The sequence below is a fragment of the Paenibacillus foliorum genome, assembly GCF_013141765.1.
Lineage (GTDB): Bacteria > Bacillota > Bacilli > Paenibacillales > NBRC-103111 > Paenibacillus_S > Paenibacillus_S foliorum.
The window spans coordinates 1-90,780 of record NZ_WHOD01000100.1; the positions used below are offsets into that span (position 1 = coordinate 1).

80 protein-coding genes and 2 pseudogenes are annotated in these 90,780 nt (G+C 44.5%); 62 read left to right on the forward strand and 20 right to left on the reverse strand.

Features of this window, described 5'->3' with window-relative positions:
- The first annotated feature begins 192 nt into the window (after nucleotides 1-192).
- From GC093_RS25800 to GC093_RS25825, 6 genes are all read left to right on the forward strand, one after another.
- Nucleotides 193-2,544 carry a hypothetical protein gene (locus GC093_RS25800; RefSeq protein ID WP_216624814.1) on the forward strand — a complete coding sequence of 784 codons (2,352 nt, stop codon included), beginning with the start codon at nucleotides 193-195 and terminating at the stop codon, nucleotides 2,542-2,544.
- 54 nt (nucleotides 2,545-2,598) lie between these two features.
- Nucleotides 2,599-3,903, forward strand: a complete 1,305-nt coding sequence (locus tag GC093_RS25805; RefSeq protein ID WP_312886610.1) for a vWA domain-containing protein — start codon at nucleotides 2,599-2,601, stop codon at nucleotides 3,901-3,903.
- 25 nt (nucleotides 3,904-3,928) lie between these two features.
- Nucleotides 3,929-4,564: a hypothetical protein gene (locus tag GC093_RS25810; RefSeq protein ID WP_171654800.1), complete on the forward strand. Its 636-nt coding sequence runs from the start codon at nucleotides 3,929-3,931 to the stop codon at nucleotides 4,562-4,564.
- A gap of 15 nt (nucleotides 4,565-4,579) precedes the next feature.
- Nucleotides 4,580-5,845 carry a TRAFAC clade GTPase domain-containing protein gene (locus tag GC093_RS25815; RefSeq protein ID WP_171654801.1) on the forward strand — a complete coding sequence of 422 codons (1,266 nt, stop codon included), beginning with the start codon at nucleotides 4,580-4,582 and terminating at the stop codon, nucleotides 5,843-5,845.
- Nucleotides 5,845-8,739: a GAP1-N2 domain-containing protein gene (locus tag GC093_RS25820; RefSeq protein ID WP_171654802.1), complete on the forward strand. Its 2,895-nt coding sequence runs from the start codon at nucleotides 5,845-5,847 to the stop codon at nucleotides 8,737-8,739. Before GC093_RS25815 ends, GC093_RS25820 begins: the two co-directional genes overlap by 1 nt.
- Nucleotides 8,740-8,966: 227 nt before the next feature.
- Complete coding sequence (locus GC093_RS25825; protein ID WP_171654803.1) at nucleotides 8,967-9,260, forward strand: hypothetical protein; 294 nt, start codon at nucleotides 8,967-8,969, stop codon at nucleotides 9,258-9,260.
- Between the two features lie 27 nt (nucleotides 9,261-9,287).
- Here the strand turns inward: GC093_RS25825 and GC093_RS25830 are convergent, their stop codons facing one another.
- Nucleotides 9,288-9,470, reverse strand: coding sequence for a P1 family peptidase (locus tag GC093_RS25830; protein ID WP_171654804.1), 183 nt, complete (start codon nucleotides 9,468-9,470; stop codon nucleotides 9,288-9,290).
- 622 nt (nucleotides 9,471-10,092) lie between these two features.
- Between GC093_RS25830 and GC093_RS25835 the strand changes: the two genes are divergently transcribed.
- From GC093_RS25835 to alr, 3 genes are all read left to right on the forward strand, one after another.
- Nucleotides 10,093-11,328, forward strand: coding sequence for a PucR family transcriptional regulator (locus tag GC093_RS25835; protein ID WP_171654805.1), 1,236 nt, complete (start codon nucleotides 10,093-10,095; stop codon nucleotides 11,326-11,328).
- Between the two features lie 116 nt (nucleotides 11,329-11,444).
- Entirely contained in the window at nucleotides 11,445-12,578 is a 1,134-nt protein-coding gene (gene ald / locus GC093_RS25840; protein WP_171654806.1) for an alanine dehydrogenase, read from the forward strand.
- Between the two features lie 5 nt (nucleotides 12,579-12,583).
- On the forward strand, nucleotides 12,584-13,792 hold the full coding sequence (gene alr / locus GC093_RS25845; protein WP_171654807.1) for an alanine racemase: 1,209 nt from the start codon (nucleotides 12,584-12,586) through the stop codon (nucleotides 13,790-13,792).
- A gap of 20 nt (nucleotides 13,793-13,812) precedes the next feature.
- Here alr and GC093_RS25850 read toward each other — a convergent pair whose 3' ends face one another.
- Complete coding sequence (locus tag GC093_RS25850; protein WP_171654808.1) at nucleotides 13,813-14,577, reverse strand: sulfite exporter TauE/SafE family protein; 765 nt, start codon at nucleotides 14,575-14,577, stop codon at nucleotides 13,813-13,815.
- Between the two features lie 225 nt (nucleotides 14,578-14,802).
- Here GC093_RS25850 and GC093_RS25855 point away from each other — a divergent pair, with 225 nt between their 5' ends.
- From GC093_RS25855 to GC093_RS25865, 3 genes are all read left to right on the forward strand, one after another.
- A complete protein-coding gene (locus GC093_RS25855) occupies nucleotides 14,803-15,189 on the forward strand; it encodes a VOC family protein (protein ID WP_171654809.1) in 387 nt (128 codons plus the stop codon).
- A gap of 113 nt (nucleotides 15,190-15,302) precedes the next feature.
- Nucleotides 15,303-16,007, forward strand: a complete 705-nt coding sequence (locus GC093_RS25860) for an oxidoreductase (RefSeq protein ID WP_246315314.1) — start codon at nucleotides 15,303-15,305, stop codon at nucleotides 16,005-16,007.
- Nucleotides 16,008-16,085: 78 nt separating this feature from the next.
- Nucleotides 16,086-17,042, forward strand: coding sequence for a D-2-hydroxyacid dehydrogenase (locus GC093_RS25865; protein WP_171654810.1), 957 nt, complete (start codon nucleotides 16,086-16,088; stop codon nucleotides 17,040-17,042).
- 77 nt (nucleotides 17,043-17,119) lie between these two features.
- Here the strand turns inward: GC093_RS25865 and GC093_RS25870 are convergent, their stop codons facing one another.
- A complete protein-coding gene (locus tag GC093_RS25870) occupies nucleotides 17,120-18,010 on the reverse strand; it encodes a LysR substrate-binding domain-containing protein (protein ID WP_171654811.1) in 891 nt (296 codons plus the stop codon).
- Between the two features lie 168 nt (nucleotides 18,011-18,178).
- On the opposite strand from GC093_RS25870, the gene GC093_RS25875 reads away from it, so the two are divergent.
- The 4 genes from GC093_RS25875 (at nucleotide 18,179) to GC093_RS25890 (ending at nucleotide 23,836) form a co-directional block, all read left to right on the forward strand.
- Complete coding sequence (locus GC093_RS25875; RefSeq protein ID WP_171654812.1) at nucleotides 18,179-19,138, forward strand: ABC transporter ATP-binding protein; 960 nt, start codon at nucleotides 18,179-18,181, stop codon at nucleotides 19,136-19,138.
- Between the two features lie 23 nt (nucleotides 19,139-19,161).
- Entirely contained in the window at nucleotides 19,162-20,262 is a 1,101-nt protein-coding gene (locus GC093_RS25880; RefSeq protein WP_246315316.1) for an ABC transporter substrate-binding protein, read from the forward strand.
- 8 nt (nucleotides 20,263-20,270) lie between these two features.
- Nucleotides 20,271-21,938: an ABC transporter permease gene (locus GC093_RS25885; RefSeq protein ID WP_171654813.1), complete on the forward strand. Its 1,668-nt coding sequence runs from the start codon at nucleotides 20,271-20,273 to the stop codon at nucleotides 21,936-21,938.
- Nucleotides 21,939-22,099: 161 nt separating this feature from the next.
- On the forward strand, nucleotides 22,100-23,836 hold the full coding sequence (locus tag GC093_RS25890) for an MBL fold metallo-hydrolase (protein ID WP_171654814.1): 1,737 nt from the start codon (nucleotides 22,100-22,102) through the stop codon (nucleotides 23,834-23,836).
- Nucleotides 23,837-24,221: 385 nt separating this feature from the next.
- Here GC093_RS25890 and GC093_RS25895 read toward each other — a convergent pair whose 3' ends face one another.
- Together GC093_RS25895 and GC093_RS25900 are read right to left on the reverse strand one after the other, a co-directional pair.
- Nucleotides 24,222-24,539 (reverse strand): dehydrogenase, encoded by a 318-nt coding sequence (locus GC093_RS25895; RefSeq protein ID WP_171654815.1) that lies wholly within the window; start codon nucleotides 24,537-24,539, stop codon nucleotides 24,222-24,224.
- Between the two features lie 207 nt (nucleotides 24,540-24,746).
- Entirely contained in the window at nucleotides 24,747-25,301 is a 555-nt protein-coding gene (locus tag GC093_RS25900; protein ID WP_312886611.1) for a cupredoxin domain-containing protein, read from the reverse strand.
- A 156-nt stretch (nucleotides 25,302-25,457) separates the two neighbouring features.
- Between GC093_RS25900 and uptA the strand changes: the two genes are divergently transcribed.
- The 3 genes from uptA (at nucleotide 25,458) to GC093_RS25915 (ending at nucleotide 27,583) form a co-directional block, all read left to right on the forward strand.
- Nucleotides 25,458-26,063: an undecaprenyl phosphate transporter UptA gene (gene uptA, locus GC093_RS25905; RefSeq protein ID WP_171654816.1), complete on the forward strand. Its 606-nt coding sequence runs from the start codon at nucleotides 25,458-25,460 to the stop codon at nucleotides 26,061-26,063.
- 304 nt (nucleotides 26,064-26,367) lie between these two features.
- A complete protein-coding gene (locus GC093_RS25910; protein ID WP_171654817.1) occupies nucleotides 26,368-26,934 on the forward strand; it encodes a thioredoxin family protein in 567 nt (188 codons plus the stop codon).
- A gap of 13 nt (nucleotides 26,935-26,947) precedes the next feature.
- Nucleotides 26,948-27,583, forward strand: coding sequence for an MBL fold metallo-hydrolase (locus GC093_RS25915; RefSeq protein ID WP_171654818.1), 636 nt, complete (start codon nucleotides 26,948-26,950; stop codon nucleotides 27,581-27,583).
- A 129-nt stretch (nucleotides 27,584-27,712) separates the two neighbouring features.
- On the opposite strand, the gene GC093_RS25920 is transcribed toward GC093_RS25915, so the two are convergent.
- Both GC093_RS25920 and GC093_RS25925 read right to left on the reverse strand, forming a co-directional pair.
- Nucleotides 27,713-28,714, reverse strand: a complete 1,002-nt coding sequence (locus GC093_RS25920) for an aldose 1-epimerase (RefSeq protein WP_171654819.1) — start codon at nucleotides 28,712-28,714, stop codon at nucleotides 27,713-27,715.
- A gap of 78 nt (nucleotides 28,715-28,792) precedes the next feature.
- Nucleotides 28,793-31,606 (reverse strand): glycoside hydrolase family 2 protein, encoded by a 2,814-nt coding sequence (locus GC093_RS25925; RefSeq protein WP_171654820.1) that lies wholly within the window; start codon nucleotides 31,604-31,606, stop codon nucleotides 28,793-28,795.
- Between the two features lie 135 nt (nucleotides 31,607-31,741).
- Between GC093_RS25925 and GC093_RS25930 the strand changes: the two genes are divergently transcribed.
- The 23 genes from GC093_RS25930 (at nucleotide 31,742) to GC093_RS26040 (ending at nucleotide 55,677) form a co-directional block, all read left to right on the forward strand.
- Entirely contained in the window at nucleotides 31,742-32,668 is a 927-nt protein-coding gene (locus GC093_RS25930) for an ArsR/SmtB family transcription factor (protein WP_171654821.1), read from the forward strand.
- A 294-nt stretch (nucleotides 32,669-32,962) separates the two neighbouring features.
- Nucleotides 32,963-33,268, forward strand: coding sequence for a hypothetical protein (locus tag GC093_RS25935; RefSeq protein ID WP_171654822.1), 306 nt, complete (start codon nucleotides 32,963-32,965; stop codon nucleotides 33,266-33,268).
- A 487-nt stretch (nucleotides 33,269-33,755) separates the two neighbouring features.
- Nucleotides 33,756-34,943: a Gfo/Idh/MocA family protein gene (locus GC093_RS25940; protein ID WP_171654823.1), complete on the forward strand. Its 1,188-nt coding sequence runs from the start codon at nucleotides 33,756-33,758 to the stop codon at nucleotides 34,941-34,943.
- Nucleotides 34,944-35,029: 86 nt separating this feature from the next.
- Nucleotides 35,030-35,941: an ABC transporter permease gene (locus tag GC093_RS25945; RefSeq protein ID WP_312886612.1), complete on the forward strand. Its 912-nt coding sequence runs from the start codon at nucleotides 35,030-35,032 to the stop codon at nucleotides 35,939-35,941.
- Nucleotides 35,942-35,953: 12 nt separating this feature from the next.
- Nucleotides 35,954-36,832 (forward strand): carbohydrate ABC transporter permease, encoded by an 879-nt coding sequence (locus GC093_RS25950; protein WP_171654824.1) that lies wholly within the window; start codon nucleotides 35,954-35,956, stop codon nucleotides 36,830-36,832.
- Nucleotides 36,833-36,863: 31 nt separating this feature from the next.
- A complete protein-coding gene (locus tag GC093_RS25955) occupies nucleotides 36,864-38,441 on the forward strand; it encodes an extracellular solute-binding protein (RefSeq protein WP_171654825.1) in 1,578 nt (525 codons plus the stop codon).
- A 47-nt stretch (nucleotides 38,442-38,488) separates the two neighbouring features.
- Nucleotides 38,489-39,280 (forward strand): VOC family protein, encoded by a 792-nt coding sequence (locus GC093_RS25960; protein WP_171654826.1) that lies wholly within the window; start codon nucleotides 38,489-38,491, stop codon nucleotides 39,278-39,280.
- Between the two features lie 101 nt (nucleotides 39,281-39,381).
- The gene (locus tag GC093_RS25965; RefSeq protein WP_171654827.1) at nucleotides 39,382-40,383 is read left to right on the forward strand and encodes a C-terminal binding protein; all 1,002 of its coding nucleotides are present in this window, start codon (nucleotides 39,382-39,384) and stop codon (nucleotides 40,381-40,383) included.
- A 44-nt stretch (nucleotides 40,384-40,427) separates the two neighbouring features.
- Nucleotides 40,428-41,474 carry a LacI family DNA-binding transcriptional regulator gene (locus GC093_RS25970; RefSeq protein ID WP_171654828.1) on the forward strand — a complete coding sequence of 349 codons (1,047 nt, stop codon included), beginning with the start codon at nucleotides 40,428-40,430 and terminating at the stop codon, nucleotides 41,472-41,474.
- Complete coding sequence (locus GC093_RS25975; protein ID WP_246315318.1) at nucleotides 41,471-41,821, forward strand: sugar phosphate isomerase/epimerase family protein; 351 nt, start codon at nucleotides 41,471-41,473, stop codon at nucleotides 41,819-41,821. The genes GC093_RS25970 and GC093_RS25975 overlap by 4 nt, the downstream gene beginning before the upstream one ends.
- Before the next feature lie 283 nt (nucleotides 41,822-42,104).
- A complete protein-coding gene (locus tag GC093_RS25980) occupies nucleotides 42,105-42,935 on the forward strand; it encodes a sugar phosphate isomerase/epimerase family protein (RefSeq protein WP_171654829.1) in 831 nt (276 codons plus the stop codon).
- Entirely contained in the window at nucleotides 42,932-44,002 is a 1,071-nt protein-coding gene (locus GC093_RS25985; RefSeq protein ID WP_171654830.1) for a Gfo/Idh/MocA family protein, read from the forward strand. The genes GC093_RS25980 and GC093_RS25985 overlap by 4 nt, the downstream gene beginning before the upstream one ends.
- 256 nt (nucleotides 44,003-44,258) lie before the next feature.
- The gene (locus tag GC093_RS25990; RefSeq protein WP_171654831.1) at nucleotides 44,259-45,371 is read left to right on the forward strand and encodes a LacI family DNA-binding transcriptional regulator; all 1,113 of its coding nucleotides are present in this window, start codon (nucleotides 44,259-44,261) and stop codon (nucleotides 45,369-45,371) included.
- Entirely contained in the window at nucleotides 45,331-46,464 is a 1,134-nt protein-coding gene (gene dgoD / locus GC093_RS25995; RefSeq protein WP_171654832.1) for a galactonate dehydratase, read from the forward strand. The genes GC093_RS25990 and dgoD (GC093_RS25995) overlap by 41 nt, the downstream gene beginning before the upstream one ends.
- Nucleotides 46,465-46,525: 61 nt before the next feature.
- Complete coding sequence (locus GC093_RS26000) at nucleotides 46,526-47,896, forward strand: ABC transporter substrate-binding protein (RefSeq protein WP_171654833.1); 1,371 nt, start codon at nucleotides 46,526-46,528, stop codon at nucleotides 47,894-47,896.
- A 66-nt stretch (nucleotides 47,897-47,962) separates the two neighbouring features.
- A complete protein-coding gene (locus GC093_RS26005) occupies nucleotides 47,963-48,841 on the forward strand; it encodes a carbohydrate ABC transporter permease (RefSeq protein ID WP_216624815.1) in 879 nt (292 codons plus the stop codon).
- Complete coding sequence (locus GC093_RS26010; protein WP_171654835.1) at nucleotides 48,831-49,670, forward strand: carbohydrate ABC transporter permease; 840 nt, start codon at nucleotides 48,831-48,833, stop codon at nucleotides 49,668-49,670. The genes GC093_RS26005 and GC093_RS26010 overlap by 11 nt, the downstream gene beginning before the upstream one ends.
- A 30-nt stretch (nucleotides 49,671-49,700) precedes the next feature.
- On the forward strand, nucleotides 49,701-50,837 hold the full coding sequence (gene dgoD / locus GC093_RS26015; protein WP_171654836.1) for a galactonate dehydratase: 1,137 nt from the start codon (nucleotides 49,701-49,703) through the stop codon (nucleotides 50,835-50,837).
- An 18-nt stretch (nucleotides 50,838-50,855) separates the two neighbouring features.
- Entirely contained in the window at nucleotides 50,856-51,299 is a 444-nt protein-coding gene (locus GC093_RS26020) for a DUF7010 family protein (RefSeq protein ID WP_171654837.1), read from the forward strand.
- Between the two features lie 79 nt (nucleotides 51,300-51,378).
- The gene (locus GC093_RS26025; protein WP_171654838.1) at nucleotides 51,379-52,227 is read left to right on the forward strand and encodes a sugar phosphate isomerase/epimerase family protein; all 849 of its coding nucleotides are present in this window, start codon (nucleotides 51,379-51,381) and stop codon (nucleotides 52,225-52,227) included.
- A gap of 296 nt (nucleotides 52,228-52,523) precedes the next feature.
- Nucleotides 52,524-53,414 carry a carbohydrate ABC transporter permease gene (locus tag GC093_RS26030; protein WP_376768682.1) on the forward strand — a complete coding sequence of 297 codons (891 nt, stop codon included), beginning with the start codon at nucleotides 52,524-52,526 and terminating at the stop codon, nucleotides 53,412-53,414.
- Nucleotides 53,411-54,235, forward strand: a complete 825-nt coding sequence (locus tag GC093_RS26035) for a carbohydrate ABC transporter permease (protein ID WP_171654840.1) — start codon at nucleotides 53,411-53,413, stop codon at nucleotides 54,233-54,235. The genes GC093_RS26030 and GC093_RS26035 overlap by 4 nt, the downstream gene beginning before the upstream one ends.
- Nucleotides 54,236-54,309: 74 nt before the next feature.
- Complete coding sequence (locus GC093_RS26040; protein ID WP_171654841.1) at nucleotides 54,310-55,677, forward strand: ABC transporter substrate-binding protein; 1,368 nt, start codon at nucleotides 54,310-54,312, stop codon at nucleotides 55,675-55,677.
- Nucleotides 55,678-55,807: 130 nt separating this feature from the next.
- Here GC093_RS26040 and GC093_RS26045 read toward each other — a convergent pair whose 3' ends face one another.
- The 6 genes from GC093_RS26045 to GC093_RS26065 all read right to left on the reverse strand — a co-directional run bounded on the left by GC093_RS26045 (nucleotide 55,808) and on the right by GC093_RS26065 (nucleotide 59,913).
- Nucleotides 55,808-56,122, reverse strand: a complete 315-nt coding sequence (locus GC093_RS26045) for a hypothetical protein (protein ID WP_171654842.1) — start codon at nucleotides 56,120-56,122, stop codon at nucleotides 55,808-55,810.
- 225 nt (nucleotides 56,123-56,347) lie between these two features.
- Complete coding sequence (locus tag GC093_RS36145; protein WP_246315320.1) at nucleotides 56,348-56,557, reverse strand: hypothetical protein; 210 nt, start codon at nucleotides 56,555-56,557, stop codon at nucleotides 56,348-56,350.
- A gap of 13 nt (nucleotides 56,558-56,570) precedes the next feature.
- Nucleotides 56,571-57,275 (reverse strand): MFS transporter, encoded by a 705-nt coding sequence (locus GC093_RS26050; protein ID WP_246315322.1) that lies wholly within the window; start codon nucleotides 57,273-57,275, stop codon nucleotides 56,571-56,573.
- A gap of 275 nt (nucleotides 57,276-57,550) precedes the next feature.
- A complete protein-coding gene (locus GC093_RS26055) occupies nucleotides 57,551-57,925 on the reverse strand; it encodes a winged helix-turn-helix transcriptional regulator (RefSeq protein WP_171654843.1) in 375 nt (124 codons plus the stop codon).
- A gap of 569 nt (nucleotides 57,926-58,494) precedes the next feature.
- Entirely contained in the window at nucleotides 58,495-59,397 is a 903-nt protein-coding gene (locus GC093_RS26060; protein ID WP_171654844.1) for an NAD(P)/FAD-dependent oxidoreductase, read from the reverse strand.
- A gap of 117 nt (nucleotides 59,398-59,514) precedes the next feature.
- Nucleotides 59,515-59,913 carry an Rrf2 family transcriptional regulator gene (locus GC093_RS26065; RefSeq protein ID WP_171654845.1) on the reverse strand — a complete coding sequence of 133 codons (399 nt, stop codon included), beginning with the start codon at nucleotides 59,911-59,913 and terminating at the stop codon, nucleotides 59,515-59,517.
- Between the two features lie 196 nt (nucleotides 59,914-60,109).
- Here GC093_RS26065 and GC093_RS26070 point away from each other — a divergent pair, with 196 nt between their 5' ends.
- Nucleotides 60,110-60,910 carry a class I SAM-dependent methyltransferase gene (locus GC093_RS26070; protein ID WP_171654846.1) on the forward strand — a complete coding sequence of 267 codons (801 nt, stop codon included), beginning with the start codon at nucleotides 60,110-60,112 and terminating at the stop codon, nucleotides 60,908-60,910.
- A 127-nt stretch (nucleotides 60,911-61,037) separates the two neighbouring features.
- Complete coding sequence (locus GC093_RS26075; protein ID WP_171654847.1) at nucleotides 61,038-61,610, forward strand: histidine phosphatase family protein; 573 nt, start codon at nucleotides 61,038-61,040, stop codon at nucleotides 61,608-61,610.
- Nucleotides 61,611-61,720: 110 nt separating this feature from the next.
- Here GC093_RS26075 and GC093_RS26080 read toward each other — a convergent pair whose 3' ends face one another.
- Nucleotides 61,721-62,038 carry a MazG nucleotide pyrophosphohydrolase domain-containing protein gene (locus tag GC093_RS26080; protein ID WP_171654848.1) on the reverse strand — a complete coding sequence of 106 codons (318 nt, stop codon included), beginning with the start codon at nucleotides 62,036-62,038 and terminating at the stop codon, nucleotides 61,721-61,723.
- Nucleotides 62,039-62,132: 94 nt separating this feature from the next.
- Between GC093_RS26080 and GC093_RS26085 the strand changes: the two genes are divergently transcribed.
- From GC093_RS26085 to GC093_RS26095, 3 genes are all read left to right on the forward strand, one after another.
- The gene (locus GC093_RS26085) at nucleotides 62,133-62,711 is read left to right on the forward strand and encodes an LOG family protein (protein ID WP_171654849.1); all 579 of its coding nucleotides are present in this window, start codon (nucleotides 62,133-62,135) and stop codon (nucleotides 62,709-62,711) included.
- A gap of 98 nt (nucleotides 62,712-62,809) precedes the next feature.
- A complete protein-coding gene (locus tag GC093_RS26090; protein ID WP_171654850.1) occupies nucleotides 62,810-63,325 on the forward strand; it encodes a GrpB family protein in 516 nt (171 codons plus the stop codon).
- A gap of 162 nt (nucleotides 63,326-63,487) precedes the next feature.
- The gene (locus GC093_RS26095; protein ID WP_171654851.1) at nucleotides 63,488-63,865 is read left to right on the forward strand and encodes a VOC family protein; all 378 of its coding nucleotides are present in this window, start codon (nucleotides 63,488-63,490) and stop codon (nucleotides 63,863-63,865) included.
- 66 nt (nucleotides 63,866-63,931) lie between these two features.
- On the opposite strand, the gene GC093_RS26100 is transcribed toward GC093_RS26095, so the two are convergent.
- Together GC093_RS26100 and GC093_RS26105 are read right to left on the reverse strand one after the other, a co-directional pair.
- Nucleotides 63,932-64,447: an SRPBCC domain-containing protein gene (locus GC093_RS26100; RefSeq protein WP_171654852.1), complete on the reverse strand. Its 516-nt coding sequence runs from the start codon at nucleotides 64,445-64,447 to the stop codon at nucleotides 63,932-63,934.
- A 30-nt stretch (nucleotides 64,448-64,477) separates the two neighbouring features.
- The gene (locus GC093_RS26105; RefSeq protein WP_171654853.1) at nucleotides 64,478-64,822 is read right to left on the reverse strand and encodes an ArsR/SmtB family transcription factor; all 345 of its coding nucleotides are present in this window, start codon (nucleotides 64,820-64,822) and stop codon (nucleotides 64,478-64,480) included.
- 290 nt (nucleotides 64,823-65,112) lie between these two features.
- Here GC093_RS26105 and GC093_RS26110 point away from each other — a divergent pair, with 290 nt between their 5' ends.
- Nucleotides 65,113-65,595: a GNAT family N-acetyltransferase gene (locus tag GC093_RS26110; protein WP_171654854.1), complete on the forward strand. Its 483-nt coding sequence runs from the start codon at nucleotides 65,113-65,115 to the stop codon at nucleotides 65,593-65,595.
- A 2-nt stretch (nucleotides 65,596-65,597) separates the two neighbouring features.
- Here the strand turns inward: GC093_RS26110 and GC093_RS26115 are convergent, their stop codons facing one another.
- Nucleotides 65,598-65,795: a hypothetical protein gene (locus GC093_RS26115; protein ID WP_171654855.1), complete on the reverse strand. Its 198-nt coding sequence runs from the start codon at nucleotides 65,793-65,795 to the stop codon at nucleotides 65,598-65,600.
- Between the two features lie 84 nt (nucleotides 65,796-65,879).
- Between GC093_RS26115 and GC093_RS36690 the strand changes: the two genes are divergently transcribed.
- The 5 genes and pseudogenes from GC093_RS36690 to GC093_RS26135 form a co-directional block, all read left to right on the forward strand.
- Nucleotides 65,880-66,320 carry a GNAT family N-acetyltransferase gene (locus GC093_RS36690; RefSeq protein ID WP_312886613.1) on the forward strand — a complete coding sequence of 147 codons (441 nt, stop codon included), beginning with the start codon at nucleotides 65,880-65,882 and terminating at the stop codon, nucleotides 66,318-66,320.
- A gap of 524 nt (nucleotides 66,321-66,844) precedes the next feature.
- Nucleotides 66,845-66,976, forward strand: a complete 132-nt coding sequence (locus GC093_RS36485) for a hypothetical protein (protein WP_281365308.1) — start codon at nucleotides 66,845-66,847, stop codon at nucleotides 66,974-66,976.
- 35 nt (nucleotides 66,977-67,011) lie between these two features.
- Nucleotides 67,012-67,884: an arylamine N-acetyltransferase family protein gene (locus GC093_RS26125; RefSeq protein WP_171654857.1), complete on the forward strand. Its 873-nt coding sequence runs from the start codon at nucleotides 67,012-67,014 to the stop codon at nucleotides 67,882-67,884.
- Nucleotides 67,850-67,990 carry a type II toxin-antitoxin system prevent-host-death family antitoxin gene (locus tag GC093_RS37000; protein WP_171654858.1) on the forward strand — a complete coding sequence of 47 codons (141 nt, stop codon included), beginning with the start codon at nucleotides 67,850-67,852 and terminating at the stop codon, nucleotides 67,988-67,990. The genes GC093_RS26125 and GC093_RS37000 overlap by 35 nt, the downstream gene beginning before the upstream one ends.
- A pseudogene (locus GC093_RS26135) lies at nucleotides 67,978-68,221 on the forward strand (hypothetical protein); the annotation flags it as partial. The gene GC093_RS37000 and the pseudogene GC093_RS26135, both read left to right, overlap by 13 nt.
- A 475-nt stretch (nucleotides 68,222-68,696) precedes the next feature.
- On the opposite strand, the gene GC093_RS26140 reads toward GC093_RS26135, so the two are convergent.
- Together GC093_RS26140 and GC093_RS26145 are read right to left on the reverse strand one after the other, a co-directional pair.
- Entirely contained in the window at nucleotides 68,697-69,818 is a 1,122-nt protein-coding gene (locus tag GC093_RS26140; RefSeq protein WP_171654859.1) for a glycoside hydrolase family 88 protein, read from the reverse strand.
- 149 nt (nucleotides 69,819-69,967) lie between these two features.
- Nucleotides 69,968-72,220, reverse strand: a complete 2,253-nt coding sequence (locus GC093_RS26145; RefSeq protein ID WP_171654860.1) for a helix-turn-helix transcriptional regulator — start codon at nucleotides 72,218-72,220, stop codon at nucleotides 69,968-69,970.
- A 347-nt stretch (nucleotides 72,221-72,567) separates the two neighbouring features.
- Here GC093_RS26145 and GC093_RS26150 point away from each other — a divergent pair, with 347 nt between their 5' ends.
- The 8 genes from GC093_RS26150 to murB all read left to right on the forward strand — a co-directional run bounded on the left by GC093_RS26150 (nucleotide 72,568) and on the right by murB (nucleotide 87,442).
- Nucleotides 72,568-73,554 (forward strand): ABC transporter permease, encoded by a 987-nt coding sequence (locus tag GC093_RS26150; RefSeq protein ID WP_246315325.1) that lies wholly within the window; start codon nucleotides 72,568-72,570, stop codon nucleotides 73,552-73,554.
- Nucleotides 73,555-73,563: 9 nt separating this feature from the next.
- Nucleotides 73,564-74,436 (forward strand): carbohydrate ABC transporter permease, encoded by an 873-nt coding sequence (locus tag GC093_RS36150; protein WP_216624817.1) that lies wholly within the window; start codon nucleotides 73,564-73,566, stop codon nucleotides 74,434-74,436.
- A 30-nt stretch (nucleotides 74,437-74,466) separates the two neighbouring features.
- Nucleotides 74,467-76,041 (forward strand): extracellular solute-binding protein, encoded by a 1,575-nt coding sequence (locus tag GC093_RS26160; RefSeq protein ID WP_171654861.1) that lies wholly within the window; start codon nucleotides 74,467-74,469, stop codon nucleotides 76,039-76,041.
- Between the two features lie 58 nt (nucleotides 76,042-76,099).
- Nucleotides 76,100-78,064, forward strand: coding sequence for an alginate lyase family protein (locus tag GC093_RS26165; protein ID WP_171654862.1), 1,965 nt, complete (start codon nucleotides 76,100-76,102; stop codon nucleotides 78,062-78,064).
- Between the two features lie 45 nt (nucleotides 78,065-78,109).
- Nucleotides 78,110-81,976, forward strand: a complete 3,867-nt coding sequence (locus tag GC093_RS26170) for a discoidin domain-containing protein (protein ID WP_216624819.1) — start codon at nucleotides 78,110-78,112, stop codon at nucleotides 81,974-81,976.
- A gap of 271 nt (nucleotides 81,977-82,247) precedes the next feature.
- Nucleotides 82,248-85,355, forward strand: coding sequence for an immunoglobulin-like domain-containing protein (locus GC093_RS26175; protein ID WP_171654864.1), 3,108 nt, complete (start codon nucleotides 82,248-82,250; stop codon nucleotides 85,353-85,355).
- A gap of 364 nt (nucleotides 85,356-85,719) precedes the next feature.
- Nucleotides 85,720-86,379, forward strand: coding sequence for an HAD family hydrolase (locus tag GC093_RS26180; RefSeq protein WP_171654865.1), 660 nt, complete (start codon nucleotides 85,720-85,722; stop codon nucleotides 86,377-86,379).
- 160 nt (nucleotides 86,380-86,539) lie between these two features.
- Entirely contained in the window at nucleotides 86,540-87,442 is a 903-nt protein-coding gene (murB, locus tag GC093_RS26185) for a UDP-N-acetylmuramate dehydrogenase (RefSeq protein ID WP_171654866.1), read from the forward strand.
- A 116-nt stretch (nucleotides 87,443-87,558) separates the two neighbouring features.
- Here murB and GC093_RS36155 read toward each other — a convergent pair.
- A pseudogene (locus tag GC093_RS36155) lies at nucleotides 87,559-88,051 on the reverse strand (IS110 family transposase); the annotation flags it as partial.
- A gap of 765 nt (nucleotides 88,052-88,816) precedes the next feature.
- On the opposite strand from GC093_RS36155, the gene GC093_RS26200 reads away from it, so the two are divergent.
- Nucleotides 88,817-90,780, forward strand: a 1,964-nt coding sequence (locus GC093_RS26200; protein WP_171654868.1) for an S-layer homology domain-containing protein, incomplete at its 3' end; no start/stop codon positions are given.

The window sequence follows — 90,780 nt, forward strand, 5'->3', positions numbered from 1 at the left end:
GTCCCGCAGGGACGGTAGCGCTGAAAGCACATTAGATACAAGGTAGCACGAGCAGAACTCCCCCACCAGGCCCTTCGAGGGTGTCCAGAGGGCAGAGCCCTTGGAGCCCTCCCTGTAGGGAGGGTTTGGGAGGGGAAAACATTAAAAAGCCCTTGAGGGCAGGAGTGTAATTAAGAAAGGCAGGGAAAAAGGATGAATATTAAAGGGGAATTGGATTCCTTTTCCAAACGATATGCCGTTCAGATTGATAGCATGGGCAGCGACGGGGATGAGATGCGCAGTATCAATCATCCTATCGTTTTTGTGTTTCTTGGTGATCACTCGGCTGAAGCTCTAGAGGCTGTGCATGGCTTAAACAGGACAAAGTGGAATAATTCCGCCGGGGTGGTTTATCTCCAGCTTGGAACCAAGCAGACCACGGCGCTAGATAACGTGTACAGCTGGAGCTTGCCGGCAGCTACGGAAAGCAAGCAAACCTTGCGCCCTTCGATCCGCGAGCAGTTCTATGCGGATGAAGCCAAGCTGCTTGAGCTGAATGTGACGCTACGTCGGATGAACAGCCGCATATCGGAATTCGGGCGGATGTATACGCATCTGCAGCGATTGAATATTGCCATCGTGACACGGCTCGATGATCCTTTTAATGTGCTGCTGCCGGAAATTGCTGTGCTGATGGAAACGATTTTTGGAGAGCAATTCCGCTCCGTTGTATTGGACATGTATGGTTTGTTAGAGGAGAAGGCGGTAGGGGATACGTTTGCTTTTCAATCCTCTCTCGGTGTCAGCTTCCTTCGTGAATTGGATTTGTACCAAAGTAGGGATTACACATTTGAGGGGATGCTGCAGTTGACGGGTGAGGGTGTTTTACTTCCTGCCGCGCACGCCCCATCCCCGTTATTTGATATGGTTTACTTGTTAAGCAACAAGGATGAACGCGGCATTTTTGCTGAGAATGGGATGCAGGGCAATTACGAAGCTATTTGCAATCTCAATCTGCTTAAAAACCGGAAGTCGAACAACGAGCTCGATCCGCAGCACGCAGTATACAATAACCAGCATTTTAAGCAGAATGCGACTCCTTCTGATGGGGATGGTCGCAGCTATGCATCGGCAGGTTTTTCTAAAATAACACGACCCAATCAACCGGTTGCTTTGACTGTACTTTATCATGTATACCGCCGACTCATGGAGCGGATGCAGGAGAATGCAAGAATGGATCGTGGAAGCATTCAGGAGCTGTTAGAACTGGAGCCACATTGCTGGGAACATGATATTCAGTCGCTGCTGCCTGATCCACAGAAGGCTGTGGAAGGTATGTTCAGTCTTTTACATAGCAAAATCTCCCTCAATGAATTAATGACATTAACCCTGCGTCAAGCGGAGTCTGCTTTATATGGGGGTAATGCGCAGTCTTTTTTTGAAACGAATGTGATCCGGGGGTTGGAAAAACAATTTGTGGAGCGCAACTTTGCCGGACGGTTGAAGGCACGATTGGAGAGCAAGGTTATCCGAAATTCTCTATACGGATATTACAGCGCCTACTTGTGGACTTCATATAAAGAAAGCGGCAGTCTGATCAGCGGAATTCGTGAAAAAGCGAAGGAAACGGCAAAGCTATTGGAGCAAGGCAGAGCCGAACTGGATCAATTGTATGCGGAGCGGGTGGAGCAGCAGTCTTTTGCGAAAACGTCTTTATGGGACCGGCTTATGAACAAAACCTCAGTCAAAGGTATGACCCGACCATTTCTAGAGCTTGTGTACGGGATGAAGCTGGAGCTGCTGCTGCTGGAAATGAAGCTGCGGCTTTTGAATGCGTACCTTCAAGAGCTGGAGGAGCTGCATGACAGGGCACAGTCCTTTATAGAGCGGTTCCGCCAATTGGAGAAAATTTTGCATGAAGCAAGCAGAGGCAGCATTTCCGTAACCAGCGATTACTTGGGCCGTAATATTAATGAATATTATGGTCACGCTGTTCAGGAGATTTTGACAGAGCTGGAAAGCCGCCGTGATCTACAGTTTTATTTTGACGACCGGCAGATGGGGAACATTTCGTTGATGCTTGCTGAGGGAGAAGAGCAAGTGCTCCAGCGGTTGATGGAGATAACTCGTAAGGAAGTATTCAACCATCCCCTATTCAATCAAACGTTCGAGGATGAGCTGTTAGAACGGGCAAACGTGACGGCTGGCTATGACAATCGCGAGGTTCTGTCCAAGGAGGATTTGTTCCGTGACTTGTACAGCACCCTGGAGAATGAAGCAGCGATCCGAGCGGATGTATATAACTCTACGCACAAGCACCGTTATGTTGAAAAATATTTCTTTGGTGATTTTGATAGTGAATTTATACGCTATGCATTCGCTGTCGATCAGGGTAGCAGAACGTATAAGTTAGGCTGTGTGCAGGAGATGAAGCGGAGCGGAATCGAGAAGCTCAATGTGATGGGCGGCTTCCGGGTCGAGGATCTGATGTATTATCGGAACGGCAAACGATATTATGATACGTATGTACAGAATGGTTACATGTTTCACAGCATGGATATATAGAATAGGAAAATAAAGGCAGACAGAGAGACGGTTGAAAACAAGGGGGCATGACCGGTGAAGCAGCGCAAATGGAATGGACTTCTAACGGTGTGGAGTGTTATTGGCGGAATTATTGGCTTTATCATAGGAGAAATCATGCTGGCTGAGTGGGAAGGGGCGATGCATGAAACGCTGCTGATGGGCTTATACTTCGGCCAATTTGCTCTTATTGTAGGTCTGTGCTGCTTGTTAGCCGAAGTTATTTCACCTCAATTGAATGGGAGAAGCTGGAGGCTGCGCTATGCCCGCGATGGTTGGAAGCTTCTTGTTCCTGCTACTCTTCTGCTATTATTCGCAGCGGGCGTGTTGTTCCAATTTATATATGGACTACAGCTAGGGAACCGGGATAAGCCTCAGGACTATGTGCTCCTCATCGATATGTCGGAGAGTATGAAAAGCACTGATCCTGAGAAGCAGAGCATTCAAGCCGCTCAATCCTTGATCCGCAAATTGGATGACCGCAAGCGGGTCGCGATCTACACATTTAATGAGCAGCCCAGTCAGATATATCCGTTAACGCAGCTGAAAGATGCGGGGACACGTGAGCAAATTGCCGCTAAGCTAAGTGGGATAGGAGCTCCCGTAGGCCGTACCGATATTGGCAGGGCGTTGACCGAGGCGATGGAGCATATGGAGAAGGAACGCATTCCTAATCGCAAAGCAGCTGTTATTCTCATTTCCGACGGTTTTAGTGAGGTGGATAAAGCGAAGGTATTGGCTCCTTACCGGCTGCAGCAAACTCAGGTTCATACGGTGGGGATTGATTCCACAGAGAAAGAGGGCATCCAGCTTTTACAAAGCATCGCAGTGGAAACTGGAGGCACGTTTCATGATGTGAAGCGGGTCGAGGGAATTACGAGTGCTTTTGATCAAATATACCAAAATGGCCAGCGATGGCACTTAATGAACGAACGTATGGATACGGCAGCGTCCGATGGATATCACGGTCTGCTGCGTGTAATGCTGATTCTGTTTATCGGTACTTTGCTGGGGCTATCGCTGGGTGTTGTATTCGACAACCGCTATTTAGCCAAAAGCTTCGCAATCGGCGGAGCCGTGGCGGGGTTAATCGCCGGTATCCTGCTCGAAACCGGGCTGCAGGGCTCAGCAGCGCCTTTGCTCGTGCGCGGCTTCGCTGACATAGTGCTGGCGCTCGTACTGTCGCTCTCCACACTGCTCGTTGCAGTGGGCGATCCGAACGCAGGATCAGGAGCGGGATTGCGCCGCGGCGGAGGCGGAGGTATGCGCAGCCAACTGGAGCAAGGGGAGAGCCGAGGTAGAAGCAAGGATGGCGGAGCGGTACGCAAGCAGTTCCGATGAGTAATGAAACGGAGGTGAATGTTCTTTGCAATGGGAGGAGCTCGAGGAGCAATATCGGATTAAGCAAACAGCCTGCTACATACAGAATGGTGAATGTACCGTAACCTGGGCATGGCCGCGGGGTGTGGAATCCGTATACGTGTACAGCTTTCCTGATGGAGCAGAGCAGGCACCGGACTCGCTGGAGCTTAAGCGGCTAAAGCTATTTACCCGGGAGGAATACAAAGCGAGATCAGGCTATCGGGAGCGCATTGAATATCTGGGTGTGCAGGGTTACCGCATATTTCCATGCCTCATGCAAGGCGGCAAGCTGAGTCCCCTTAAGCAAACGGATGCTGATAATTATGCACGTGTGAGTGGTGGGAAGGCGAAAATCCGCTACAGTATCAAATACAGCCAGTCTTGGTTCAGTAAATATAGATCGGTGCGCATTCAGCTATTTTGCGAGATTCCGGTATCCAAAGAAGTGCTTTGCTATGTTAAGAAGGAAGGCTCGCCACCTGCTAATAAGGACGATGGTATTGCCTATCCATTTATGAGTGATTTTGCTTCGGGTCGTCATGTCCTGCCGGAAGTGGAAGTGGCTAAAAACGATTATATTCGGATTTTTTTTACCGAGGGGAAAGCGTTTGGAGAGCTATATGATTTAATACCCGAATAGGTAGGAGGGATACCCATGTTGGATTTTCTTAAGAAGATGTTTGATAAAAAGCCGCCTGTAAAGGAGAAGCCTCCCTATTACAGCATTGTATGTCCGTATTGCTTCAGTAAATTCGAGCCTGACGAAGTAGTGTTCAGGGCCAGCCATGTTAGGGATAACGATGATGATTTCATGCTGCAGGAGGACCGTAAGCTTAGTGATTGGCGCCGGAAGTTTAACTTGTCGCAGGTTGATATGGAAGCGGTCATTGATCCGCACACCATACCTGACGAGAACAAAACGTACATGCAAAACGTGCTCGTGGCCGTAACCGACCTTTATGGGGAAACGACGAAGCGGAGGCTTTGCCCTAACTGCCATAACGAGCTGCCGATTTCATCGGGCAAGGTGCCTAGCAATATCATCTCTATAGTTGGAGCGTCACAGGTGGGAAAATCCGTCTATATGACATCGCTTATCCATACGCTTCAGAATACGACGGCCTCCAATTTTAACGCGGCCTGCATGCCGCTTAGCGCTGAAATTAGCAGGAAATTCAGGCAAAATTACCACGAGCCGATTTTTGAGAGAGGCAGTATGCTGCAGTCTACGAATCCGAATGAGCAGCAGGAGCCGTTTATTTTTCAGTTTGTGTTTAAGGATGAGCGGGAAGCTCCATTGACGCTGGTCTTTTTCGATGTTGCCGGTGAGGGCATGGTGGAACGGGAATATTTGGACATTTACGCATCGCATATCAAAAATTCGTCAGGCATACTATTCCTGGTCGATCCTCTCCAAATTCGCAGTATTCGCGATAAGGCACGCATTCAAATTGGTGAGGAAGAAGGCGAATTCGCTAATCGCTATGACGAGCCTCGCGAGGTTGTGATCAGCTTGTTCGAAAACTTCATCGCCCATCAGCAGAACAGCAAAACAGACATTCCAACAGCTATCGTGCTAACCAAAAGCGATATGCTGAAGTATTTAATGGAAGAGGATAGCGAATATATCCGTCCTAACAGCAATGTGTTCCGCAATGTGGTGCATAAGGGCTTTTTGAATCATACAGAGTTTGAAAACATCAATGGAGAAATAGGTCGTTTCATCGAAAAGGTAGACAGGCCGTTTAAGGATGCCATTGATGTTTATTTCAAAAACACGGCGTTTTTCGCCGTTTCTGCGCTGGGCGCGAATCCGGTCAATAAGCAAATTGAGGGTGTCATTAACCCGATCCGGGTCGATGAGCCGTTCATTTGGCTGCTGCACCAGCTTGATTATGTTGCTAGGAGAGATGCGACGTGATGGAGCAAAGGAAACCTGTCCAACAGCAATATTTCACACGTGACCGAGAGGGCGTTTTCCGTACAAGCGAAGGCTTCGATACGGTTGCCAAATCGGAAGGGTTGGACAATACGTTTATAAAAAACACGCTGCACCCCTATTGTGTTTATAAGGCTCCAAAGGAGCTGCTGGGACGCGCGGAGGAAGATAGCTCGCTCTATCCCGAGTCGATGGTAGTGTTCCATGCTGATAACGGTGATATGGTGATCGGCCGCAGTGTCTATATCGGTACTGATTTTACAGGTCAGCGCAGTGCCTCGTTCACGCATCAGTTCATTGTACCTCATGAGCGTAAGGACGAATTTCTTCATGACCCGCAGCGCCTGTTCCGAATTCGCAGCTTCGAAAGCGCCTATGATATCCGCAATGGCAAGACATTGCCGGAGCTGGATGGCATCAGCTATGGAACCGCACCGGCAGACACCGCCGAACAAGACCGGTTATTGACGAAGCTGGGTATCGATCAAATGCGTTTTCAGCAGTTGATCTATGCGGTTATGTCATCGGTTACGAGTAAGAAAAAAGTATATATCGCCCTCGATGCGGATATTACGGAAACGGCTGAGTTAGCCAAAAAGCTGCTCGAAACCGTCTACCGCTGCCTTCCTTATGCGATCCGCCGCCAGCTTGGCTTCATGACCTTCAACAGCGAGCCGGAAGGGAAGCAGCATCTGCATGTGATTTTTGTAGAAAAGGGAAGTATTCGACTTCCGGATCGCAACATAGAGAAGGAATACATATTTGATTTCCCGGGCAGCCGTTTCGTAAATACGGAAATTCCGGGGCAAGAGCACTCTTATCTTTCTTTTATTTGGAATAACCGGAACGAGTCAGAGCAACTGGATCAACTGTTTGGATTTTGCGAAGAAGCGCTGCAGGGGCTGGACAAGGCTACAGCTCTGAATGTGCAGACTTATGTTCAGCTTCAAGCCTTGTATGCTATTGAGCAGGGTAATGAGGGCATCTATGAGTCAAACCGCGCCGAAATGATGTCAAACATCGTAGCTTATGTGAATGCGGAGACGGTTCGGCAAAAGCGACGTTTGAACGAGCTGTTCATTCGTCTATTAGGGAAAGATGCAAGGGATAGCGACAGTCTGCCAACGGCTGATTACATAAAATATTTACTGCACTATTACGGGTTTGCCGATGAAGGAGTCAAGACTTTACTGACGCGCTGCTTCGTTGTTTTCATCAGTAGGGTAGCTAACAAGACCGAGGATGGCATCGAAAATGCCGCTCCTATTTTTGACCAGCTGCTGGGACAGTCGTCCATGTTCGATCTAGTCATGAAGGAGCTGTATAATCAGCAATCGGGAACAGCCGAGAGCTATATTGCTTACCGAATGGCCAAGGCTGGTACGGTCAAAGCGCTGCTGGAGGAAATCCGGTTCTGGATACAGCAGAGCGAGAGTATGGTTCAGCAGCGTTTCTTTGCTAATGAAGTACTGAAAAAGGTGAAGCGGCTGCTGCAAACCGACAGTCTTCGTAAACGGATTGAAGCCGCGAGTACCTTGTACAGCTATTTTGAGGAGCTGCCTGAGCGACAAGAAAAGCGTCAATACGAAGATTTCTGCGGCCAGCTGAAGCTGGAAATCAAGCTGCAGCTGCTCGACGGACTGAAGATAGCTGATCTGGAGTACGAGGACATGATGCAGCTCAGCTTCATGCTGGAGACAGTCGATCAGGAGCTGAACAGCCATTTGGATAAAAGCCAAAAGCTGTTCCTGCAGCTGCTTGCTACCATATACCGCGTACTGACGTTGACTAAGAAGGAAGATTCTGAGCTTAGCAAGGCATTCGATATATTCGGGCCTCTGGACTTGGAAAGAGTGCAGCAATCGCTGAAGAAGCTGCTAAGCACACGTATCGCGTCTGAGCATTTCAGTAAAATCGTTTATGCGTTTTACCAGCCGGGTTCGGGTAACGGTTCCGGTTATGTGGCAGAGTTTGATTATTACGGATTGCTCCAATATATCGCCGAGGCAACCAGAGGTACGGAAACCATTTATGATTTTCTCGTGTGGTCTGCCAATGATCAGCGGTTTCTAAATCTGAAGCAAGAAATAGATGCTAATTATAAGGCAGCGGTGAGCAAATTCTTCGATATACATGCTCCTAGAGCTTTTCGGGACAAGGAGATTCGACTGAAGCTGCTTGCAACGCCTAACGAATCCTTTGTTGCCCTGTATAATGCGATCAAGCTTCGGCAGTCGGGTAAGCTGGTTCGTTTTGCTGTTAAAAATAGACGAAGGCTAACGCGGCTGGGACTAGTTATAGTGCCACTCGTCGTTCTGCTAATTATTTTCCGCAATCCTATAGGAATAGGGCTAGCCGCAATAGGTCCGGCACCGGTTATCTTGATCGATGAGATTCCGGCAATCTCCAAAGAGGCAACAATCACGGTAATGATAAGTGCAAAGGATGAAGATCCCAGCGTGTCACTCTATGTAAATGGGCAATTAGCGGGGAATGGAAAAGTTAGCAAAACCATGGAACTGCTTGATGGGGACAATGCGTTTGAATTCAAAGCGGTGAACCGCGGCGGCAAGGAATCTGAAGTTGTGAAGAAACGAGTCGCTTTTAGCTCTCCGACCCCGATTGTAACCGTGGAGGCTTTGCCTGAGAGTACGCGAAACAATAGCGTTACGGTTAAGATAACGGCCCTTGACAGGAATGATCCTAGTCCGACGCTATATATTAATGGACAAGCTGTTGGACAAAGCAGCGCCAGCAAGACGATCAACCTTACGCCAGGGGAAAATTTGATAGAAATCAAGGCTGGCAACAAGCAAGGCAAAATGAGCGAGCCTATTGTGAAAAAAATCAAATTAGAGTCTACAGCAGCTCGTTGAGAAATCAATATACTCCAATAAAGAGCCCGTGATCCTATATGACTAGGAAAACGGGCTCTTTTCATTGTAAGGCTGGACTGCTCGTCATGCGACTCTGTAACAGAGTCCTCGTTATCTGAAGCAGCTGCCCAAATATACAGGATTTTAACAAAACGGGTTCATACATTTAACAATTGGTTTATATAATGAATATTACATTCTTTATATCAGACTGAAGGGGTGGAACCATGAACCTAGTTACTCACACAAATTATAAAAATCAGGATGGAAACATATATTGCTGTCTCCGCAATAAAGTCGTAGAGCTTAATCAACAACAGGAGGAGCAATTCTGTCAAGGCTGTAAAATGTTCGGCGGTAAGGTAGGGGGAGGACAGGGGGTGAATTGCTTATGGGAGGACTTGCGTAATGTGAGCAATCCTCATATTGTACATGATCCTATCCGTGAGTTTAATAAAAATCAAACACGCTATATTACATCTGATTTTTTGATCACGTTATCCTCTACAGCCTATTTATAAGAGGCAACTCTCTAAAACATTGGGAAATTAACGGTCCGTCTTCACGAATGATTTTAATTGCAAAAAGTCGGTTTTCGGCGTATGCGCAATTCGGTTACTGTTGCTGAAGGTGATGGCGATATCTCTCCGCTTCCGTGATGGGCAATCGAACCGGTGCGCCAAGCCAACGCCTGCTCTTTTGGCAATCCTTTTGAGCTGGCGTGGTTCCATCGGCAGATCGGTCTATGATAATCATTATAGAACCGTCATCATTGTTGTCTCGTTCTTGTGATAGCTCCAACAGCGCCTTCTTCGACAGGCTGGGCAACAAATGCCCGCTGTGCCCCTAACATTTCTCCATCATCAGCGTTATCTTGAACATCGATTTGAGCTTTCTGGGTGGCTTCCTATAGCATGCCCAGGCCTCACATGAAGGGCCCCTCATATCATTCAATAATTTGTCGTTGCATTCTCCAGTAACTACTTTTAATCAACCTTCCGAATCCAATCCCCAATTCCCCAATTGCCCCATCCTGCGTCATCATATATTGTAGAGTTCCTTCGTTCACTTTACCGTCCCGTACCTGGATAGCTTCTAAACAGCCTATTTTTCATGAGCTGCTTGTTTGGCTAATATATGGGGCAGCAGGTCAAATAATTTTATGTAACAATTTCCCAGACCTATCGTAAGATAAGCTATATTTTCTGGTTAATCCAATTGTATAATTACATTTGAGTTTTAATACAAAGAGGAAGAAACTTTTCTTCTCTATCCGAGTATCCATTTTGCCAATTTAGTGAAATAATGGGGAATTTTATTGATTTATATTATTTTTTGAGGAGCCATACTAGTATGCCTGATGAAAAAAATCCCTTCGATAGAAGCTTTGATAGTTTGGAGGCGCTGGTCGATACCATTAGTGATGTGTTGCAATGCCCTATAACCATCGAGGATTCCAATCACCGTCTAATTGCCTATAGCTCCCATGACCCCCATACCGATCAGGTGCGAGTTGCAACGATTGTAGGACGTCGTGTTCCCGAGAAAGTGATCAGCACTTTATGGAGAGATGGCGTTATTCAAAAAATAATGGAGAGTGACGAGCCTGTTCGTGTTTCTCCAATAAATGATATTGGACTTGGCCACCGTCTTGCTGTAGCGATTCGGAAAAACAACGACATTCTCGGTTACATATGGCTATTGGATGAGCAGAAGCAGCTTGACGACGATGCCATACAGCAGGTGAAAAAAGCCGCCCAAGCCGCAAAAACGAAGCTGCTGCAGCTTCAATTGAAAAAAAGAAAAGAAGAAAAGGGCTATCAGGACTTTTTCTGGCAGCTCCTAACCGGACATTTACAAACAGACACAGTGATCAAGGAAAAGGCGGACAAGCTTGGTATGAACCTTCCTTCGTCCTTTCATGTCATCGTCTTGCAATTTGAATCTGAAATCAGTGAGGGTATGCAGCAGCAGATCGAATACATCCTAACAACAACGCAGCGACTTCGGATTGTATGCCATACGATCGACCATAATCAGTTGATTCTGCTTTCCACAACACAGGTGAAGCAGCTAAAAAACGAAGATTATTCTATCGCTTTACAGCATATCATCGAGCAAATGAGACAACGCTTCGGTTTTTCTCCAGTCTATGGAGGTATCGGATCTTTATATGAGAATTATGCTAGGGTTGAAAGAAGCTATCAAGAAGCGCTAGCGGTACTGCAAATCAAACAATGCTTTCCCGAAGAAACACGCAGTATCCATTATTATCCTGAAATGGGTTACTATCGTTTTTTACAGATGATTCTGGACGAGGCTCGCATCAATCCTATTGAGAATCAATGCCTCAAAAAGCTGAAGCAATATGACCGTGAGCATAACAGCGAGCTGCTGCATACCCTGGAGGTTTATTTGTCTCATGACAGCAATCTGAAAGCTGTGTCGGAGATCCTTCATATCCATGCCAATACATTAAGCTACCGCTTGAAACGAATTTCGGAAATCGGCAGCATCGATTTAACTAATATGGATCAAAAGGTGACCGTCTACCTGGACTTAAAGACCGAGAAGCTTAGCGGTTTGTAAAGGTTTTGTGAAATTACACAAACAATAGGATCTTTTTTCTCGTATCCAGACAATGAATAAATGCATATTCACCCTTATACTTGGCGTTAGAGCCCCAATATAAGGAGTGATTTCCCATGATAATCGGAGTGCCAAAAGAAATAAAAAATAATGAAAACCGCGTGGCCATAACCCCAGCAGGCGTTGCTGCTTTTGTTAAATCAGGCCATAATGTCTTCATCGAAAGCAATGCCGGAATGGGCAGCGGTTTTACGAATGCGGATTACATGGCTGCGGGCGCCGTTGTCCTGGATCAAGCGGCTGAAGTTTGGTCCACCGCAGAGATGGTGATGAAAGTAAAGGAGCCTCTAGCTTCCGAATATGCTTTCTTCCGTCAAGGTCTAATCTTGTTTACCTATTTGCATTTGGCGGCAGAACCAGAATTGGCCCGTGCACTTATGGAAAACTGTGTAACAGCCATAGCCTACGAAACCGTGGAAGCCAATCGTACCTTGCCGCTTTTGATACCCATGAGCGAAGTAGCCGGTCGTATGTCTGCGCAAATCGGTGCGCAATTTCTCGAGAAATCCCACGGTGGAAAAGGAATACTACTGGGAGGAGTACCGGGAGTGAAGCACGGGAAAGTAACGATTATAGGTGGGGGAGTTGTTGGAACGAATGCCGCCAAGATTGCGTTGGGGCTTGGTGCTGAGGTTACCGTTATTGACATGAGTGCGGAGCGACTTCGTTTATTGGACGAAATGTTCAATGCGCAAATCAATACGCTAATTTCTAATCCATTTAATATTGCCGAAGCGGTTGCTGAAGCTGATCTTGTGATCGGAGCCGTGCTGATTCCAGGTGCCAAAGCTCCAAAGCTGGTAACCGAGGAGATGATTAAAACGATGCAGCCGGGTGCCGTTGTAGTCGATGTTGCGATTGATCAGGGTGGTATTATAGAAACGGTGGATCGAATTACAACTCACGATAGCCCTACTTATGAAAAATACGGTGTCGTTCATTACGCTGTTGCGAATATGCCTGGTGCGGTTCCAAGAACATCAACCTTTGCCTTAACGAACGCTACCGTTCCTTTTGCGCTGCAAATCGCGAATAAAGGCGTAAAACAAGCGGTTAAGGATAATAAATCGCTATATCTAGGGGTTAATGTTGCTGGCGGTTCCATCACCTACGAAGCCGTGGCAAGAGAGCTTGACTATACTTATGTTCCAGTTGAGCTTGCATTGGAGAAAGAATTTTTGAGGGCTTAATCAAAATGCACACAATAAGTCATCGAGATACATGGGCGGAAATTTCTCTGGATGCTATTATACATAACGCAATAACGTTCAAATCGAGCCTCAGCGAAAATTGCCGGTTTATGGCCGTCGTCAAAGCAGACGGCTATGGACACGGTGCCATCGAGGTGGCGACAGCAGCGATCCATGCTGGGGCTGATTATTTGGGGATCGCTTTTTTGGACGAGGCCCTGCAGTTACGAAATGCTGGAATCGACAAACCCATTCTCGTTCTCGGATATACCCCGCCGCACTCTGTGGAAGCTGCGATCAAGCAAGACATTACGATAACCGTCTTCTCTGATGAGGTTTTAGAGGAGATCATAGCATGTACCGAACGTCTCGACCATCGCGCCCGAATTCATCTGAAGGTTGATACGGGTATGTCACGTGTGGGCGTGTCTACGATAGAAGAGGCATTCACGCTGGCCTTTAAGACAGTGTCCTCGCGTCTTGTCAGCTTGGAGGGGATGTTTACTCATTTCGCCGATGCCGACAATGAAGACGATTCTTTTACACAGCAGCAGTTTCAATTGTTTAAGTCCTTTATCGAAGAATTGGAGAAAAGACATATTCACATTCCGATCAAGCACTGCTGCAATAGTGCAGCAGCCATGACTACACCAGCGATGCATTTGAATATGGTGCGAATCGGCATTAGCTTGTATGGTTTACTGCCTTTCAAGCAAATACGTAGTAACAACCATCCAATCTGCCAAGCTATGAGCTTTAAAACCAAAATATCGGCATTAAAAACCGTAGCTGCCAATTGTCCTGTCAGCTACGGATGTACGTTTAAGCCGATTAAGGATAGCAGGATTGCCACGATTCCCGTTGGCTATGCGGACGGGCTCTCACGACTTCTTTCGAACAAGGGGTATGTTCTTGTACATGGGCAACGGGTACCGATCATCGGCAAAATATGCATGGATCAAACGATGCTCGACGTGACCTCGCTTCCTCATATCCAAGTGGGCGATGAAGTTACTCTATTCGGGTGGTCTGAAGAGAGCTTGCTTTCGGTTGATGAAATTGCTGATTATATGAACACGATTAACTATGAGGTTGTTTGCTCGGTTGGCAAAAGGGTTCCACGTGTTTATGTACGTAATGGGCAGATTATAAGCGCTCAAAATCATCTCATCATGCCTTGCCGTGAAACCCAGGTAGGTACACCAGTAAGCTAAGTTAGGAAGTCTTTGGATCCTTATTGCAGCAGATCCCATAGCTGCTTACCAATTAGAATGGTGGTCACGGTCACAAATAACGGTTTAATGTAGCGAGACCCATGGCGGATAGCGAGCTTAGAGCCGACGAAGGCCCCTGCGATCATAGCGATGCCCATAGGCAGCCCATAACCAATGTGCACGGACTTTAATAGTAAGAAGGAGCATAAGCTCGCCAAGTTGCTGGCTAAATTCAATACCTTGGCATTCGCGGAGGCACCGACAAAGTCGAAGCCTAGCAGCAGGAACATAAACAGCAGAAACGAGCCAGTTCCCGGGCCGAAGAAACCGTCGTAAAATCCGATAATGAATGCTAAAGCCGCTACAGCTACCTTAAGATTAACCGTCATAGGACGCGGGGCAGCGTTTGCTCCCCAGTTCTTTTTTATTAATGTATAGACCAGCATCAACACAAGCATAATGACGACTAAAGGCTTCAAAAAGTCCGATGGCACCAAATGCACCGTATACGCTCCAAGAACAGCACCTATGAAGGATAGCGGAAATAATGCCAGCACCAGCTTGCCGTTAAGCTTGCCCGACGTAAAAAAGGACAGGCTGCTTGTTATAGTTGAGAAAGTACTGCCTAACTTATTAGTTCCCAGCACCATGGCGGGAGGTAATCCGGTCATCATAAGGGCGGGAACGGAAATTAAACCGCCACCACCAACGACAGAATCAATAAAAGCAGCTATGAATCCAGCTGCGAGTAAAAACCAAAGCATGTCCATTGACGGAAGTTCCATGATGTCTCTCCTTTTGACTTTAAAGACGGTAGTATTAAGAATCAAACCTAGTATATAAAATGCGGGTCGTTTCTACAACACCTATTCTAGAGGGGATAGAACGACTTGGAGAAGCTATCTGCTGCAGGACAATCAGCTAACTATCGATCATTATGCATTCCATCCTTTCATAAGAAGTGATAGAATGGAAAGGATTACATTTATGCTGGGAGAGGTGTGTGTACTATGATTCGCAAGCTGGAGCATATTGGGGTAAAGGTAAAGGATATGGATGCTTCCGTCCGTTTCTATACGGAGGTTCTGGGTATGAAGCTAAGAAAGCGCGCAAAGCTGCAGGATGGTGTTGAGCTTGGCTTCTTGTCTTTTCCAGATTCGGATAACATCGAAATTGAACTGATCGGCCGTGGTCACGACGGGTTGCCTAACGAGTCAATCGTGCATCATATTGCTTTCACGGTAACGGATATCCAAGCGGAGATTGATCGTTTGAAAAGCTTTGGCGTGGAGCTTATGGACGAGACGCCGCGTACGATCCTGGATGGCGATCTGATCGCGTTCTTCTTCGGACCGGATGGCGAACGGTTAGAGTTTTTCCAACCAGCAGGCCAATAAGGCTAAGCAGGAAGAAGACTCATTGACAATAGCAACCCCATTAAAGCAATAGAGAATCTCCAAAACCACCTAGTAACTAGTGGCAAAAGGAGGTTCTTTTTTTAAAAAACGATATGCACGTTTGCATATTATCGATAGATACGGAGGCAGCTATTATGGGACATACGGCAGTCATTGCCGGGGCAACAGGGCTAATAGGCGGGGAATTAATTCGTTGCCTTTTGGAGGATCCATTCTATGACAGAGTTGTTGCACTAGTTAGAAAAGAGACAAGCTGGACCCATGAGAAATTGGTTCAGGTTGTTACGGATTATGATGAGCTCGAAGCTGTAGTTAAGGATTATTTGCCCGGATCTTATGTGTTTTGCTGCTTGGGTACAACGATTAAGAAGGCTGGCTCTAAGGAACAATTTCGTAAGGTTGATTATGAATATCCGATGCTGCTGGGTAAGCTGGCCTTTCAATATGGAGCAGTGGACTATCTCATCGTAACGGCAATGGGGGCCAATGCAGGTTCTGCTATTTTTTACAATCAAGTAAAAGGTGAGATTGAGGAGGGGCTGGGCAAATTACGATTGCCGTCGCTGCAAATTTTTCGACCTTCACTGCTGCTGGGAGACAGGCAAGAGGTTCGTTTGGGGGAGCGGTTCGGTGCGGCTGTTTCAAGGGTAATAACTCCTATAATGATTGGTGGATTACGAAAGTATAAACCAATCAAGGCCGAAACCGTGGCTAAAGCTATGTTGAAATCATCGAAAAATAGCAATAAAGGAACTCGGATCTATGAGTCCAATCAGATAGAGGAGCTTGTGAAGTAAGCTTCACTATAGCGAAACTCAAAAGTTAATGCTTACGAAGTAAGTTTCGATAAAGTGAAACTCTCAGGAGGTAATCAAATGGCAAGGAAAATAGTGTCCGTACATACATTCAGCTCTGCTCATGAAGAACAAATCCGTCAGGTTGCTCCTGATTGGGAGTTTATTAATGGAAAAGGAAGCGAGCAATGGTTGGCCCATTTGGCCGATGCCGAAATTTTGGTCGGATGGAGCAGCGCTGTCGTCCCGCATTGCTTGCAGCCGGGAACCCGACTGCGCTGGGCACAGAACTGGGGAGCGGGAGTCGACAAAATACCACTGGAGGCGTTGGCAGAATCGGGAGTCATGCTGACCAATGCGAGTGGTGTTCACCCTAATCCTATCTCAGAGACGGTATTGGCAATGATGCTAAGTCTAACCCGCCAAATTCATCGGGCTATTGGCAATCAACTCCAGAACAAATGGGCTTCGCTAGGCGAGCTTGGAGAAATGCATGGAAAAACAGTCGGCATCATCGGCGTTGGCGCTATCGGTACTGAGGTTGCCAAGCTTTGCAAGGCATTCGGCATGAAGGTGCTGGGGGTAAAAAGGACGTTGTCCGAATCCGAAAATGTGGACCGGATGGTTACGATGAACGGGCTCGACGAGGTGCTGCGCGAGAGCGATTATGTGGTTGTAACGCTGCCGCTCACGAAAGACACCAAGCATTCCATTGGCAGCCGCCAATTCGAGTTAATGAAACCAACTGCCTATTATATCAATATTGGCAGAGGAGGAACCACGGATGAGCATGCGCTAGTCGAAGCTCTGCGCAGCGGCGGAATTGCCGGCGCTGGCTTGGATGTGTTCGAAGTGGAGCCGCTGCCCGAAACCAGTCCTCTGTGGGAAATGAGCAATGTCATTATGACTCCTCACAACTCCGGCTCGACTGTTTACTATAATGAGAGAGCTTTGGACATCTTTTTGCATAATTTACGTGACTATGTGGAAGGTAAAGAGCCGCAGCTGAATCGAGTGGACTTAAGGAATCAGTATTGAAGCATACGAGCGCATAGGGAAGTTATTAAAGCTAATGGAAAAAGCCGGGCGTCTATAGAGACTCCGGCTTTTCGTCGTTAAACTGGAATTGATTTTTGCAGATGATTGACAAAGCTGTCCATTAAAGTGGAGGGACTGCGATCCAGATTGTAGGTGTAATAAACATAGCGTTTGTATTGATTATGAGGAATCTGTCGGCATTCCAGCTCTCCTCGCTCAACCTCCTTGTTTACCGCTAAACGAGAGATAAAAGAAATTCCCTCCCCCAGCATGACTACTTGTTTAATCGCCTCCAAGGAATCCAACTCCAATTGGCCGTTCAGCTCGATACGGTTGCTTTGCTCCCATTTCATAGTCATTTGCCGAGTGCTCGACTCTGGACTGTGCAGAATAAACGGAATATTCAACAGCTGTTCAGGATTAAGCTGTGGGATGCTTGCCAATCTATGCTGAGGAGAGAAGATAAGAACCATTTCGTCCTCACAAAAGGTTTCTGCAAATAGAGGAGGAAATTGAAACGGCTCACAAGACAGGATACCCAGATCGATTTCGTGATTCAGCAGCAAGTCTTTGATTACCGGAGCAGGTTTTACAACTACGGTCAGGTTAATTCTTGGATGCAGCTTGGTGAAGCTGCTTATAATCCGAGGCAGGATATAAGTTCCGGGTACATAGCTTGCCCCAATCTTCAGTGTTCCTCTGCCAAGCTGGTCGAATTCTTTCACGACCCGTTGGGCTTCATGCGCTAGCGAATTGATTTTGATGGAGTAGTGATATAAGGCCCGTCCAGCTTCGGTTAAGTATATTTTGCCCGTGCGAGTTTCAAACAGTTTAACGCCAAGATCCTGCTCCAGACTTTTCATATGGAAGGTGACTGTAGGCTGTTTTAAGCCTAAAGCATCGGCTACGGCTGTGATTTTTTTATGCTGCTCCAGCAATTCAACAATTCGCAGCTTCATTAGGTTCATCCTGCACGTCCTTTGTCAATTAAGTTGGTATGCCCCCAGTATAGATAAAATCTATGCAATTGAATAGATAGCATTGATTTATTTAACACAACCTTTACGTGGCGATAATACTTCTCTGCATTTCAATTTGTAAACTAAAGTTAGTTATACAGATGGGAAGGTAATAGCATGGATGTTGTGATTCGAGGCGTACAAAAAACGTTTGATAAGCTGCAAGCTTTGCAGCCGACCGATTTGCGGATTAAACAAGGGCAGTTCACCACACTTTTGGGCCCGTCGGGCTGTGGTAAGACCACTTTACTGCGGATGATCGCCGGATTGGAAACACCGGACAGCGGTGAAATGTTTGTTGGCGACGAGTGTATTTTTTCCAGTATCCGAAGGATTGACAAGCCTGCCAGCCGCAGAAATTTTGGAATGGTGTTCCAGGATTTCGCACTTTGGCCCCATATGACGGTATTTGAGAATATCGCCTTTGGGCTACGTGCTTCGGGACGAACCAAGCAGCTTAAAGAACAGGTGCAGGAGGCTATTAAAACGGTTCGTTTGCAAGGGTTGGAGGAGCGGTATCCACATCAATTGTCGGGTGGACAGCAGCAGCGTGTTGCATTTGCCCGAGCCGTAATTACGAGGCCGCAGCTTGTTCTGTTCGACGAACCGCTCAGCGCGCTAGATGCGATGCTGCGGGATGAAATGAGGCTGGAGCTAATCAATCTGGTGAGGGAAATAGGGCTAACTGCTCTGTATGTCACACACGATCAGATTGAAGCCATGTCTATGTCCGATGAAATTGTTGTTTTGCAAAGCGGGCAGATTCTACAAAGCGGCAAGCCGGAGCACATTTACAACAAGCCACAGCATCCTTTTGTAGCCAGATTTATCGGTAAATCCAATTGGCTGGAGAAGGACAAGCGGATGTTTCGCCCAGAGCATATTCATTGGCATACGGATGGCCAGAGGGATGCTTTCAGCGGAACCATTCACAGCGTTAGCTACCTGGGTGACCGTTATGAAATGCAGCTTGATATGGGAGATATGGGAATGTGGACAGCTTACCACCAGATTCGAATGACAGCGGGGGAGCAGGTAAAGGTCTACTTATCCCAGGAACACATACATCAGCTTTAATAAAAAAGAGGAGGATTTTTCACATGAAAATGAGCAAAGGGTTAAAAAACGGAGCGTTACTGATGTTAACGGCAATGGTAGGTTTTGGAATAACAGGCTGCGGTACAACCGAAAAGCCAGCCAATTCGAATGGGGCTGCGGCTCCTAAAGCCGTACCATCCACACAGACTGCAAAGGAAACAAAGGTCGAAGAGAAGAAAGAAGAGAAGAAGCTTAGCGGCAAGCTGGTCGTATACAGTGCAGGACCTAAAGAGCTTGCTGAAGCTATTCAAAAAGGGTATGAAACAAAAACCGGAGTGAAGATTGAAATGTTCCAAGGAACAACCGGAAAAATCCTATCACGGATGGAAGCCGAGAAAGCAAATCCTGCCGTTGACGTAGTCGTGCTTGCTTCGCTGCCTTCTACCCAAGGCTTGAAGAAAAGCGGTTTGACATTGGAATACAAAGATGCCAAGAACGCGGATAAATTGATTCCGGAATGGTCAGACAAGGAAGGGCACTTCTTTGGCTACAGTGCTTCTGCATTGGGAATAGGCTATAACACCAAGCTGGTTAAAACCCCTCCTAAGGAATGGGATGATCTGACTAAAGAGGAGTGGAAGGGTAAGGTTAATATTCCTGATCCTGCATTGTCCGGGTCTGCGCTTGATTTTGTTACCGGCTATTTGAGCACCAAGGGTGATCTAGGCTGGCAGCTGCTGGAGCAGTACAAAAAGAATGGCGTAGCGATGGCAGGTGCTAACCAAGAGGCTCTTGATCCCGTTATTACCGGATCCAAAAGCGTTATAGCGGCGGGAGTCGATTATCTGACTTACCAAGCCAAAGCTAAGGGAGAGCCGGTTGACATGCTCTATCCTGCTAGCGGAACTGTAATTAGCCCACGTCCTGCAGCTATTATCAAGACTAGCAAAAATGTGGATAATGCCAAAGCTTATATCGACTATCTGTTATCGGATGAAGCGCAAAAGATGGTAGCGGAAACTTACCTGCTGCCAGGCCGCAAAGACGTCAAAGCCAAGGATCGTCCGGGTGTGGATCAAATTCCTCAAATGAAAATTGACTGGGTATGGATGGATACGAACGGCGATGCAGTAACCAAAAAATTCACGCAGCTCTTTAAGTAGTGGGATCCATGCACAATATAAACCGTATTTCCTATCAAAAACTCGGGATAGCCCTTGCCTTGTTGATTCTGGCGATGCTGGTGGTCGTCCCTCTTTTTTTCATTTTTATGACGAGTGTATATTCCGGTCAAGAATTAGATATGATGGCACCGCTGCGGGTTATTATGGAGAACGAGCTTAGTCAGGTGTTCTGGAACTCCATCTGGCTAGGAATTTGCGTTGTGGTGGGAACAACACTTCTAGCATTGCCGTTGGCATGGATTTTCGCTAGAACGGATTGGGCTAGGCATACCTGGCTGGATGTCGTGTTTATGATCCCTTTTATGACGCCGCCTTACATTGGGTCAATGGGTTGGATTTTGTTCATGCAAAAGAATGGGTACATAGAGCAGCTAATCCCTTCGTCCAGTATTGTAACGCCGGTTTTCTTCAGTATGTTCGGTATGGTTGCGATTATGAGCCTTCATCTGTTTCCTTTTTTATATTTGATTTTACGCAATGCGTTAGTACAAATAGGTGGTAGCAAAGAGGAAGCGGCAAGTGTACATGGAGGAAGCTTTCTGTATAGCTTCCGTCGGGTTGTTATGCCGCTGCTGCTGTCCAGCTATGCGATGGGAGCGCTGCTCGTCTTCGTCAAAACGATTGCCGAGTTCGGTACGCCAGCGACCTTCGGCCGCAAAATCGGCTATTATGTCCTGACCTCGGAGATTCACAAATACATCTCAAGCTGGCCGATAGATTTCGGTAAAGCAACTTCGATGGCCTCTATCTTATTGACGGCCTGTCTGATGATCTGGTATGTACAAACCTTGGTGAGCCAGCGGTACACTTATTCGCTAATTAGCGGTAAAGGCTCGCGCGGTAGGCTGTACCGTTTGCAAGTATGGCAGCGTTTGTTGGTATGGGTATTTGTGGCAGGCTTGCTGCTATTCTCGGTAGGAGTTCCTTATTTCTCAATCATTGCCGCATCATTATTGAAGCTCCGCGGTGTTGGCCTTGCTTGGAATAACTTGACTCTACAGTATTATGTGGATTTATTAACGTGGGGCTCCAAGAGCATGCAGGCGTTAATGAACAGCTTGAGCCTTTCTTTAGTGGCGGCAACGATCTCGGTATTGCTAGGAACTTATTTTGCCTTGATGATCAGCCGTTCGAAGACTTGGCCCCAGCGTATAACCGACCTATTCAGCTTACTGCCGAATACGGTTCCGGGGATCGTTATCGTGGTGGGGTTAATCCTTTTGTGGAATTCGCCTTGGATGCCCATTCCGCTCTACAACACTTACGGGATGGTTGTTTTGACTTATGTCGTATTTTTCTTGCCCTACACCGTACAGTATGTAAAATCGAATTTTGCCCAGCTGGATGAGTCGTTATTTCAGGCGGGTAGAGTATTCGGAGGCAGTGCAACCTACATTTTTCGAAAAATTTTGCTGCCGTTGATCATTCCGGGAATGCTGGCAGGCTGGATGATGACGTTTACGATTTCGGTACGTGAGCTGGTTGCTTCCTTGATGATATTACCTCCTTCGATGGAGACCTCGGCAACCTATATCTTCTCACAATTTGAGCAGGGCAAAGTATCGCTTGGCATGGCGATGGCGGTTATATCGGTTGGCTTGACGACGCTGATGCTGCTTGGGATTAATAAGCTAAGCGCGAAAAGCAAGCTGTAGGAGTTGTCCGACGATTGATCCTCGTGAATATGTATTCAATTTGGTTTTTGGAGTAGCCTCTCTTTCCGGCAATAACCATATTGATGATATACAACGGGTTTGCTTTCGGCGGACAGAGACTCCTAGCATAGACAACAGGAATAAAGGTGGAGTGTGACATAATGCAGGCAACTGTGTGGGGCGGAGCTGGTGAGCATGGCCGCTCCTGCTATCTGATTGAACACCAGGGAACCCGCGTATTATTGGATTGCGGAGTAAAGAAAGAAGGGGAGGGGGGATATCCGCTAATCGATCCGTTGCTTGTCGGCAAGCTAGATGCGGTATTCCTCTCCCATGCGCATGAAGATCATTCGATGGCGATCCCCATGCTGTACCAAATGGGCTATCAAGGACAGGTATGGACGACACGCGCGACCTCTCGGCAGCTTCCCGCGTATTTTGCCGCATGGAAGCAGTATGTGGCTTCACAGCAAGCGAAGCTGCCTTATGGGGAAGAGCATATCGAAGCGGTAGATTACGCTTATATCGATGAAGCTGCATCAGCCGGTGAATGGCTGGCGATTACTCCGGCTCTCCGTATTTGCTGGGGGAGGAGCGGCCACTTGGCAGGATCGATTTGGCTGCTGCTGGATATCGAGGGCAGCGTTGTTTTCTTCTCCGGTGACTTCACGACGGAGTCAGGACTGCTGGCGGTCGATTGGCCGAAGCTGCCTCCGACGGATCGGCAGCAGCTAAGTAAGCCGGACGGTGAAGCTTGCCAGTCGACTGCGGATATGCCGGATGGAATTCAGCTGTCCATCGTAGATGCTGCTTATGGAATGGATGCGGAAGCCCAGACTGAGAAGCTGGATAAGCTTCAGCTTCTCATACAGGACGCTCTTTCGCGGGAGGAAATGGTGCTGCTGCCTGTTCCGGTTTATGGTCGGGGGCAGGAGCTGCTGTTATGGGCCAGGGAAGCATTCCCGAACACACAGCTTATTGTGGAGAAGGAAGTCGCACAAGCCTTCGAGCAGCTGCTGCAGGAGCCAGATTGGCTGCATAAGGAGGCTGGGGGGCGTATTGCGCGATTCTTGAAGGATACAAGGGTTGTAGTTGTGGAAACCAAGGAGCAGAGGGAGCGCGCTACCGCTGCTGCTTCAAGTTCTCTGGTGTTCACGAATGATGGCATGATGCAATCGGCGAAAAGCCAGTGGTATTACGAGCTTCTTAGGCAGCGGGGAAGGGGCTGTGTCATTCTGACCGGCCACTTGGCCAAGGGCAGCTTCGCACAGCAACTGCTGCATGCATCACAAGCAAACCTGCTGGAGGCTGGCGAAAGTGCGAGTGCGAACGTAAACGCAAGCGTAAACGAAAGCATGAGCGCAAATGAGAGCATGAGCGTGAACGAAAGCACGAGCACGAACGAAAGCATGAGCGAGAGCGAAAGTACGAGCACGAACGAAGGCGCAGGCTCAAATGAGAGCACAAGCACAAACGCATACGGAAGCACGAGCACAAATGAAAGCACGAGTACAAATGAAAGCACAAGCCTAGGCGCATACGAAAGCACGAGTACAAATGAAAGCACAAGCGCAAACGAAAGCACGAGTACAAATGAAAGCACAAGTACAAATGAAAGCACAGGCGCAAACGAAAGCATGAGCACAAACGAAAGCACAAGCACGAACACATATCAAATCGCAGGAACGGGCGCCCACGCCGTCCAAATTCATTTTCTTCGGTTTAAGGTGCACCAGGGCTTAGCCGATGTGAGGGCAATGCTGAACGTGGTACGTAGCAGCCAAACCCTATTAGTGCATGCTAGTAAACAGGCAACGGATGCCGTATGCACACAGCTCGAGAAAGACGGCTACAGCCGTTTATATTCTTTGACTGCCGGGGACACCATTCAGGTATAGCGAAATTGGAACGGAACTGAAAGTTCCGTTATTCAATCTGAAACCTCGAATTTAAGGCGATAACGGAAGTAGAAATGTCGTTATTTGAGGCGAAAGGGAGCATTATGCAGAAAAACCGAGAGATAACGGAACTCGCTGTTCCGTTATCTCTCGGTTTGTTATGCTTTCTTTGGTGATAGAGGAAAAATTACTTCCGCTAGTGTTCGTCACTTTCGTGGATGCAGCATGGCTATTTACAAGGACACCAGGTTTCCTCTCGGATCTAGCTTATAACATCGGTGCCAACGTATGGAATCGTACTTGCACATCGCACATCGCACATCGCACACAGCACATCGAGCATCACACATAAAGGACCGGTACGATGGTCCCTTGATTGTTTGTCTCACCCGCCGAACGAGTCGCGGAACGCTTTAGCCAGCAGAGGCGGGTCAACGGACCACAATTCTGCGATCTCCGGACACACGTTTTCATCCCACCAGTCTGCAAGCAGCTTGCGGTTGCTGCCATTCTCTACAATCCACAGCAGATTAAGCGCTACCTTCTTGAAATAGAGCTCATCGGCTTTTTCGACCAGCTCGGGGGCGATCCACTTGTTGATTTTTTTGCGAGTACGGTAGAGCTCACGGCTGCAGGAACGCCTAATTTTACGTGCTGTAGGTAATTCTTGCTTATGCTTCATATTGTTGTTCATAGGATTCATGATATATGTCGACTCCTTCCATACACTATGGTATGCGGGAGAGGCGCCCGATGAAACTGTCTCCGCCTGCAAAAGAATAACCCCAACGCAGTGGTAACGCGGGGGTTTGGTGGGTTTTGTAAGCAACTAAAAGCGGGCTGTTCATTTTAAATCCACTGCTCGTATGCTACTCATATGCTTAAAACTTTAAGCCATTAGCTTAAAGTTTTAAGCATCGACAACAATGTAACCGACCATAGGTCCGTTATGTGCAATATCCGGGTGGGTCAGGCAAATGATGCGATACGTACCAGGCTTGTCAGCCTTGAAGGAAACTACCGTTTCTTTACCTTTTTTCACCTCGCCTTTAATGCTTAGACCATCGATGATAAAAGGGTGGTTCGTACCGTTTACGCCGAAGATACTTAAGTTGATTAGCTCACCTTGTTTGACGTGAATGGTGCCTGGGTCCCAGCGATAAGCCTCAATTGGTTTACCGTCTGCTCCTGTTGTTTTGAATTCACCTGTAACAATATTTATGGTTCGGCCTTGTCCCTGTTCACTTACGGAAAGGCTAGCTTGCTTCACAGTCCCATTCATATTGCCGCTCACTGCTTTGTTAGCCTCGTTCACTTTGCTTGAGGGCCTTGAAGTCTCGCTGTAATCGCTTCCGCCTCCACTGTGACCCCAATACCATGCGACTCCTATCGCGCCCACTGCCATGAATGTAATAATAGCCCAGTTGCGAATTTGCTTTTTACTGATTATCACTACCTTGGTCACCCGCCATCCCCACCTTTACTAGTTTGTACTAATGTATGCTCTGGCTTGTCTCTTGATGCTTGTGCGCTGGTTGGAATGAATGAATATATGATAGAATAAGATTGGTTAGAAAGCAGGGTCTTTGTCCCCGAAAAGAGAGGAAGATAGTAGCTAAATATGTTACATGATTTGGTTCGCAGCGCACTTTTATTTATTGAGGGCTTAGGTGTTTGGGGAATTTTGCTTGGTCTCATGCTCGAAGTGATTCCAAGTGAGCTGGTGCTGTCCTTTGGCGGCTATCTGGTCTCGCAGGGCAGTATTACTTTTGTTGGAGCCATTATTTTTGGAACCATGGGCTGCGTCCTGCAGCAAATTATTTTGTATTGGATTGGACGGTATGGCGGTAGACCCTTTATTGAGAAATACGGAAAATACTTAGGAGTGAAAAAGAAGTTCCTGGATATCGCCGAAGGCTGGTTTAACAAAAATGGTCCTATTATGGTGTTGACGGCGCGTTTCGTCCCTGTAGTCAGACAAGCTATTTCCATTCCTGCGGGTATGGCGAAGATGCCGATGCTTCAGTTTCTATTCTATACAACGATTGGAACGATTCCCTGGGCTATTTTATTCGTGTATTTGGGACGAACGCTTGGATCGAACTGGGAGCAAATCGATGATTTGGCAGCTCCTTTAATGAAATACTTTATTATTGGTGCCATTGTCCTCATTGTGCTTTATGTGGCATTTAAGCTGCTCCGACGTAATAAGAATGGTAGTAAGTGAGGACAGTGAGTACTTAGAGTAAAAGTTCACCAAAGTCAGCTTCTTAGCACCGAGAAGGCTGCGAGAACCTGAAAGAATGAGGAAAAGCAGCGTTCAGGCAAATCTCTAAATGAGCACCGGACTTCGAGGGTGAATGCAAGATTTGTTGACGAGTAAGCTCTTAGGTATCTTGTGATCAACAGGGGGCTTTTTGTATCGACCTCTAAAGGGCAGACAACTGCAGTTACTACGCTGCTGCATTGCTTCAGGCCCTTTTTTTCTATACAATACTAGATATACCCAATTATAAGGAGGCCATTATTCAATGAGTACAAACTTGTCCGCTAAGCTTCGCACTGGCTTAAAGCCACAGCAGTTTATTGACGGTATGACGAAGAACCAGGAAAAATTCGTGGAGTGGTATGACGCTTTTTCATGGGAAAACGAGGATGACAAGGAGTTTTTCGATTCCTTGAACAACCGTGATGATTTGCGCTGCTTGATTCTGATGGCTGACTGGTGCGGAGATGTGGTACGTAATGTGCCCGCTGTATTTCGTGCGCTAGAGAATTCTGGCATTCCGGTTGAAGTATTGATCAAGGAAGAGCATCCGGATGTTATGGCTCAATTTCTAACTGGCGGCGGAGAAGCGATTCCAATTGTTATTTTTACTGATTTCAGCGGCCATGTTCTGGGACATTGGGGACCTCGTCCTGAGAAGGTTCAGGCGGTTATGAATCAGTTTAAGAAGGAAAACCCGGACCGTCAGGCTCCGGATTATAACGAGAAGATTCAGGTTGCGCGCCAAGAGATGGGACGCCAATACGGAGAAGGTACTGGCTACCAAACCGTCATCGTGAAAGAGCTTCGCGACCTGTTATCTTCTTTCTAAAGGCGGCTGAAGCATGAGCTTGGAAGGAATTAAGATAGAATCATTCTCATTAGGACCCTTGCAGACCAATGCCTATTTGTTGTCGAGACCCGATGAGAACAAAGGGATCATCATCGATCCTGGTATGAATCCGAAGTCGCTGCTGAAACGAATTGACGGCATGGAGATTGAGGCCATTCTGCTGACGCATGCTCATTTCGACCACATCGGCGGTGTTGGTGAAATCCGCAAGCTGAAGAGCTGCCCGGTCTACCTGCATGATGCGGAAGCGGATTGGTTGACCAATCCGAACCGCAATGGCTCAACCAAGTGGCCGGAGCTGGGCGGTCCTATCGTTACTGATCCAGCCGAATATGCTTTGGATCAAGGACAAGTGCTCAAGATGCTGGGCCTTGAGATCAAGGTGTTCCATACGCCGGGTCATTCGCCTGGAAGCGTCAGCTTCTTGGTAGGTCCGCATCTGTTCGGCGGCGATGTGCTGTTCCGACTCTCTGTTGGGCGTACCGATCTGCCAGGCGGCAGGAACGAAGAACTGATGGATTCGATTCATGGCACGCTGTTCAAGCTGCCTGATGAGACCATTGTCTACCCCGGTCACGGGGGAAAGACGACCATTGGCTATGAACGTGAGAATAACCCTTACGTTTAGAGGTGCTCCACGCTTATTATTGAATAAGTTGCCAAAGACTCCAACGTTATTGCCACATCCGGCAGTAACGTTGGAGTCTTTGTGTTTCAAGCATTTGAGGCTAGCGAACGCGCGGCAGAGCCGCGGCAACTATTTCTTGATACAATACAGCCGACTCGTTGCCTCCCAAATTTCTCCTGATTCGAGGCCTATTAAGCCGATATCTTCTGCAGGGAGCTGCACGCTTGGCGCATTAACGAGATTAACCTGCGGTTCTGGGCAAAAGAACCCTTCCGTCGCATTATTGTTCCAAATCATCCACTGCTTGTAGGCAGTACCAACGTCATACACCAGCGTTACTTGGTTGCGGGTGTCGGTCAATTCCATTCGGTTGCGTCCGTTTTGCGGTACAGCTGTGTAGTGATTATCCATCGATTCGAAAAACGGCGAGAGGCCGCCTGCTTTCATCTTCTCCTCATTCTCTGTGAGCGGCTGAAACTTGCCTGTCGGCAGCATTCTATCGTTAAGCTCCCAGCGCTGCCCGGTCGTTAATCTGAATTCATAGTCGGAAGCGGTGCTGTTCGGAGCAAATGGTGCATTGATAGCAGTGTGAAAGGCTAACAGGCAAGGCATACTATCTTTTCCGTCGTTTTGCACAATGACATGCTGCAGCAGTCCTGATTCACTTAAAGTATATTTTAGCTTAATGGTGAAGGAGTGGGGGATGAAGGAGTAGACAGAATGCCCCTCACGAACCTTAAGTGATAAGGTTACACGGCTTTCCGTTTCATCTGCACCGTAATGCTCCACCTCCCAAGGGATATTATGTACGAATCCATGGAGATGGTTGCCGGTAGCCGCTTCATTCACAGGAAACTGGTAGCACTTGCCGTCCCAAGGGAATTTACCATCCTCAAAACGGTTAGGTGGGAATAACACGGGAATTCCATGTGCATAAGGTATTTTCTTGAAGTCTTCCATTTCTTCTGCAGAAGGCTCCCGCAAAAATTGATATTCATTCTTCGTATCGCGAAACGCAATGAGATTAGCGCCAACTGCCGGCAGAACAGTCGCCTCATAGGGCCCGGCTTTAAGCCAAATCGCTTGCTCCTGATGATATAACCCTTCATAGCTTTTATTAATAGTAACCATGATTCCTCCTTAATGATTCGGAAAGATAGAGTTCAACTTGTATTAGAATACCACAAGAAGAACTCCTATAGGGTCTGATTATTTGTAGTTTACCAATATATCGATCGGGTAACGTCCAGCGTTACGGCCGTATAGACATAACCCTCCAGATTCCTCCGGTAATCCGGCAGGTACCTCCAGCTTCAATCGGAACGAGCCTTTCTCTATGATATTCGGCATCATCCTGCTGGGGATACGGATACGCTGCAGATAGCCGTAGGAACCGGCTTCATCCAGCTTGCGGTCATCCTGCTGATAATGCCAGGACAGCACTCCGCGGCTGTCAGCAGGGTCATCCGGCAGCTGCAATAGCTCTACGGGTTGACCGTCGACATATACTTGCACGGTGCTGGAATGTTTCTTAGCATCCGTCATATAGTAGGAGTTCAAGTTCATGCCTGGATCGGCTTTCCTTCCATGCATATAGGAGATATCGACGGTTGGATCGTCGATCAGCTTTTGATCTTTGGCAAGCAGCAGCTTAGCTCCGGCCTCCAAATAAATATCCATATCACCGAAGCTATTGAAGCGGGTTAAGGAAGAAATATCGATATCGTATTCGAAAAAACCACCATCGTTATTGCCGCTTCTATTGCTGCCGTTCACCTTATGGTCGTTCAGAGCCTGCCAAGTGTAATCCCACTGTTTGCCCAGCGAGGAAGCCGGGGCTACCTGAAGCCACTGACCCTCTAGGGTATAAAGCCCGCCAGCTACACCGCTTCGCACATCGAAAGTGATGAAGTTGCGGGCGACCGCTGAACGGATAGCTGAATACGCAGGGTCCTTTAATTCAATGGCCAGTATGGCAACCGCATCTGTCAGCGGCATTTGCACTTGTAATTGAGGCAGCTTGGTTACACCGTATGTATTCCAGATCACGTCTTCAATACCTTGGCTGGAGACAGTTTTGCAGCCCAAGCTGTCATACCACAGCTCCCATGACAGCTCCATAGGTTTGCCATGATAGGTATCGGCGAAGCTGGAAACCGCAAGCGGTACGCTGACCACTTGACCACTGTCGACTGTAGCGCAAGGCGGAGCATCTATAACTACAAAGTCAGGCCGATGCAGGTCATACAGGCTCATTCCTTCGATAAAGCCTTCATAGCCGAAGTCTTTATCTGAATCATCAATCCGGTAATAGCCGTTGAATTCATTGGTTACATCTTTGAATTCGGTGAACACGAAGCCGCAAATTTTATCATGTCGGCGGAATTCGTTCAGCATGTACCTGTATTGCCAGGCTAGATCGCTGTCCCCTGCACTTCCTTCAATGCCCCACACGGCCCCGCATTCGCTGTTCATTAGCGGCGCATCGGATTGCCGGTGTTCATCGATATAGTTCCAGCTGGAGCCGGGATAGGTGCTTTGCACTGCATGTTCAATGTGGTCTCGGACAAGCTCGTAGCCATTCAGGTAAAAATGCCATGTATTCAAGTCGCTCTCCACATGGTCGTAGCGGCAGGGGGAATTGTCCTCGACCAGACGAGTCGGGTCTACAGACTTAGCCCATTCGTATATTTCCTTAACCCACTGCTGGGTTTCCGGTTTAAAGGTCTTATCGTTCCCAGACGCCCCCTCTGTTTCATGCAGCAAGCCCCATGTTTCATTGAACATAACCCAAGAATAAACGGACGGATGATTCCAATCACGATAAATGGTTTCCTGTGCTTCCGGTTTGTAGGCTGATTTTGCTTGGTCATCGGGAGTTCCCCAGAAGCAGGGCATATCCTCCATAACTAGCATCCCTAATTTATCTGCCCAATACAGCTTGCGCGGCTCCTCCGGTTTGATGTGAATCCGCACCATATTGAGGCCAAGCCGCTTCAAGCGATAAATTTCATCACGCATTTCTTCATCCGTCGGATAGGTAAAGAAACCGGTTGGGTGGAAGGATTGATCCAAAGTACCGTTCAGAAAAATCGGCTTTTCGTTCAATGTAATCCAGCGTGATTCCAGACCCTCTTGTTTAACTGTTCCGACCGTGCGGATTCCGAAATAGGTAGCGATGTTGTCGATATTGTTTATGCTGCTTTCCGTTGAGCTAATGCCGCCAAGACCCTCGCTGCTGCTTTCCAATGTAATCATGCCTTCATACAAATGAGGCGTATCCGGACTCCAAAGTTGAGGCTCAGTCACTTGGAATGAGGTATGAAAATGCTGCACTCCTTGCTCTAAGTTGAGCTCTAAGGAATGCTTGACCTGTCCTTCGTCAAAAGCAAACGACAGAACGGCATCTCCTTCGGAGGAGGCATGGATAACCCCCAGAACTTCAATGGTTCCATCGAGATGGGTAGTAAATTGCACCCGCTGTACATAATTGTCGGGACGGGCCTCAAGCCATACGGTTTGCCAGATGCCTCTAATTTCCCCGTAGCCTTGTTTACCCCGTGCTTGGTACGGCTCGTCATTGTCTTCAACGCGAACGACAAGGAGATTATCCCCATTGCGCATCCATGCTTCCGTCACATCAAATTCAAAGCTGCCATAACCTCCGCTGTGCCTGCCGACATGGATTTGATTGACCCATACATCGCAATGATAATCGACAGCACCGAAGCGGAGAAAGATCCGGCCTCCTTGCTGAGTGGGAATCCAATTGATGGTTCGGCTGTACCAGCCGGTTCCCAGGACATTTTCCCCGATACCGGATAAAGGGGAAACCCATGAAAACGGTACCGTAATTTCATTCGGGAAAGCCGTAGTTGATCCGTTAAACCATTGTTCAGCTACTCCTTTGTTATCAGGATCGAAGCCAAATGACCAGCTTCCGTTCAGATTCAACCAATCCGTTCGCTGCCAATCAGGTCTAGGGAATTCAGGACGTGGAATAGCCGTTTGGGTAAGAAGCATAAGAGCACAACCTTTCCTTGCTTATTTGATATATAAATAATACAATTTACATTATAATAATACAATAATAATATTTATTTTTAATAATTTACATTGTGATATTGCAATATCGTTTGAAGGGAGCAGAAGTTAATTATGGCAGAACCGACGGATACTATGAGACGAATTCCCGCACACCAAATTCAAGAGGTAGCGAAAGCGCTAGCGGGAGATTTGCGGTTGCGTATTTTGGAAGCATTGGGGGAGCGGCCCAAGAGCATTACTCAGCTAGTCGAGGAGCTGGGCGTCGCACAGCCGACGGTCTCGATTAATGTACAGGCTTTGGAGCAGGCAGGGCTGTTAACATCCTCACAGGGAAGCGGCAGGGAAAAGATTTGCGCGCGCACATTGGATAAGCTGCTATTTGAGCTGCCAATGCGTCCGGGGGAGGGTTTGCATGAGGTAGAGGAATTATCGATGCCGGTAGGACTTTACACCGATTGTGAGATTGGGCCACCTTGCGGCTTGTACGGCTTGGAAGGGAAGATTGGCTGTCCGGACGATCCGCGTGCATTCTATATGCCAGAACGTGTGCAGGCTAATATGTTATGGTTTAGTGAGGCAGGTTATGTCGAGTATTCATTTGCCAACCCCCTGCCCAAAGGAATTCCGCTGCAGCAGCTGATGCTAAGCGCAGAGCTTTGCTCGGAAGCGGAGGGCTATAATCAAGAATGGCCGTCCGACATATCCCTTAGCATTAACGGTAAACCGATAGGGACATGGACATGCCAAGGTGATTTTGGAGACAGGAAAGGGAAGCTATCCTCCAACATTCCTTTGGGGAGCTCACAGTACGGTTTGCTGACAGAGTGGAGCATAAGTGAAGAAGGAAGCTGCATTAATGGGGAGAAATCAGCGGAAACCGTACTAAGTGACTTGAACCTGCAATACAATTGCCCGATTAAGGTTAGGTTGGAGGTACGTGAGGATGCTATGAATTGTCGGGGGTTGAACCTGTTTGGCTCCGGTTATGGGGATCATCCCCAGGATGTAAAGCTTCGTTTTGTGCGTACAGCTGATTAAGCAGATTAAAGAAAGGGGCTGTCTCAAAAGGTCATGAAATGACCTTTGAGACAGCCCTTTCTTTGCTTTAACATATACCGAAAGAAATCATTTTCAATAATGTGAGCTGTCTTGTAAGCGTGATAAGTTCCTTTTGGGACAGCCCTTTTCTTGCTAGGCAACATAACGCTGGGGCAAGAGTCTATTTTTTCCTATATGGGTAAATACCGTGTTCCCAATGGGTGATTCACCATAGACTATGGATGTGTTCATCAGGAACATATGCCTTACTAATACACGGAGGTGTCCAATATCATGGAGAAATACAAACCGATGCAAATGCCTATGCACCATGTGCAAATGCCTGCGCCAAACATGTCCGCACCAAATATGCAAATGCCTGTAATGCAAATGCCAAACCAGGCACCGATGCCAGTCCATCACATCACCGCACCCATCAATCTTCACGCCAGCTACGAGGAAATCAATATTTACGAGCCGAAAAAAGAGCACCATCATGGTCACGGTCATTACCATAAGCCGGTAGGGTGGTCATCAGTGGGAACCATTCTGGTTCTGTACATCCTGCTTGTGATTATTCTTCGCAGCACATGCAAATAACCGTCCAGTAGACACAATGCTGTTTTAGAGCAAGTCTGCTGCCATGATGGGAAGGCTCCTTACTGTTATTCGGGTGGGAGTAGGGAGCCTTTCGCGGGTGGCTTACATAGGAAATGGCCTTACAAAATAACGGTTATTGGAAAATCATTCGGTATCGAAAAAGTTATAATTGACAGCGAGTTGTATTAACGTTAATATATCGTTATAAAGCTTGTGTTAACGTTAATACAATTAACAAAATTGAGAAAAGGATGCATGGCTATTAAACGGTTTCAAGGATAACGGGCCTTGGTGAGATTCAAGCTTACCGTACAAGTCACAACTCAATTACAAGCAGAGGTTAATTCGCTATGTTCAAGATGTTTAGTGGCTAAATGTAAGCGCTGTTATAACTATTTACAAAAAAAGAAGTCACAGGGTCATCCAAACTGTGGGACTTGCAACGGCTCATATCATGGTTATGGAGAGCTTAAAAGGAGTGTACAAATTGAAAAAAATTATCGTAGGCATAATCGGCAGCGGATTTTCCGCTTCGCTGCATGCAGAAGCTCTTCAAAAGGTGTACGGCGTTGAAGTCGTCATCAAAGCGGTTGCCGGGAACAGTAGGGAGAAAGCGGAGGCTTTTGCCAAAAAACATCACATTCCCGTCGTCTATGCGACTTATCGTGATCTGCTGGAGGATGAAGAAATTGATGTTGTGGACTTATGTATCCCAAATGTGATGCACGCTCAAATAGCTATTGAAGCAGCACAAGCTGGAAAACACATCATTTGTGAAAAGCCGATTACCGGATTTTTCGGTTCTCGTGAAGATATGAACGATCAAAAGGAGCAATATTCCAAGTTAGCTTTGGAAGGGGCTTTGAAATCAACCGACGATATTCTTAAAGCCGTGGAACAGAATAAAGTCAAATTTATGTATGCGGAGAATTGGATTTATGCTCCATCGGTTATAAAAGCCAAGCGGCTGCTGGAAGCCGGAAGCGGTACTATCCTTGACATTCGTGCGGAGGAAAGCCATAGCGGCTCCCATGCCAAGGCTTCCAAGCGATTGGAAACAGCCGGTGGCGGGTCATTGCTTATATTAGGTTCCCATCCGATAGCAGCTGCGATTCATCTCAAAAACTTTGAAGGTAGGCTCAAAGGAGGGAAACCGATCAGGGTTCAGTCGGTAATAGCAGACACTTCTCCCATTACCCAATCCCCTGCATTCCAAGCTGAGGAGAAACATTGGGTTGTTACAGATTGGGTCAATGTGGAAACCTGGGCCAGTATCATTATGACATTTACGGACGGAACCAAGGCGGTCATTTTTGCCTCTTTTGCCGTATTAGGCGGGATCAGGAACGTGCTGGATATTTACACCTCCAATTCGGTTATCAAATGCAACATGACACCCAATGACGGCTGTATGATATACGCTCCTCATCCTGATATTTTCGAACAGGAATATATAGCCGAGAAGCTTGAAACGAAAGCGGGTTGGAACTACACGACTCCCGATGAGGATTGGATCAGGGGATATCCGCAGGAGATGCAGGATTTCATGGAATCGATCGCAGAAGATAGAGAACCGGTATCGGATGGTCAGCTCGCGAGGGATGTCATCGAAGTTATTTATTCGGCTTATGTGTCTGCCGAAACCGGCATGAGGGTAGAGCTTGCTGCACAGTAGAGACGAGAAGCTATCTTGATAAGAGGGAGGTTTTTCCGGTGATAACAAGCCGACCAATCAAATCTAATGCCACAGCCGCCAACAGGGTGAAGAAGAGTTATCTTTTATCCAATTTCAAGAAATATCATATGCTGTACCTTATGTCCATACCTGGAATGCTGTACTTCATTGTTCTCAAGTATGTGCCGCTGGTAGGTTCAATAATAGCGTTTAAGCAATACAACATTTTCAAGGGTATATTCGGCAGTCCCTGGGTAGGGCTCAAACATTTTCAAGATATGTTCAGCAATCAGGATGCTTTCAAAATTATAGCCAACACCTTCATCATTAGCATGTATGATCTGCTTATTGCTTTTCCTGCTCCTTTAATTGTCGCTTTATTACTGAATGAGCTGCGTCTGGTCATTTATAAGCGCATCCTGCAAACCGTCATTTATATGCCCCACTTTTTATCATGGGTGATCATAAGCGGTATATTTATCGGCATTCTATCGCCTACCACCGGAATTGTTAACGGTTTCATCAAATGGTTGGGTTATGAACCGATTTATTTCATGGGCTTGGAATCTTTTATACGCCCCATTCTCATATCAACCGGTTTGTGGCAGGGGGTAGGCTGGGGAACGATTATTTATTTGGCGGTGCTGGCCGGGATTAACCCGGAGCTCTACGAAGCGGCCAAGGTAGATGGCGCCAATCGTTGGCAGCAGACGCTTTCCATTACATTGCCGAGCTTGCTTCCGACTTTTACCATCCTGTTCCTGCTTCATATCGGACATTTCCTGGATTTCGGCTTCGAAAGGGTGTATGTGTTTCTAAATCCTCTAAACCATGTGCCTGGAGATATCATCGATACTTACATTTATGAAGTCGGTTTGCAAAAATCGCAGTACAGCTTCACTACGGCGATAGGACTTTTCAAATCGATTGTCGGGCTCGTTCTGTTGTTACTAGCAAATCTACTAAGCAAAAAGGCTACGGGAAATAGTCTATATTAAGGTGGTATACACATGGAAATCCGAAACAGCTTCAGCAGGAATGTATTTAATGTATGCAATGTTACTCTGTTGACCGTATTATCGCTCAGCATGCTGCTTCCTTTTTTACATGTAATAGCCAAATCCTTCAGCAGCTCCAACGCAATTATAAAAGGGGATGTCATCTTCTGGCCCGTAGATATCACATTGAATAATTATTCTTATGTTTTCAGCGACGTATCCATTTGGAAGGCATTTGGAGTATCGGTATTCATTACAACGATTGGAACGCTGATAAACTTGATTGCTACTGCAACGTTTGCTTATCCATTGTCCAGACCGGAATATATGGGACGTAAGTACATGCTGATGATGGTGCTGTTCACCATGATTTTCTCAGCACCGTTAATTCCTACTTACTTGGTTATTAAGTCGCTTCATTTGGTGGATACGATATGGGTAATGATTGTTCCAGGCTTGATCAGCGCATTTAATTTCTTCGTTATGAGGTCGTTTTTCGCTGACATTCCTGGTGCCCTGATCGATTCCGCTAGAATTGACGGCTGCTCCGAAGGCGGCATATTAGTGAAGATTGTGCTTCCTTTATCCAAACCGGCGATTGCGACCATGGCGATATTTTATGGAGTGAGCCATTGGAATAGCTATCAAACTGCCTTGTATTATTTGAACGATCGTACCCTTTATCCGCTTCAGCTCAAGCTTCGACAAATGATCGTCAATCAGGAGTTGTCTAATGCTGCGAATTCGTCCTTTTCCGATATGATCGTCCAATCACCAGAAGGCATACAGATGGCAACCGTCATCGTGGCTACTGTGCCTATTCTGCTTATCTACCCCTTGCTGCAGCGCCATTTTACCAAGGGCATGATGATCGGTTCGTTAAAGGAATAGGATTCTAATAAAAAAAAGGTGGGAACGATGAATGAGAGTTCAATTGGTCAAAAAAGGATTGCCGATCACCCTAAGTACCATGCTAGCCTTTACTGTAGTTGCTGGTTGCAGTGATGCAACAAAGCCTGCCGCTGGGACGACCGCTCCCAAGGCTTCGAATGAGGTAGTGCCTATCTCGATGGCTTTGCGAGTCTACGCTACATATGTCGAAAAGATTCCAAGCCTTAAAGATGACCCCTATTTCAAGAAGCTGGAGGAACTGACGCATACCAAGCTGGATATCAAATATTTAGCGAAGGAAACCGGTGCTTACGGTACCAAGCTCGATTTGATGTTCGCTTCGGGGGATATACCTGATGTCGTGCAAACCTCGGGTGGAGGTTATACGAATGAAAATGGGCAGTCGCTGGTGCAAGCTATTGAGGCTGGCACGTTCCTACCACTGAATGACCTAATCGATAAATATGGACCTAATCTCAAAAAAAGGATTCCGGAAGCAGCATGGGAAGAACAGAAATTCAGCGATGGCAAAGTATATTCGCTTCCTGAGTTTCTCTCCAATCCGAGCAGAAAGGCCACGATCATCCGCAAGGATTTGTTGGATAAAGCGAAGCTGCCCGTCCCTAAAACTGTTGATGAATATTTAAATGTCCTAAGAGAATTTAAGAAGATGGGGTTATCGCAGCCATTTGTGGGACGAGAGAAATTTAATTTTTCCGATATGTTCTTAGGGGCTTACGACGTCATGCCGACTCAATGGACGTTAGGTCCAAACGGCGAGCCTATTCCTAAATTTTTCGATGTAGCTAACATGGAAAAGGCGATTGGCACTTACAAAACGATGTACAATGAAGGCCTAATGACCAAAGATTTCGCTACCCAGCAGTTTGCCGATTACAAAAGGGCGATCATTACAGGCCAAGGCGGCTTATTTACTGCCAATGCAGCTGATATTCTGAGCTATGATGTGCAATTAAAGCAAAATGTGCCTGACGGCAAGCTGGAAATTATCCCTTCACCTACAGGTACCGACGGTAAGGGAGGCAGTACGCTGAGCAGTACAGTCATTCGAGGTTATATGATCAATAAAAAGGCGAAAAATCCGGAACGCATTATTCAATTTTTTGATTGGATGCTATCGGAAGAAGCCGATAATTTCTTCTCCTACGGGATTGAAGGAACCGATTTCACTAAAGATAACGGAAAAATAAATTACAAGCTGCCCGTTACGACAGATGAAGCAGGCAGAGAGGATTGGCGCAAAAACGATTTCTGGCTGCTCCATGATGCCACTTACAATAAAAAGCTGCTTGAGCTGACTCCGGATGGTCAGGCGGTACTGGGTAAATTTGATAGCGTCATGTCAAAAGAAGGACGTGACGGGATACGCTGGAAGGAAGAACCCAAAGCTCTGTCTACGACTCCAGACCTGCAAATGAGCTCTATCCCTAAGCTGCTGAACGAGCGGATGGCTAAAATGATCATTGATCAAGAGCCGTTTGGTTGGCAGAAGGTTGTAGACGAGTGGAAGAGCAAGGGCGGCGATAAAGCGTTGAAGGAAGTAGCTGAGACCTATAAACGCGGAGAATTCTTAAAACCAAGGCGGTAGTACTTAATTTTCATATAGATCATACCCGATACTAGGAGGCAGAGAAAATGATTACTGAATTGAACCATGTTGGTATTGTTGCTGGAGATGCGGAAGAAAACATTAAATTTTATGTGGATATTCTCGGTGGAAAGATAGTTAATGAGAGCTATATCCCAGGCAATAACACCAAGTGTATTTACGTACAGCTGGGCAGCGGAATGATCGAGCTATTATGCCGGCAAAATGAGGCGGATCGCGTTAATTTGGGGCTGAATCATGTTTGCTTCCTTACGGACGACTTGGATGGCGATTATGAAAAATTGCTTGCAGATGGCTTTGAATTTCAATTCGCACCCAAGGTAGCCGGATCAGGAGATGGCAGACTGACCTTCTTGACGGATTCCATCGGGACTCGCGTTGAGCTTATACAAAGAGATAATACGTATCGAGTTGCTGACATTGGAGGCCGTGTGCTTGGGTTTGATCATATTTCCTTATCGGCTCACGATCTTGAGGCTGCGGAGCAGTTTTACTCGGAGAAGATGGGTATGAAGGAGCTTATCCGTATGAAGGTGGAGGCAACTGAGCTCACCATGGTTTACCTGAATCTTGGCTATGATGTGATCGAGTTGCTGAATCGTCCTAATCAACAGCCTGTATCTCCACCGATTGGACATATCGCATTGAGAGTGGATAATGTCGATGAGCTGAGCGAATATTTCGTTTCGCAGGGCTTGGAAATACTTCCGGGCTTTCCGAAAACAGCGGGTACAGGGATTGGTAGAATTACAATGGTCAAAGACCCGAACGGTGCCAAAATCGAGTTTGTAGATCGCAAGGATCTGAGAGAGCTATAGGGTTATAAAGAATCCATTACAGTGACAGCATAAACAGGCGTGCAGCTATAACCATACGGTTATAGCTGCATTTCAACATAGGGGAGGGAGCTGAATACGTTATGGCTAAATATAAAGTAGTTATTACTGATTATGAATATAAAAGTCTACAGATTGAGCAAGACGTATTGGATCAGCTGGATATTGAGTTTATTACTTCAGCACAATGCAAGACGGAAGAAGAAGTTATTGAACTAGCACGCGATGCAGACGCTATCCTGAATCAATATGCGCCAATAACGGAAAAGGTCATTCAGAATTTGAATAATTGCAAGGTTATTTCTCGCTATGGTGTAGGTGTCAATACGATTGATCTCGATGCTGCGACCCGGAAGGGAATCGTTGTAGCCAATTGTACCGATTATTGCATTGATGAGGTTGCGGATCATGCTCTTGCGCTTTTATTGGCGTCCACTCGCAAGGTTTCATTGCTTGATGCCTACATTAAACGGGGAGTGTGGGAGTACAAAAGGGCGATACCGATTTACCGATTGAGAGAAAAAGTATTAGGTCTGGTGGGCTTCGGAAAAATCCCTCAGAATTTATCTCTTAAAGCGAAGGCTCTCGGCTTACAAGTTAAAGCCTATGATCCTTTTATTACAAGTGAAATTGCATCGAAATATGAGGTTGAACTTGTCGACTTGGATACATTGTGTCGAACATCGGATTTCATCTCTGTTCACGTTCCGCTAACCCCGAAGACACAAGGGCTTATCAGCACAAAACAATTCAGCGAGATGAAACGGGAGGCTATAATCATCAACACTTCCAGAGGGCCTTTGATCGACGAGCAAGCGATGATCACAGCGCTGCAAAGCTCCCGAATCGCGGGTGCTGCTCTGGATGTGCTTGAGCACGAACCGATTAAATCGGATAATCCGCTGCTGGAAATGGAACAGGTAATACTGAATCCTCACGTTGCTTGGTATTCCGAAGAGTCAGAAAGGGAATTGAAAGGCAAAGTAGCGCAAAATATCGTAGACGTGCTCTCTGGCTTTTACCCTCGTTATCTGGCGAATGCCAGCGTCAAAAGTAGCTTAACCCTAAAAGAACGAAGCAGCTAATTATACTCCAAGTATGTTTATAAATAGAATTCAGGTGATTAATGATGAACCAACGAATAAGACAACAAGATATAGCAAAGAAATTAGGCGTTTCAATTAACACGGTTTCCTTAGCTTTAAAGGACAGTGGCCGAATTAATGAAGACACTAAATTGAAGGTTCAAGAAGTGGCAAAGGCACTCAACTATATCCCTAATTCGATCGCCCGTTCCCTAGTACAGAAGAAAACCTATGTTATTGGATTTATATTGCCGAGCATCACAAACCCTATTCAAATAGAAACAGCCCAAAATATTGAAAGTAAATTGTTAGCAAATGGCTATAACATGATGTTAATGACCAGTGATCACGATAAGAACTATGAAACCAAAGCTCTGGACATTTTGCTGTCACGGCAAGTTGACGGAATTTTCCTATTTCCAACCGATATACAAGACCAGAGGAAAAATCAGGAAAAGATTAAATCCATTAGAGATGCGAATTATCCAATTATCCTTTTATCCGGTGGGAACTTTATTCTACCGAGCGATTCCGTGTATATGAATCAATATCTCGGTGCTTATAAAGCAACCGAGCATTTGATAAACATGGGCAATAAAGATATAGCTTTAATCTATGGGGGTACAAGAAATACAGAGAAGCACCGAGGCTACATCGCTGCACTGAAGGAAAGTAATCTGGAATACAATCCGAATCAGGTTGCAACTGTACAAAATTCCAGCTATGAACAAGGCTATCGTGCCGCATCTCAAATTATAAAAAACGGATCTGTTACGGGCATCCTGGCATCTGGTGATTATTTGGCCCTTGGCGCACTTCGTTGGTGCAGAGAACAAGGTCTGAGGGTTCCTGAAGATGTAGCGATTATAGGCTTTGATGATTTGGAAGCTTCCCGATTTGCGGAGATTCCTCTGACTACCATAACCTACAAGGTTGAGGAATTAACTACCCAAGCTACCGATCTTTTATTCTCATTGATATCGAATCAGGAGAAGCTCACCTGGATAGAACCAAGAAGGTTTGAAATCGAGCCTACGTTAGTAATTAGAGAATCCTGCGGATTTAAAAAAAGGAGTGAAAGATTATTATGAAAATAGCGGCACAGCTTTATACGGTACGCGATTATTTGAAAACACCTGAGGACATGGCAGAAACGCTTCGAAAAGTAAAAGCAATTGGCTACAACGCGATTCAGGCTTCTGGAATGGGTCCCGTTGGAGACAGAGAGTTTAAGGAAATGGCAGATCGTGAAGGACTAACCATCTGCGCGACCCATATTCCGTACGCTGACTTAACGAATAATTTGGATGCAGTTATAGAGAGGCATTTAATTTGGGGATGTAAATATGTGGGGTTGGGCGGTATGCCGAATGAGTACCGAACCAGTAAAGAGGGATATGTAAAATTCGCAAAAGAAGCATTGGAGAAGGCAATATGAATTTCTCACGGATTTGGAAGGCTTGTGAAGAAACAGGTGTGGAATGGGGGCCTGTTGAACAAGATCGATGTTATGATCGTAATCCCTTCGAATGCTTGGAGATAAGCTTTAATAACTTGAAAAAGATTACAGAAGGATAGGATATGTTTTATGAGCAGCGTTGGACGAATTCTATAGCTAACGAGGGATGCAAGATGTATATTAAAACTGAACGAAGATTCGAGGAACGTCTTGTTTAGCACGGGATACAAATTCCAAATACTGCGAAAAGGGGAAATACAAAATGAAGCTTTCGTTTACTACTCTTGGGTGTCCAGAATGGCATTTGGATCAAATAATTAACAATGCATCGGAATACGGATTTGACGCTATCGATTTTCGGGGATTGAATGGTGAAATGAATGTCTGGAAGCTGCCGGAGTTATCAACGAATGCGCAAGAATCACTTGCTCGCATTACGGACGCCGGGTTGAAGGTATCCTGTTTTTCCAGTTCCGTGCAGGCGGTATCAGTAGAAAAATACGAACAAAATATTAATGAAATCAAAGAATATGCCCGGTTATGTGAAATTTTCGGGACCCCATACATACGGGTATTCGGCGGTAAAATTGGGGATCTGGACCGAGCCGAAGCTACTCGTTTAATCGTAAAGCACTTGAAGGAAATGGCCCAAATCGCTGCCGCTTCTGGAGCCAAAGTATTGGTGGAAACACATGATGATTGGACCGATTGCCGTTATATGCAGCCGGTGATGGAGCAGGTTAACCACGAGGGTGCCGGTGTTCTCTGGGATCTGCACCACCCGTACCGTACAATCGGTGAGCAGCCTGAAGCTACATGGGACGCTTTGGGTCAATGGATTCAATATGCTCATGTCAAGGATTCGGTTAAAGTGGACGGAACAGGTCGCAGACATCCTCATCGATACGTCCTTAATGGCCAAGGCGAGATTCCTTTGAAGCATATGTTTCAGCTGCTTAAAGACAAAGGGTATGAAGGTTATTATGTGTATGAATGGGAAAAGGCTTGGTATCCTGAAGAATTGGAAGAACCTGAAGTGGCTTTCCCCCAATATGTGCAATATATGAGAAATGCAGCGGAGGAGCTGCGATGAGTAAAATACGAGTCGCTATTATTGGTCAAGGCCGCAGCGGATTGAACATTCATACGAAAACGTTAAGCGATATGAAAGAGCAATTTGAAATTGTGGCAATAGCGGACGCGATACCGGAAAGATTGGAGAGAGCAGAGCGGGAATATGGCTGCGATGTCGTTTCGGATTACAAGGATCTAATTGGCCGGACGGATATAGACTTAGTTATTAATGCTGCCCCGAGTCAGCTGCATGTTCCGGTGACTCGTTTATTTCTTGAAAATGGAATGAATGTGGTTTGCGAGAAACCTGTTGCCCGAACGGTTGCCGAATTGGATATGTTAGCGGAAACGGCAGAAAAATCGGGCAAGCTGCTGGTTGCTTTTCACCAAAAACGGTATACCCCCGGTTTTATGAAAGTGAAGGAAATTATAGATTCTGGAGACATCGGCAGGGTGATTCATGTCAGTATCGTTGATAGTAATTTCTCCCGTCGGTGGGATTGGCAGACGCTGCAAGCGAACAATGGTGGCAACCTGCTGAACAACGGTCCGCATTCGGTTGATCAGGCCCTGCAGATTTTTGGCACGGATGTGATGCCGAATGTCACATGCTTCATGGATAGAGCCAACACCTCTGGCGATGCCGAAGACTATGTAAAGGTGATTTTGCATGGGAAAGGCCGGCCTGTTATTGATATTGAGGTTTCCTCCTGCAATACGTATTCCAGCTACACATACCATATTCAAGGTACCAATGGCGGCATCAAAGGTACTACAACCCATTTGGATTGGAAGTATTTCAAGCCGGAGGAAGCGGTAGAGCATAAGCTGGATACGCAGCCGATTTCCAATGAGCAAGGGGAGCCTGCATATTGCCGGGAACAACTGAAGTGGTATGAAGAAAGCTGGGATTTTTCAGGGGATCCGAGTACTAAGGAATTGATGAGCACCATGACGGAAACCTTTTATAAGATGCTGTATCAAACGATGGTCCATAATGCTCCATTGGAGGTTACCCTCGACCAAGTCCGCCAACGGATTGCTGTTATTGAGGAATGCCACAGGCAAAATCAGATGCAGGAATAAAGTATTCAAGCATAACGAGGTGACACACTCGAAAAGGATCAGAAGAAGGCTGCCGATCGGCAGCCTTTTCTCTCTTTTAACTCATAGCCTTCCATAGCCATGAACCTGGCGGCAATTGTCCGCTAGTTTTTTTGCATTTTTAGCTTTCCTGTTTATCCCAAATTTTCCTTGACAGGAAAAGCATGGGTTTAGTATTATAGGTTCTGAAATCGGTTTTAGAAATCGGTTTTAGAAAACGGTTTTAGAAAGGTGTAACATGACGACTATTGATGATGTTGCGAAATTGGCAGGTGTTTCCAAGAGCTCCGTTTCCAGAGTTATTAACGGTAACTTCCAGTACATGTCTGAAGAGATGAGGGGGAAAATAGAGCAAGCCATCAAGGATTTGGACTATAGACCTAACTCAGTTGCTCAGAGCCTGAAGAAAAAGGAGACCAAAGTAATCGGACTCGTTGTTGGCGATCTGAACTCCTTTTGGTCCGTAGCCTTAAGGGGGGTGCAGGAAGAGTGCATGCGCAACGGATACGGGCTTATGGTCAGTGAATCCGCATGGGATCCGGAAAGAGATTTAGCCAATATACATATGATGAAAAGCAAGCGGGTAGACGGACTTATAGTCAGTCCAATCCGTCAACATAAGCAAGTCGATGACTTATTAAACTCTTTAGATATTCCTTATATATTCGCAGACAGCACATGGGAAGAAATCGTTACAGACCAAGTGGTCACAAATACTATCGCGGGAGCCGTAGAAGCCGTAGAGCATCTCATTCAACTGGGGCACAGCCGGATCGCGACCATATTGTTTACTTTAGAAAACTCTGTGCGCAAAGAAAGGCTTGAGGGTTACAAAAGGGCTCTGCAAAAGCACGGCCTGCCTTTGGACGAAACGATTATTAAAATATGCAAGGCCGGTAAAGGAACCGGGGTAGAGGCTGTAATCGAGCTATTACATATGCCGGATCGCCCTACAGCTATTTTTTCCACCAATATGCATTTAACTTTGGATGTGCTTAAAGGAGTCAGAATGGCAGGATTGGATGTGCCCGGAGATATCTCGGTTGTAGGGTATGATGATTCCGAATGGGCGCCATTGCTGGATCCTCCACTGACCACAGTGGCTGTTCCGGCATTTCAGATGGGGGTGAAGGCTGCATCGCTGCTTATTCAGAAGCTTCAGAACAAGAAGCCGAGAAAGCCGAAGAAAATTGAAATCATGCCTAAGCTGATGATCCGCCACTCGGCCACTCAGTTGAATCAGAGCAGGAAAGCCGATGAGTTGCCGGTTGTTAAGCTATCCGACCATACTTTAACGAAGGAGAAATCAAATGAAAATCACCAAACTGGAGCTAATTCACGTAAGGCCTAGATGGTTGTTTCTAAAAGTACATACAGATGAAGGGTTGGTCGGCTACGGCGAACCCATTGTGGAGGGCAGAGCCAAAACGGTTGAAACGGCTATTCATGAGCTGGAATCCTATTTAATAGGAGAAGACCCTCTAAAAATTGAGCATCATTGGCAAGCGATGTACAGAGGTGCTTTTTACCGTGGGGGGCCGATACTTGTGAGCGCTATCAGTGGGATCGAGCAGGCTCTTTGGGATATAAAGGGAAAATTTTATAATATGCCTGTGTATGAAATGTTAGGCGGTGTATGCCGCAATAAAATTCGTATGTACGCTCATTGTCACGGCAACACAGTCGAGGATTCGGTTCGTACCGCTCTCCGCCGCAAGGAGCAGGGCTTCACGGCAATTAAGATCGGACTCGATGCTCCTGTGCAAATTGTAGATAATCTAGCGTACTTAGAACGACAGGTCGAAAGACTGGCCTCGATCCGTAAGGCTGTCGGTAAAGAAATGGATATCGCGATAGATTTCCATGGACGTGTCAGCCCTGCTATGGCGATTCGTTTAGCAGCTGCCTTTGAACCGTATTATCCGATGTTTATAGAGGAGCCCTGCTTGCCGGAAAATGTGGATCAAATGGTCAAAATATCCCAATCAACCACAATTCCAATTGCTACCGGAGAACGGTTATTTACGAAATGGGGATTCCGCGAATTAATAGAAAAGGGAGCGGTTGCGATAGTTCAGCCGGATTTGTGCCACGCCGGAGGAATCTTCGAATCCAAGAAGATAGCAGCCATGGCAGAGAGTCATTACGGGGCTGTAGCTCCTCATAATCCTCTCGGTCCGATCTCTCTTGCAGCCTGCTTGCAATTGGATACATGCACGCCCAACTTCCTTATACAAGAGCATCCTACCATAGATGACCAATCCGATTTAGGTGTAGGCTTTCTGAAGAAGCCATTCCAAATTGAAAACGGTTACATCCAAATTCCCGAAGGGCCGGGCTTAGGGATTGAGATTGATGAGGAAGCATTGAAGGAGAAACAATACGAAGGCAACTGGGATACACCGAGATTGTACCATGAGGACGGTTCTGTAGCGGATTGGTAGGTGGCAAACCCGCCTGTCTGCTTCAAAATATAAATTTAAGGACGAAACGGGAGGGTTTACAATGAAAAAAGCTTTAAAAGGATTGACAGCGCTTGCAATTTCGACATCAATGATGGCTGCAGGCTGTTCAACACAAGAAAGCAGTGCCCCATCCAGTAGTCAACCCAGCAGCACAGGCGGAGAACAACCAAAGACTGCGGCTCCGGCGGCAGCGAAAAGCAATGAACCGATTACGTTGAAAATTATTTCCCCGACCGTGGTGGAAAAGCCTGAAGGTGATGTCGAAAAGAAATTCGCTGATGACTTCATGGCCAAAAATCCTAATATCAAAATCGAATTTATTGGCGTTCCGATGAACGATGTTTACGGCAAGATCATTACGATGGCTACAGGCGGCGACATGCCCGACATTTTCGTGAATAGTCCTGAATTTTATGCTAAAGCTTACGAAATGGGTTTGACGGAAGATATGAATACACTGCTGGGCGCGGACTATGTGAAGGGCTTCCATCCAGCGACATTGAAGGAAGCTATATTTGATAATAAACTGCAGTATGCTCCGTTCTTTACGATCCCTACGGGCTTGCTATACCGCAAGGATTGGTTGGATAAGGAGGGTATCAAGCCGCCGGAGACTTGGGATGAGTTTATCGAAGCCACCAAGAAGCTGACGAAGGATTCCGACGGGGATGGAAAGAAAGACCGTTGGGGCTTTGCATTGGTAGGTTCTAAAAACGGCTCTGGCGGCTCACGGTTTATTCCGATCATGCGTACGTTCGGAGCAACGGAATTGGTGCAGAACGATAAAAAGGAATGGACGACTCAATTCGCTTCACCTGAAGCTGTTCAAGCGTTCCAGCTGTACGGCGATTTGGTGAATAAATATGATGTTGTGCCTCCAGGCCCCTTGCAAACCTCTTATGCGGAAGCCGTAAGTCTGATGGCTTCGGAGAAAGCAGCCATGATGGTTACAGGTCCGCATTCCATTGGTGCCATAATAAAGCAAAATCCGGCGTTGGAGGGCAAGCTTGCGGGTGTGCCGCTGCCACATGCGCCAGGGAAAAGCCCGGTTTCTTTCTTAGGTATGCTTGGCTTCTCTGTTTCCGCCAAGAGCAAGCATAAGAAAGAAGCTGCAGACTATGTGAAGTTCATTTTGGAGAAACAAAATCAGCTGGAGTGGAATAAAGTGACAGGACGCTTCCCGACCCGCCTTGATGCGAGTGCGGATTCACAGATCAAAAGCCCAGCGCTTGAGGGCTTTCTAAAGGCGATGGATTATTCAGTTCAGGTGCCTGTCGTTCCTTACTACGCTAATGTACAGGTTGCTGCAGCAGAAGCTTATCAAGCCGTTATCACCAAGCAATCCAGTGCCGAGGATGCCGCCAAGAAAGCCGCAGCTGCAACACAGAATGAAATCAAAAACAATAAGTAGCAGGGTGTTTTATAGGGAAGAGCCAACCGGCTTTTCCCTAATAAAACGAAGAAGAGGAGGGTCATGGTGAGAAGGTCATACGCATATCAAACTCCTTGGCCGGGGTATTGGTTCATCCTGCCGGCTCTTCTTACGATGCTGGCTTTAATCGCGTATCCGTTAGTGTTTGGAGTATTTATAAGCGGATACGATACGAATCTCATTAACAAGTGGAAATTAGTCGGTTTCCAGTACTATACTCAAGCTTTATCGGATCCTGAGTTTTTTCATAAAATAGGGCTGACCTTCAAGTTCGCTTTTTTAGTCGTCATAGGTAACATGTTTGTTGGAACGCTGCTGGGTATCTTGTTGAATATGAAGATACGGTTCCGGTTGTTCTTCCGTGCCGTGCTTATATTGCCGTGGCTTTTTCCGGAAGTTGTGGTTGCTCTGCTATGGAAATGGATGTATAACCCGCTGTACGGTCTGTTTAATTACATATTACAAGGGATGCATCTTATTACAAACCCCATCCCATGGTTGGACGATCCGGGATTTGCCATGGTTGGAGTTGTCATCGCATGTATTTGGAAGGGTTATCCGTTGGTTATGATCCTGATTTTGGCCGGATTGCAGTCCATATCCAAAGATTTGTACGAGGCAGCGGAAATCGATGGAGGCAATAAGTGGCAGTTATTCCGAAACATTACTTTGCCTGGCCTTATGCCTGTATTGCTAGTCACCTTAATCTTGGAAACTGTCTGGTGGTTTAAGCATTTTACAATCATTTGGTTATTGACGGCCGGAGGTCCGGTTGATGCTACCAGCGTGATCAGTATTGATATTTATAAGATTGCCTTCCAGGATTTCCGTTTCGGAAGAGCGTCGGCGATTGCTGTCCTCGTGTTTATCATCTGTTTCATTGTTAGCTATCTGTACAGGAGGTTCATGGCAGATGATAAATAAAAAGCGTCTTTTGCTGCAAAATAGTATATCGTATGCGATCTTAGTGCTGGTAGGTATTTCGGTTCTGATCCCGGTTCTTTGGATGCTGTCAACTTCATTGAAGAACGATACCGAAATATTCACGATCCCGCCAAGATGGATTCCCTTGGAGGCAACCATCGTTCCTTATCAACGAATATGGACCGATTATCCTTTTGCCCGGTATTTTATTAACAGCTTTGTTGTGGTATCCGTATCCACTTTAATTTCTCTAGCCTTCTCCTGCTTGGCCGGATATGGTGCTTCGAGGTTTCATTTTAAAGGCAAGGGAATGTTTCTGACCTTTCTGCTGGTTACCCAGATGTTTCCGTCCATCATGCTGTTGATTCCATTTTATAAAATTATCCAAACTCTCGGACTCATTAATACCCATACTGCACTCATAATGACGTATATATCATTTACTATTCCGTTCTGCTCGTGGATGATGATGGGTTACTTTCAAAGTATTCCGAAAGAGCTGGATGAAGCCGCGGCTATCGATGGCTGCAGCCGGTTCCGGACGTTTGTGCAAATCGTGTTTCCACTCAGCTTGCCTGGAGTTGCGGCAACTTCCATCTATTCGTTTATTACGGGCTGGAATGAGTATATGTTCGCACTAGTCTTGACTCAATCCGAAACGATGAAAACCGTACCTATCGGGATAGGTCAGCTCATCGGGCAATACAAAATTATGTGGAACGATATGATGGCGGCATCGCTTGTGGCCATTATTCCACTTACGATCATCTTTTTGTTCTTCCAAAGGTTTCTAATAAGCAGCTTAACTGCCGGAGCGGTCAAATCCTAGATTGTTACAGGGGAAAGGATGAGTGGGACTATGAAAATTACAAAAATGGAAGTTATTCATGTGAAACCAAGGTACTCATTTCTGAAAATAGTTACGGATGAAGGTATTACAGGTATCGGGGAGGCTTGCTTGGAAGGGAGAGCGCGGGTCGTCGAGATGGCCATCCAAGATTTTGAATATATGCTACTTGGTCAAGACCCGAGAAATATCGAGCATTTGTGGAATTTAATGTACCGGGGAACCTTTTATCGTGCCGGAGCCATTATGTGCAGCGCCATTAGTGCAATCGACCAGGCGTTGTGGGATATTTTGGGAAAAAGCTTAAATGTCCCGGTATATAAACTGTTAGGTGGAGCGGTGCGGGATAAAATTCGCGTCTACAAGCATGTAAATACTGATGAAAAAGTAACCACAGATGATATGGAAAGGTTTATTGGGCTCGCTAAGAAGGCGGTTCAAGAAGGATATACGATGATCAAAACGGCTTTGCCCGGACCGGCTCATATCCTTGAAACGAAGGGCTTCATCGACCGACAGGTTCAAAGGGTGGCAGCTTTGCGCGAAGCGATCGGACCGGATGTCGATTTCGGCATCGATTTTCACGGCAGAGTAAGTCCGGCGCTTGCCATGCAGCTAATTAAAGAGTTCGAGCCGTTCAAACCGATGTTTATCGAAGAGCCTTGCCTGCCCGAGAATGTGGATACGATGGTGACAATCGCGCGTTCGACTACAATTCCTATAGCTACTGGAGAAAGGCTGTATACACGGTGGGGCTTTAAGGATGTATTGGAAAAGCAAGCTGCAGCCATCCTGCAGCCCGATCTTGCTCATTGCGGAGGCATTACGGAAGCCAAAAAAATTGCAGCGATGGGAGAGGTGTATTATACGGGCTTCGCTCCGCATAATCCGCTCGGGCCGGTTAATTTGGCAGCAAGCATCCAATTGTCAGCAACGGTTCCAAGCTTTGTAGCTCAGGAGCAGATTACACTCGGTGAAGGGCTGATTAAACAGCCGTTTGTGCTGAAGGATGGTTACGTTGACCTTCCGACGGCTCCGGGACTGGGTGTTGAGCTAGATGAGGAGAAGATTGCCCCATTGCGGTATTCCGGAGATTGGAAGCTGCCGTACTGGATTCATGAAGACGATCATTCGGTTGCTGATTGGTAATTTACTGGGGGAATGGTATTGATAAAGGCAACCAGGGTGTTATCGAATGAGATGTCGGAGGCGGATACCCGTCACTCCAAGCGAGTGGGTATTTGGTTCGGTATTATTTTCAGTTTAGAAGGTGTGTTGATTGGTGCCGCAAGCGCAATTTGCAGCGCAACCAATCACTTTGATTTGTTCTTCCCTGTAATGGCCCTTATTGTCGGTGCTCATTTCTTTCCGCTGGCTCATCTTTTCCGAATCAAGACCCACTATATTACTGGGTTGCTCCTTTGCTTGCTTGCGACAATTACATTGCTTATGGTGCCCGCTAGAGTTACTCTAGGGAATCATCAGATTGTGGCATGGTGGACAGTGGTTGGCTTTGGCTCAGGCCTGATATTATGGGGAGCTGGGGTGACGGTTTGGCTTACAGGCAGCAGGCTGTTGAACAAGGCACAGAATGGAGATAATCAATTTTAGCTGTGTGAGTGATGATCCTATAAAGTAAGGCAGGCCAATAGGCTGCAGATTGATTGTTAATAGTGGGAGGAAGTCTGTCATGATCGTAGGACTAGGGGAATGGGGTTTACATTACCGTACGATAGAAGATCATTGTAGGATAGCCAAAAGCTTCGATCTTCGTTACTTGGAGCTTGGAATAGGGGGGGATTTCCCTGGGCGGATTCAAAGGGATATTAGCCAACAGGCTATAGATGATCTATTAATCTGTATGAATGATTACGGTATCAAAGCCCCGTTCGTGGCATTGGAGAACGACTTTACTATAGGAGGACAAGAACAAGTTACCAAGATGAAGGAGCGGGTTGCCCATGATATACGGCTTGCTTCCCGTCTGAATGCTACCCATGTTCGATTGTTTACAGGATTCGAGCTTGCTTCTGAGATGACGGAGGAACGTTGGGCAGTTATGCTTCAGGCGTTTGCTGAGATGAATGAGCTTTGCACGGAATTGGGAATGGTGATCTCTATCGAGACACACGGGCGCAACACGCAAGTAAACAATGGATTCATCCATGAGCATACGACATCCACGGAATGGATTTCTTTGCAACGGCTGCTAAGAGAATTGCCTTCTGCTGTCGGCTTCAACTTCGATCCCGGTAATCTAAAAGCCGTTGATCCATCGAGGCCGGTGACGGATTACGCTAAGCTGTTGGGAGACAGGATCAACTATTGTCATTTGAAGGATTGGAAACAGGTCGGCGATTATTGGGTGGCGTGCGCGCCTGGCGATGATAACCTGAATTATGATGAGCTGCTGAAGGTTGTGCCGTTTCAAGGAGTTTATCTGATCGAATATGAACAGGTAGACGACGTAGTAGAAGGAATAGGCAGAAGCTTGGATTATTTACGTTCTATACGTCCCGATCTGCGAATAGAATGGTAATATACAAATTTGTTGACAATATATGGGGTAAGCGAGTATGATGTGAACAAGTTAATAATTGTGACGGAGATTAAGAGATTCACATAGATTGCATGTTATAGGACATGTTAATTTATGTGTTTTTTTATTCCCTAATTCCTCACATTTTTCTTTGAAGGGGGGCGAGACGCAAATGATAAGGGATCGGCCCAGCATTAAAGAGAAAGCGCTTTACCTTGCTAATAATGGGATTTTAAAAGAAAGGGGTATGCCGTATGTCAGTTGATGAAAGCGCTTTAAACGCGAAGGTGAATGAAATGGCTCCAGCAAAGAGAAAGAAGGGGGGGGAGAATGTTCTAGCTTATTTATTCCTTGCTCCTTCCTTGATTTTATTTGTTACCTTTCTTTTTTATCCAATGGTCAAATCGATTTACTTAAGTATGACGCTTACGGACCCGCGAGGGAGGGTCGTTGAATTCGTCGGTCTCGAAAATTTCATGGATTTACTTGGTTCCGGACAGTTTTATTCGAATTTGAAAGTTACCTTGCTCTTTATCTTGCTAACGGTACCCACTTCGATCATATGGTCCCTATTTTTGGCGGCGATCACGCATAACAAATTGCGGGGCATGAAAATATTCCAATTCATATTTTCCCTGCCAATCGTCATATCGGTAGGTACAGGGTCCATTATATGGTTCTTGCTGTTCCATCCAACGGCCGGGATGCTGAATTACTTTTTAAGCCTTGCGCATATTGATCCGATCCCTTGGTTAACGAGCCCTTCATGGGCACTGGTGTCGATCTCTATATTGACGATATGGATGAATATGGGCTTTTTGTTCATTGTACTGTCCAGTGGCCTTCAGGGGGTCCCGGAAGAGATTTATGAAAGCGCTAAGGTGGATGGTTCCGGTCCGGTGCGAACCTTTATCCAAATCGTTCTGCCACTTCTATCGCCTACCATCTTCTTCGCCCTAATTGTATCTGTGATCGGTGCTTTCCAAGCCTTCGGACAAATTCACATTTTAACAAAAGGCGGTCCAATGAATACAACTAATGTAATCGTGTACAACATTTACCAGGACGCTTTTGTCAACTTCCGATTCGGAATTGGAAGCGCGCAAGCTTTGATTCTCTTCGCAATTATCATGATCTTGACCGTGGTGCAGTTTAAAGTTCTGGAAAAGAAGGTGCATTATCAATGATAGCGAAAAGAATCGCGCCGACTCTGAATTACTTGGTGCTCATTGTTCTGGCCGTAGTGGTTTTATATCCGATTATATTTACAGTATTTTCATCATTCATGACGGATAAGGAGGTCTCGAACTTTCCACCGCCATTATTTCCTTCTCAGCTGTATCTAGAAAATTTTAAGAACGCCATTGTCGGTTTTCCAATCATTCGTTTTATTCTAAACAGCTTTATTGTTTCTTCGGGGATCACTTTGAGTCAGATTATTACGTCAAGCTTGGCGGCGTACGCCTTCTCATTTTTGAAATTCAAGGGGAAGAATATTCTGTTTGTCGTCTTTCTTTCGACCATGATGATTCCCTGGGAAGTTACCATCATTCCGAATTATCTAACCATTAAGGATTGGGGATGGATGGATAGCTATCAGGGACTGATCGTTCCTTTTATGGCTGGTGCCTTCGGAGTGTTCTTGCTCCGCCAATTTTTCCTGCAGCTGCCGAGTGAATTGTTTGATGCGGCAAAAATTGACGGATGCGGACATCTCAGAAATTTTTTCTCGATTGTACTTCCACTTTCCCGTCCCGCCCTTGCCACTTTGGGTGTTTACGTCTTCCTTACGCATTGGAACCACTATTTATGGCCTCTTCTGATTACGAACCGAGCTTCTATGAGAACCGTGCAAATCGGGGTTGCTATGCTGCAGCATGCCGAGGTTATGTCTTGGAATCTGATTTTGGCGGGAGTTACTTTGGTTCTGCTTCCTTCTTTTCTTCTATTGGCCTTTGGTGTGAAACAGCTCGTACGCGGAATTACCTCTGGTGCAGTAAAAGGTTAAAAGCGTTGATCCGTCTGTTACCTAACAGACTTATCATATATAATCATTCACTTTGAGCGAGGAGAGGAAATACAATGGGCAAAAAAGGGTTAACAGGATTGGTTATGGCATTAATAATGATTTTCCTTGTGGCATGCAGCGTTAATATGGGGGAAAGCGGGGATAAAAAACCAGAACCAGCCAAACCGGGAGCAGCTCCGGCAAGCGGACCTAAGAAAGTGGTTTTCTGGCATGCAATGGGTGGGGCCAATACTAAGGTCGTTGAGCAAATGGTGAATGATTATAACGGGTCTCAGGATAAAATTAAAGTGGAAGCGATCTATCAAGGAAGCTACGATGACCTGCTTAGCAAACTAAAAGCCTCAATGGGTACAAGTGAAGGCCCAACAGTCGTACAGATGTACGAGATCGGCAGTCGTTTCATGATCGATTCCAAAGCAATTACACCGATGCAAAATTTCATTGATCTAGATAAGTGGGATGCATCGCAGCTGGAACCGAATATTTCAGGTTACTACACATTAGGCGGCAAGCTGTACTCTATGCCGTTTAATACATCCAATCCGATTCTCTACTACAACAAAGATTTGTTTAAAGCGGCAGGCCTTGATCCTGCGAAACCTCCGAAAACTTACGACGAATTGAAAGCTGCGGCTGACGCTATTACCAAATCAGGTAAAGCCACTGGTGCAAACTTTGCGATCTATGGCTGGTTCATGGAGCAATTAATGGCCAACCAAGGCGCGGAATTCGTAAATAACGGAAACGGTAGAACCTCTATGGCAACTGAATCACAGTTGAACTCAGAAGCGGGTGTGAAGGTGTTAACCTGGTGGAAAGACTTGGTGGACACTAAAGCGGCAAATAACCTCGGACGCAAAACAGATGATTCCAAAAAAGCATTTTCCGCCGGACAGGTGGGCATGATCTTGGAGTCTACGGCATCGCTCAAAGGTCTTGTAGATTCAGCAGCCGGCAAATTCGAAGTAGGTACCAGTTACCTCCCTAAACCAGCAGATGCCAAAGAAGGCGGAGTCGTTGTTGGCGGAGCGAGCTTGTGGATGATGAACAATCGTCCGGATGATGAACAAAAAGCAGCTTGGGATTTCATCAAATTTTTGACTTCGTCAAAAGTGCAGGCTTACTGGCACGTAAATACGGGGTACTTCCCGATCAGTAAAAAAGCTTATGACGAAGATATTGTAAAGGAAAACCTCAAAAAGTTCCCTCAGTTCCAAACAGCGATTGACCAATTGCACCAAACGAAGCTGAACACAGCAACACAGGGCGCTGTTATGGGGGTATTCCCAGAAGCAAGGCAAATTGTTGAAGGGGCGATCGAAGAGGTACTCAACAGCAAGAAGTCACCTAAGGAAGCTTTGGATGCAGCGGCAAAAGAAATAACTTCGAAGATTCAACTGTATAATAAAACAGTAAAATAGAGATTCGTTCTTGATTATCTCAAAAAGTCGCGGCTTGCTGTGCGGGCCGCAAATTTTTAAAAAAAGGTTGTCACAGAGGGCTTTCTGTGACAACCTTTTATTATTCAATAAGTTACTGAAATTTAAAGCATTAGACAGAAGGAATCCCACCATTAGAGTAATAACGGATTGCTTTTCCCTTCTTTTCAGCATATTCAATCTCTTTTCTTGTACTATTGCCTATATAACCTTCAACGTCAATTACGAAGATTTCGTCAGAAATATCAATCTTTCTAAAATGTAGGCTTCCCAATAATTCAACTTGTTCTTGAGTTAGTTCAAAACCTTCGCTTTGCTCAAAGAAGGCTAAGCTTATAACTATGTTACCTTGAAGTGTAAGAAATGCATTTGTTTGTTCAAATTGGTCCTTGAATTTTGTAGAACCACATAAAGTTATGACTCGCATATTCAACTCCTAATTCCTTTCTTAGTTTATCCGTTAATATAATTCGTTTTGCTAGCTTCAATATCCTTCCAGTGTTAAACATACATGCTTAGTGGCTGATGATGGTCTCTTTTGTGGTTTCATCAGATTGTGTCTTTCTGCTCTTCCTGACGGATACAATAGCCGCAGTGAAAGACAGAAGCAGTGCAATGCTCGCGACCCACGGATTATACAAAACAGTTGCGTTCATTGTGACAGCCATATAAACATGGACATAACCCACAATGATAAGAGAGTAATTGCGAATGGGAACGAGTGGATAGCCAAAGGCAGCAAGGCCAGCGTAATAATATGAACGAGCACACTGCTGAAGATCATCCGTACGCTTCCCCATTTGTCTACAGCTGAGCCGCCCAGACGGGAGCCGATAGCGCCGGCAATTCCGAATGTAAGCATGATGAACCCGATATCAGAAGCGCTCCTGTGCAGGATTATGAAAAGATGTTATATATGTGAACATGATAGAGTTGCCGGCTTCTCTGAACAAAACGAGCAATAGCGCGGATAGTATGACCGGATTCGCAAGTACGGCGAACTGCCTGCTGAAGGGAACGGGGGCGTCTCCTTCAATCTCTGGCAGTAGGAACACCATGCCGATCAGGATGATGAGGCTGCCGGCAGCGAGGAAGAGGAAGATCATCTGCCAGCTGAATATATCGGTGAGTGCAATTCCGATGGGTACACCAAGGATCATGGCGCTGCTGAAGCCGAGAATAATCGTACCGATAGCGCTACCGATTTTCTCAGGCGGTACCATCTTGGCAGTCGCGCTGAAGGCGGCAACCATCAAGACGCCGGAGCTTACGCCCAGTATCATGCGTGCAGCCATTAACAGGATGAAGCTGGGGCTGGCGAACGAGAGGAGGTTGCCGATAATAAAGACAAACATAGCGATCAGCAGCAGTTTCTTCCGCCCAATTCGTGCCGTAAGTGTGACGATAATGGGAGTACCAATCGCGAATGCCAGTGAGTAGGAGGTAATGAGCTGTCCGGCAAGTGCGACAGAGACATGCATCTGGTCAGCTAATATGTTCAAAATGCCAGCTACGACCAATTCTGAGGTAGCGGTGAAGAAGACACCTATCATTAAGATGTAAATGACAATTCGATTCATGAATATCAATTCCTTACTCAGCAAGGTTTTCGAACAATAAGCAGCTCATGAGGCCGCTTGTGGTTGTTCAGGCGCTTGGCCGCGTCCGGCTAAGTGGCATAATCGAATTATAACTAAGCTGCTTTCATTAAGTAAGTACGCAAAGCATTTGGATATAATCCATCTATTTGGAGTAACTATATTAAAGTTAGTTGATAAAGGCGGCTTACGAACAATAACAAATAACCGTCAGGTTGGATCCTGACGGTTAAAATTGATTACGGTGTGATATATGATTATGATGATTGGACGGTAGATTCTACGGCTGGCACTGGATTGCCCCACTTTTGGACCCATTTTTCCATTTCCATCAGAGCTGATTGAAAATCTTTGCCTTTCTCCGTTAGCGAGTATTCAACTGTCACGGGTACAGTTGGAAAGACTTTGCGGAGGACAAGCCCATTGTTCTCCAAGTGGCGGAGTGTATCCGTGAGGGATTGGGTCTTAACTATGGATATATTCCGTTGAAGCTGATTGAATCGCTGCGGCCCGTTAAGCAGTACTTCAAGAACAAGGAAAGCCCACTTGGCACCCAGTATCTGCAGGACTTCGCAGATACTGGAGCCGGCACTCTCCTTGTAGTTGTTGTTCGTTCCGGTTTGTTCGTCCATAGGAATGAACCTCCTGATACAAATGACTTCAACTGTATTGATGAAGGATATCTGATTATTATGGCTCAGAACCGAAATCAGCGCTTGGCGAAATCATTTGATTTCGGCTCCATACCCAACTCAGCGCTTGACAAGACCTTATGCACGGCAATGACAGCGTACAAGACATTACTTCGCTATTGCCTACCCTTAAAAACCTGCAGTTATACAGCTTTTTGGCCATTCTATCTGCACTCTTGGTGAATTCATGCAAATATGCAGCTCTTTTTTCACTCTTAGCTGAAACTGGGCCGTTTTGCATTAAATTGCTGTACTTTTGCAGTTCTTTCCTCTCACAAGCAAATTTCAGTAGATAATAACTGCATGTTTGCAGGATTAGGCAGGCTGATGATAGGGGAGGGTCAAGCCTGATTTTGAGGTTGAATCATTATTATTCTATGCTTTTATTATGGTTGAGTTCTTTTGCTTATGTCAATCCAAGAATGATCTTCTGCAGTGAAAGCAATGCTGGTAATAACGGATAGTGAGCCGCTTTGAATTTCCTTCTATTTATCATTTGCTTTCTTTCGTCATTCGAAATCTTCCTCCGTCAAATCCATATTTACGCTCGTAGCGGTTCGGCTGCCGCTGGCAGCGGCAAAAATCAATTGGGAAGGCATGAAGTATGAAGCATCCCCAGCGGAGTACAAACCAGGTATCGAGGTTCTTCCCGATTCATCCGTCCTGATTCCGCCCAACTCGTTCCTTTCGCAGCCCAAATGTTCTCCGAATGGTGCACTTTGCACAAGTTTGGGAGCCACGAAACCACCGGACCTCAGGACTTGAGTTCCATCCGCAAAGCGAACATACTCAAGCTTTCCATTTTGGCCTACGAAAGCCGAAATAGGTTGCTCCATCACCACGATTCCCTTTGATTGAAGTCGCTTTTTTTGATCGTCCGATAGGGAAGCCTGGCCGTTCGTGCATACGACCAAATCCTTGCTCCAATTGAGGAGCAGTTTGGCCGTATGAAAGACGGATGGAAATTCGGAAACAACGACAAGCGGTTGATCCCGTAGCTCCCAGCCGTCGCAATAGGGGCAATTAAACAAACTTTTCCCGTATAACGGATATAAGCCTTCTATCTCGGGAAATATCTCCTTTACACCCGTCGCCAAGATCAGTTTTCGCGCTTGAACACGAAGGCCTGACGAATCATGCACCTCAAATCCGGATTCGATTTTGCCAATCGAAACAACCTCGGTTTGCAGATGTTCGACAGACGGATAACGCCCCACTTCCTCATAAGCAATGCGGCGGAATTCAGCCGGCGTTACGCCGTCTCTCGTAATAAAGCCGTGCGATGCATGCGTAACGGCATTTCTAGGCCGATTGCTGTCGATCAAAGCTATGCTCCGTCTTGCTCTGCCAAGCACCAGGGCAGCATTCAACCCGGCGGGACCTCCGCCAATAATAGCGCAATCGTAAATCATGAATATCATCTCCTCTTAATGGATATAAAAGACTCTTTATGTCTATAATAAAGCGATAAAAAACGCTTATTATACGTAGCGAACCGTGCCCATCCTTTCTGCATTAAGTTGCTCACCTTAAACTTGCGGTTGCTTTTGAGCTAGGTCTGCCAATTTCGTATTTTTGAGATGCAACTCCATTTTTTCTTCCGCTTCCTTCATTACATCTTGAATCAAGCATTCGGAGCCATGGACGAAATCACATTCGAATAAGGAGGCGGTACCCTCAATGGCGTGAATAATATCCAAAAACGTAATGTCGTCCTTTTTGCGGGATAAACGATAGCCTCCGTTGGCTCCGGAAACCGATTCGATCATTCCTGCTTTCACGAGCCTCGTTAAAATTTTGGAAAGGTAGGTTGGTGAAACGTTTTGGGATTCTGCCAACTGCTGGACGCCTACCGGCTTAACCGGGGAAGCGGCAAAGAGCATGAGCATGGTGTGTAGGGCATAATTCGTTGCTTTTGTAAATTTCATGGCTGCACCTCATTTAAAGACTTATTGTATCTATAATATCTTTGAAATAGCTGAGGTGTCAAGTTGCAACTTTTTTCGTCGTTTTAGATTATTCTGATGTGACTTTTCAGTAATATTTAATTTCTAATTGATTATTATACATTATTACTAAGCCACTCTTGTTATAATTCAGTTAACGATGTACGGGGGGAACCTAATGAATAAACATAGTGCTATTATTAAAAATAGTTGGAACCAATGGTCTGAAACATGGTATCAAAGATATAGAACTGATGCTGCAATCTCAAAAATAATTGAGTCTCCTGAATCAGCTTTTCATCATAAAACGTATTCCATGGTTAAAAAGGCATTGTCAAATGTGCATAACAAACGAATTTGTGTTCCTTCAAGTGGTGACAACCATGCTGTATTCGCCTTTCATTTGATGGGGGCAAAAGTAACATCATGTGACATTTCTGAAAAACAGTTGGAAAACAGTTCTGAAATAGCACGTAAACATGGTTGGGATATTGAATTTATATGCGATGATACAATGGAGTTAAGCAAAATTAAAAGCGATGAATATGATTTTGTATACACATCCAACGGTGTCCATGTATGGATCAATGATTTAAACTCCATGTACAACAATATCCATAGAATACTTAAAACCAATGGTTCGTATATCATGATGGATATTCACCCTTTTATGCGTCCGTTCGGAATAAATGCTGCAAAGGAAATAAATGTAGTAAAGCCATATGATTCAACAGGGCCTTTCGGAGAGGTACCAACTTTTAAATGGCGTATACAAGATATAATGAATGCTATGATTTCATCAGGTTTAGACATTAAGCAAATTGAAGAAATGTTTGCAGAAGACGGTACATTTTGGGTTGATGAATCAAAAGATGATGTCGATACATTGTCAAAGCAAGAGCTTGATGAATTTTGCAATTGGCAATCCAACCCGTTGGCGGCTCTTCCTCAATGGCTATCGATACATGCGATTAAATAATCATGGTTTAACTAACGGATGCGAGAGGATTTGTTTAAGTGATACATAGCTATGATTTCAAAGATCAAGAAATTGAGCGGAAACGATAGCTATAAATGATTTGAGAGTATTCCACGGGGGGTTATATATGAAAACCTTTATTTACATGGTCAGACACGGAGAATCACCTAAAACAGATGGGAACGAGAGAACACGTGGGCTGACTGACAAGGGTAGATTAGATGCCCATATAATAACTGAATTATTGAAAGATGAGGGAATAGACACGTTCGTTTCAAGTCCATATGAAAGGGCAATTTTAACAATAGAGGAATTAGCCCGATCTTTAGGTAAAGAAGTTTTAGCTTTTGAAGATCTTAGAGAAATAGTTTTTTTAAGTGACGATAAGATATTGTCTGAACAGGAGTTGTATCCATCAGTAAAGAAGATGTTTTCTGACCCAGACTTTTCGTTGCCTGGAGGCGAATCTATTACGATTTGTCAGAATCGTTCTATAGCTACATTGAAAAAAATTCTAAAGAAATATAAAGGGCAGAAAGTAGTAATTGGAACTCATGGGGCTGTTATGACATTAATGATGGGATACTTCGACAGTCAGTACGACCTGGATTTTTTACTAAAGACATCCAAACCCGATATCTACAGGATGGAATTCAATGAAGAAGTTTTAGTGGAAGCAAAGAGAATATGGAAGAGCTAATTTTGAATGCAATTCGTGTAGGCTGTGACTTCATATAATCTGGATTCCCGCAGAGGGCCTGACGGCCCTTGGTCGCTATATCTTTTTCTAACGTTGATGGAGACAATAGACTAAGAGTTGAAACGGTCAAGTAGTTTCTGTTTGTGTGCAGTAAAAGCTTCGTCTAAAGATATACCATACAAATCCGCTAATAATGCAATATTCCCCAAAACATCACCAATTTCCTCAATTAAATTATGTCTGAGTTGATCTTGAGATTGGGTAGATTCATCAGGGCGATCTCTACCGATTTCATAAGACCGGACTGCTCGTGCGACCTCACCTGTTTCTTCCATAAGAAATCCAACCCTTATAAAAGGATTGTAGTCGGCCCAGCCTCTTTCTCCATAAAAATGTTTAATCCATTTTTGGACTTCATTCATTTCCATTTTATAGAACCCCTTACTCGCTAGTATGATTTACACTCAACATATAGTATATTATTCAAAGAATATTATCAATATATAGATAGGTGATGAGAATATGAAATCAATATGCGTATTTGCCGGATCCAATTTAGGAGGGCATCAAGACTATCAAGTTAAAGCTGCTGAGCTTGGTAATTACATGGCGCAAAACAATTATCGATTAATTTATGGCGGATCTAAAATTGGTTTAATGGGTGAAATCGCTAACGCTGTCATGAATGGTGGAGGCGAAGTGATCGGAGTCATGCCTGAAGGATTGTTTAAAGGAGAAATGGTGCATAGAGAGTTGACTCAGTTAATAGAAGTAGAAAATATGCACGCGCGTAAAGCTAAAATGGGAGAGCTAGCTGATGGGTTTATTGCTTTACCCGGCGGCTTTGGGACTTATGAAGAGCTTTTCGAAGTTTTGTGCTGGTCACAAATCGGCATACATAATAAACCAGTCGGTATTCTCAATATAAGAAATTATTTTGATCCTTTAATAAATCTGATTAAAAATAGCATCAATGAAGGCTTCTCCAATACTTCACACCTCAGTCTAATCAACGTTTCCAATGAACCTGTCGAGCTTATGAAAAAAATGGAATGCTATGTTCCTCAAACACTAGAACAAAAGTGGAAGCAACTTAGCTAATCGAAGCTTGGCTTGGTATCTTAACAAGTAACAGCTCTAGTTGATTACGATAATGAGAAACGATAGTGTGGGAGCTTACTTTAATGGAGGTTAGTTGTATGAATGTTGTGGTTACGGGATATAACGATAACTGGAAACAAATGTTCAGAGAAGAAGCTCAAAAAATTAAAAACATTTTTGGTGATGAGTTAATTGACATTCATCATATTGGAAGCACTTCTGTTCCTGGGTTAATAGCCAAACCAGTCATTGATATCATGCCAGTAGTAAAAGATATTGAAAAAATTGATTCATATAATGAACAAATGATAGGGCTTGACTATGAATGTATGGGGGAGTTCGGTTTAAAAGGAAGAAGATATTTCAGAAAAGGCGGGGATAATAGAACACATCAAGTACATGTATTTCAGGTGGAGAACAAGGAAGATATTAATCGCCATTTGGCTGTACGAGACTATCTTCGAACACATTCGGAGGAAGCAATACAATATGGAAATTTAAAAGAAAGCCTTGCAAAACAATTCCCGAATGACATAGAAGCTTATATGAACGGTAAAGATACGTTTGTTAAAGAACTGGAAAGAATAGCACTAGATTGGTATAGGAATAACTAGCTAAATAGGATCCAATAAGAGCAGATGCTCGTTTTCATTGAAGGGGGATTTGTATGAGTAAAATCGGATTAATTGGAGATTTTAACATAGAAGTTATAGCACATGAGGGTCTAAAAATGAAGCTTTAATTATATACAAAATTAAAAGAAAGGAGAATGGCAAATGATTAATAAAGTCGGTCAAATTATGTTATATGTGAATGATCAAGATGAGTCATTGAAATTTTGGACAGAAAAAGCAGGGTTTAGCTTAGTTGCTGAGGAAAATAACGGGCAAATGAGATGGATTGAAATTGCTCCAGCAAACGAAGTACAAACGAGTATTGTGCTCCACGATAAGCAACTAATTGCTAAAATGCAGCCTGAATTAAATCTCAATACACCTTCGTTATTGTTTTTCTCGGAAGACCTCGATAGCTTATATAAAGACTTTATGGACAAGAGTATCACAGTCGGAGATCTTGTAAATATGCCTACTGGAAGAGTATTCAACTTTGCTGATAATGAAGGAAATTACTTTGCGGTCATGGAAAAAAAGTAATCACAAAATTTTTCTTAATCAAAACAGCCGCCGGCTCTCAAAGCCAGGCGGCCGTCCCATATTTGCTTACTTGACCTCCGTCAGAATGTCTTCCAGACGATCCCAAGTTTCGGTGATGCCCTGCATCATGCCCATGTCCATGACGGTCTTGAGGGCCTCAGCGGACACATACTCAGCACGGCTGACCAGTTTCGTCTTGCCGCCCATATCGATAAATTCCATCGTGATCTCGGTCGACGGCATGGTATCGTTCGTATTGCCTTCGGCATCCGAGAAATAATCGGTGTAGATAATCGTCTCCGGCTCGACAATTTCCTTATAAACGCCTTTGCCCCAAGACTCCATGCCGTAAAATTGACCTTGGTCCTTATCGACGCACTTCATGCAGTAGTGCCAAACGCCTCCCGGCTGGAAATCGACGGTGCAAACCGGAAGCTCCCAGCCTCTCGGCCCCCACCAACGCTTGAGATGTTCAGGCTCTTTAAACATCTTAAACACGAGATCGCGCGGCGCGTTGAAAACTCGCTCCAGCACCAGCACTCGATCGTTCTCTACTCTCGAAACCATTGTGTTGTTTGACATTGTAATTCCTCCTCATCGATTTGAATGATCTTATGATTTTTCCTTGTTTTGCAGTTCCCGCAAATAGTCTTCCAGATTGTCGAATCTGTCTTCCATGACGCGTTGGAAGGACTTCACCCAAGAATCTAGCGCTTGGAAGGGCTCAGGCCGGAGCTTGTAGATCCGGCGGTTGGCTTCGGCCTTCACTTCCAAAATCCCTTTGTCGCTAAGCACCTTCAAATGCTTCGAGGCTTGGGGCTGGCGAAGTCCTAGCCGGTCGGCAATTTCCCCCACGGTCAGGGGGCCGTCGCGCAAGAGTTCGACGATATCCATACGATTCGGCTCGGCCAAAGCGCTCAGCATCGTCATGTCTCTGCCCGGATTCTTCCCTGACATGTCGCTCACCTCGTTAAGTGATGGTCTCTTGTATAATCTCATCTCCTTCATCACTAGGGTTATCTTCCTGTTGATTTAAATATACACCATAAGGAATATTCCTGTAAAGGAATATTTAATAAAGTAGAACACATTCGCTCCGAACGGCAGGATAGTTGAGTAAAAAAAATCTCTACCAACATTAGGATTATTTTGATGATACAATCGATAATATTAATTCGGGTGGTGAAGAGTTTGAAAGATGATGTCCATTTATATAATCACGCACGTTGGGAAGGGAGTATGCTCAAATGAACATTCGACTTATTACATGTAATGATACAGAGGATGTTATAAACATTATGATGGAGCATCGGATACAATTTCCCAAGTTCATAATAGAAAAATATCCGTCCAGATGGAATGAGTTCTTTAAGAGTGAAAATGATAAAATTGGATTTTATGTTGCTTGTGACGATGGTGAGAGCGATGCAATCATTGGTCATGCAGGATATATATTTAACGATGAGGTAGGCCTTTATGAAATAGTTGGAGTAGCAGTAAAAAAGGATTTACAGCGTCAAGGTATAGGTAAGGAGTTAATCAGCACTATTTGCAACAGAATTAAAAAGATGCAGCAAAGTAAGATTATTCTCTACACATTAGGTCATGAAAAGAATGAGACTACATTAAGATTTTATCGTAATATAGGCTTCGACATGGTAGCCCAGGAAACAGATTTTTTTAGAAGTGGGTACAATAGAGTTACGTTTATTAAGGACCTGAACCTTTGAGATTAATAGTTGTTTTTCTTATCGGACCGTCGGCTAATGTAACTTAAACTTATTGGCTTTTGAATCTCCGCATAGTTATCATCGATATCAGAACGGATCGATTTCAAGAGATGGAGCGCATAGCTCCTCTCATTAAGATCCGGAATCAATTGGACTAAATCCTCTAACACCTTTAATCTGGTTTGTGTAACGAATTTCATTCTCAAGGCCCCTTTGCTTAATACTATATCCTATAAAATTCGTCTTAATAAGCTGATTTCTGTCGAATAAATGCATTTCCTTTTATTGCAGATGTATTTGTGGAACCACAATTTAGAAGTCAGGGTTTAGCTAAAACATTGACTAATGCTACTTTGGATTGGTTTGCAGAAAGAAATATCCGATTATTTAGACTTGTGGCAAGTGATGGGGCTAGACCATTAGAAATTCTGCAGCAGTGCGGCACGACTGAAGATACACTTCGATATTATGAAAAGATTGGGCTGCTCTCTCAAGTTCAAAGAAAGCAAAATAAGCACCGTATATATAGCGACACTGACAAAGAAATGCTACTACTGATCAAATGTCTAAAAAAAACCGGGATGTCTCTTGAGGAAATCCGTCCCTTTTTGGAATTTTTTAAAGAAAGAAAATGGAAATGGACGGGGAAATGGAAGAACTGCTACGCAGCTATTAAGATAAAATCAAACGGCAACAAAGGGAGTTACAGCAAGTCTGGGATATGATCGAACACAAGCTTCAAAGCGGAGAGCCTTTTGGTGTCAGTCCATCTTCTGTTTAAAGGCGGAAGTCTTAGGCTGCTACTAATAAATTTTGTTTCTTGGGGTTGACCTGGTGCTAAGACAAGGTTGTACGATAATACTTGCCGCTCAACAAACCGGCTGGCGATTCGGAAAGAATCGGCATCATTAAACCATAAAGGAGCTTGATTTATGAATAACAGGTGATGACTTTGACCTTTTAGTAGGAAGTTCAACTAACTGGGAACACGATAGCGTAATAAACACATCTGAACTGAAAAATAAAGTATTAGACTGGCAGCGGCATTACGCAGGATTACAAAGAAAGAACGAAGTACCGATTACCCGTTATTTAAGGGCACTGACCCGCACATTAAACTTGATCGGCCTCCACGCCTTGGACAGGCATAACGAAGGAAGGTAAGGGCATGGACCCGTTGAGATATGGGAGGTGAAAAAGCGAAATCTGGATACCGGTCACGGAAAAAGCAGTAACGATTCTTTGGGTTATGAAAGCGGCAATTGCGGGAGAACGCTTCGTCATCACTCATCTGTACCGGTACAGGTTGTCTAAATTCGGATTGAATAACGGTTTCCCGTCGACTATGCTTGAATCTATAACCGGCCGGCTTAGTCAGTAAGGAACAAACCGAAACGAAAGGCAGTTGATGTCTAGATGATGCAATTGACGAACGAAGAAATCAAGGCGTATTTGCGCCGATTAGACATAGATGACGTTAGCCCACCTACCAAAGACTATCTATTTGAGCTTCATCGATCCCATATTCAGAACGTGCCATGGGAAACGGTGGATATCGTTGCCGGAAGACCGGCGTCCATCGACGAAAGACAATCGGTACGGCTTATACTCGATGGGCGCAGCGGGTATTGTTTTCATCTCAATGGCGCGTTTAGCTCGCTTCTCGCCTCACTAGGGTATAAGATTTTCCGGCATAGAGCCGGCGTTCAGCCACTGGGTGAACAGCCAAGGGTAAACTCTTTCCACCTTGGGTTAACGGTCAGCTTGGAGAACGAGGAAGGCAGGGAAGAGAGATGGATAGTTGATGCCGGTCTCGGGGATATGCCGTATGAACCACTGCCCCTACAAGCGGGAGCTTACAGTCAAGGTCCATTTGCGTATACGGTCATTGAGTCTGAGGTCGCAGAAAAAGGATGGCGGATGGTGCATGACCCGAACGCTACGATCATCGGAGTGGATGTAGCTCCCGAAATCGTGCATGATTTAAAAACGTTCGAGCCGCAGCACGAGCATTACAGCCGGTCGGCGGATTCACCGTGGATCAATCTGTTTCTCGTTCGGCAGAGGCATGCTTCGGGAAGCAACGAGCTTAGAGGCTGCGTGTGGAGCAAGAGAGACTTTCACGGCATCGAGAAGACGGAGCTTCAGTCCAAGTCGCAATGGCTTGAAGTGCTAGGAGATATTTTTGGCGAGCACCTCGTAAACTACAGCAGACAAGATCGGGAAGAGCTGTGGAAGAAAGTGCGGAACATTCATGAGCAATGGAAGAGAACGAAATCATCTAATTAAAAAACCACCTGTATATATAACCAAGAATGGTACTGGAGATATGGTGATTATGAGTATCGAAGAGTATGAGCGGCAGCAAGCTTTAATAGGACTATACACCCAATGATTACACAAGGAAATCGCAACAAGAAGATGAATTTGAGTTCAATAAAGATGCGTGGATGTATGTTTGTAAAGCTGGACATATGGCGATTCGCCATCGCGAACAGTGAAGCAAAAAATAGTGAGCTAAAACACAGACACGGGTATGATCTAGGGTCTTGGTGGTACGGAGATGCAAGTGGCAATGGCTGTATTCACTGTCAACCTCAAAAGAATATTGACGCTAGTGAAGTAGAAAGCATGAAGAAAACCATAAAATAAAGGCGAATTCTCATTCAGAATTGAATGGAAATTCGTCTATTATTTATTTAGGTTTACTTCAAGAAGTCAAAAACATATGTTTTTAAGTGGCCTCGGAAAAAAGAGTCTTTTTTTTCATTATAATAGGAGGGCTGCGTCGGCGTTAATCGGATCAGTTTGACGTTATTCGACACCTTTGAATGATGCTGTTGTGTTGTGCTGGAGCCTAACGGCTTTCTGCATCTCGCGCATACCCTGATATATTGGCGGGGGCAGCGTTACCGCTTTACTGTGGTGTACAGAATGTGATCAGGTCAACAATAGAATATAAAAAAGCGGCTGCTTTAGCCGCTTTACTCTTTTTATCAGAGATTGATGCTAGTGTTCCGTTACTATCCAAGTAGAGATATTTTGCAATTATTTTTTTGCTGTCTTTATAGTAAATCCATTGAATTTCCGCGAATACTCCGTTAGAACAATCCTGGTTGACCGTGTACTTTGGAAAGTGCTTCTACAAAATAATAATCCCCATAGATAATCGGCACATTAACATGCTTGTTTACGGGATAAGATACGGTTCCCTTGGTAAGAATAGCATCCTGCCGGTCGCTGAAATCAGCATAGTTCTCATAAAGCCCTTTGAGTATTGCGAGAGCACTTTCGTAGTAGAAGGATTTTTCTGATTGATCTTCAAGCAGCATACTCAGCTCTAACAGACCACTTGCCGTACAGGCGGCAGCTGTAGAGTCACGAACAAACTTATCTTTCTCTGCAGTTCTGAAATCCCAATAAGGAACTTGATCTTCAGGAAGATGGGATAAGAAGTAGTTCGCGATATTTTTAGCAGCTGTCAGGTATTCAGTTTTACTTGTTTCACGTGCTGCAATAGCAAATCCATAAATAGCCCAGGCCTGTCCTCTCGACCACGCAGAATCTGGCCCCAGGCCTTGCCCTCCGAGGTTCTCAAGCTTCTCTCCACTCTCCGGATCGAAGCTTACGATATGAGGGACTGTCCAGTCATCTCTTACAAAATGTTTGAGTACGGTATCTGCATGTGCAATAGCGATATGCTTGAAGCGAGGATCATGATCTTCCTTCGAAGCCCAGAATAACAATGGCAAATTCATTAGGCAATCAATAATAGCCCAGCCTGTACTATTCGGATTGACTCGATCCGTCCATGCCCTGATAAATTGCCCCTTCAGGTTGAATCTGCCTGCCAGATGGCTGGCCGCAATTAGACCAGATCTCCGGGATTCTTCATTTCCAGTCCATTGATAGTTAACAACAGCTGTTGGCAAGTACATAAATCCAACATCATGATGAATATCATAGAAGTCAAACAATGGAACGTTTAGTTCTTGCTCAATGTTTATTGCAATCTTTTTTAAGGATTCCTCTTTCGTTTCACGATAGGCCAGCCAAAGCAAGCCTCCCCAGAATCCAGAGGTCCAGAAGGAAGCGTCTTCACAATTGTAGCTGCCATTCAAGCACACATGTGGAAAGCTTACTCCAATTTTTTTACTTAATTTACTGATTTTCTTCATGGATTCTTTATAAGCATTATCCAGCCAATCCGGGTGTTGGTTCATTTGTTGTATCTCCTCTCATTCTAAGATCGTATGATGTCACGATACATTTATAATAATGTTAGCAGAATGAGAGGTATATCTTCACTATTTGTTGTTGTAGTGAATTTCAATATTACAGCAAGAAATCGTGATTCCAATAAGCTTGGAAGTTAATTTAAGTTCTTGATATATTCCCCGGGAGATACGCCAATATACTGCTTAAAAATTCGAATGAAAGAGTTGGTATTATTGCATCCGACAATCACCGCAACTTCATGAACCTTATAATTCCCCTGATTTAGGAGTTCCTTGGCTCTTTTCACCTTCAATGTATTGACATATTGTTTAAAGTTAATGTCTAGTGAATTCTTTAATAGCTTGCTAACATAGCTTTCAGACAAGTTAAATTGATCTGCAATGTCTGTTAACGATAAATCTTTATCAAAGTGCTTATGGATATAAATAAATATTTGGGAAGCGGTAGAACTCTCTAAGCTGAACTTATCCTTGTTACAATAATTAAAGATCAATTCAAACAACGTGAAGGTTTTTTCTGTAAACTTCGAAACAGGAACCTTCATAAACTCATTCAATTGGTCAGGGTATTCCCTTATAAATTGATTCAATGTTGTTCCATTTGTATTTAAGCATCGTTTAAAGGTGGATAGGATCGAATGCTTCAAATTCGACAGATTCACAGGATTAAGTGTTGTTTGATTTATATTATGATCCAGAAGATTTCTGAGCAAATCGTGAGCTTTGCCCAATTCATTCGAATTGACATAATTAATTAGACAGGCTTCAGTCTCTATAGGATAATAACAAACCGCTTCTTCGAGATCTTTAACATTCTGTGAGGTTAACACCTTTTTTGTAGTTGCATACTGATTATTGCTCATCCGAAGCAGCTCCTGCAGTGCGGAAGTCAGCTCATTGAGTTGATATGTACTTGATATGCATGCTGTAATATCGAGTGATAGATCTTTTTCGATGATATTGATAACGGTCTCTGCAATTTGCTTCAAGGACTCGGATGAAATGCGATTAAAAATAATACAGTATTTATTCTTATCTAATGGCAAAGTAAAGAAATCTTCGTATTCACATGGAATCTCCCTGATTATAGTATTGAAAATCAAGGATAGGTTTGGAGCTGGTGCCGTCTTATCCAGAGCTTCAATTCCATTGCATTCCAATAGTATGATATTCAAGTCTTCTTGAAATTTCTCTAATTGCATTGCAGAGAGATTCTCTTGAATAAACTCCTCGCTTGCAATTCCGTAAATGACCTTTCGGAAAAAATCCTCCCGCAAATGTACAAAGGAATGATCCAGCTTATTCTGTAAAGAATGATTGATGGAATACACCTGCTCAATGCTAGACTGGATGTAAGCGAGTTCATGAATTTGGTCAGCATGTTCATTTGAAGAAGCAGTTGAAATTGAATTTCCTTTTTGCTCATCCAGAAATTGCAGCAGTTGGCGAATCGGTTTGTAGCTTGACCTCGTAGCCATGTAAGCAAGGATGATACCTAGCAGCAGCAAAAGCACACTAGGGAACAACGCTGTCTTCCATATTTCAATAAAAACAGTGCCAAACGAAGTCGATTCACTTGAATAAACATAGTTAAGATTCGGTATCACCTTTGAAGGATGGATATAATTGATGGTTGATCCCACTCTTAGGTGGTTAATATCTTCCTGCTCGTTCCGTGCATCGATTCGAGTTAAGATTTCTTTATCCAGCCCTTTATTATGAATATAGGAGCTGATCGTTTCATTAGTATGTAGATAGAAATTACCTTTAAGGTTATCGACAAATCCGGGTAACAAAGAGCTGCTGTCGATAACAATAAAAAAGTATAGAGGATCCAGTTTAGAATTTACAATTTGATGAAGCATTACGATATTGCCAGGTTTCTTGGACAGTGATTGCGGGACGACATACGTATTCGAAGCAAGAATCGGACTTTCCATATTATGAAAGCGATCCAGTGCTTCTGGATCTATACCGAGCTCATTCAAATAATTTTTAATATTATAGGTTCCTGCAGCTGTTATTACCATGTCATCTGTCAACTTGGTTATACCAAATGTGAAGCCTAGCTGGCCAAAACCTTGCAATTGATGAATCAGATCATGGTGTAAATTAACAATGTGCAAATAATTTGTCTCGGTACTATAGCGATAATCGATTAAACTTTGTAACGTAGATATTTTATATACAAGTTCCATTGCAGTGCGGAGCTTGAAGTCCGCATAATTGCTGTTTTGATCTATGAATAATTGGTTGCTATGGTTGTTTTGGGCATCTGCCATTTGATAGCTTTTGTAAAAGATGATAGATGAGGTGATAACTGAATATAGTAGGACAATAACGATAAATAAGGTTAGCATCTTGTACAAAAACTTCTTCTTAACCATAATTCGATACCCCGCTTCAAATCATCATGATTATTCAAATCGTCTCAAGTCTACATCATTTTTGAGTTTGAGTTCAAATAAAAAATTAAACAAATAGATACAATACTCATTTCTTGAATACACGTAAACCCTTGTAGAAAAGCGCTTTATTGATGGTTTATATCTATGAATAATGATTTTTTGTTCTTTCGATTTTATTTTATTTTCGTCAATTTTAGTCATAAAACAATAAAACAAACACTACAACAAATATTCAAGATATATCTTTCTCGGAATCTCCTATAGGATTCAGTTATGGCAGAGCGATGCATGATTTCAGAGCCAATAACAGGAGGTGATACTTGAACATGAGAAATTCTGCAGTGCCAATGAATTCACCTACCAAATTTAAAAAAAGGGTGAGGCGTAACGTAGATTTGAAAGCATACTTTAGGGAGTTAAAAAAAGATGTGTCTAGGGATCGAATACTGTACTATTTACTTATTCCATTTTTGCTATGGTTCCTAGTCTTTAAGTATCTTCCCATGTGGGGAATTCAAATTGCTTTTAAAGATTTTAGCTTATTTAAAGGAATAGGCGGAAGCGAATGGATTGGATTCGAGTACTTTAAAGAATTTATTGAAAGCGAATACTTTTTAAGGGTATTTAAAAACACGGTCATTATTAGCTTGTATGGACTCCTGATTTGCTTCCCGGCGCAGATTATATTGGCCATTATGATTAGTGAAGTTACTCGGGAAGGTTTCAAAAAAGTGGTACAAACGCTCACCTATTTGCCTCACTTTGTATCAGTAGTCGTCATAGCAGGGATCGCAACAACGTTCCTGGCTCCGGATAGTGGCTTGTTTAACCTCGTTTTAGAAAAGTTGGGGATGGAGAAGATTTATTTCTTGACCAATCCTGATTATTTCAGAGGAATCTATACAACCATGAACCTTTGGAAAGAAACGGGATTTGCTTCAATCGTCTTTATCGCAGCTATTGCTGGCATAGACACGCAGCAGTACGAAGCTGCAAAAATGGATGGAGCCAGTAAATTTAAACAGATTATACATGTAACACTGCCAGGCATATTGCCCACCATTGTAGTAATGTTCATTCTAAAGATCGGCAACCTGCTGAGTGTCGGATATGAGACGATCATTCTGCTTTATCAGCCGGCAACTTATGAAACAGCAGATGTCATCAGTACTTATGTCTATCGTTCAGGGCTTATTGATGGCAGATACGACTTCGCAACAGCCGTGGGATTGTTCAACTCCATCGTAGCCTTAATCTTAGTCGTTACGGCAAATAAGATTAGTAAAAAAATAACTGATGCAAGCTTATGGTAGGTGATAAGTGTGATTGAGTCAAGAGGAGAGAAGATATATAAGATTGTCAATAATATCCTGCTAGCTCTTTTGGCGATGGCAGCGCTGTATCCTTTTATATACGTATTATCAGCTTCCATTAGCAAGCCATATAACGTAGTTACAGGTAAGGTGCTTCTATTTCCCCAAGGGTTTACATTTGCAGCATATAAAGAGGTTTTGGGCAATCCGGATATATGGTTAGCTTATGGAAACACCATATTTTACACCGTTGCAGGAACGGCTGTATCCATGGTTTTTACGATCTGTGGTGCATATGCTTTGTCGAAGAAGCGCCTGAGAGGAAGAAAATGGCTTACGTTATTAGTTGTGTTAACACTCTGGTTTGATGCGGGGATGATCCCTTTTTATCTTACTTTAAGAGATTTGGGACTATTAAATACGCGAACAGGTATCATTATAGCTTTTGCATGCAATGCCTTTAAGGTTATCTTGCTCCGCACCAGCTTTGAAGGAGTGCCGGACGAGTTAGAAGAATCGGTGAAAGTAGATGGTGGTAACGATCTGCAGGTATTACTTAAAGTGTACTTGCCGTTAGTGAAGCCCGGATTAGCGACAGTTGGATTATTTTATGCCATCGAGAGATGGAATGGATATTTTTGGTCGATGATCATGCTGACCGATATGGACAAGATTCCGCTTCAAGTATTACTAAAAAAAATGATTGTAGAAAATCACTTGCAATCGGAATTTGGAGCTGCATTGGACTTTACTTCTACTGTATCTGTGGAAACCGTGACCTATGCTACAATTGTGGTCTCTATTATACCCATCGTACTTGTGTATCCTTATATCCAAAAATATTTTATAAAAGGCATGTTAGTAGGGGCAGTGAAAGGATAAATTATATATTTTAAACTGGGGTGAAATTTCATGAAAATGAAAAAGACTGTTTGTCTTTTAGTGGCAACAACGTTGACAGGGACTATGGTGGGGTGCTCATCATCACCTAAAGAAGCTGCTCCATCTGCAGCGAAGACACAAAATAATCAAAATCCGTATTTGGCTTCTGGGAAGCCGCTTAAATTAACTGTTCATATGGGAACTAAAGATTCAGGTGTATTTAAAAATGATTGGCCGATCTTCGTGAAAGCAGCAGAAATGACCAATGTCTCACTGGAAGGAACATTGCCGAATACGGTGTCCGATTTCAGTGAAACCTTTAGTATCGTAATGGCATCGGGTAAGCTACCGGATATTATGCAAGCACTGTCCAGGGATTTCTTGCAGTTTGGTCAGGAAGGAGCCTTTCTATCACTCAATGATTTGATTGACAAAAATGCTCCTAATCTGAAGAAATTCCTTGCAGACAATCCGGATGTAAGAAGCGCAGCCTCCGATGATAAAGGAAGAATATGGTTTATTCCATTTATCGCAGATGGAGAGGCTGAAAAAGGCTGGTTTATCCGTAAAGATTGGTTGGATAAATTAGGATTGAAAGAGCCGAAGACAGTTGACGACCTGCATAATGTATTAACAGCATTCGTTAATAAAGATCCTAATGGAAACAACAAAAAAGATGAAGTCGGATTTTTCCACAGAAATACAACCATCGGCATTGAAGGCCTAATGGCACTTTGGAATGGATACCCAAGCTATCGAGCATTTGATAACAAAGTTGTATTCGGACCTTTAGAGAAGGAATATGGCGTTGCTATGGAAAATATGGCGAAGTGGTATAAAGAAGGGCTCATTGATAAAGAGATCTTTACTCGCGGAAGCAAGGCAAGGGATGTTCTCCTTGCAAATAACGTTGGCGGGTTGACTCATGATTTCTTTGCTTCAACGGGCAATTACAACGAGCAGTTGGGAAGCAAGATTCCAGGCTTCGGCTTTGATCCTATGCTTCCACCAGCCGACGTAAATGGTAAAGTGAAAGAGCCTTCCAAACGGGATCGCGCTAAAAACTATGGCTGGGGAATATCCCACAGCAATCCGGACCCCGTTGCAACAATTAAATATTTTGACTTCTGGTTCTCAGAAGAGGGCAGACGAATGGCGAACTTCGGTATCGAAGGCGATACGTTTACAAAGGTCAACGGCAAGCCGATTTTCACAGATAAAGTCTTGAAGTCTGATAAAGCGCCTATAGATGTTATCCGTAAGACAGGAGCTCAATCTAACTTTGGCTTCCAACAAGATTACTCCTTCGAAGAGCAATGGACACCACCTTTGGCAAAAGACGGAATTGATATGTATAAAGAAAAGAAAGTATATATGGATAGATATCCCATTCTGAAATTTACAATGGAAGAGCAAAAGAAAATTGAGAAGATTTTCCCTAAGGTAGATACTTATATTGCTGAAACGAGACAACAATGGATCTTGGGCGCGAAGCCAGTGGATCATGCGGCATTCGTAAAAGAACTTGAAAAGTTGGATGTACGTCGTTTGGTAGAAATTAATCAAGCTGCTTATGATCGATATGTTGCTGAGATGAAAAAATAGAGGAGTGTGATAGGCTGTAGAGAATGATACGATCTACAGCCTATTTAAGGAGGCAAAGATGAATATACAAGCCTTGTTGAAAGAACCGATATCTACTAGAGAATTATTAGCTAGTCTGCGGTCTAGATTAGAGCCTATGGCAGTCAAAGGCAAGTACATTTCTGACAACATGCCTGAACTCGTACAAGAAACAATAGCAAATGCAGAGCAAGCTTATCAGGGAATGATTAAGCTCCCAGGCACAGGTGGTGTGCGTGAATTTGTAGGGAATCCGCCTTGCTGGTTGGAGCGAAGACATAATGATAATGAATATCTCTGGCAGCTCAATCGAATGAATCACTGGCAGGATTTGTTGGAAGCATACTCCTTGACGCAAGACGAAAAATATGGGCGTAAAGTTATTGAGGAGATGTTGCATTGGATCGAGACGGTAGAGATCCATGATGACATGATTGACTATCCAATCGGGTATTTTAAGGAATGCAATCCATTGCGAGCATTAGAACTTGGAATCCGAAATTACAAGACTTGGCCACTAGTATTAGAGCATCTGGGACATACAGAGATGTTTACAGAGGCAGTATTGGAACAATATTTAGGGGCTGTTTACAAGCAGATTAAGATCTTGCGCAAGGTATCGCCGATACTTTGGCCTAAGGCGGATCATAACCATTTTCTCATGGAATGTCTTGGCATACTGACAACTGCGCTTTATTTTCCGGAGCTGCAAGAAGCTGAGGAATGGAAAGCCTTCGCGATAGAGGGTATCGAAAGATGCTGTTCTGCGCAATTGACAGAAGACGGTGGTCAGATCGAAGGTTGTCCTTCCTATCATAATGGCTGTATGTTCTGGTTTGGTCTTGCTGTCGTACTGGCAAAGCGGTTTAATTTCCAGTTCTCAGATAAGTATATGGAGCTGTTTCGTAAGAACCTCGACTATTCCATTTACTCCTTGAGACCAACAGGAAAATGTGTGCCCGTGGGAGATTCCCATGCGAATAATTTGGCTATTATGGGTGGGGTTTATGGCTATCTCGCATTAGATGAACTGACTTGGCTAGGGCTCGGAAACAATCTGATCGACATTCGGGAGACCATGCATGAGGCAAGCAAGCATGTGTGGCGTGCTTTAGATGTGCAGCGGTTCTATGAGGATTTGGGTACCCTTCAAGGCAAGCATTATGAGTGTGATAAATTGACAACGTTCTGGAATCGAACTCTTCATCAAGCGATTATTCGCAGTGGATGGGACTCCGGGGCACTGAGCTTTTTGTTTACATGCAGAAGTCCGATACAAAATTTTCATGCACATATCGATCTCATGAGCTTTGATTTTACAGCACTGGGGAAAAATATGATATGTGATCCGGGTATTTTCTGCTATAGGGATGATGAAGATCGCAAGCAATTTAAAAGCTCTAACTATCATTCCACTCTTTTAATTGATGAGAGGGATCACTTTGAATATTTAAGTTCATTTGGATATGGTCCACAGAAGATCGGGGAAATATACAATGTGGAAGATAGAGGCTTCTTTCAAGTAGCAAGCGCTTACCATATGAATTATGAACCAATTGTACATCATCGTCATATTGCAATGGTGGATAACAAAATAGTCATTATTGCAGATCGGGTTGAAGGGTTAGAGCATAATAGTGTCCAACGGTACTTTCATTTGGATTATACAGAGGTAAAGGCAGCATCGGATGCTGTCATAGCCACAAATGACATTGCTAATCTTGCCATATATACGTATCCACGGGAAGAAGTAGATCTTCTGCCGGGAAGGCTGTCCGATGTGAATGATATTGCGAGAGCCGCTACAAGAGTCCGATTCCAAGGAACTTACAGCGGTACGGTTACCTTATTGACTGTTCTCGTTCCTTACAAAGGGGACCATGCACCAGATGTAAATATTCAATTCGTGGGTGATTGCTGCTATGAGTTCAATTATGGCGGACACTATCAAATTGTGGTCAAAGAAAACGATATTGAAATCTGTAAACCAGTACAAGAGGGGTGAACGAGGATGGGTGTGCGGAGAAAGATACTTCAACGTACAAGTCTATTGTTAAGTATCATCTTTGGGTTCAGCGGAATTTTGGGTATATTTCCAGCTTATGCAGCATCCACTACCAATGTACACTTATATCAAGATTTTGAAGATTATACTCAAACAGGTACTCCACCGAACGGGTTTGAAATGACAGGCATAACAGATGTGAAGAAATCAAGCGGTGCACTGAAGGACGAATATACGGCTCCCAATGGGTCAAGCGTATCGCTGAGAATTAGTGAATCTGTAGCAGATCAACCCGATGTAGGCCTTGCCAAACGTTTCGGAACGGAAGACTTAACAGGTGAGCTCATCTTTGATTTTGATATCAAGTCACTGGATTTCAATGGAAGCAAATTTTTCGAAGTCAAAGACAGCAATAATAAGGGCATTACACTAGGAAGCCTAGGGGCTGATGGTACTTTAAAAGTTGAAAGCAGTAAAATACCATTAAACATGAACCAGTGGTACCGACTTTCATTTGTGATCAACTTTAAACCTGATGTGCAGATGGTCTCTGTTTATGTAGACGGAGTCAAAAAGATAAATTCGATTATCCTGAAGAATAGCGGCAATGCAGCAGGTATCAATTACTTGCGGGTTCGGGCAAAACGAAACTCGCAGGCGGATCTGACAACAGATGTCTACGGCAACAAAAACTTTACAACATTGCTGGATAATATGAGGGTGTATGAAGGTAATGAGCTGAAGACGATGGAAGAATTACGAGAGATGAATGTACCGGATTCATTAATGAAATTTGACAATGCCCTTGGCATCTCCGTTCAGAATCGTCTTGCGGGTGCTTTGGCCATGGTCGTGAATAGCCCCAATGTGCTGAAGGATAATGTTAGAACGGTTAATGCTATCGGTGAGCACAATAAACCGCAAAAAGTTGAGGGAGAGGTTATCGTACCCCTTCGTTTTGTAAGCCAATATTTCGGTGTTGACCTGCAAATCAATGGACAAAGTGCACATGCAAAAGTCGATGGTCGGAACATCACGATTACTAAAAATCATGCGGTGATTGCCGGCAAAGTACATCCTACTCCCCATATTCAGTTTACATCCGATGATGTGTTGGTTCCTTTAGACATAGTGGAAACCATACTTCATAAACAGGTGTATACGGACTATAAAGGCAGAGGGCTCATTGTCATAGGCGATATGCCGAAACCGTTTGACAATGCCCTTGATAAGGTAGATGAACGTATAAAGCCCCAGGATAATGAAAAGTTCTTTATCGAGGAAGCGATAAAAGAGATTGTTTATGATAGACCGACTGGAGAAGAAGCCATTGCTAAATTGAAGAATAACAATGTGTCTCACCCGAGAATCCTCGCAACTTCATCTGATTTTGCTCGTCTCAAGACGATGATCCGGTCTGAAGAAGCTACGATCAACAAGTGGTATAAAGATATTCAGAAGCAAGGTGAGAAGCATCTGAATATGGCGCTGCCTACTGATGCTCTTCCGGATGGAAGAAGAATGATCAGTTCAAGACAAGTGGGACCGCTCGTTATTAACCTGGGGATGCTCTATCATCTTAGCAATGATGCTGCTAAGAAGGAACAATATAAGCAGCGGGTCTGGGATGAAGTCTATACAGTATCACAATTCCATAACTGGAATGAAGAAAATGAATTTCTGAATACGGCGGAATTCATGGAAGGTCTTGCTATTGCGTATGACTGGCTGTATGACGCATGGACGCCAGAGCAAAGAAGCATCCTTGAGGAAGCTATGATCCAGAAGGGTCTTGTTAAAACACTGGAGGCCTATAACAAAAATATATGGTGGATTCACACGTACCCAAGAACGAATAACTGGAATGCGGTATGTAACGGAGCTTCAGTTCTTACCTTGATGGCGATCGGAGACCTGGACAGGGAAATCTTACTGCCGTCAAAAGAAAAAGTAACGATGCAGCAATTCGGTGGAAAGATATTGGATATTGCGTTCAACGCATTAGAGGACTATATCTTACTAGAATTTACACCTGATGGAGCATGGGCGGAAGGCCCAAGCTACTGGAAATACACATTAGAGTACATTGTACGATTTATTTCTTCTCTGGAAACAGCGTTAGGTACAAGCTATGGTTATGACCAAACACCCGGGTTTATCAAGACAGCCTATTTCCCAACATACTTAAGTGGAGCAGTAGGTGCACTAAACTATGGTGATGCCTCAAGCAACAAGGTAATGTCCGCTGAAGAACTATGGATAGCGAAGAAATACGGGGATCCATTATTAGCCTCTGTGCACCTAGATAATAAGAATAAATTCAAGAATGCCGGCTCTGAATTCGAAATGTTATGGTATGACCCCGCCCTTTATATCCCTGGGCAAACGCTGGATTTGGATCAATATTTCAGTGGGACAGAGGTAGTAACGTACAGAAGCAAATGGGGAGATCCTAATTCAAGCTTCTTAGGATTAAAAGCTGGCAATAACGTAGTCAGCCACGGACATTATGACCTAGGCAGCTTCGTATTTGAGGCCCTGGGACAGCAATGGGCAATTGACCTAGGCAAAGATGATTATAATCTACCGGGCTATTCGAATTACGATAAGGAACGTTTAACTTATTATCGCTTGAATCCGGAGGGGCACAACACATTAGTCATAAATCCCGATGGCGGCGCACAGCAGAATATTAAGGCATTCTCCAAGATAGAGAAGGTTGTAAGCAAGCCGTCTGGCGGATTTGCGATTGCAAATCTAACGGAGGCGTACGACAGGTATGTCTCTCAGGCTAAGCGGGGTGTGATGCTCGCATCGAACCGTACGAGAGTTACGATTCAAGACGAGGTGTCCTTCTTAAGTCCATCAACTGCATATTGGTTTATGCATACAGAAGCTGGTATTCAAGTGAGTGCTGATGGCAAGTCAGCAATCTTCAGCAAAGGTGGAGAAAAGCTCTGGGTTGGATTGGATAGCGATGCTCGCGATGCAGCAAACCAACCGATTGATGTGAGGTTTGGTGTTATGGATGCGAAGCCGCTGCCGGAATCGCCTAATCCACCCAAGCAGCATCAGAATGATGGCATTCGCAAACTATTTATCAAGCTGGATCAAGTAAAGGATATGAGATTAACGGTAACCATGATCCCGATTATTGGTGCTTTAGAGGATATAGACACTACGCGTGCAAGCACTCCACTAGATCAGTGGAGCATTGCGGATGGCGCACTTACGATTCCTGCCGTTCAGAGTGTGTATGTAGATGGTGTGCCTTTGGCAAGCTTTGACGAGCTGACATTCAACTATGATATTAACTTGCCGCTTAATCGTACGGACGTGCCCGTCTTAAAATTTAACTATGATCAAGCACTGTATGCTGTACAAGTCATCCCTGCAGACGAGGTTCCTGGTATAACGAAGCTTATTGTCTCCTCTTTGTCTAATCCTGAATTAAAGAGTGTTTATCATTTCAATTACAGACTAGTGCCTCTTAACGGAGAGGAGCGTTTGACTGAGCTCCATATTTCAGGTGTTTCTGCAAGTGCCTCGCAAACCGACAAAGGAAATACAGAGGATAAAGCTATCGATGGTAATCTGGAAACTTACTGGAGTGCAGAAGGTGATCAATGGATTATGCTTGATCTTGGGGAAGTAAAGACTATTAATAGTGTTGGAATTGCTTTTATTCGAGGAAATGAGCGCAGCTTCAAATATGATATCGAAACCTCGCTGGATGGCCAGACCTGGTATAAGGCATATTCAGGTAAGAGCAGTGGTGAAAGCATTAATATCGAGAAAACGTATTTGAAGCAACATGATGCCCGGTATATCCGAATCACCGGTCACGGCAACAGTGTGAATCAATGGAACTCCTATGCTGAAATTCGCCTCTATCAACTTCAACTGCAATAAGAGATGCTGCATATGTAGGAAGGCAGCCGACCTAATTAGGATCGGCTGCCTTCACTTCGTCCAAATCAAAAGAGATACTGGAAATAATCCGGTATCCCTATTTTTCTTTGTGTCACAGTATAGACGGTATCCTTTTAGGAATGCTGTTCATCTTTATACGATTAGCAGGTTGATCCATTTGTCGAAAAATGTAGAGTGTTGGTTTTGCTTGTGATAGAATGAACCGTAGAATAAAACAAATATAGCTAAATATCGGAGGTTATTCAACCCAATGCAATACAGAAAATCGTTAGTTGTTTTATCATTATACCTTATGATTATTAGTATTTTTGCACCTATTTCCGCTTTCGCAGTTGTGCCATCTAACGATGATATTGTTCTGCAAACTGCAAAGTCTGCATTGACGATTGGTTACAGCAGCGGCGATAGTTCAATGAGCACGACAAGTAATCTTACGCTTCCTACGATCGTTAATGGAGTGACGGTTACGTGGGATTCTAGTAATAGTACGGTTATTGACAATACAGGCACAGTAAATCGACCTGCATACCTGATAGGTGATGCAACCGTTGTTCTTACTGCAAATTTATCTTATGGTTCTGCAACTCCGGATAGTAAAATATTCGTGGTTAAGGTTGTAAGAATCGACCCAACAGATGCAGACTTGGTAGCCGAAGTAAAAGGAAATCTACAGATTGGATATGAGGACGGGGATAGTGAATTTTACGTAACACAAAACATCATTATTAATTCTACAGGACTAGGCAGTACTGTAGACAACATTACTTGGTCCTCAGACAATCATGCCGTGATTCCGATTCCGATTCCAATTCCCACTCCCACTCCTTCCACTCCTTTTACTGTTCAGATAGCACGTTCAGCCGCTGGAAATGCAACCGTTGTTCTTACGGCAACCATAAGTAAAGGTACAGTTTTGGAGACGAAAACGTTCACCTTAACAGTAATCGCTGCAGTACCAGCGCGTACCCCTGACCAAATCGTAGCCGACACTAAAACAAACCTACAGATTGGTTATAAGGAAGGCGACAGCTCCAATCATATAACGCAAAATATTGTTTTAGATTCGACGGGTCTTAGGAGTACATTAGATTCATTAACATGGGTCATCGATACTCCTCAAGTTATTAGTATCGCTGGCACAGTAACTCGTCCGGATGTAGGTCAGTCAACAGTTACCTTGACTGCAACATTTAGTAAAGGCGGGTTTCAGGACTCCAAAGTTTTCACGTTGACGGTCATTGGACGTGATACAATTCCTCCGGTATCAACTGCAGCCCTTGCAGGAACGGTTGGACCAGGTGGCTGGTATGCGTCAGGTGTTACTGTAACGCTTAATGCGACGGACGCTACAGTAGGTGATACCATCGTCACAAAGTACATAATAACCGACAGTTCAGGTTCTAACAGTCCTGAAATCATATACTCCGCACCTTTTACAATAAATGGTGATGGCCATAGAACGATTACTTATTGGTCTGTTGATAGTACAGGAAATAAGGAGATCGATAAAACACTAGTACTGAAGTTGGATACGACAGCTCCTGTTAGTTCCGTGAATTTAGATGGACTCACCGCTGATTCCGTGATTTACCAGAATGGCAGCGTGACTCTCACCTTTTCAAGCATGGATACCCTTGGTAGCGGTGTAGCTGATATAAAATATTCATTGAACGGTGGGCCATTAACTGCAATCGCACAGGGTGCTCCTCTTAATATTACGACAGCCGGCGAGTATAATTTATCCTACTATGCAACAGATAATGTTGGAAACGTAGAGACGGCGCAAACTCGTTCCTTCAAAGTATTGGCACCTATTCCCAACGTTACCGAAGCAAAGTACTCGGCCACTGCTAATTCTATTACCTTGAACTGGACGAATCCGAATTTCGAAGATTTCAAGCATATTGTGATTCGTCGTGGTGACGGTGCTGAACAAATGGTAACGGGTAATACTTACACCGATATGAACATAAACCCGAGTACCCCCTATACATATAAGCTTATCGTTGTTGATGTTAACAATGTAGAAGCTTCAGGTATTGTAGTAAACGCGGGTACACGGCCTGCGCTCAAAGCTCCAACGGGACTCACTGCAATTGCAGGGGATAGACAGGCTATCTTAAGCTGGAATAGTGTTGCAGGAGCAACGAATTATAAGGTTTATAAAGGAACAGCTCCAGGTGTATACGATGTAACGCCTGCAATAACCTTAAATAACGGCACTTCTTTCAACGTAACAGGGTTATCAAACGGCACTACCTATTATTTCACAGTAAAGGCAAGCAACGAATCAGAAGATAGTCCCTATTCATTAGAAGCAAGTGGAACTCCTATGAATGTTCCCATCGCAGCCCCAAGTCTAATTGGACTGGCTTTAACACCATCGACTCTCTCTTTGCAAACAGGATCATCGGCAACAACGGTAGCAATGGCAACCTACTCGGATAACAGCACGCGTGATGTTACGAGTAATCTTTTTTGGACCTTCAGTAATACTGGTGTGGCGTCCATTAGCAATGGAGTGGTTAGTGCAATAAGCGCGGGGACTACGGTTGCTACTGCAACTTACGGTAATCAATCGGTGCAATTGAATATCACAGTAACAGGGTATTCGTCATCCAGAAGAGGAGGAAGCAGTTCAACAAATGTGACTACTCCTATGACACCAACAACACCAGAAGCATCTATAACCCCATCGACGCCAGCGGCACCGGCAACACCTACGGATAATGGAAATCTCTTGAAAGTGATTTCATTCCTGAAAGATGCTATTGCCCAAGCTAAATCGAACTCGGTAAATATTCAGCTCTCTGATATTTCTAATCACTGGAGTAAAGATACGATTAACCTGTTTATGAAGCTTGGTGTGGTTACCGGTTATGAAGATGGCAGCTTCCGCCCGAATTCGAGCATTACTCGTGCAGAGTTTGCAACCATCATGGCCAAACTATTTAACGTGCATTCCGCTTCAAGTACATCTGTCCTTTCGGATATAAATAATCACTGGGCAAAACAAGCAATCAGTGCCCTTGCTTCACAGGGAATTATCAACGGCTATGAAGATGGTACATTCAAGCCGGACATGACGATTACTCGCGCTGAGATCATTGCTATTATTAGCAGACTCGTAGATCTGAACGGTGCAACTAAAGGAAATGCTGGAACATTTACGGATATCGCCGGTTCTTGGAACGCAGCTCAAATCAAGGCAGCTTCTAATGCTGGAATAGTAGAAGGGCGTACAGCAAGCACCTTTGCGCCAGATGCATCGTCTACGAAAGCAGAGTCACTTACTATTATTTTACGGGCTCTTGACTTGAATCCTGAGATTAAAGCTCTGCTAGATCAGTTGAAGTAATTAATGAGGAAGGGGTACGTTGCCATTTTTTGAAATTATTGGCGGGATTAATATCAATTCAGGTTATAAACATTAGATTATTATGAGTAACTTTGGATGTATCAAAGTTACCTGGGATTCCGTATTTGGCATAGAAACAGCTTACGTGCTCATTGTGGATTGCTGTAAATTTTTTATGTCGAAATAATAAACAGTGCTTAACTTTGACTTTGGATAGGTCAAGGTTAGGCACTTATTTGTTTTTAATTATAATTCTGGTGATCTACGGCGGTTTTCCATAATAATATGTATATATTTATCTAAGATTGGTAATATAGGGAAAACATATTTTTGTTGTAGAGGATTAGAAAAGGAGAGGAAGTCAATGGTTCAATCACTCATCTTTGATATGGATGGAACACTTTTTCAAACAGATAAGATTTTAGAAATATCACTCGAAGATGCCTTTAATCATTTGAGGTCACTAAATGAATGGGATAAAGAAACTCCTATTGATAAATACCGTGAAATTATGGGTGTACCTTTGCCCAAAGTATGGGAAGCTTTGTTACCCAACCATTCCAGTGAAGTAAGAGAACAAACTGATGCTTATTTTCTGGAAAGATTAATTGAAAATATAAGAAGCGGGAAAGGTGCTTTATATCCTAATGTAAAGGAAGTTTTCGGTTATTTAAAAGAGAATAATTGTTCAATTTACATAGCAAGTAATGGTTTAACGGAATATTTAACAGCGATTGTGAATTATTATAATTTGGATAATTGGGTTACTGAGACATTTAGTATCCAGCAGATTGAATCGTTGAATAAATCAGATTTAGTTAAGACTATTGTAGAAAAGTATGGTATTACCAATGGAGCAGTAATAGGGGACCGCCTTTCGGATATAAATGCGGCTAAAGATAATGGTTTAGTTGCAATAGGATGTAATTTTGATTTTGCACAAGAAGATGAACTTTCTCAGGCTGATATAGTAATAGATGGCTTAATTGAACTAAAAACAATAGTATCGCAGTTAAAGAATTAAGTTAACGGGAAACTATTGTTAAACAAAAGAAGGAGCAGATATGCAAATGCAGCTGCTCCTTGTTTTTATTAGCTTAATGGATAGGATAGTTGAGAAAATTAAAGGAAGAAAGTGAGGAAAATAGAATATTATAGATAAAAGGCTATTGTGGGGGACAAACATGCAAGAAGTGAACGCGGCGCTTGAGAGGTCAGGTGTTCCATTTACACCAAATACATCATTACATACTTATACAACATGGAAAATCGGAGGTCTATGTGATTTAGTGGTCTTTCCCCGTTCTGTAGAAGAAGTTTCTGCATGTATCTGTATTTTTAATACAACAGGAATACCATGGATGATAATCGGCAAAGGATCCAATATGTTGGTTTCTGACGAAGGATTTCATGGGGCGGTTTTGCGTCTTTCGGGAGCATTTGATACCGTTTCCTTTCGAGATGATGGGGTTACTGCTGGGGCAGGTTATTCGCTAATAACATTATCACTTCAGGCAGCCAAATACGGTTTTACAGGGTTAGAATTTGCTGGTGGAATCCCTGGGACTGTTGGCGGCGCGGTTTGTATGAATGCTGGCGCTCACAGCTCAGACATTTCCCAGACATTGTCACGAGCGCTGGTTATGAATGAGACAGGGGAACTCATAACGTTAGAGGCTAAAGACCTTAACTTTGGCTACCGTAATTCGGTGATACAACATAATCCATGGGTTGTATTGGAGGCTACATTTTCCCTTTTACATGGCGACCGCACTGTTATTGTGGAAAGGACAAGGATGTTTAAAGAAAAGCGTATGCGGACCCAACCTCTTAAACAACCCTCATGTGGTAGCGTATTTCGAAATCCGTTACCTTTATTTGCTGCTGAGGTGATTGAATCTTGTGGATTAAAGGGGCACAGTATCGGTGGGGCGAAATTTTCTGAGATACATTCGAACTTTATTGTGAATACAGGAGGGGCTACCGCAAAAGACGTATTGGCACTAATTGAACTTGCTGAAGTACGTGCAAGGCAAGAACATGATGTTACTCTTGTGAGAGAAGTTCTGTTTGTGGGATTCAACTAAAACCAGCTAACATCTTGTCAACATTTTTCTCTTAAATTAATCTGACAAAGGTCTTATACTGAAAAAAGGGCATGCTAAAGAGCCTTCCTTTTGAGATCACCGAAGATCCCTCTTTAATCTGGAAAGACTTGATCCAGTACTGCTTGGAACTGTAGTTTAACCTGCACATACATTTCTGTAAGTGAGTCGTACTGACGTGTTAGATGTCGGAGGCTCAGCAACTGGATTCCTCTTTGTTTATGATCCTCAAATTCCTCTTTGTAGTACAGTTCGCATAATTGATAGGCATCCACGGCATCTGTTTTCACCTTTGTGGAGAGTAGACTTCTTAGCTTGGTGAGAGATAAGGGGGTTTACAACTAAAAATAAGATGCGTTGCTCCTCGAGAAACTAAATAACAGCCTGATGGTAATGACCTGTTGATTCTAAGATAATAGTGGGGGATTTTCCGGTCTTATTCTGAATGTCTAAAATGGTGTTTAGAAGCTGCTGAAGTCCTTCCCGGTTATGCAGAAAACGAAATGTTTTACCGTATGGGTGGCCCTTATCTAAGAAAATCTGGCTATCACTTTTTCCCTTTGAAATATCCAGACCGATGACTGGATTCATGAGCACTCTCCCTTTCTAGAGTTTGATTGCCGGTACCCCTAATTACAACTCATAGTTCCACAACATCGCTTGTTATGCGAGATCTTTTCGTCTCAACCAGCTTAAACATGGTTTCTACAAGTAGGGGGCGATCAGTTTTAGCGACGGGTTGTTATCCTAGGAGAACGACCGATCTGCTCCGGCTACTGACAAATACACCACAATAACAAAAGTGGTCAACCAATAAATACTGGCTGACCTCATAATACGACGGAGTACGATAGCTTAATAAACAACTATGATGAGGAGATGGTGGCAAGTATAATGGCTGCCGTTTTCTTAACCAACGGGTAATTGTATATGGTTTATCACGAGTGAGACCGTCAAATTGCATATTAAAACGTGTACAGAAAGGCGCAAGTCAATAACCGCTTCCAAGCGCTGCGATATGCCTAGGAGCTAGAGATCCTCAGCCGTCGAGTGTTTACGATCCCCCATTTGGGGGATTTTTTTATAGCAAATATAGTCGTATAGTAGTAACAAATGGCGAAAAATGATGTGATGAGGTAGGCCCAAAGTTTGGAAGCGGAAAATGGCTAAGATCGCTTTAATTTTTATGTCGAGGTGTATGAGGAGTTTACTAAACATATGCGGTAGAGGATAAATAAGAATGGGGTTTATAGTTCTATAAGCTTATATAGGGCCTTTGTTATCTTAATTTCGTTTTCCCGTCATTGGGACTTTATTAATGAAGCTTTTATGACAGAAAAACTTTGGAGGCGTGTTGTGAGAAAGAAATGGGTTCAAAATTCTACTGTATTCATTGTTATTGCATGTTTATTGTTCTCATACTTTGGAGCGGCTGTACAAGCCAAAGCATCTGATGCTACGGACATTCAGGGACATTGGGCACAAAATCAAATCTCTGCATGGATCGATAAGGACTTTGTAAAAGGGTATGAAGATGGCAGCTTTAAGCCAGACAGCCCGATTACCCGAGCAGAGTTTATCGTATTGGTCAACCGGGCGTTTGGGTTTACCGCACAATCTGCAATATCATTTCGTGACGTGCCATCGAGCAGTTGGGCCTACGTTGATATCGCGAAAGCGGTACATGCAGGATATATTACTGGTTATGAGGATGGCACTATAGGTGTGAACCTCCCTATTAGCAGGCAAGAAGCAGCTGTTATTGTTAGTAGGCTGTTGAAATTGAACACGACTCATACCGAGGGAAATGCAGTCATCGCGGATGCAGCTGAGCTCAACAGTTGGAGCAAGGATGCTATTAACGCGGTAGTTGCCGCGAAAATTATGCAAGGCTACAGTTCAGATCATAAGTTTAAACCAACAGCATTTATTACTCGTGCAGAAGCAGTAGTTACTTTAGATCGAGCAGCGGGAGCACAAGCGCAAGCGCATGTGGTTGCATACGACCAAGCAGGCACCTATGGGCCAATAGAAGGTGTAGAGACTGTTAATCAGAACGTTGCCGTCAATGCACCAAGAGTCACTTTAAGAAACATGGTGATCAATGGAGACTTGCTTTTGGGTGAAGGCATCGGTTCGGGGGATGCTTTTTTAGAGAATGTAAAGGTTACAGGAAAAGTAACGATCCGCGGTGGCGGAGAGAACAGTATTCACTTTAATAACTCTGTACTTGTTGACGTAGTTATCGATAAACAATCAGGGACAGGCGTTGTCAGAATTGTATCTGAAGGCGTAACAACGGTAGCCTTAGTTATCGTGAATTCTCCGGCAACGATCAAAAACTCAAGCGCATCAGGATTTGGCTTTGGGAATGTAAATGTAAGCTCGGCTTTGCCCGCGGGTTCGAAAGTGACTCTGCAAGGTTCATTTGACACGGTGAATGTAAGTTCAATTCAGGCTCAAGTGGATCTGCCGGAAGGTAGTATTAATACCATGAACGTCAGATCTGCGGCTGCTGGAACATCGATTAACTTAAGTCAGGGGATTACCGTAAATTCGCTTGTCCTGGATGCGGTAGTTACCATATTGGGTAAAGGTACCATTGTTGCGGCGACGATAAACATTCCAGGGTCAACATTTGAAAACCCACCTTCGTCAACAGCAACACCAGAACCAACTACGACACGAAGCTCATCATCAGGTAAAGGTTCATCAAGTTCAGGAGCTAAACACCCACCGACTGCTTCCGACGTTTCCATCAGTGGTGCAGTAGCTGTAGGGCAGACGTTGATGGGTATTTATACTTATACTGATCCATACGGTAACGCCGAGAACGGTACGACGTATCAATGGTACCGCTCGGATGACGCACAGCTTACGAATCATACGAAAATAGCAGGAGCGACCAGCTTAACGTATGTGCTTCAGAATGAAGACGCGGGTAAGTATATCTCTTTCGAAGTCACGCCAAAGAACGCAACAGCGCCGACAACGGGTTTAGCGGCAGAGAGTGCAGCTACGACAGTCGTAGTGAAAGCCCCTGCGGCTCCTGTCGCAAAGAATGTTTCGATCAATGGAGTAACCACAGAAGGTCAAATGTTAACAGGCAGCTATACGTATGAGGATGCTAACGGAGATGCCGAGAACGGTACGACGTATCAATGGTACCGCTCGGATGACGCACAGCTTACAAATCATACGAAAATAGCAGGAGCGACCAGCTTAACGTATGTGCTTCAGAATGAAGACGTAGGTAAGTATATCTCTTTTGAAGTCACGCCAAAGAACGCAACAGCACCGACAACGGGTTTAGCGGCAGA

What these genes read in the sequence shown, in the direction of transcription:
- GC093_RS26075 (WP_171654847.1), top strand. Translation starts at nt 61,038, where the DNA reads ATGAAAACCTTTATTTACATGGTCAGACACGGAGAATCACCTAAAACA.
- GC093_RS25855 (WP_171654809.1), top strand. Translation starts at nt 14,803, where the DNA reads ATGATTCGCAAGCTGGAGCATATTGGGGTAAAGGTAAAGGATATGGAT.
- GC093_RS25895 (WP_171654815.1), bottom strand. Translation starts at nt 24,539, where the DNA reads ATGAATCCTATGAACAACAATATGAAGCATAAGCAAGAATTACCTACA.
- GC093_RS26065 (WP_171654845.1), bottom strand. Translation starts at nt 59,913, where the DNA reads ATGAAATTTACAAAAGCAACGAATTATGCCCTACACACCATGCTCATG.
- GC093_RS25885 (WP_171654813.1), top strand. Translation starts at nt 20,271, where the DNA reads ATGCACAATATAAACCGTATTTCCTATCAAAAACTCGGGATAGCCCTT.
- GC093_RS25960 (WP_171654826.1), top strand. Translation starts at nt 38,489, where the DNA reads ATGATTACTGAATTGAACCATGTTGGTATTGTTGCTGGAGATGCGGAA.
- GC093_RS25935 (WP_171654822.1), top strand. Translation starts at nt 32,963, where the DNA reads ATGGAGAAATACAAACCGATGCAAATGCCTATGCACCATGTGCAAATG.
- GC093_RS26025 (WP_171654838.1), top strand. Translation starts at nt 51,379, where the DNA reads ATGATCGTAGGACTAGGGGAATGGGGTTTACATTACCGTACGATAGAA.
- alr (WP_171654807.1), top strand. Translation starts at nt 12,584, where the DNA reads ATGCACACAATAAGTCATCGAGATACATGGGCGGAAATTTCTCTGGAT.
- GC093_RS26070 (WP_171654846.1), top strand. Translation starts at nt 60,110, where the DNA reads ATGAATAAACATAGTGCTATTATTAAAAATAGTTGGAACCAATGGTCT.
- GC093_RS26085 (WP_171654849.1), top strand. Translation starts at nt 62,133, where the DNA reads ATGAAATCAATATGCGTATTTGCCGGATCCAATTTAGGAGGGCATCAA.
- murB (WP_171654866.1), top strand. Translation starts at nt 86,540, where the DNA reads ATGCAAGAAGTGAACGCGGCGCTTGAGAGGTCAGGTGTTCCATTTACA.
- GC093_RS26150 (WP_246315325.1), top strand. Translation starts at nt 72,568, where the DNA reads ATGAGAAATTCTGCAGTGCCAATGAATTCACCTACCAAATTTAAAAAA.
- uptA (WP_171654816.1), top strand. Translation starts at nt 25,458, where the DNA reads ATGTTACATGATTTGGTTCGCAGCGCACTTTTATTTATTGAGGGCTTA.
- GC093_RS26090 (WP_171654850.1), top strand. Translation starts at nt 62,810, where the DNA reads ATGAATGTTGTGGTTACGGGATATAACGATAACTGGAAACAAATGTTC.
- GC093_RS26000 (WP_171654833.1), top strand. Translation starts at nt 46,526, where the DNA reads ATGAAAAAAGCTTTAAAAGGATTGACAGCGCTTGCAATTTCGACATCA.
- GC093_RS25965 (WP_171654827.1), top strand. Translation starts at nt 39,382, where the DNA reads ATGGCTAAATATAAAGTAGTTATTACTGATTATGAATATAAAAGTCTA.
- GC093_RS25970 (WP_171654828.1), top strand. Translation starts at nt 40,428, where the DNA reads ATGAACCAACGAATAAGACAACAAGATATAGCAAAGAAATTAGGCGTT.
- GC093_RS25830 (WP_171654804.1), bottom strand. Translation starts at nt 9,470, where the DNA reads ATGGAACCACGCCAGCTCAAAAGGATTGCCAAAAGAGCAGGCGTTGGC.
- GC093_RS25880 (WP_246315316.1), top strand. Translation starts at nt 19,162, where the DNA reads ATGAAAATGAGCAAAGGGTTAAAAAACGGAGCGTTACTGATGTTAACG.
- GC093_RS26095 (WP_171654851.1), top strand. Translation starts at nt 63,488, where the DNA reads ATGATTAATAAAGTCGGTCAAATTATGTTATATGTGAATGATCAAGAT.
- GC093_RS25920 (WP_171654819.1), bottom strand. Translation starts at nt 28,714, where the DNA reads ATGGTTACTATTAATAAAAGCTATGAAGGGTTATATCATCAGGAGCAA.
- GC093_RS25985 (WP_171654830.1), top strand. Translation starts at nt 42,932, where the DNA reads ATGAGTAAAATACGAGTCGCTATTATTGGTCAAGGCCGCAGCGGATTG.
- GC093_RS26125 (WP_171654857.1), top strand. Translation starts at nt 67,012, where the DNA reads ATGATGCAATTGACGAACGAAGAAATCAAGGCGTATTTGCGCCGATTA.
- GC093_RS26145 (WP_171654860.1), bottom strand. Translation starts at nt 72,220, where the DNA reads ATGGTTAAGAAGAAGTTTTTGTACAAGATGCTAACCTTATTTATCGTT.
- GC093_RS25850 (WP_171654808.1), bottom strand. Translation starts at nt 14,577, where the DNA reads ATGGAACTTCCGTCAATGGACATGCTTTGGTTTTTACTCGCAGCTGGA.
- ald (WP_171654806.1), top strand. Translation starts at nt 11,445, where the DNA reads ATGATAATCGGAGTGCCAAAAGAAATAAAAAATAATGAAAACCGCGTG.
- GC093_RS25915 (WP_171654818.1), top strand. Translation starts at nt 26,948, where the DNA reads ATGAGCTTGGAAGGAATTAAGATAGAATCATTCTCATTAGGACCCTTG.
- GC093_RS25930 (WP_171654821.1), top strand. Translation starts at nt 31,742, where the DNA reads ATGGCAGAACCGACGGATACTATGAGACGAATTCCCGCACACCAAATT.
- GC093_RS26165 (WP_171654862.1), top strand. Translation starts at nt 76,100, where the DNA reads ATGAATATACAAGCCTTGTTGAAAGAACCGATATCTACTAGAGAATTA.
- GC093_RS26100 (WP_171654852.1), bottom strand. Translation starts at nt 64,447, where the DNA reads ATGTCAAACAACACAATGGTTTCGAGAGTAGAGAACGATCGAGTGCTG.
- GC093_RS25910 (WP_171654817.1), top strand. Translation starts at nt 26,368, where the DNA reads ATGAGTACAAACTTGTCCGCTAAGCTTCGCACTGGCTTAAAGCCACAG.
- GC093_RS26175 (WP_171654864.1), top strand. Translation starts at nt 82,248, where the DNA reads ATGCAATACAGAAAATCGTTAGTTGTTTTATCATTATACCTTATGATT.
- dgoD (WP_171654836.1), top strand. Translation starts at nt 49,701, where the DNA reads ATGAAAATTACAAAAATGGAAGTTATTCATGTGAAACCAAGGTACTCA.
- GC093_RS26045 (WP_171654842.1), bottom strand. Translation starts at nt 56,122, where the DNA reads ATGCGAGTCATAACTTTATGTGGTTCTACAAAATTCAAGGACCAATTT.
- GC093_RS26050 (WP_246315322.1), bottom strand. Translation starts at nt 57,275, where the DNA reads ATGAATCGAATTGTCATTTACATCTTAATGATAGGTGTCTTCTTCACC.
- GC093_RS26080 (WP_171654848.1), bottom strand. Translation starts at nt 62,038, where the DNA reads ATGGAAATGAATGAAGTCCAAAAATGGATTAAACATTTTTATGGAGAA.
- GC093_RS26040 (WP_171654841.1), top strand. Translation starts at nt 54,310, where the DNA reads ATGGGCAAAAAAGGGTTAACAGGATTGGTTATGGCATTAATAATGATT.
- GC093_RS25865 (WP_171654810.1), top strand. Translation starts at nt 16,086, where the DNA reads ATGGCAAGGAAAATAGTGTCCGTACATACATTCAGCTCTGCTCATGAA.
- GC093_RS36485 (WP_281365308.1), top strand. Translation starts at nt 66,845, where the DNA reads ATGAAAGCGGCAATTGCGGGAGAACGCTTCGTCATCACTCATCTGTAC.
- GC093_RS36145 (WP_246315320.1), bottom strand. Translation starts at nt 56,557, where the DNA reads ATGCTTACATTCGGAATTGCCGGCGCTATCGGCTCCCGTCTGGGCGGC.
- GC093_RS25860 (WP_246315314.1), top strand. Translation starts at nt 15,303, where the DNA reads ATGCACGTTTGCATATTATCGATAGATACGGAGGCAGCTATTATGGGA.
- GC093_RS25835 (WP_171654805.1), top strand. Translation starts at nt 10,093, where the DNA reads ATGCCTGATGAAAAAAATCCCTTCGATAGAAGCTTTGATAGTTTGGAG.
- GC093_RS25800 (WP_216624814.1), top strand. Translation starts at nt 193, where the DNA reads ATGAATATTAAAGGGGAATTGGATTCCTTTTCCAAACGATATGCCGTT.
- GC093_RS25815 (WP_171654801.1), top strand. Translation starts at nt 4,580, where the DNA reads ATGTTGGATTTTCTTAAGAAGATGTTTGATAAAAAGCCGCCTGTAAAG.
- GC093_RS26060 (WP_171654844.1), bottom strand. Translation starts at nt 59,397, where the DNA reads ATGATTTACGATTGCGCTATTATTGGCGGAGGTCCCGCCGGGTTGAAT.
- GC093_RS26030 (WP_376768682.1), top strand. Translation starts at nt 52,524, where the DNA reads ATGGCTCCAGCAAAGAGAAAGAAGGGGGGGGAGAATGTTCTAGCTTAT.
- GC093_RS26180 (WP_171654865.1), top strand. Translation starts at nt 85,720, where the DNA reads ATGGTTCAATCACTCATCTTTGATATGGATGGAACACTTTTTCAAACA.
- GC093_RS25955 (WP_171654825.1), top strand. Translation starts at nt 36,864, where the DNA reads ATGAGAGTTCAATTGGTCAAAAAAGGATTGCCGATCACCCTAAGTACC.
- GC093_RS26010 (WP_171654835.1), top strand. Translation starts at nt 48,831, where the DNA reads ATGATAAATAAAAAGCGTCTTTTGCTGCAAAATAGTATATCGTATGCG.
- GC093_RS25870 (WP_171654811.1), bottom strand. Translation starts at nt 18,010, where the DNA reads ATGAACCTAATGAAGCTGCGAATTGTTGAATTGCTGGAGCAGCATAAA.
- GC093_RS25950 (WP_171654824.1), top strand. Translation starts at nt 35,954, where the DNA reads ATGGAAATCCGAAACAGCTTCAGCAGGAATGTATTTAATGTATGCAAT.
- GC093_RS26160 (WP_171654861.1), top strand. Translation starts at nt 74,467, where the DNA reads ATGAAAATGAAAAAGACTGTTTGTCTTTTAGTGGCAACAACGTTGACA.
- GC093_RS25820 (WP_171654802.1), top strand. Translation starts at nt 5,845, where the DNA reads ATGGAGCAAAGGAAACCTGTCCAACAGCAATATTTCACACGTGACCGA.
- dgoD (WP_171654832.1), top strand. Translation starts at nt 45,331, where the DNA reads ATGAAAATCACCAAACTGGAGCTAATTCACGTAAGGCCTAGATGGTTG.
- GC093_RS26115 (WP_171654855.1), bottom strand. Translation starts at nt 65,795, where the DNA reads ATGAAATTCGTTACACAAACCAGATTAAAGGTGTTAGAGGATTTAGTC.
- GC093_RS25890 (WP_171654814.1), top strand. Translation starts at nt 22,100, where the DNA reads ATGCAGGCAACTGTGTGGGGCGGAGCTGGTGAGCATGGCCGCTCCTGC.
- GC093_RS26140 (WP_171654859.1), bottom strand. Translation starts at nt 69,818, where the DNA reads ATGAACCAACACCCGGATTGGCTGGATAATGCTTATAAAGAATCCATG.
- GC093_RS26035 (WP_171654840.1), top strand. Translation starts at nt 53,411, where the DNA reads ATGATAGCGAAAAGAATCGCGCCGACTCTGAATTACTTGGTGCTCATT.
- GC093_RS25980 (WP_171654829.1), top strand. Translation starts at nt 42,105, where the DNA reads ATGAAGCTTTCGTTTACTACTCTTGGGTGTCCAGAATGGCATTTGGAT.
- GC093_RS25875 (WP_171654812.1), top strand. Translation starts at nt 18,179, where the DNA reads ATGGATGTTGTGATTCGAGGCGTACAAAAAACGTTTGATAAGCTGCAA.
- GC093_RS25975 (WP_246315318.1), top strand. Translation starts at nt 41,471, where the DNA reads ATGAAAATAGCGGCACAGCTTTATACGGTACGCGATTATTTGAAAACA.
- GC093_RS25825 (WP_171654803.1), top strand. Translation starts at nt 8,967, where the DNA reads ATGAACCTAGTTACTCACACAAATTATAAAAATCAGGATGGAAACATA.
- GC093_RS26105 (WP_171654853.1), bottom strand. Translation starts at nt 64,822, where the DNA reads ATGTCAGGGAAGAATCCGGGCAGAGACATGACGATGCTGAGCGCTTTG.
- GC093_RS26110 (WP_171654854.1), top strand. Translation starts at nt 65,113, where the DNA reads ATGAACATTCGACTTATTACATGTAATGATACAGAGGATGTTATAAAC.
- GC093_RS26055 (WP_171654843.1), bottom strand. Translation starts at nt 57,925, where the DNA reads ATGGACGAACAAACCGGAACGAACAACAACTACAAGGAGAGTGCCGGC.
- GC093_RS37000 (WP_171654858.1), top strand. Translation starts at nt 67,850, where the DNA reads ATGAGCAATGGAAGAGAACGAAATCATCTAATTAAAAAACCACCTGTA.
- GC093_RS25990 (WP_171654831.1), top strand. Translation starts at nt 44,259, where the DNA reads ATGACGACTATTGATGATGTTGCGAAATTGGCAGGTGTTTCCAAGAGC.
- GC093_RS25925 (WP_171654820.1), bottom strand. Translation starts at nt 31,606, where the DNA reads ATGCTTCTTACCCAAACGGCTATTCCACGTCCTGAATTCCCTAGACCT.